The sequence below is a fragment of the Pectinatus frisingensis genome, assembly GCF_014076555.1.
Taxonomy (GTDB): Bacteria; Bacillota; Negativicutes; order Selenomonadales; family Selenomonadaceae; genus Pectinatus; species Pectinatus frisingensis.
Map to the genome: position 1 here is coordinate 349,440 of NZ_CP045424.1, position 115,343 is coordinate 464,782.

The window sequence follows — 115,343 nt, forward strand, 5'->3', positions numbered from 1 at the left end:
AATCATGCGGCGTAGTAGTTCCTTAGTACGATTTTTATTGGCGGTAAAATTGTCATCTTCGAAGTTCATATATTTGAATCCTAATGACTTATAATAACGTAATTCTTCAATGACATTTTCGACACTGCGTTCACGATAAGGGTGAAACATTCGTGAAGTTGTACAGAAACTGCAGCAAAATGGACAACCACGCGTTGTTATCACATTTGCAGCGTTGCAATGCGAACTCCGTAGTAGTGAGTAATCAGGAAAGGGAATTTTATCTAAGTCATTAATTATTGGTGCATGAATTATCTTGCTGTCGATATTTTTTTCAACGACATCTTTGATGACACTTTCTGCTTCACCGACAATGACTTGATCGGCATGCTTTATTGCTTCTTCAGGAACAGCACTGGCATGCATTCCACCGATAATGACATGCTTATTACGTGCACGAAGTGCATCAGCTATTTGATAGGCGCGCGGTGCACAGGAAGTCATTGTGTAAATACCGATGACGTCAGCATTATTGCATTGGGAAAAATCAATATTATCATTTAGTTCTTCATATACGTCGACGCAATGGCCGGCGTTTTTTAGAATATGGCCTAATATTAATGGACCGGTAATGATATTAGAATAACCATAAATATTGCCGCCGATTCTATAAAGTGGTGTGCGGCGTATTGAGTCAGTCGGAACGATAAAAACCACTTTCATATTAACCTCGCATTCCGCCGCTGTCGCTTACGGCACAAATAGTAATTAAAACAAGGTTGCGACGCGCCCTCGTTTGTTAGAATTATTTTGGTGAGAAAATATACTATAAAGCATGTGATGAGTTGAAGACTATCAGCTCATCTTGTTAAAATCAGTATATTAACCAGTGTTTGACTTTGTCTGTACAAAACCAATAAGTGACTCTTTGAGACTATATGCTGATCTGCAATACTTTTTTTATATTCTCTTAAAAAAACGTACATCATTATTTCCACTGTTGAGAAATTTCAATGCCGATATTTTATTAAAAACATTTCTTCCTACCTAACGTTAGTTCGTTAATGAGAATTTGTCAAGCTTTAGGGAAACTTTTTATGATAATTGTAGTTAGCTATTGGATGATAAATGATTATGATGCTATTTTTTTAAAGTCGGCGGTAAAAATAACAGAAACATTTCCACTACATAGGATAGTTCAGTAACGGGGATGACTATACCATATATTTCTTCTATAGGGGAAAAACTTTTTTGGATTGTGTCGAACAAATCATAATGGCTTTTTTTGAGAGTGCTATAATTTTTATACGGCAATGCTTCTTTACGAATGACACGTTCCAGCATGCATATTGAATGGAAAATGAATTTGACAAAGATGTTGTCAGTGATTGTTTGGTTGTAATTTGTTAATACTTCGTGCAGCGATTGGCCGAGCAGGTCAGTCGCTTTTTTTACGTCAATGAAGGTGGTTATATCTGATAGAGAGGTTATTATCTTATTAAATAGTTGGAGATCTACACCTTCTGCCCAAGAAAATGAATTGGAAATGCTGGATTCCGTTTGCAGTTGTGACGTGTATATGAATTGGTTATTTAATAACCGTGCAATGTCATTCAAAGTAATGTCGGGCATCATGCAGCGGCGGGCGGCTTCTAATAGTAATGGCGTTGATATGTTATTAATAGTTTTTATCGTTGCCGGAAATTTAGCATTTATCATATCACCAAAATCAACTAATGAACCCATATCTACAAGCATGAGGATACCACGGGGGGTGTTGATTCTTTTGGATAGATCAATGGCAAGTGTCAGGGTAGTGTCTATTTTTGCGTCAAGCGGCATATCTATGGCATAAATTTCAGGATTGCCCATTAGAGCTTTTACAACCTCTACCATACTGCTGGCAGTACTGCGTCCATGACATACAACTATTATAGGGATGAAGGAGGATTTATTTTGTTTTATGGTGTGGAAGAAAGAAGCAATGATAGCAATTTCTTCCGGAGGAATTGCCATGGCAAATAATTTTGCGGCATCGGAACATATATTTTTGGATAATACATATTCATTAGGGTATTTGGCTGATATATCCTTAACATTAATACCTGTGGCAGATTGGCCGTTTTCCAGACGATCTTTAAGCATTTCCAGATGCAGGGCCAGACTGTAGATCATTTTATTGTCATTGGTATCAAAATAGTCTTTTGTCTTTGACAGGTGATTTTTTATTAGGTGAATAATATCGGTATTGACAATTTTATTCAATATTTCTTTATCAATTTTTACTTTTTTGTTATCGTTGATATTATTTTTTTGACGATGAAGCTTGGAATGAATTTTTTCTTTTATTGTCTCAATGGCAATACCGTCTTTATAAAATGATTGGGCAGTTTTTAATATATCTTCATAAAAAGCAGCATTTACGGCATAATCATCCTTTATTAATAAGTCACTTAACTGGTCATTAGTACCATCGAAAGTAATGGAGGTTATATCATTAAAATTAAAAGTTTTATATAATCCCTGGCGATGAGAGGTTGATTGAAAAAATTCATTTTTTAAATTATCAGTTAACTGAGAAAGTTTGATTGTTATACCTGGTGTATTATTGGGATTTACAGATAGAACGTTCTCAATAAAGGCATTAGCACAAAGTACTTGTATATCGTTATGCAGTTGTCCGATATTACCGCTGCACTTATATGTAAGCAATACTTTTATAACTTCTTTAGAAACGATTAAAGGTTTTTTTATTATCTTTGCTTCTGTTTGGAAAAAATGGTTTATAAATTTCATACGTACTTTTAGCGGTCTTTCACTGAGCATAGGCAGGGTAATTAAAATGGGAATACGGCGAAAAAAGGTTTTTAATATGGCGGATTGCGGATTTTCTGTTGTGGCAGCTAAAATTAGGACGTTGGCTTTATGAAAATTTTCACTTTCACCTAATTTACGATATTTTCCATGATCTATAAGTGAAAATAGCATTTCCTGTCCTTCAGGCGGCAGCCGATGTATTTCATCGAGAAATAGAATTCCTCCGTCAGCCTGTCCTACGAGACCGGTAGTCTCTTTAAAGGCACCGGTAAATGCGCCTTTAGTGTGACCAAATAAATGAGATAATAGTAATTGTGTATTTTCAGCATAATCGGAACAGTTGAAAATGATAAAAGGGGCATTTTTTTTTAAAGTTTTCATTTCTATTGCATAACGGTACATTATGTTGGCAAAAGTGGTTTTACCACTACCGGTTGGTCCTGTTATTAATGTATGGAGTCCATTAGGAGGATATAATATGGCTGCTTTAGCCTGCTTGGATTGAGTGTAAAGATCGTCAGATATGCCGATTAGATTATCAAATACATCATGATTTTTACCAGTATGTAAGTTCTTTTCATATACAGGTGGAGCGGGAAAGTTTTGATGTCGGGTGGGAATCTTGGTGGTGAGGATGGGAAGGGGGTTATCCATTGAAGTGATTCCGGTTAAATAATTCTTAAATTCAATAAAATTACTAAAGATATTTTTATGCAAGTGGATATTATAAGTTTTTTCTAATAATGTCTTTTCAATATATAATACTGGCTTACCATTTATTTTCAATACACGGTCTTGTTTGAGGGCTGTATTTAATTCCATGCTGACATTATTACGTAAAATACCGGTATTATTGGCAATATATATGGTTGTACAGCCTAGTTCAGGAGAAATTTCCGGATAAGTATGCTTAATGACATTATTACCATATTCTTTAAGGACATGGAAGATTTTTTGACTGCGTGAATAATGCATGTTTAAAGTACTCCTTTATAATAATTGATACAGATTGTTGATACACATAATATTAATACACATAATTTTAGCATAGAATGTGTATTAATATTAATAAATTTTTGTAGAATTGATAAAAAAAGAATATTTTTAATATACAAGTAACCCTTGTATATGTCTATAAACAGTTGATTTAAATAGATGATACACATGTAGTTATGTGTATTGGCACGGTTATTGCGTTATAAAACTATAAGCTGGTAAGACAAGGAGGAATTATATGATTGCAGTTTTGCTCTTAACACATGAAGATTTTGGTAAAGCAATGCTGAAAAGTGCCGAGCTGGTGCTGGGGACGGTTGAAAAAGCTAAAACGATGGGGCTGCATCGCGGAGATGATATTGGAGGCTTTTGCAGCGATGTTGGGGCAGTAATAAATGAATTGAACCAAGGGGAAGGTGTTTTGGTTTTTGCTGATTTATTCGGAGCAAGTCCTTATAATGCGGCTGCTATAGCGAGTTCTAAGATTAGCGTTCCTTATAAATGCATAACAGGGCTGAGCTTTCCAATGCTGTTGGAAGCACTGACAATGCGCAGCAGCTGTAACCTGGCTGAGTTGACTAAGCATTGTATGGAAGCCGGGAAAAACGGAATAAAGGAATTATTTGAAGAGTTGTCATCAACAAAAGCATAAAGGAGAGAAAAGTTATGTTAAATATTGTATTGACTAGAATTGATGATCGATTAATTCATGGACAGGTTGTAACGGCGTGGGCCAAGGTGACAAAAGGGAATAGGATTATAGTTGTAGACGACAAGGTAGCCAATGATGAATTTATGTCAAAAATAATTAAAATGGCAGCACCGGCGTCATTTAAGATTGGTATTCATACGGTCGAAGCGGCGGCAGAAATACTGAAAGGTGATGATATGGGGGAAAGAGTGATTGTTTTAGTTAAGACACCAATGACAGTGAAGTCACTTATGGACAATGGGGTAAAAATACAGGAACTTGATTTAGGAGGAATGGGAGCAACAAAAGGGCGTAAACAACTTTATCGAAATATTTCTATTTCGGATGATGAAAAGATATGTTTTAAAGAATTGATTGACGATGGAGTACATGTGGTAGTGCAGATCGTACCGGATGATTCTCCAAAAGATATACAAAATTTTTTTAAATGAAGGGAGATAGTTAAAAAATGGAAGTTACAGTGATTCAGGCAGGCTTAATAGGGTTGTTTTATTATCTTTCATGGAGTCCATGGTTAACTTATGTTGGATTTTTTACTTTTAACAGGCCACTTTTGGCAGGTTTTATAACCGGTATTATTTTGGGACATCCATTAGAAGGAGCATTGATTGGTGCTGGGATAAATGTAATATATTTAGGATTTATTTCAGCTGGTGGAGCTCAGATGGGGGATCCATCTTTTGCCGGTTATGTGGGGACAGCGTTGGCAATAGCATCAAATCTTGATGTAGGTACGGCAATGGCCATATCGGTACCATTGGGAACAATAGCGACGGTTCTGTGGATCGGTAAAATGACGGTAAATTCATTTTTTGTGCATTGGGCAGATAAAGAGGTAGAAAAAGGCAACATTAATATGGTGGCATTTATTAATGTAGTACCACCACAGATACTATTGTTTATTATGAGTTTTATCCCGGCAACGCTGGTAGTTTATTATGGCCCTGCTGCTGTAAACGGAATGCTCAGCTTGCTTACACCAAATATTTTACATGTGTTCAATGTAATAGGGGCAATGCTCCCGGCACTTGGTATTGCGATGAACTTGAAATTGATTGGTAATAGTTTTACAATGCCGTTCTTTGTTTTAGGGATTTTATGTTCAGTATATTTTGGCATGGATATTATCATAATTTCAATAATTGGTGCAGTCATTGCTTTGACAATAAGTACTATAAATTACAGTAAAAATGATAAGGGAGGCAATGTATAAATGGACGCTAATAAATTAACGAAGTCCGACGTACGTAAATCATGGTTAAACTGGTTCATGTTTGCGCAGTCAAATTATAATTATGAACGCTTGCAGGCTACAGCATTTGCGCATGCAATGCTGCCAATAATGAAAAAACTTTATCCACAAGACAAAGAAGAGCAAAAACAAGGCATAATACGGCATATGTCATTTTTTAATACGGAACCAATATGCGGTTCTGTCATACATGGCGTTACGGTGGCCATGGAAGAAGAAAGGGCTGGCGGACAGCCAATCACCGATGAAGCTTTTAATGGCATAAAAACAGGACTGATGGGACCGTTGGCCGGAGTTGGGGATACGCTTACACAAGGTGTTATAACGCCGATAATGCTGGCCATATGTATTGGGATAACCAATAATAATAATATTGCCGGACCTATTATTTTTCTTGTTGCACAATTTATAATCATGACCGGAATATCTTATAATATGTGGTTTAATGGCTATAAATATGGTAGAAGGGCAGTAGAAGAAATAATGTCGGGCGGGAAAATAAATAGAGTGATAGAAGCTGCTTCACTTTTGGGAACGATGGTAATGGGGGGATTGGTAGGTAGATTTATTCCATTACAATTTTATCTCAATTTTGATTTAGGCGGCGGTGCTATGTTTGATTTACAATATGATTTGCTTGACAAATTAATGCCAGGACTTATTCCTTTGATTTTGACATTGGCAGTTTTACATTATGTCCGCAAAGGAACATCACCGATAAAACTGATGGGAGCATTAATTTTGTTTGGTATTGTGACAGGCTGTTTAGGTATATTTTAAGATATAAAATGTTGAAATAGAAAGGGAGATTGTATTGCGCAATTGGGAAGATTATATAGATAAAAAGATAACATGCGATTGCGGGCGTAATCATGAATGTGATATTCGGCATGTTTTGTTGAAACATGGTGCGCTTTTAGCGGTACCGGAATATGTGAAGGAAAAAGATTACGGTAATATTTGTATTATTGCCGACATTAATACACAAAAAGCAGCCGGAAAAAAATTATATAAGATTTTTGATAAAAATAATATAAAATATAACAAATATATATTTTCTAACCATGAGTTAGTGCCTGACGAGCTATCGGTAGGAAAAGTCATGACTCATATTCCCAACGAATGTGATTTATTAATAGGAATTGGTTCCGGGATAATAAATGATTTGTGCAAATATATTTCTCACATGATTAAGGCTGATTATTTTATTGTTGCTACCGCACCGTCAATGGACGGCTATGCATCCGATGTTGCACCGCTAATTGTGGATAATCTTAAAACTACGTATGAAAATGTGGGACGTCCGGCGGCTATTATAGCAGATACGGCCGTATTAAAAGATGCTCCAATGCATTTAATTACCGCTGGTATTGGTGATATTTTCGGGAAATACGTTTGCTTGACAGACTGGAAGCTGGCTCATCTTATAAATGATGAATATTATTGTCCTAAATTGGTAAATATGATGTATGATGCAGTGGCTGATGTAGCAGCAGCTGCTGATAATGGCATTGCGGAACGCAATGAAACAGCGGTCGCTTCCGTGATGGAAGGATTGATACTGGCTGGTATTGATATGAGCTATAGCGGCAATTCTCGCCCTGCCTCAGGTAGTGAACATCATATGTCACATTACTGGGAAATGATTTTTTTACAACATGGACATGAAGGCGTGCATCATGGCACTAAAGTAGGTGTAGGTACGGTTATATCGCTTATGCTTTATCAAAAAATGGCTGAAAAATTAAGAAATACGACAGTATTTGCAAAACCGCATTTTGATAAAGCGGAATGGATAAAAAATATTCAGTGCGTGTATGGACCTGCAGCACCTGGTGTTATAGCACTTGAAGACCGTGTTCATAAAAACTCTGACGAAAATGTGGCACGACGGCTTGTTATGATTGAAAAACATAAAGACGCAATTATTGACTTAGCAGAAAAATTACCATCCATAGAAGAAATAATAGATAAAATGAAAAAAATTAATGCACCGTATCTACCAAGTCAAATCGATGTTACTAAAGAAATGCTCAGAAATGGTATAATTTATGCCAAGGAGTTGCGTAATCGTTATGGTTTGTTGCAATTGTTGTTTGACTGCGGCTGGCAGGAAGAAATTGCTGATGCAGTATGTGCACAGATAGCAAACATAAAAGCATGAAATAACAACAGTCAGAATTCATAGTATAAAACAAAATGGACAACGGCGTTAAATGGGAAGGAATACGCTGTTGTCCATTCTGTTTGATGATTCTGGAGGGTTTTATAAAAATGGGATAACTTCTTTTACAGAGTCAAATATAAGGTGGGGTTTGACTTTAGAAGATTCCACATCTTTAAGCTTAGTTTCACCGCTTAATACCAACATGCTGTAAAGACCGTTATTGACACCGGTAGCAATATCCGTGTATAAGCGATCGCCAACCATCAGGACTTTTTTGCCGGTTGTATTAAGACGGGCAAGTAAATATTTCACAATATCAGCATTGGGTTTACCGATAATACGGTCCGGATATCTAAAAGAAGAGGCTTTTATGAAAGCGTGGATAGCCCCGGCATCAGGAATAAAACCTGTCTTAGTAGGGCAGTTATAATCAGGGTGAGTAGCTATATATGGCAATCCGGCTCTAACAAAATCACATACCTTAGACATCTTATTATAATCCAAAGTAGTATCAAACGCTGTAACAACTAAATCTGGATTAGTGTCGTCAAGAAGAATGCCATTTTCTGCAAAGTCTTCTTTTAGTAAATCATTGCCTAAAAGAAAAACTTTTTTACCGGGATAATGCTGCTGCAAATAATAAATTGTTGCCTGCCCGGAAGTGATGATTTTATCTAAATCAATATCAAGTCCCATTTTATGGAGCTTATCAACGTAGTTTTTAGGACCTTTAGATGAATTGTTAGTCAGAAAAACGTATTTACGCTTAGAAGATTCAATTTTTTTGAGAAAATCTTTTGCCCCTTCTATCCAATAATCGTCGAGATAAACGGTACCATCCATGTCGAGAGCAAAATACTCGATATTTTTAATAATATCGTTCTTGTCTTCGTTTATATTTGAAAACATTTTTTTACACCTCTTTAGTTACTTTTATCGTTGATTAGAGTATAACTAAATAACAAATTAATGTCAATCGATTATTTTAAATATAAAACAACGATTTATGCTTTTAATGATAATAAAAAAAGTAAAGTATAATATAAAAAATAATGATAAAAAGAGGCCTTGCTACTGCTGATTATACCATAAAAGCTTTAATTATAAGGGCTTTGTCTGACAGATAAAATAAAATTATAATAAATAAAAAAAGCTTGATTTTTAAAAATGATTTGTTATAATAAAACCAATAAAGAATAGTAAAACAAAATAAACGAAAGATTTAAACAGAAAAAGGACATGATTTAATCTTATAAAATGAATCATATCTGGAAAATTTCGGTTCAATGAATAAATGGTGGTGTTTATTGAATAGAATATGACGGCCATGTTGTATATACGTTGAGCATTTTTGTGATCTATTGCATCTATTGCAGAAGGGATGAAAATAAATGAAATTAACAGCAGAAACAGTAAGCAAAATGGAAATCAATGATTTTATCGGAAAGAGAATTCCGTGTGAATGCGGTCGGGAACATTATATGAATGTTGATAAAGTTATTATTGGGAATGGTGTCATAAATCAAGTTGCTGATATTGTTGAAGAATATAAAAGCAAACATCCGTTAATAGTAGCAGATTCACATACGTACAAGGTAGCTGGCAGTCTTGTGGAAAATTTATTAAAACAAAAAGGTGTCGATTATAAGACAGTTATATATACTGTGGATCGTGACTTGGTTCCGGACGAGCAGGCCATGGGAAAATTGATTTTGGCGGTTGATAATTCAACGGATTTTCTTATCGCTGTTGGTTCGGGAGTACTTAATGATCTTACTAAATATATAAGCGGTCGTACGGGAATAAGATCAATGATTGTCGCCACGGCTCCTTCGATGGATGGTTTTGTATCAGACACATCAGCGCTCACAATAGATAATTTGAAAACAAGTGTCCCTTGTGCATTACCCAAAGTAGTTTTAGGTGATGTCGATATATTGAAGAAAGCACCGGAAAGAATGATTTTGGCAGGACTTGGCGATATGATAGGCAAATGTTCAGCACTTGTTGACTGGCAACTAAGCAGAATAATAAACGATGAGTACTATTGCCCGGCAACTGCAAAGATATCAGCCGATGCTATCCAAAAATGTATAGATAACATTGATGGTGTAAAAACACGTTCTGATGCTGCCATTGGTAATATTATGGATGGATTGCTCCGTACGGGCATAGCTATGAGTTATGTTAACAATTCCCGTCCAGCATCAGGAAGTGAACACCATTTGTCACATTATTGGGAAATGATGTTTTTATTCCAAGGCAAGGAAGCACTTTTGCATGGCACAAAAGTCGGCCTTACCAGTATTTTAGTCGGCAAGATTTATGAAACATTTACTCAGGAAAAAGTGGATTTCGCTGCAGCAATAGATGCTGCCAAAAAATTTGATGAAGCTGAATGGGAACAGGATATCAAACGTCTTTATGGTAAAGCGGCGCCGGGAATATTGAGAAATGCTGCTAAGGATAAAAGAAATTCTGTGGAAAACCGCATCAAGCGTATAGAAAAGATTAGAGATAATTTTGATAAAATTATTGCTTTGGCAAAAACGGCAAAAACAGCGGCATTTATTGAGAATATTATGAAACGGGCTGGTGCACCGCTTCGTCCCCAGGATGTGGGTGTTGATGAAACAATCGTTCATAATAGTATGATGATCGCTAAGGAAGTTCGTCAGCGCTACACTATATTAAATATGCTTTCAGATCTTGGTTTGACAGAAAAATATACAAAAGTAATAGACGATTTTATTAAGAAATAGGTTTTGTGTGATCTAATAGGTTTTTATCAAATAATTGCGGCATAAGAGAGTATAAAATCTCTCCTATGTTGCAACTGTAGGTGGTAAAATGGAAAAAATATTGTTTCTTGCATTTGTTTTTTATGTACTGCAATGTTTCTTTATGTATCGGCAAATGAATCATTTCAAAACCATAGTGAAAGATTTTATGACAAAAGGACATGTTGGAATAGGAGAAAAGAAATACAAACTGGCTGCAGGAAATGTGGTGGTTTTGGTAAGTGACGACGCAGGTCGGATACTTGAGGCGAAACAGATGAAAGGAAGAACTGTGCTGGCAAGGTTTAAGAATATAGTTGAATGGCAGGGAAAGAATGTCAGAATATTGAGACGAGAAGCGCTGCAGGCTAAAAAGCAAAATAAAGCTCTATTGCAGGCTTTGGATAATTTGGAAGAAAAATTAAGTCTATCGTAGTAATGTGGCGATATATTGTTGGTTAAATAAATAGTTAGAAAATTTCCAATATCTTATTTTTAATAATTATTATATTAATTATATTGATTACTTTAAAGAAGGGAGGTTGTGTTTGCAGAGGATACAAGAGGCTAAGTGCCTGTAAGGTATTTTATTTATTATTATTATTTAGGAGGAAATACGATGGGGATTATGCAGGAGCTGGGAGTTCTGGCAGCGGGATTTATCGGTTTATTTCAAGAGGGAGGTAAAAGTTTTGTCGGTATGGTAACAGGAATGTTGCCGACATTGATAGCATTAATTACTGCCATTAACGCATTTATTCATATTATGGGGCAGGAAAGAATCAACAAGCTGGCACAGCTGACAAGCAAAAATATAATTTTACGTTATACCGTATTTAATGTAATCTCAATGTTTTTCTTAGGAAATCCGATGGCATATACAATGGGACGCTTCCTGCCGGAAAAATACAAACCGGCATTTATGGATTCATGTATTACTTTTTGTCATCCAATAACCGGTCTTTTTCCTAATGCTAACCCCGCTGAATTATTTGTATGGCTTGGTATTGCCAATGGTATTGCTCAACTGGGACTGCCTACCAGTGAACTGGCTGTGCGCTATTTTCTGGCCGGTGTAATTGTAATACTGATTCGTGGGATCATCACGGAGAAAATTACGCTTTACATGATGAAGAAAAAAGGCGTCGAACTTTAAAATTGAGCGATAAAGGAGAATAAAACATGGCTGATGCAGTTAGAATAGAAAAAGGACCTAATGGGTTTGGCGGACCGCTGACAATTAAATTGTCAGGAAAACGCAATAAAGTAGTTTATATAACCGGCGGTGAGAAACCGGAAGTTGCTGAAAAGATAGCCCAATTACTCGGCGCTGAATTGGTAGATGGGTTTAGCCACGGTGTTCCGGATGAAGAAATAGCTGTCGCAATTGTCGACTGCGGTGGAACATTGCGCTGTGGTATCTATCCTAAGAAGGGTATTCCGACGGTGAACCTCACACCGGTTGGTAAATCCGGTCCGCTGGCATCATATATTAATGAATCAATATATGTTTCTGATGTAAAAGTCAATGGTATAAGTGCAGCTTCAGCCGACGGTGCAGCAAGCATAAATACAGCTGCACCGGCAGCAGAGACCGTACAACCGGCAGCTAAAAGCGCACCCGCCGGCAAAAGAGAAAAGGGAAATATTTTAATGCGGTTCGGCAAAGCCGCCGGAGGAGTTATCCAGATATTCTTCCAAGCCGGCCGTGATACCATAGACATGGTTGTAAAAACTATTTTACCGTTTATGGCTTTCGTAAGTATGATCGTAGGTTTAATAATGGGTTCTGGGTTAGGTGATTTTATTGCCGTGCATTTATCACCATATGCCGGTTCACTGCCTGGATTGTTTATCATATCCGTTATTTGTTCGCTGCCGTTCTTGTCACCAGTTTTAGGCCCGGGTGCTGTTATTGCTCAGGTAATTGGTGTTTTGATTGGTACACAGATTGGTGCCGGAGCTATTTCACCAGAGTTTGCCCTGCCGGCACTATTTGCAATAGATTCACAAGTAGGCTGCGACTTTATGCCGGTTGGTTTAAGTCTGATGGAAGCAAAACCGGAAACTGTTGATATCGGGGTGCCAGCAATATTGATGTCACGTCAATTGGGCGGACCGATCGGTGTTATTGTGGCTTATTTTGTTGGTATAGGATTGTTTTCGTAAATTTTAAACTAAGTATAAAACACTTTTAGGAAAATCTCGGCTGAAAGTGTTTTATATTATTTGGAGATATAAAATATCCAATAGATAAAATTTTGTACAGATTTAATGTTATAATAATAGAAAAAGGTAATGATGATCTTAGGAGTGAGCAGTTTGAAATACAAAGTAGAAATAACTAACATCGGACCTATGGCAAATGATCTTTTAACAGCCGGTGATATGATCATATTTGAACAATGTGAAATGGAGGCACTGGCGGAAGTTTGCTATATGCATACTAAAGGTGAACTTAAAGAACCGGTAGCCGTTGGCGATCGTGTTAAGATCGGCAGTAAAACTTATGTGGTTGCAGCCGTGGGTGACGAAGCACAGCATACATTAAAAACATTGGGGCATTGTACTTTAAAATTTATTGATAATCCTGAGGTAGAATTACCGGGACAAATTAATTTAAAGGGTGATGGACTGCCTGAGCCGGTCATAGGTGATATTATTTCTATTGAATAACAGGTTGTACAAGAAAAATTATAATAAGGGAACTACTGCGATATGCAGTGGCTCCCTTATTTTTAATCCTGAGAATTCTGACCATAAACAGCAAACTTTTTTAAAATCAAAGCTATTTCTTTGTCATCTAAAATAACCGGTTTACCAATAGAGCGTGCTGTTACATATACTTGAGCGCAGAATTCTATTTGTTCGGCAATGTCGAAGGCCTGTGATATATTATTGCCGCCGGTTAATAATCCATGGTTAGACATAATAACAGCTTTTCTGCCAGTCATGGCATTAAAGGTAAATTCGGCTAATTGTTCAGTTCCGAAAGTGGCATAATCGGCACAAGGAACATCTTTCCCGGCTAAGGCAATGAGATAGCTGGAAGCCGGCAATTTTTCTCTGATCGTAGCAAGAACAGTGCAGTACAGTGAATGAGCGTGGATGACGGCACTGACGTCTTGTCGTTTTTTGTAAAAGATACTATGCAGCAGAACTTCACTTGATGGTTTCTTGGTACCATCGATGATGTTATTATCTAAATCCATAACGACAATGTCATCTTTTTCCATATTATAATAATCCATACCGCTTGGACTTATTGCAAACAGTTTTTGCTCACGGTTAAAAATACTTATATTACCGCCAGTACCCTTTGTCAGGCCGGATTCAATAAGCTTGCGGCAATATTTGACAACGGCTTGGCGTTCTTTTTCGAGTACCATAATAAATCACTCCTTACTTTAATGATTGGTCTAATCAAAGACAATGCAGTTTTTGATTACTTTACCACTTTTATGCGATAAAATTGCATCTTGTATTTGTTCTATGTGATATTCTTCATTGACGAAATCTTTAGAGCTTATTACGCCATTTTTTATTAAATTAAAAGCTCTTTGTACGTATTTGGGAGTAGTGTGAAAGACGCCTTTTATAGTAAGCTGAGAATAATGCAGCATCGTAGTATCCAGTTCCATAGTACTGCCTGATTTGGTACCGCCAAATAAAAGAACACGACCGCCCTTGCGGGCCATATTTATACTTGATTTCCATGTGTCAGGTAATCCGACAGCTTCTATGACAACGTCACCGCCGCGCTGATCATCAGTATAGTGCTTTACTTTATTTATAATATTATCCTGATTAGCATTTATAGTTACACTGGCTCCTAATTTTTGTGCAAGGGCGAGACGAATTTCTGATAAATCAGTAGCAATTACTCGGGCACCGCGTAAGCATGCCAAACGGATAAACATTAAGCCTATTGGACCTGTACCATTGACTATTACGGTGTCTCCTGTTTCTATACCAATTTCAGAAATACCATATACTGCACAAGAAAATGGCTCGGTCAGGGTGGCATCACGGAAATCGACGGCATTTGGAATGTGGAATACGTTTTGCTTTACAATAGGTGCAGGAATAAGCTGGTATTCACTGAAAGCACCAAAGTTGAAGGTGAGATTTTCACACATGGACTGCTGTCCCTGTTTACAATAATAACAATTATTGCAGGGAGCTGAATTGTGAGCGACTACCCGATCTCCCGGTTTAAAAGAGACGACACCTGTACCCACGCTGTCAACGATACCGGCAGCTTCGTGACCAAAAGGATGGGGTGGTGTAAATAATGGATAACCCCGCATGTACATTTTTACATCTGTGCCACAAGTCAGTGCAATTTTGTTGTGAATGACGATTTCACCTTTTTGAGGTATGGGTATAGGTTTGTTTTCTATTCTTACATCTTCAGGAGCATAGTATTGCGCAGTTTTCATTATTATTACCTCACAATTAATAATTTTTAGAATGAACGGGAAATTTATAATAAATGGTTACTGAAAAATGTCAGCTTATGCTTTTTAGATAAGCGGCAATATCATCAACTACTTTGTCGGTACCAATCCCAGTAATAAATGGAAGTCCGGGAAATCTTTTTACACCACCCAGCATCGAATCTGAAATAGTAGTTGTTGGAACAACGATATGCGGTCGAAAAGTAGCAAGCTTAGCGGCAATATCGGTAGCATTGCATTCAAGAACATCTACATCCAGCCCTCTTTGGGACAACATTTTACGGCATTTTTCAGCAGCTACTGTTGAAGTGGCTATCCCTGAACCACAAATAGTCAGAATTCTGTATTTCATGGTAATTATCTCCTCGATTTTATAAAAATTAGTATATTGTCATTTTTTCCGACATAATCTGAGTGAGTCTTTCTGGCGTTTTAGCATGAACAATATTTTCCAATAAAGCTGTATCTTGCAAATTTTCCATAAAACTTGATAATAGTTGCAGTTGATTTTTACTGTTGTTCATTGCCAGCATGAATATAATTTTTACTGAGACATTTTGATTGGCGTCACCCATATTATGGAAAATGACAGGTGTTTTTAGTACACCAACAGCTATCATAGGTTTGTTTACATGACAGCAATCAGTGTGCGGCAACGCTACGCCATAGTTAGAAAAAGCTAAACCGGTAGGGAAAATTTTTTCCCTGTTAAGTATAGCATCAGTATAACTGGATTTAACATAACCGTATTTATAAAGATTAAGGCTTAATTTTGTTAGTGCTTTTTCGGCGGTGTCTGCTTCAAATTGGATTTTGTTGACAGCCATATCGAATTGAAATGTTTTTTTCATATTTACTATTTATTCATTTGTTCCGATAAATGAATAAACAATAATCACCTCTTTGTTATTTATTGAATTTTTTGTTGTTGATATTTTGTGAGGTACATTGTGTGATTAGTTCTTTTATCGTTTGATAGCTTGGAGCATTTTGGTAAAGTATTTTATATAAGGCACAAAGAAAAGGCAGATATGACAGTTTTTTTTGTTCTACAAGTTCTTTCATTAAAAGATAACCGAATTTTATTGCAGGGTAACCTTCAACAGTAATATCATTTTCTTTCATTTGGGCAATAGCCTGGCTGGAAGACAGACCGCCGCCAATGACTTCTCCCAATGTACGATTACGTCCGGCTTCACCGGTCAATTCCAGATCACCTATTCCTGGCAATCCCAATACTGGACCGTATGTGCCGCCTAAGGCCTTTGATAATGATCCCATTTCAGATACAGCATAAATAAACAGTGCACCTTTGGTGTTTTTGTGAAGAAAATTGTTTTTTTGTTTAGGAAACCCTTCTGCCATGCCCAGACCGACGCAATAAGCGTTTTTCATGGCAGCGCATATTTCTGTACCGGCCACATCATCAGTGACATCAATATTATAAATATCAGTTTGCATTATTTGACGTATACGTTGTGCGGTTTCGATGTTTTTACTGGCATAAGTCACAGCTGTTGGAGTACCCCATAACACTTCTACTGCTTTACAGGGACCGGCGACGAAGACAAAATCAACCTTGTTTTTTAATTTATCGGGCAGTCTTTCCATTAAAATTTCCGGAGGTAAAGAAATTTTCCCTCCTTTATTGTAATTAAACCCTTTTGTTACACTGACCACTGTTGTCCCTGGTTTAATTAATGGAACAATTGTTTCAAATACATCACCGAGTGCATCGGAAGTTATTGCCATTACGATGATATCCGTGCCATCGAGTGCTTGCGCAAGCTGCTGATGATAAAAACTTTTTACTGTTTTGGGCAATGGATAATTATGTTTGGGATGATTTTTACCCATTTTTACAGCATCAATTATTGCAGTATCAAGCTTGGTTCCCCATAAGCGGACATCATTACCGTTATCGGCAGCCGGTCTTGTGAAGGCACTTCCCATAGCGCCTGCACCGATTATTGTTATTTTTGCCATGTAAAAGACTCCTTATTTCAAATGTAGTCGTTTATTATTTATCTGCAACTATAGAATTTTTATAAAACCGTTTATAGACAATCCATATAGTTCCGAGTATAAAGACTATAAGATTTAAAATATCCTGATGGGCATAATAAATATCCATTAAGTTACATAGATAAGGACCTGCCATCATTCGCATTGTTTGTATGAAAAACACAAAATCACCTCGATATTTTTTAATTCAAATTAATGAAAGAAAAACTCTACAATCTTATAAATAATGTAAGGGACAAAATGGGAACCACCGTCAAGCGAAGATACGGCAAGTGTTCCCTCTGGGAACGGGAAACCGACAGCTTTAGCCATTGTTGTGCTTACTGGGGCAATATCTGTTGCAATATAAAGGATGGCGACCATTAAGATAGTACTTATTATCAGACCACGGAATACATTGCCGCGTGAGGCACCAACTGCCCAAAGCAGGCAAAAACACAGACCGGCTAAATCGGTAAATGGCAGTATTCTGTTGCCAGGCAATATAGCGGCTAAGAGTAATGTTATAGGGATCATTAATAAACATACGGCCATAACAGAAGGATGACCGACAACGACAGCCGAATCCAAGCCAATGAACACTTCTTTTCCGGGAAACCGCTTACTTAAAAAATCACGGGCGCTGTCAGATAGAGGCATTAAACCTTCCATTAAAATTTTTGACATACGCGGTAATAAAAACATGACGGCGGCCATATTGATACCTAGTTGAATTACACCTTTAGCATCATAACCGGCTAAAAAACCGATGAATCCTCCTAAAATTAAACCTATGAACATAGGTTCACCGATTACGCCGAATCGCTTTTCAATAATAGCAGCATCTATATCGATTTTGTTAATTACAGGAATTTTATCGATGACTTTATTTAAGAATATGCAAATAGGTGCCCAACCTACATCTTCGGTATGCGGTAGTGAAATTCCCGGCATACCAAAAAAATTCTCTAAATACGGTTGTGTATAGTCAGCCAGCTTTAGAATTATTACTATTGTGATACATGAGGCAATAATACCGAGTACCGGACTGTTGGTCAAATACATTACCAAGCCGCCGGCAAAGATAAAGTGCCAGTAGTTCCAAAGATCTATATCCATTGTTTTGGTCCAATTGAAAGCAAGCATAACAAGATTTATTAAAATACCGAGAATAAAAACTACAGGGACTATAGGAGTCCCGAAACTAATGGCTGCATGGACAGGCCAGCCAACATCGAGAACATCAAGATGCAAACCAAAATTATCAACCATGGCTTTAGCAGCCGGTGAAAGATTTTGTGAAAAAAGTCCTATTACCAGAAAAATACCGGCAAATCCCATCCCGACAGTTAATCCGGAACGAATTGCCTGTGAAAATTTTTGGCGTAAAATCAATCCTAATATAGTTATTATAATTGGCATCATTGCAGTAGGTCCCAGATTTAAAATGAACTGGATGGCGTTCGTTACAGTATCCATATGTTATTACGCTCCTTTTGATGATTAAATTTTTAAATTGTGTTATTTACATATTTGACTATTTAGTGCGCACGTTTAATAATATAAGCATATTGCGTGCCAAGTTAGTGTATAGCTATTATGAGTAGGATATGCCAAAAGTGTTATAATAATTCTATACACTAAACTTTTACAAAATATTGTGTATAGAATTATTATAAAATAGTGTATAAAATTTTGAAAAAATATTTTTTAACAAATTAACAGAATTAACAGATATAATATTGCCTGGGGGAAAATAAAATGCAACAAGCAGATATGGTAAATAAATTTATTAATGAAAAATGTATTTTTGGAGATGTTGTAGAAAAAATAAAAAACGGAACCAGTCCGGGAATCCAAGCTATTGATATTCAAAAACAACTGGGAATATTAAGGAATAATGCCAGTGGAATATTAAATAATTTGTGTAAAAAGGGCACACTGGTAAAAATAAACAGCCGTCCGGTCACTTTTTTACCATATAAAATTATTTCTCGGCTGTATGAACAATATAACATACCATTTAAAAATATTTATACATTACAGGAACTACAGGAAAAAGTAATTGATGAGCGGTTAAACAGCCAAGATCCATTTGCATGCCTTCTGGGATATGATAGTAGTTTGCTTTATCAGGTAAGACAGGCTAAAGCTGCAATTGTTTATCCTCCTAAAGGACTTCATACATTGCTGCTGGGAGACAGCGGTGTTGGTAAGACTACTTTTGCCCAGGCTATGCATGCATATGGAATGTTGGTAAATAATAAAAACGCGAATAATTATCCATTTGTGACGTTTAATTGTGCAGATTATTTTAATAATCCGCAATTATTATTGTCGCAATTATTTGGGCACAGCAAAAATGCATTTACAGGGGCTGATCATGATAAATCAGGTTTGGTTGAAAAGGCGGATGGTGGAGTGCTATTTCTTGATGAAATACATAGGCTGCCTCCGGATGGGCAAGAAATGCTTTTCTATTTAATGGATAAGGGGGAGTACAATCGTTTGGGTGACAGCCGGAAAAGGAAAAGCAGCATTTTGATTATTGCAGCCACAACGGAAAATTCGGCTACTGCACTTTTAAATACATTTATGCGGCGCATTCCGGTCAATATTATTTTGCCTAACTATAGAGATAAACCAATAGCAGAAAAAATAGAAATAATAGAATATTTTTTTAAATATGAAGCTATAAATTTGAAACATCCGGTAAAAATAGCTCCGGAAGTTTTAAAAGCGTTGGCTTTATATGAATTTAGTGTGGGAAATATAGGACAATTACGTTCGGAAATAAGATTATTATGTGCTACAGCTTTTTTAGAATATTTGCAGAATAACCAGACAATATATATAAATTATCAAATGTTGAATAAAGACATACGGACTGTTTTGTTTAATTATGCAAAAATGGATAAGGCTGTTACCTGCTATCTTGATATGTTTTCTGAAGACATCGAGATTTCACCGGAGGAAGATTCCAAAATTACTTTTGCTGAGGTGGAAAATAATATTTATGATGTTATAGTGGGAAAATTAAATAAACTAAAAGAACAGGGAACGACTATTGAAAATATAAATGATATGCTGAAGAATGAAATAGATACATATTTAGGCGGAGTGAATAAATATTTTTCTAATTCACGTTCTAATATAACAAACCTCTATAAATTGGTGTCTAAAGAGGTAGTTGATACTACGATCCAGTTTATAGAGTACGCCAGAAGAAAATTAAACGTAAATTTTAATAATTATTTTTTATTTGGATTGTCATTACATATTCAGGCGCTTCTTAAACGCAGTGGGCAAAAGTTAGCAGATGATGATAATAGGCATTTATTTAAGATAAAAGCAAAGCATCCCGACGAATTTGAAGCAGCTGGAGAAATGGTAAAATTGTTAACTGACAAATTTGGAATAATCGTGCCTGAAAGTGAAAAAGGGTTCTTGGCGCTACTTCTTTGCCACAGTAAAATAGAAGCAGATACCAGTAAAATTGGGGTTATCGTAGTCTGTCATGGAGAATCTACAGCGATGAGTATGGCTGATACCTGCAATGCATTACTCAACACTGATCTGATGAAGGCAATTGATATGCCTTTGTATCAAAGCGTTGATGAGACATATAGAAAATTGAAAGCAATGGTTTTGACTGTGAATAAGGGTAAAGGTGTAATCTTATTAGTAGACATGGGGTCGCTGCTTACCTTTGATAAAAGGTTGACAGCAGATACCGGAATAAAAGTAAAATTGATCGGAGCTGTATCAACGCCATTGGCCCTTGGTGTACTTCGTCATGTGCTTTATGATGTGGGCGATATAGATGATATATATATAAAAGAAAGTCAAAAAAAACAGCAGGAAAACGAACCGGTCAAACGAAAATCATTGGCTGTGCTGGCCGTATGTACCACAGGAAAAGGCAGCAGTGTAATAGTAAAAAATATGCTGGACGAATTATTGGATAAATATTATGCGAACTCAATAAAAGTTTTTACAGTGGATTATGTAAATGTCAGGAAAAATTATGAGTTATTAAGTAAAAAATATAATATGGTAGCTGCCGTCGGTAATATCGATCCTATGCTGCCAATTCCTTTTTTCCCGATAAATCAATTGGTTTCAGAACAGGTACAACAAGTATTTTTCCATTTGCTTGATGGCAGCATGGAAGGACCGGTATCTTTACCTAAAACAACGCAGATACCAACCATCTACGAAACGGCAAAGGAACTTTTAGAAAAATATGTAAAATTTGTTAATCCTCGTCATGCTATTTTCAAAATACGTGATTTTATTGATGTAATTAATTATTCTCCACATAATAAAAATCTTACGTTGGATTTAATAATTCATATTGGATGTGCATTGGACAGATGTGTGGGGAAAATAAATATTACTTTTGATGATCTTGATAAGTTTTACGTTATTAATAAGGAATTATTTGTGAATATCCACAAGGCATTAAGACCGATTGAAGAAGATTATAATATAAAAGTGAGTGACGCCGAAATAGCATATATAGTAAAAATAATTACTACGCATATGTAATAATATTTTTTACTGTGATTATATAAATTAAACATAAAGTAAAGCCTCTGTTTGCCGAATGTAGATCCGGTAAACAGAGGCTTTACTTTATGGTGTTTTTAATAAACAATATTTATATTTTGAGATTGATATTCCTGAAGAATATCGGAGGAGACTTTAGAATCGGTAATTATTGTGTCAATTTTATCTGTAGGACAAAAACTGGCTGTGGATACTACATCAAATTTGGAAGAATCAATAAGGGCAATTATTTTATGGGAATGTTTAATAACGACACGTTTAAGTTCCACTTCATACGGATTAAAGTCAGTAATTCCGGATTTTATTGTCATACCATATCCTGATACAAATGCGAGGTCTATGTTTAAATTATCAAAAATGCCGGCGCCGAGCGTTCCTTCAATATAGGCTGCATCTTTACCTACGATACCGCCTACGAATATGACTGTGATATATGGATTGGTCACTAAAGTGGACATTATATGCAGGCCGTGGGTTACCACAATCAGATTTTTTTGTAAAGCAGCAAGCTTTTGGGCGATAACCAATGCTGTAGTCCCTGAGTCCAAATAAATGGAACCTCTTTCGGTAATGTAGGAAAGGGCTTTTTTTGCTATGTAGTCCTTTTCTTCTATACACTTTTTTTCTCTGGATACGAAACTGTAACTGTCATTATTGTCAATTGAAAAAATATGATTGGCATCAGGAACTCTTAACTGGGTATCTGCTAAAGTTGCGCCGCCATGAGCCCTTACTATAAGATTTTTTGCCTCTAGTTCTTTCATATCATTTCTTGCCGTTGTAGCAGATACGTTGAATTTATCACATATTTGCTGTGTTGTTATTTTACCATGTCCTTTTATATGCTCTAGTATGATATTCTGTCGCTCTATAGCAAACATAGCACAAAACCTCCCTAGATTAAGATTCGTCAAAGATAAAGTTAAGTACTCTACAATGATATTAATATTATATAGTATGTGGGAAAATTTGACAATTATTTTGTGTGTTTAACAACAAAATAAAAAAATAAATAAAAGAATGCGAGTGTAAAAGAAGAAGAAATAGGCAAAACATAAAAATAAGTAAAAAAATAAGTAAAAAAATCCTTGAAATAAAAAAAAAATTTGCTATAATAAAAAATAAATAAAAGATAACATATATAAACAAAGTTAAACGATAATAAAACATAAATGCTTTCGACAAATTTGTAATATTATAGCAAATAAAGTAAGTTTACTTTGTTTAATTACTGCTAATTTTTAGGGAGGTTCTAAATGGATAATTCAGATTTAAAAAAGGTTGCGAATGAATTGCGCAAAAATATAATAACAGCGACATTCAATGCAAAATCAGGACATCCAGGCGGTTCATTATCGGCAGCAGATATATTGTCATATCTGTATTTTGAGGAAATGAATGTAGACAGTAAAGCTCCGCATGATGAAAACCGCGATAGATTTGTGTTATCAAAAGGGCATGCAGCCCCGGCATTGTATTCGGTTCTGGCGTTAAAAGGATATATTCCGGCGAAAGATCTGAAGACATTGCGCCACATTGATTCATACCTGCAGGGACATCCGGACATGAAACATACGCCGGGTGTTGATATGTCAACGGGGTCATTGGGACAGGGGATCTCGGCTGCGGTAGGAATGGCACTATCGGCCAAGGTACAAAATAAAAGCTTCCGGGTTTATGCGATGCTGGGAGATGGAGAGCTGCAGGAAGGGCAGGTCTGGGAAGCGTCGATGTTTGCGGGAAGCCATGGACTTGATAACCTGACAGTTGTGGTGGATAACAATAACCTGCAGATAGACGGCACGGTAAGGGAAATATGCTCACCCTATCCGATAGGGGAAAAATTCAGGGCCTTCAATTTTCACGTTATAAATATAGATGCACATGATTTTGACCAGATAAGGGCAGCATTTAAAGAAGCGAAAAGCAGCAAAGGAAAGCCGACAGCGATCATAGCCAAAAGCATTAAGGGAAAAGGCGTATCCTTTATGGAAAATGCAGTAGGCTGGCATGGTAAAGCACCGAATGAAGAACAATATAAACAAGCTATGCAGGAACTGGAAAAAAATGGGGAGGTGTCAGCATGACAACGGTAAAAACGGCGACACGGGAAAGCTATGGCAATGCGCTGGTGGAATTGTATAAGAAACATGATGACATCATAGTAATGGATGCGGATCTGGCAGCGGCGACGAAAACCGGTATTTTTAAGAAGGCATATCCCGAACGGCATATTGACTGCGGGATTGCCGAAGCCAATATGATGGGTATGGCGGCAGGAATATCGACTACGGGACTGGTTCCTTTTGTCAGCACTTTTGCAATGTTTGCAGCCGGCCGGGCTTTTGAACAAGTGAGAAACTCCATTGGTTACCCGCACCTTAATGTAAAAATTGGCGCGACCCATGCCGGAATATCGGTAGGTGAAGATGGGGCGACACATCAGTGCAATGAAGATATTGCCTTAATGCGCACCATACCGGGCATGGTGATTATTAATCCGTCTGATGATATAGAAGCCAGGGCAGCTGTGACAGCGGCATATGATCATGACGGGCCGGTATATATGCGGTTTGGCAGGCTGGCAATTCCGGTGATAAATGATAGGGCAGATTATAAATTTGAGCTGGGAAAAGGTGTTACTTTGCGCGAAGGGACCGATGCGACGATCATTGCCACGGGGCTTTGCACAGGGGCATCCCTGGAAGCTGCTGAAAAGATGGCGCAGCGGGGACTGGATGTCGGAGTTATAAACATCCATACTATTAAACCTATCGATAAGGAAATAATTGTAAAGGCCGCCGAAAAGACAAAAAAAATCATAACGGTCGAGGAACATTCAGTGATCGGCGGACTGGGCGGAGCGGTATGCGAAGTATTGTCGGAAAATTGTCCGAGCACCGTTCTGCGGATCGGTGTAAATGACTGTTTCGGACATTCGGGTCCGGCAACAGCGTTATTGCATGAATTCGGGCTTGATGCCGAAGGTATTGATAATAAAGTGAGCAGTTTTTTAAAGTGAATTAATGTTTATTTTATAATTATAGGGGGAAAATATAATGAAAATAGCTATTGGCTGTGATGAAGCAGCATATAATTTAAAAATGATTTTGAAACAGCATCTGGAATCAAAAGGATATGAAGTAGATGATTTTGGTGCTGAAAAGGGTGAAACAGTACTTTATCCGGATGTTGCCTATAAAGTGGCTGATGCTGTTGCTGCAGGTAAATATAAAAAAGCTGTTCTGGTTTGCGGAACTGGACTTGGTATGTGCATCTGTGCTAACAAAGTACCTGGTGTTCGTGCTGCTGTATGTCATGATCAGTACTCTGCTCAACGCAGCAGATTGAGTAATAATGCTCAGATAATCTGTATGGGTGAACGTGTTATCGGGACAGAATTAGCAAAAGCTTTATTGGACACATGGCTTGACTGCGAATTTTCGGAACAGTCAAGATCTCAGCCTAAGGTACTCCGTATAAATGAATTGGAACAAGAACATATAAAGGCAGCCAAATAAGAATAGTAAGCTTAGGAGCGGTTTGCTGATAAAAGTAAGTTCAGGGTAAAAATGTATTAGATAAAAATTATTTTACTTTTGGAGTGATGTTTGATGGCAAAAGTAACTACTACAGAAATGTTTAAAAAAGCATATCAGGGTGGTTATGCAATTGGGGCTTTTAATGTGAATAATATGGAAATTATTCAGGGAATTACGGAAGCTGCCAAAGAGGAAAATGCACCATTGATACTCCAGGTATCTGCTGGAGCACGTAAGTATGCCAAGCATGTATATTTAACGAAACTGGTTGAAGCAGCGATTGAGGATACTGATCTGCCAATCGCTCTGCATTTGGATCATGGGGCAGATTTTGAAATATGCAAAGCATGTATTGACGGTGGATTTACATCTGTAATGATTGACGGTTCCAAGCATACTTTTAAAGACAACGTGGAGCTTACTAAACGCGTTGTTGACTATGCACATAAGAAGGGCGTTGTGGTAGAAGGTGAATTGGGAAGACTGGCCGGTATTGAAGATGATGTAAATGTAGCGGCGAATGATTCATCGTATACACAGCCGGAAGAAGTAGAAGAATTTGTCAAATCTACTGGTGTGGATTCATTAGCAATTGCCATTGGTACAAGTCATGGGGCATTTAAATTTACACCGGAACAATGTACCAAAAATGAAGACGGTGTCTTAGTACCGCCGCCGCTTCGTTTTGATATTCTCAAAAAGGTCGAAAAGCGATTGCCAAATTTTCCGATAGTATTGCATGGGGCATCGTCAGTTATTCCTAAATATGTTAAAATTATTAATGATAACGGAGGAAATCTTGCTGATGCTGTTGGTATTCCGGAAGATCAGTTAAGAAAAGCAGCAAAATCAGCCGTGTGCAAGATCAATATTGATTCCGATTTACGATTGGCATTGACAGCAGGAATTCGTGAGCATATGACAGCTCATCCGGATCACTTCGATCCTCGTCAGTACTTGTCACCGGCAAGAGATTATATCAAGGAACTTGTTAAGCATAAGATAACTGATGTTCTTGGCTGTGCGGGTAAGGCCTGATCATTTTCCAAACAGAATGTTTATCATATGATAATGCTGGCCTTTAAATCAGAGAAGGGAGTGTAAAATGCGACTTTGTAGTGCCGTGGTTTTACACTCCTTTTATATTGATTTAAGTGATGAAAGTCTTTATTATTATAATAAAGATATGATGAAGGGAAGGATATATATGTCGGATGATAAGGTAATAATGAATCTGCAAAATGGCAGTGATGTTCGTGGCGTGGCATTAGAAGGTGTTGCCGGTGAAAATGTCACATTGACAAGGGAATATACAAATCGTATTACAGGGGCATTTGTTAAGTGGTTAGCTGATAAAACAGGGAAAAAAGAAACCGAACTGAAAATCGCGGTTGGGCATGATTCAAGGTTGTCGGCAGATTTTTTACAAGAACAAGTCATAAAGGCTGTTTTAGGATTAGGAGCTGCGGCATACGATTGTGGTTTAGCAACAACACCGGCTATGTTTATGTCGTTGGTGTACAATGAGACTAAGTTTGATGGTTCAATCATGATAACAGCAAGTCATTTACCTTTTAACCGTAATGGTTTGAAATTTTTTACAATTGATGGCGGCATGGAAAAAAGTGATTTGACTGAAGTATTAAAAATTGCAGGGCAAATAAGGGCATTGGAAGCAGATCTTCAAAAAGTTATAAGTTGTAATTTGATAGATATTTATGCTCAGGACCTTTGCCAAAAAATCCGCAAGGGGATAGATTCGACCGATTTTTATCATCCTTTGCATGGATTGCATATTGTTGTGGATGCGGGCAATGGGGCCGGAGGTTTTTTTGTGGAAAAAGTTTTAGGGCAGCTTGGTGCTGATACGTCGGGAAGTCAGTTCCTTGAACCGGACGGACATTTTCCCAATCATATTCCCAATCCGGAAAACAAGCAGGCAATGGAAGCTTTGCAAGGAGCTGTAATAAGGAATAAAGCTGATTTGGGGCTTATTTTTGATACAGATGTTGACAGAATGTCGGCAGTCCTTTCTGATGGACGGGAAATCAGTCGTGATTCGCTTATTGCGATGATGGCTGCCATTTTGGCACCGACTTATCCACATTCAACAATTATTACCGATTCTGTGACATCAGATAAGCTTACTGATTTCTTACAGAATGTATTACATTTAAAACATCATCGTTATATGCGCGGTTATAAAAATGTAATTAATGAATGTAAGCGGCTTAATGCCAAGGGAGAAACATCGCCATTGGCAATTGAAACAAGTGGACATGGTGCACTTAAGGAAAATTACTATCTGGATGATGGAGCTTATTTGGCAGTTAAACTATTGATTGCTGCAGCACTTGCCAAAAGAGAAAATAAATCATTGGAAAGCCTTATAGAAAAATTACAGCCGATTTTTGAAGAAGCTGAATATCGTATGGCGATAAAATGTGAGGATTTCAAAGCTTATGGGAAAAATGTTCTTAAAACTTTTGAAGAACGCGCCAGAGAAAAAGGTTATACTGTAGTAACCCCTTCTTATGAAGGTGCCCGTTTATCATTTAAAGGTAATGCAAATGGCTGGGCTTTGTTGCGACAGTCGCTGCATGATCCCAAAATGCCTTTGAATGTGGAAGGCAATGGTGCAGGTGACTGCAAAAAAATAACGGATATGGTAAAAGAGCTTTTACAGGGATTTGATAAATTGGATACAAATGTTTTGAACAGATAATGGTATAATTTGACCATAAAAAACACTCAGGTAAAAGAGGTGTATTAGTTTACCTGAGTGTTTTCTTTTTTATATAAGCTTATAGGTTATAATTAAGTGGATGATTGAAAAAAATTATTCTGCTTAATTGATTATAATGTTAGTGATGGTTGCAATTACTGGCATAGTAGTATAGAAAGAGCCGGTATTATTCGATAAAAAAGTATAAGCATTTCAATAGTGTATTATAAATATTGAGTAGAATTTGATACAATAATTTATAAATAATTATTGTAAATGATAATTAAAATTGCGTTGACAATATGCGGCGATGTATAATGGTAAATAGTATCAATAATATATAATGATTATGGTGAAACGATAGTGGCTATTGAAATAAAAAATGTTACCTATACCTATATGAAGAAAACTCCATATGAAAAAATTGCTTTAAAAGATGTGTCATTTACAATACCGGAAAAAAATTTTATTGCTGTGGCTGGACATACCGGTTCAGGAAAATCGACGCTCATGCAGCATTTAAATGGTTTGATTGCACCATCATACGGGCAGATCATTGTAGATGGAATAGATGTAAATAGCAAGGGATCCGCCAAACTGAAAGCGAGGCGAAGCGTTGGCATGGTATTTCAATATCCGGAACAGCAATTATTTGAAGAAACAATTTTTGCCGATATTGCTTTTGGTCCAAAGAACTTTGGCTTATCAGAAACACAGATTGCTGAGCGGGTAAAGAAAGCCATGGCCTTCGTGGATCTTGATTATAAGCAATACAAGGATTTATCCCCATTTTCTTTAAGCGGTGGGCAAATGCGTCGGGTGGCTATTGCTGGTATTATCGCTCTTGAACCTAAATATCTGGTTCTGGATGAACCAACGGCTGGTCTTGATCCGCAGGCAAAACGTAGTTTATTGAGAAATATAAAAAAATTATATAATGAAGGCAAAACTACAATTATAATGGTCTCACACAATATGGATGATATTTTAGAATTAGCTGGGCGTGTGATCGTTTTAAATGATGGACAGATATTGGCTGATGGGAACCCTAAGGATGTTTTTAGGCAAGTAAATTTATTGCATAAAGCCGGATTGGAACCGCCACAGCTGATTCAGCTGCTTGAGCGGATAAAGACAGAGGTTTTCGATATCTCTGTCGATAAATTTAACGTTGATGATGCAGCTGATGCGATTTATGCCGAATGGCGCAGGAGGCAAAAGCATGCTCGATGATATAATGATTGGACAGTTTTTCCCGGCTGATTCGCTGCTGCATCGCATTGATGCCAGAGTTAAGATAATAGTATTGTTTATATTTATTATGGCAGTATTTTTATGCGATACACGAGCTGATTATATAGTACTTATTTTATTGAATATTATACTCATGTATATATCAAAAATACCAATCAGTATGTATCTAAAATCACTTAAGCCGATGCTTTGGATTATTTTGTTCACTTTTATTATTCATCTGTTTGGCGATGCGGGTGAGCCGATAGTTAAGTTATGGCTGTTTTCAGCTACATGGAATGGTTTATTTGAGGGGACTTTTATAACTATACGATTGTTTGTATTAATACTAATGGCTTCTATATTGACGTTTACGACATCACCTTTGGTATTGACAGATGCTTTGGAAAGTTTATTGAATCCGTTTAAAATTATCGGGGTACCGGCTCACGAATTGGCGATGATGATGACTATAGCTCTACGTTTTATTCCTACTTTGATAGGGGAAACCGATAAAATAATAAAAGCACAAAAGTCGCGCGGAGCTGATTTCTCATCTGGGAATATTGTCAAACGCATGAGTTTCGTGATGCCGATATTGATACCACTTTTTGTCGGAGCCTTTCGCCGGGCCGATGAGCTGGCGCTAGCTATGGAAGCACGCTGTTACAGAGGTGGTCAGGGACGTACCAGAATGAAAGAGATGAAGCTGGAACGATTGGATTTTTTTGTGTCAGTATTGGTAGTTATTGTAGTAATTGTATTGATCATTTTTAAGATAAAAGGTATATGATGAAATCAGAACATAAAGAAATGATGAAACGGCGACGGCGCAATATCAGATTGACCATAGCCTATGATGGTACTAATTATCATGGCTTTCAACGACAAAATAGATGTGTAGCGGTACAAAATATACTAGAGGAAGTATTACCGGCAATTTTTGGTGATTCTATAGAACTGGCTGCTGCTGGCAGAACTGACGCTGGTGTACATGCTAAAGGCCAAGTGGTAAATTTTTTTTCTGATGGGATTATTCCTGTGGAAAATATACCACGGGCGGCAAACAGGTTATTGCCGAATGATATAGTTGTCACTGAGGCACAAGAGGTCGGACGAGATTTTAGTGCATTGCATAGTGCAAAAAGTAAAACTTATATTTATAAATTGCATCATAGTAAAATACCGGATCCGTTTTTGCGGCGGTATAGCTGGCATTATGAGTATGCACTGCAATTGGCACCAATGCGGGAGGCTCTTGGTTATATTGTTGGTGAACATGATTTTTCTGCTTTTAGGGCTGCCGGAGGGGCACCTGGAATGAGTCCGGTACGGACGTTGTATGAAGCGGATTGCCATCAGGAAAAAGACATGTATATATTTCATTTTTGGGGTAACGGTTTTTTGTACCATATGGTTAGAAATATCGTCGGTACGGTGGTAAAAGTGGGAAATGGAAAGTTATCACCATTGCAGTTTAGAGAAATATTGCGGGGACGCGACAGAAATAAAGCGGGTAAAACAGCACCAGCTAAGGGACTGGTACTCTGGCAGGTAAACTATTGAATGTAGATGGGATAAAAATAAAAAAGAGACTGTCGCACGTAACTATTTTTATGAGATCAATGTTGTTCATGCGACAGGCTCTTTTTGTTTTTATAAGTTTTTCTGAGAATATTCACTGAGCATTTTTAGATGGGATTCTTCTTCTCGCTTAATGCGGGAAAAAACATCGGCCTTTTCATTTTTAAATATGGTTTGAATTTCATTGATATATAGTAAAGTGTCTTTTTCTAATGAAATAGAAAATTTTAAAGCTTCTTTTAAAGTAGGTTGTTTTAAATTGTCAAAAGCAAAATTTTGTCTGATTAATACATTTAAATAGGATTTATAATTGTCATCAAGTGTTTCGTCTATAGACAGGCCGTTTTTATATTCATTTGATAAATTGGCGTAGATTTTTTCATGTTTTTTTTCTTCATCGGCCAAAAAATGAAAGAAACTGCTGATTTTTGCATCAGCTGATTCCACGGCCATTTTTGTGTAGAAGTCATGGCCTGTTTTTTCCAAACGTACCATACTGTTCAGTAAATCACTGACTTGAAATATTTCACTCATAAGATCATCCCTTTCTTATTTGACAGATAGATGCTTGTCCAGCGGTTTGACGTGGATATTGCTGCGATATTCGGTTTCTGCCCAGTTGATATTTTCGGCGATCATGGCTTCAGGGTTAAGGTTAACACCATCGAGCATAAAATCTTTGAAACGTTGGTAGCCGGCCCTGTCAATCAGGTGACCGCCGTGGATATAAATTGGCTTGCCACCCAGTACCCATTCAGAAAATTTGGGCCAATTTTTCATTATTGATAATACGCTTTCTTCGGTTAACCAGTTGGCAAACATTTTGCCCATACGTGGATATTGTTTACCAGTCCTGCCACCGAGAATTATTTTGTAAAAATCTTTGGCTGGCCGCCGCCATGCACCAGTTGGGCAGGCTGTAACACATTCACCGCAGCCAACACAGCAGCAGGGGTCTTTTTCTACTTTGTTTTTATCATTGAGAGAAAGTACACGGGTAGCAGCACTTTCACATTTTCGAACGCAGGCACCGCAGCCAATACATCTATCTATTGTATAGATAGGTTTTGTGCAGCCAATTATACCAAAATCCTGGAAGTGACCTTTGCCGCAATCGTTTGGGCAGCCGGAGACGGAAATTTTTATGTGATAGGGATTTGGGTAAATGAGTTTTTCTAATTTTTGTGCTAATCTTTGGGTGTAGACATTGCCTTTTATGCAATGAATACCACCGATGCAGGCCATTATATTGCGTGGGGCAATATAAGGATAACCATCTTTGGTTTGCATTTTTACGTCGCACATATCACATTCCACAGCCTGTAGATACGGCTGGATGTATTCATTGACAGCAGGAATATCCTTGGCTTTTATTCTGGGAGCATTTAATGTCTGCCGCATACCAAGATGGAACGTACCATCCCCCCATGTTTGGCAGACGTGTTTTATTACATCCAGCCATTTCGCATCTATTAAGGCACCTGGTACACGCAGCTGCAGCATGAATTCACCTGGAACCTTTGATTGACGAAAGCAATTGTTTCTAAGTTTTTTAATATTGCAATCTTCTACCACAATTATTCCTCCTAATCGATTAATTTTTTGCCAATAGTGTAGTTAAAGACAGGGCCATCAAGGCATACGTAAGTTTCATCTATGCGGCAGTGACCACATTTACCTATGCCGCAGGACATTTTTCGTTCAAAGGACATCCATATTTTCTTTTCTGGAACTTTATTCATAAGTAAACCCATTCCGACAAACTTCATCATAATCGGCGGTCCGACAATTATACATTCATATTCATTATCAAAAGAGGCAAAGGGGATTTCTTTGATAAAATCAGTAACAAGGCCTTTTTTGAAACCGGGATAGTTTTCATCGTCCAGAGTGTATATTACATGAAAATGTGATGCTGTCTGCCATTTTTTTAATTCATCGGCAAATAAGATACTGTGTGAATTTTTGAAACCAAGGATGAGATAGATATCCCTAGCATAATTGCTATGTTCACATAGCATATTTACAAGGCTTTTTACTGGAGAAACACCTGTTCCACCAGCAATGATGACAACGGTTTTATTTTTGAATTGTTCTGTTGGCCAGCCATTGCCATAACAGCCGCGAATGAATATATTGTCACCTTTTTTCAGGGAAAATAAACCATCGGTTACTTTACCGACCTTTCTTATAGTAAAATCGACATAACCATCACCAAAGCCGCTGATTGAAATTGGAGCTTCACCAATTTTTGGCAAGGACAGCTGCATAAATTGACCATGTTTTATCGGCAGATTATTTTTAACACGAAAAGTCCATTCAGTTTGAGTTTGCGGCATGATATCAAGAAGTTCGCAGGCAGTTGGTTTAACAGGATTGTTAGTCATGCTGCACACCTCCTTTTATTTCTTTAATTGCTTGAGAAAGCTTATTCAGCGTAGCCGGATAACTTATTAGCTCAGGACATCTGGCGGAGCAGCGGCCACAGCCGACACACATTGGACCGGTGTGAAAACGAGCGTTATAACCATAGACTTTATGCAAAATTTTATAGCGATATTTTTCTGAGGGTTTTTTGCGGAAAGACTGCCCGCCGGCAACTTTATCAAAACCGTCTACCATACAGGAAGAGCAAGTGCGGCGGCGTTCCCCAATGTGGGCATTTTGTGTATATACTATATCAGTAGTTTCAAAACAGGTGCAGGTACTGCATGATACAGTACAGGAACCGCAGCCAATACAGCGAGCGTCAAATTCTTTCCACATGGGATGTTCTTTGAGTTTATTGGCTAAATCAAGGTTGTCAATGACGGGATAATCAACTTTCAATTCATTTTCTAATGGTGTTTGTATTTCATGATCAACGGCAGAGTATTTGGCAAAATAATTATTAAAATCACTGTCATAGATTCCGACATAAGCACTGCCGTTGTTATCAGAGACAGCTAATGATTGCATGTCGGCTTTATTGGCTCCTACACTGCAGCAAAAACAACCTTCAAATTGCTCAGGGCAATCCATTAAGATGAATTTTATTTTGTCCCGTATCCTTTTATAGAAATAATCTTCAATACCGCCATTTTGCAAATATATTTGATCCTGTATTTTTATGGAATTGATATCACAGGCCCGGCCAAAAATCAAAACATCTTTTTGCGGGCTTTTACTTTCTTTGAATTCATCTTCAGTAAAATAAAATAATGTTTGGGTTATTGGAGTGAGTACCTCTTTTAATGGATAAGTAGAACGTTCATGAAATTCAATTTCCTGATAGGTATTTATCGGTTGATAAATGATGGAGTCATCCTTGGCGTATCTGCCGCCGCACGAGATGCGGACCGGTGCATAGATATCGTACTTTTTACTGAGTTGTTCAAGAAATTCATTCATTTCATTAACAGTTAGTTGATAAGTTTGTGCGTGTTTCAAGCTAAGCGCTTCCTTTCTAATAAATAATTGATAGTGCATTGAAATTTTTGAGAAGAAACATGTTAATATTTTCACTTTTATGGGAAAAAGGAAATATCAGCTAAAAATTTAAATGATATAATTATAAAGAATGATCGTAATTAATCGAAACTGAGTGACTATTATGAAAATCATATCGTTAATATTATAAAACTTGTTTATGCTGATGTAAAATGCTAAACTAATTATAAGTATATAGCATTTTTTGCATAGATTAGTAAAGGAATAAGCTATCTTATGACGATTAGAGATTTAGAAATTTTTATTGCAGTGGCTCAATTGGGAAAAATGGGACTGGCTGCTAAAAAACTGTATATTTCCCAGCCGACGGTTAGTCATGTTATTTCACAAATTGAATCTGATTATAATATAAAGCTGTTTGACAGGCTTTCACGTAAATTGTATATAACTGAAACCGGTCGGGAATTTTTACAATATGCCAAGCATATAATGGCTAATTTCGAGGAAATGGAACATTACATGCGGCGTGCTTCCGAACAAATGACGATACATGTGGGGGCATCGCTCACTGTAGGCAGCTTTTTTTTAGCTAATATGATAAATCAGTATGAACATGAAAATAATAATGTAAAAATACGAGTCTATATCGATAATTCACAAAACATTATTCAGAAGATTTCCGGAGGAGAACTTGATATTGCGATAATAGAAGGTAATGTTAATGCAAAAGATGTAATAAAAAAAGAAATTTATCGAGATGAAATGGTACTGATTTGTGGTAAAAAGCATCCTTTTGCACAAAAAAAATCAGTGAAATTAGCGGAATTGGCTGATATGGATTGTGTAATGAGGGAAGAAGGTTCCGGTACCAGGGCGTTTTTACTTTCCTTAACTGAAGAAAGTGGTATCCATATTGTACAGAAATGGGTTTGCCATAGCTCTGATTCTATTATCAATATTGTTGCTTCGGGACAAGGAGTGTCGATTGTTTCTAAATCACTACTGATACATGAACCGAATATAGTACAGATTCCTATTAAGGATAAGGTTTTGTCGCGGGAATTCCGGGTGATATACCATAAGGATAAATATTTATCGAAGGAACTGCGTAAATATATTGCCGCTGTAGAAAAATATTTTAAGGCGGTCAGTTTACATCGATGATTATGATAATAAAAAAAGTACCGCAGCTGATGCGATACTCTTGTAAGACAATAAAAATAATAGATTTTAACGAAAAAGATTTTTGAATTTAGTTAAAAAATCTGATTTTGCTGTCAGGTCGATAAATGGTACCACATTGCCGCAAAGTCGGGAAACAATGTCACGATAGGCCTGTCCGGCAATAGAAGTTGTATCTTCTACAATTGGTTGGCCCTTGTTGGTGTATTTTATTATTGCTTCTTCATCAGGAATCTGTCCGAGTATCTGGACACCCAGTATTTCCTTGATATCATCAATATCAAGCATATCCCCGCGTTGCAGCATATCAGGACGAATACGATTTATTATTAATTTGATGTCGGTGAGGTCAGCACGATTTAGCTCGCCAACCACTTTATCGGCATCGCGTAGGGCCGCCATTTCGGGCATAGTGACAATTATTGCACTGTCGGCACCGGCAATTGCTGTTTGAAAACCTTGTTCAATACCGGCCGGACAGTCAATCAGTATATAGTCGAATTTGGTGCGCATTTGTTGGCATAGATTACTGAGATCATCACCGCGCAAAGCTGATTTATCGTATTTTTGCGATGTCGGCAGAAGATACATATTTGAGTACTGAGGGTGGTGGATAAGTGCTTTTTCATAAGGAACTTTTCCTTCTGCTACGTCAACAAGAGTATAACAGATGTAATTTTCCAGACCTAATATTAGATCGAGATTTCTCAATCCGGTATCAGTGTCAATTAACGCAACTTTTTTACCGGAAAGAGCAAGTCCGGCCCCAATATTTGCAGTGGCAGTTGTTTTGCCAACGCCGCCTTTTCCGGATGTAATGACAATTGTTTCACCCAATTTTATTCCTCCATGTTATTACATGTAATAATTAATTAATATTATCGTAGGATAAAGCCGTATAATTAAACAGTTACTATTATAAAAAGAATTTAATTTATTATATCATAAATGAAGTTGACGAGAAAATATTAATTTGGTATAAGCGTACGGATATTGCAATGGACGCGTTCCTTATTGAAATTAATTATTGATTATGGTATAACATAATCAGGTATATTATAATAGATGATCAATAAAAAAAAGTTATTATGATGTATTCAAAAAATAATGTATATTAATATTGTTGTTTAGCTGCAGTTGACGATAAGGCTTGATTTTGCTTGTGTTAATATGAATGATATGGGGACGTGCAGCAGACAAGGCAGCAGGCATTATTTAGATAAAAGAATAATAATAATTTATTTTATTTATATATTGTTTGCCCATAGTATCTATTATATGAAAAATCAGCTACATTGTTATAATTTAGGTAGAATTATATTTTGGGGTGTTAGTTATGGATCCTATCTGGAAAATTGGTATTGACATAGGTTCAACCACCATTAAAACAGTAGTTTTAGATGAATTGGACAGAACTGTATTTAAACAGTATAAACGCCATTTTTCTGAAATTTACAATGCATTAAGTCAGGATATTGTGGCGTTAAAAGACAAACTGCAGCATCGGGTATTTCGTTGCACCCTAACGGGGTCAGCGGGGATGGGAATGGCGTCAGCGATGAAACTGCCGTTTGTTCAAGAAGTTATTGCGTGTACACAGGCCATAAAAAAATGGATACCGGAAACAAATGCAGCTATTGAACTCGGTGGCGAAGATGCTAAGATAACATATTTTGGCATAGCTCCGGAACAGCGGATGAATGGTGTTTGTGCAGGGGGAACGGGTTCATTTATTGATCATATGGCAGCTCTTTTACACACAGATGCCAAGGGACTGGACGAATTGGCGTCACGGGGAAAGCAGGTATATACGATAGCTTCCCGGTGTGGTGTTTTTGCTAAAACGGATGTGCAGGCATTGATTAATGATGGTGTTTCGAAAGAGGATATAGCACTTTCGATATTTCAGGCTGTTGTGAATCAAACAATAGGCAATTTAGCGCAGGGCCGGCCAATTGAGGGGCATATAGCATTTTTGGGCGGACCGTTATATTTTTTGCCTGTTTTGAAGCAGCAGTTTATAAAAACATTAAAATTAGATGATTGCCATGTGGTGAATGCTCCGGATGGATGTTATTTTGTGGCCATGGGAGCGGCGCTGTCCGAGGAAGCAGCGGTGCTTGATTATAAAAAATTGGCAGCAAGATTAGAAGCCGGCAAAAATGTTAAAGTCGACACCGATGAGGTGCCATTTGTTTTATTTAAAAATGAAACGGAATACAATGATTTTAGGGAACGCCATAGCCATGATGTCGTGCCTAAAGGGAATTTAAAAAATTATAGGGGACCTTTGTATGTAGGTATTGATGCTGGTTCAACAACGACTAAAGTTGTTGCTGTCGGCAGTGATAAACAAGTGCTTTACACTTCTTATGGCAGTAATAAAGGTGTCCCTTTGGATAGTGTATTAAAAGCTTTGCGTGAATTATATGCCGGGATGAATGATGAAACTTATATCAGCAGTGCCGGTACTACCGGCTATGGTGAATATATTGTTAAGGCGGCAGTACATGCTGATTTTGGCGAAGTGGAAACTTTTGCCCACTTAAAAGCTGCACAGGAATTTTGTCCTAATGTAACATGTGTGTTGGATATCGGCGGACAGGATATGAAGTGTTTTTTTGTAAAAAAAGGACATATATCACAGATTGTATTAAATGAAGCTTGTTCTGCTGGCTGTGGGTCGTTTATTGAAAATTTTGCGCAGGGATTATCAATGACAGCAGCTGATTTTGCTAAAAAGGGGCTCAATTCTGAGCATCCGGTGGACTTGGGGACACGCTGTACTGTATTTATGAATTCAAGGGTAAAACAGGCGCAAAAGGAAGGTGCACCTGTAGCGGATATATCGGCAGGCATAGCGTTATCGGTTATAAAAAATGCATTGTTTAAAGTTATACAGATAAAAAATACGGAAGAATTGGGGGATGCTGTTGTTGTTCAGGGCGGTACTTTTTATAATGATGCTGTTTTACGTTCCATGGAACTGTTATTGCATAAAAATGTGATTCGTCCGGATATCTCCGGGTTGATGGGCGCTTACGGCATTGCGCTGCTGGGGATGGAAAGAAAGCAGAAAAAATCAGCACTACTGCCGATAAAAGCATTGTCTGACTTCAAAGTCATTTCCACATCATATCGCTGCAGGGGTTGTGGCAATAAATGTCTGGTGACAATGCAGAAATTTCCTGACGGCGGCAGGTACTTTATCGGCAATCGCTGCGAAAAGGGTGCTGGTGGGACAAAATCTAAATCGAATAATGTTCCTAATATTTATAAATATAAATATGATCGGCTTTTTGATTATTATACACCGCTGACAAACGCTCCTAATGGTAAGATTGGTCTGCCACGCTGTCTTAACATGTATGAAGATTATCCATTTTGGTTTACTTTTTTTACTGAATTAGGATATGAGGTGATTTTATCGGGCAAATCATCAGCACAGCTGTATTATAAAGGAATGGCCACTATTCCTTCGGATTCATTATGCTATCCGGCTAAACTGGCACATGGGCATATAATGGATTTAATTGAAAAGGGAATAAAAGTAATTTTTTATCCATGCATACCTACTAATATTGCTGACACGGTAAATGAAACTGACAGTAATTACAATTGTCCGGTAGTAGCTTCATATGCTGAAAATATACGAGCCAACATGGACGTTTTGCGGCAGGAAAAAATAAAATTTGTTCAGCCGTTTTTGCCGATAAATAATCGTAAGAAGATGTATAAACGATTGGTGGAAGAACTGAAAGGATTTCCTTGTGATAAACGGAGTATCAGCCGGGCACTTGATGATGCTTATGCTGAACTGGATCATTATAAACAAGATGTGGAGGATTATGGCAGGGATATACTGGCTAAGATAGAAAAAGACAAGTTGAAGGCAGTGGTTTTATGCGGGCGGCCGTATCATATAGATCCGGAAATAAATCATGGTATTCCTGAAATGATTCAAGACTATGGAGTGGCAGTTTTGTCGGAAGATGCCTTATATCATCTGCCGACAAAGGATACAGACTTAAGCATTGTCAATCAATGGAGCTATCATGCCCGTCTTTATCATGCTGCCGAATATGTAGCAGAACATCCTGAGTTAACACTTATACAGTTCAGTTCTTTTGGTTGTGGTTTAGATGCAATAACGACAGGGCAGGTAAAAGAAATTTTGGAACGGCACCATTGTGTTTATACAATGATAAAGCTGGATGAAGTCAGCAATTTAGGTTCGGCAAGGATCAGACTGCGTTCTTTGATAGCAGCATGGAAATATGGTATGAAACAGGGACAGGGGATTCCGGAAACAATTCAACCGCGGGCTTACTTTACCAAAGAATGTCAAACTGAACATACGATTCTGGCACCGCAAATGGCACCACTGCATTTTGAACTTATTGGTGCGGCCGTGAGAAAATATGGTTATAATATCGTGATTCCTGAACTGCCAAAACAGGCGGCAGTGGACGAGGGACTCAGATATGTGAATAATGATATGTGTTACCCGGCTATAATAGTCATAGGACAATTGCTTCATGCACTTAAATCTGGTAAATATGATATTAATAAAACTTCGATAATGCTTTTCCAGACTTGTGGTGCCTGCCGGGCAACTAATTATTTAAATCTTATGCGCAAGGCATTACAGGATACAGGTATGTCCCAAGTACCGGTGTTTGCCTGCATGGGCAGGGATACTGATTCGTTTAAGATGACACGTGAATTGTTTGTTGATGTATTGAAAGCAACTATTTATGCTGACTTGCTGCAGCGCACACGTCATCGCACTTTGCCATATGAAAAAGAACCGGGAAGTGTAAACAAATTATTTAATGAAGCGATGGCTTTATGTAAAAGTGATTTAAGAAATGAAGATGCAAGTTATGGTAGATTTTCTAATAACATTAAGCAGATTACAGCAGATTTTGATAATATACAGCTCGATGAAACGGAGGAGAAACCGCGTATAGGTATTGTCGGTGAAATTTTGGCAAAGTATCATCCAACGGCCAATAATCATTTGGAGAAAGTCCTTTATGAAGAGGGTGCTGAGGTAGTAATGCCGGATCTTATGGATTTCTTCATGTATATGGCATATGATGATGTAATTTCGTATAAAATGCTTGCAGGTAAATGGCTTGATAAATTTAAGTCGGAAATATCAATAAAGCTGATGGAATTTTATCGGCGACCGATGCGTAAGGCATTGCTTAACAGCAAACGATTCAGTGCACCGCGGACAATAGAACAGATTGCTGCACTTACAAAGGGACATGTTTCTTTGGGAAATTTGGCTGGTGAAGGTTGGTTTTTGACTGGTGAGATGCTTAAGCTGCTTGCCGACGGGGTAAATAATATTATTTGCCTTCAACCATTTGGCTGTCTGCCTAATCATATAACGGGAAAAGGTATGATCAGGGAATTGATCCGTTCACATAAGGGTGCCAATATAGTGGCGATTGACTGTGATGCAGGGGTCAGTGAGGTCAATCAGCTAAATCGGATAAAATTAATGCTTTCTGTGGCCAAAGAACGATTAAAAAATGATGTTACGGCTTGATTAAGACTGTCATATTGGGCACTTTTGCTGCTTGGTATGACAGCCTTTTTTGCATGGCGGGGCAATGACTTTTTAATTGACATTTATAGTTCATGCTGTAAAATTAAATTAATGATGGTCAAAAAGATTAAAAATGGAGGAATAGCTGCATTTGCAAGGATTTAGCGAACGGAAAATAATTTTTCGTGATAGACAAGAAGCAATTGCTCTGCTGGGTGAGCATGATGATTTTTTTCGCTTTTTAAATGACGAGTTTTCCTGTAAAATGGCTGGCCGTGGAACTGAACTTACTATAACTGGAGAACAAAGTGAAGTTGTAGCTGTCGTGGCAATTTTTGAAGAACTATTGGGATTATACCGTCAGGGAACACAGATAACGATTCAAGAGGTAAGATACGCAGCTAAACTGGTAAGACAAGGCAATATAGAAGAACTACATAATCTATTTAGTGAGACGCTGTTTATTTCAGCGCGTGGTCGTACGATAAGACCCAAAACCATTGGGCAAAAAATTTATCTTGATGCTATTCGCAAAAATTCGGTTACTTTCGGGGTTGGTCCGGCTGGCACCGGTAAAACTTATTTGGCAGTGGTTATGGCGGTAATGGCGTTACGCAGTCATGAGGTGGATAGGATAATATTGACCAGGCCGGCAGTGGAAGCTGGTGAGAGGCTGGGGTATCTGCCGGGAGATTTGCAGGAAAAGGTAGATCCGTATTTAAGGCCGCTGTATGATGCTCTTCAAGACACCTTGGGTAATGAAACGTACAAAAAAATGATGGAAAAGAACATTATAGAGGCAGCGCCGCTTGCCTATATGCGTGGCAGAACCTTGGAACGGGCTTTTGCTATATTGGATGAAGCACAAAACACTACAGGAAGACAAATGAAAATGTTTTTGACGCGTTTGGGAGTGGGGTCAAAAATGGTTGTTAATGGGGATTTGAGCCAGATCGATTTGCCGCGTGGAGTGACTTCAGGACTTACGGAAGCGGTCGATATCCTGCAGGGAATAAAGGGCATAGGTTGTGTGCATTTTGATGCTGCTGATGTCATAAGGCATGATGTGGTAGCACGTATAGTAAAAGCCTATGATGCCCATGAAGAGACAATGTTGAACAGGATAGGTAAATAGTGATGGAGGAATGGTTAATATGGAAACTTTAATTGATAAAAATCCTGAAACATTGCAAATAGATGAATCTGTCATTGAAATAATAAAATGCACAACGGATAAAATAGCGCAACTATACGGTTTAGGAGAAAGTGAAGTCAGTATTACACTTACAAATAATGAAAATATCCATAAATTGAATAAACAATATCGCGGTATCGACCGACCGACCGACGTATTGTCTTTTGCGCTTAATGAAGGTGACGAACCGAAAATTGAAGGCGGTCCGAAGGTTAATGTGTTGGGTGATATTATTATTTCGGTGGAAAAAGGCACAGAACAAGCACAGGAATATGGTCATACATTCAGACGGGAAATAGCTTTTTTGACGACTCATGGCATGCTTCATCTGCTGGGATATGATCATATAAAGGAAGAAGATCGCAGCAAAATGAGGCATGAAGAAGAAATTATCATGGAAAAATTGGGAATATCACGATAAAGAAAGCACATTTTGTAAACATTGGATATATTAAGGGAGATTTATGGATAAAAAATACAAATCGGGATTTGCAGCTGTAATTGGACGACCTAATGTTGGAAAATCAACGTTGATAAATAATCTCATCGGGCAAAAAATAGCAATTATGTCTGATAAGCCCCAGACAACGCGTAATAAGATATTATGTGTAATGACACAGGAAAATATGCAGGTCGTATTTATTGACACTCCGGGCATACATAAACCAATTGATAAGCTTGGAGAACATATGGTGCGGGCAGCGCAGAATACATTAAATGAAGTTGATGTGATATTGTTTGTAGTTGATGCCAATGAAAAAATCGGTGGCGGTGAACGATATATAATGAAGCGGTTGCAGGCTGCAAAAAAACCGGTGCTTCTTATTGTGAACAAAATAGATCTCATAAAAAAAGAAACAATTTTACCGATAATAAACAAATATGAAAATGAATACAGTAATATATACGATGCGAAAAATGCGGTGGACGATGGCAATGCCAGTAAGTTCGCCACAGTAGTGCCGATATCAGCAAAAAATAAGGAAAATTTATCGGATCTTTTAGCAGAAATTGAACAATATTTACCTGTAGGGCCGCAGTATTTTCCAGAGGATATGGTGACGGATCAGCCAGAAAGATTAATTGTTGCAGAACTTATAAGAGAAAAAGTACTGTTGTCGACACGGGATGAAGTACCACATGCCGTAGCTGTTGATGTGGATGAAATGACGACACGTAAAAATGGTGATGTCTATGTGCGGGCAACCATTTATGTGGAACGGGAATCACAAAAAAAGATAGTGATAGGGGCAAAGGGCGGATTGCTAAAGCAAGTGGGAGCAAACGCCAGAAGTGATATACAAAATCTATTAGGTTCAAAAATATATCTTGATTTGTGGGTTAAAGTAAAAAAAGATTGGCGGGATCGAGAACGGGTCCTGCGTGAATTCGGGTTCAATGATTGATAAAGAGGCGGGTAGTAATGAAGAAACTGATGAATAAGCTGTCAAAGTGTTTTATCAATGGTATTATGATAATAACGCCTATATTTATTACTTATTTGGTCATTGCTACTGTGTGGGCTATGCTGGATGGTTTGATTGGCAGATATATTCCCATTAAATTCCCCGGGATGGGGATAATAATTGTTTTGATAATTATTTTGACGGTTGGTGGTTTATCATCAAATTGGTTGTCAAAACGGTTTTTGACATTGGGCGAGTCTATCATCAGCAAGATTCCGGTAGTAAAATTTATATATGGCAGTGTAAAAAGATTGTCTGATACTATTTTTAAATCAGGCAATATGTTTGATAATGCTGTCTTGGTGCCATATCCACATCCAGGGGTGCGTTGTCTGGGGTTTGTAATGACACCGGTATCAAAATGCATGGCAAAATATTTGGGTAATGAAGAATATGTATCGGTGTTTATTCCATGGAGTTTGAACATGACTTCGGGGTTTAATGTTTTTGTGCCGAAAAGGGATGTTACGTATATTGACATACAGGGTGAAGATGCATTGCAGTACATTATAACAGCGGGAGCGGTTATGCCAGGCGGTATGGATAATAAATATCATTCAGCAGGAATTAAATAATGGCTTTTTATAATACGAGAGCTATTGTTTTGGGAGCAGCTAATTGGCGGGAAGCCGATCGGCTCATTACTCTTTTTTCACGTGATCGAGGTAAAATAAGGGCAGCAGCATATGGTTGCAGAAGACCAAGAAGCAGATTGGCATCTGTTTCACAATTATTCGGTGTAGTAGATGTTCAATTAACGGAAGGACAACAGCTTAATACTATAAAAAACTGTGATCATAATGGTTTTTTGGCAGATTTTTCTAATGACTATATTGCACTGGCATATGCATCATTTATAGCAGAATTCGTTGCTGAAATATTTGAAGAAGGGCAGCCACAAGCCGAAGTATATGATGAATTATTGAAGATAATACCATCAATGCGTCAGAAAAATCCGCGGGTAGTAGCATTGGCAGCTTTTTTTCAAATATTGGAATTCACAGGTAGTCAACCGCAGTATGAAAATTGTGTCAAATGTGGTAAAAAAATAAATGGTGATGCATATTTCTCCTTCGAAGAAGGTGGTGCTGTCTGCAAAAAGTGTGGGCATGATACTTCGATTATATTGTATCCGCAGTCTGTTAGGACATTAATTTTGAAATTGCGGAAACTTGAATGGCATAATATGTGTTCATTCAGTATTCAGGCGAAAGATTTAGTGGCAGCGGAAAATATAATGCTTAAATATTTGGAATTGATATTGGGTAAACAATTAAAATCATTGGCATTTATAAAGCAAATAACTCAATAAATATTAAAATATTGCATAAAAAGCGGGAAAAGGGATTGACAAAGGGAGAAAGTTTAGATATAATAATTCCTGCGCTCAAGAGAGCGGCGGCCGGGGAACCGGGCGAAAAAAAGTCCTTGACAAACGAAACAGCGCGTGATAATATATACAAGCTGACTCGTTGAGGCAGGCACCTTGAAAACTGAACAATACATCATATGTTTTCGAAACATACCGGATGTGCGGTTTAAATAAAAACCTGAAACAATTTCTTTTTAACAAAAATGACAAGAGCCAAATTGGCTCTCCGATAAATTTATGGAGAGTTTGATCCTGGCTCAGGACGAACGCTGGCGGCGTGCTTAACACATGCAAGTCGAACGAGGCTCTTATTTCGGTAAGGGCTTAGTGGCAAACGGGTGAGTAACGCGTAGGCAACCTGCCTCCAAGATGGGGACAACACTCCGAAAGGGGTGCTAATACCGAATGTTGTAATACTGCTGCATGGCAGTATTACCAAAGGTGGCTTTTAGCTATCGCTTGGAGATGGGCCTGCGTCTGATTAGCTGGTTGGTGACGGTAACGGCGCACCAAGGCGACGATCAGTAGCCGGTCTGAGAGGATGAACGGCCACATTGGGACTGAGACACGGCCCAGACTCCTACGGGAGGCAGCAGTGGGGAATCTTCCGCAATGGGCGAAAGCCTGACGGAGCAACGCCGCGTGAACGAGGAAGGTCTTCGGATCGTAAAGTTCTGTTGCAGGGGACGAACGGCACTATAGCCAATAAGTATAGTGAATGACGGTACCCTGTTAGAAAGCCACGGCTAACTACGTGCCAGCAGCCGCGGTAATACGTAGGCGGCAAGCGTTGTCCGGAATCATTGGGCGTAAAGGGAGCGCAGGCGGAACATTAAGCGGATCTTAAAAGTGCGGGGCTCAACCCCGTGATGGGGTCCGAACTGAGGTTCTTGAGTGCAGGAGAGGAAAGCGGAATTCCCAGTGTAGCGGTGAAATGCGTAGATATTGGGAAGAACACCAGTGGCGAAGGCGGCTTTCTGGACTGTAACTGACGCTGAGGCTCGAAAGCCAGGGTAGCGAACGGGATTAGATACCCCGGTAGTCCTGGCCGTAAACGATGGATACTAGGTGTAGGGGGTATCGACCCCTCCTGTGCCGGAGCAAACGCAATAAGTATCCCGCCTGGGGAGTACGACCGCAAGGTTGAAACTCAAAGGAATTGACGGGGGCCCGCACAAGCGGTGGAGTATGTGGTTTAATTCGACGCAACGCGAAGAACCTTACCAGGGCTTGACATTGATTGACGTATCCAGAGATGGATATTTTCTCTTCGGAGGACAAGAAAACAGGTGGTGCATGGCTGTCGTCAGCTCGTGTCGTGAGATGTTGGGTTAAGTCCCGCAACGAGCGCAACCCCTATCATTTGTTGCCAGCACGTAAAGGTGGGAACTCAAGTGAGACTGCCGCGGACAACGCGGAGGAAGGCGGGGATGACGTCAAGTCATCATGCCCCTTACGTCCTGGGCTACACACGTACTACAATGGGACACACAGAGGGAAGCGAAGGAGTGATCTGGAGCGGACCCCAAAAAATGTCTCCCAGTTCGGATTGCAGGCTGCAACCCGCCTGCATGAAGTCGGAATCGCTAGTAATCGCAGGTCAGCATACTGCGGTGAATACGTTCCCGGGCCTTGTACACACCGCCCGTCACACCACGAAAGTCATTCACACCCGAAGCCGGCTAAGGGCCGCAAGGCACCGACCGTCTAAGGTGGGGGCGATGATTGGGGTGAAGTCGTAACAAGGTAGCCGTATCGGAAGGTGCGGCTGGATCACCTCCTTTCTAAGGATTAAAACAATCCGTCGAGCACATCCGGAATATGTATTGTTTGGTTTTGAGGGTTTCTCCCTCAGATATTGCACATTGAAAACTACACAGAAGAAAAGCAAAGAACAATTAATCACCAATGCCAAACTTGTGAGAAGAAATTTTCAAGAGGATGGCGGGGAATAGTTGGACCAAGCACAATTAGGAAACTAAAACAAGCTAAGACAAAAACAAATGACTTAAGCTGAAGGTGACGTTTTAAGGCAGGACCTTAAGACGTATAAGTCCGGCTGCAGGGCCGGATGACCTGGAGAAGCAGAAAGGAGCCCGTAAAGGGCGGCTGGAGCGGATTCGGGAAAGTTAAGCGAATAAGGGCATATGGTGGATGCCTTGGCGCCAGGAGTCGAAGAAGGACGCGGTAAGCTGCGAAAAGGTACGGGGAAGAGCAAGCATCTATTGAGCCGTACATGTCCGAATGGGGCAACCCGGCAGGAGAAGTCCTGCCATCCGAAAGGAAGACAAACCCGGGGAACTGAAACATCTAAGTACCCGGAGGAAGAGAAATCAAACGAGATACCCAAAGTAGCGGCGAGCGAAATGGGCACAAGCCCAAACCGTATCACTTCGGTGGTACGGGGTTGAGGACTGACAAAAAGGATGGAACGTTTAGGCGAATGACCTGGAAAGGTCAGGCACAGCGGGTAAAACCCCCGTAGCCGAAAAGCGGGTCATCCGGGTCAGTATCCAGAGTATCGCGGGGCACGAGGAACCTTGCGAGAAACAGGGGGGACCACCCTCCAAGGCAAAATACTACCTGGCGACCGATAGCGCATAGTACCGTGAGGGAAAGGTGAAAAGAACCCCGGAAGGGGAGTGAAATAGAACCTGAAACCGTATGTCTACAAGCAGTCGAAGCTCCGTAAGAGAGCGACGGCGTGCCTATTGAAGAATGAACCGGCGAGTTACATTATATTGCGAGGTTAAGTGGAAGACACGGAGCCGAAGCGAAAGCGAGTCTTAAAAGGGCGGCAAGTAATATGGTGTAGACCCGAAACCGCAGTGATCTATGCATGTCCAGGTTGAAGCGCAGGTAAAAATGCGTGGAGGACCGAACCCGTGAGTGTTGAAAAACTTTGGGATGAGGTGTGCATAGGGGTGAAATGCCAATCGAACGCGGAGATAGCTGGTACTCCCCGAAATAGCTTTAGGGCTAGCCTCAAGGGAACATTACAGACGGTAGAGCACTGATCAGGCAAGGGGGCGTAAAGCCTGCCAACCCTAGTCAAACTACGAATGGCTGTAATAAAATACTTGGGAGTCAGACTGTGAGTGATAAGACCCATAGTCAAAAGGGAAACAGCCCAGATCACCGGCTAAGGTCCCAAATGCTGTGCTAAGTGGAAAAGGATGTAGGACTTCATAAACAACCAGGATGTTGGCTCAGAAGCAGCCACCATTAAAAGAGTGCGTAATAGCTCACTGGTCGAGAGGCTCTGCGCCGAAAATGACCGGGGCTCAAGCACAGAACCGAAGCCGTGGCAGGATATAGAAATATATACTGGGTAGGGGAGCATACTGTATGCGACTGAAGGTGTACCGTAAGGAGCATTGGAGCGTACAGCAGAGAGAATGCCGGTATGAGTAACGAAAAGAACAGTGAGAATCTGTTCCACCGAAAGTCTAAGGATTCCTGGGCAACGCTCGTCGACCCAGGGTAAGTCGGGACCTAAGCCGAGGCGAAAAGCATAGGCGATGGACAACAGGCGAAAATTCCTGTACCGTTGTATTTTGACTGAGCGAAGGAGTGACACAGCAGGCAGCTCGAGCGCGCGGATGGAAGAGCGCGTCGAAGCCGGTAGGCTGCAGTAAAGGGAAATCCGTACTGCAAAAGGCCGAGAAGTGACAGATAGGCGAATCTGCGGAGGAGCCGAATTTGAGCATGCCACACTGTCGAGAAAAGCTTCTAGCGAGAAATGCAGCGCCCGTACCGCAAACCGACACAGGTAGACGGGGAGAGAATCCTAAGGTGCACGGGACAACCCTCGTTAAGGAACTCGGCAAAATATATCCGTAACTTCGGGAAAAGGATAGCCGCAGGCTGTGAAGTCCGAACGGACGGAGCGGCAGGCGGTGGCACAAGAGAGGCCCAAGCGACTGTTTAGCACAAACACAGGTGCCTGCGAAAGAGCAATCTGACGTATAGGTGCTGACACCTGCCCGGTGCCGGAAGGTTAAGAAGAGGAGTCAGGAGCAATCCGAAGCCCCGAATTGAAGCCCCGGTAAACGGCGGCCGTAACTATAACGGTCCTAAGGTAGCGAAATTCCTTGTCGGGTAAGTTCCGACCCGCACGAAAGGTGTAACGACTTGGGCACTGTCTCAACGAGGGACCCGGTGAAATTGAAATACCTGTGAAGATGCAGGTTACCCGCGACTGGACAGAAAGACCCCATGGAGCTTTACTGTAACCTGGCATTGATATTCGGTAAATGACGTACAGGATAGGTGGGAGACTTGGAATTAGAGGCGCAAGTCTTTAAGGAGTCATTGTTGGGATACCACCCTTCATTTAACGGGCATCTAACTGAAAGAGTAACGAACTTCAAGACAGTGCCAGGCGGGCAGTTTGACTGGGGCGGTCGCCTCCGAAAGAGTAACGGAGGCGCCCAAAGGTTCCCTCAGCGCGGCCAGAAATCGCGCAAAGAGTGCAAAGGCAGAAGGGAGCTTGACTGCGAGACCAACAAGTCGAGCAGGTGCGAAAGCAGGGCTTAGTGATCCGGTGGTTCCGAGTGGAAGGGCCATCGCTCAACGGATAAAAGCTACCCTGGGGATAACAGGCTAATCTCTCCCAAGAGTCCATATCGACGGGGAGGTTTGGCACCTCGATGTCGGCTCATCACATCCTGGGGCTGGAGCAGGTCCCAAGGGTTGGGCTGTTCGCCCATTAAAGTGGTACGTGAGCTGGGTTCAGAACGTCGTGAGACAGTTCGGTCCATATCCATCGCGGGCGAAAGAAACTTGAAGAGGGCTGCTCCTAGTACGAGAGGACCGGAGTGGACGAACCAATGGTGTACCAGTTATCCCGCCAGGGGTACAGCTGGGTAGCTACGTTCGGAAAGGATAAACGCTGAAAGCATCTAAGCGTGAAACCAGCTTTAAGATGAGGTTTCCCAGAACGCAAGTTTGGAAGGCACCTTGAAGAAGACGAGGTAGATAGGCCGGGAGTGGAAGTATGGTGACATATGAAGCGGACTGGTACTAATAAGCCGAGAGCTTAACTTGATTTCATCAAAAAAAAGAAATGTTTGGTCAGAGATTTTCTTCTGTGAAGTTTTGAGTGTGCAAGAACACTCGAGAGTATATAGGTAAAGGAAAAGCAGCAGATAAGTTTCCTGGTTACTGTATATACCGGCTGAGGTGCTGAGGCACTGAAGGCCAGGACATCTGGTGGCGATACCTGGATGGATCCACCTGTTCCCATTCCGAACACAGTAGTTAAGCATCCACAGGCCGAAGGTACTTGGGGGGCAGCCCCCTGGGAGATTAGGTCGCTGCCGGTTTGAAAGCGTCTATGATTTTAGTTTGACTATTGTCATAGACGTTTTTTTATATCTTTTTATAAATAACGCGCTCACAGTGTCCGACTTTATGGGCATTGTTGCTGCGAATAAACAATAAACCAGAATAAACAAATAAACCAGCTGTAGATTTTACAGCTGGTTTATTTGTTTATCTATTGCAGGAAACTTTCGAAGGCTGTATTGCCGAATTTCATGCCCAGCGGTGTCAGACACAGATGTTCCTTATCTTCTGACAACAAATGCTGTGATTTCAATTTATTTATACTTTCGCAGTAGATATCATATATATTACAATTAAAAGTATCCTTAAATTTAGTCTTATTGATACCATCGACTGTTCTCAGCGCCAAAAAACAAAATTCCTCCATCCATTTTTTACGATCAAGTGTTTCTTCTTTTATTGATGGAAGAAGATTATCATTGCACGTTTTTATATATTTATATACATTATGAGTATTATAGGTACGTTGTTGATTATAATATGAATGAGCGGCACAGCCTATCCCCAAATAAGGTTTATCCTGCCAATAAGTCATATTATGGCGGCTTTCAAAAGTGGGTTTGGCAAAATTTGATATCTCGTACCGATAAAATCCATGCAGTGGTAAAGTATTGGTTATATAATCATACATTTGTTCAACAAGTTCATCATTTGGTAATGATAGTTTGTTGTTAAGCTGCATGTGGGCAAATCGTGTCCCCTTTTCAATTTGAAGACCATAAATAGATATGTGCTGGATATCTTGATTCAAAAACCAATTAATACTCTCAGAAAGCATTTTAAGGCTTTGTGAGGGCAATCCATACATAAGATCCAGGCTTATATTTTTTAGGCCGGCTTTTTTAGCATCATCAACAGCTGTTTGAACTTGTTTGAAATTATGAATGCGTCCTAAAAATTTTAGTAGATTATTTTGTGTTGCCTGAACACCAATACTTAAACGATTTATACCATACTGGTTTAATTTTTGTAAAGAATCAAGTGATACAGTTCCTGGATTTGCTTCCAATGTAATTTCGGCATCGGAAGATACAATAAATTTTGCGGAAACAGCAGATAATAATATGCCGATTGACTCTGGTGGCAATAATGACGGTGTGCCGCCGCCAAAGTAGATGGTGGATATCTTTAGTGGGCCTAAAATTTGTCGGCGTAAATTTATCTCCTTAATAACTGCTGTGATATAATCATTATAAAGCGTTGTACTATTAGCTGCTATTGAAGGAAAATCACAGTAAAAACATTTTTGCCGGCAAAATGGTACATGAATATAAAGTGAAAACATGTCAATCAACTTTCAAGATTGCCATAAAGGCTTCTTGTGGTATTTCTACACTGCCGACCGATTTCATACGTTTTTTTCCTTCTTTTTGTTTTTCTAGTAATTTGCGTTTGCGGGTAATATCGCCACCGTAGCATTTTGCTAAAACATCTTTACGCATGGCGCGAACAGTTTCTCGTGCGATTATTTTATTGCCTATTGCGGCTTGTATAGGTATTTCAAACATTTGACGTGGTATGATTCCTTTGAGTTTTTCAGCTAATTGACGGCCACGCTGCTGTGCCCGGTCAATATGAACTATGGTGGAAAGAGCATCAACCATTTCACCATTCAATAGAATATCCAGTTTAACCAATTTAGACTGCTGGTAACCGGCCAGTTCATAATCAAGAGAAGCATAACCTCGTGTGGTAGATTTTAATTTATCAAAATAATCGTAAATTATCTCATTGAGCGGAATGTGATATGTGAGCATAACTCTATTATCAATATAATCCATGCTAATAAATTTTCCGCGTTTATCCTGAGAGATTTCCATTACGGCACCAACATAATCATTAGGAACGATAATAGTGGCTTTGACAAAAGGTTCTTCCATATGCTCGATTTCTGTCGGTGGAGGCAATTGTGTCGGGTTGGAAACTTTTAACATAGATCCGTCGGTCTTATATATATGGTAAATAACACTGGGAGCGGTAGTTATTAATTTTAATTTGTATTCACGTTCTAGTCGTTCTTGAACAACATCCATATGCAATAGTCCCAGGAAACCACACCTGAAACCAAAACCCAAAGCTATAGAGGTTTCTGGCTCAAAAACCAAGGCGGCGTCATTGAGTTGTAATTTTTCTAAAGCGTCTTTTAGATTATCGTAATCACTGCTGTCTACCGGATACAGGCCACAGTAAACCATCGGCGTAACGCCGCGATAACCGGGGAGGGGTTTATCGGTAGGATTTGATACACTGGTTATAGTGTCACCGACACGAATATCCTTGACGTTTTTTAAGCTGCCGGCAACAAAACCAACCTGTCCTGCGCAAAGTTCATCGACATTGATAGGCGCCGGGTGAAAGCAGCCTATATCAGTAACTTCAAACGTCTTGCCGGTTGACATCATTTTAAGTTTCATGCCGGGTTGGATTTTTCCCTGAAAAAGTCGTATATGGGCAATTGCGCCTTTATAAGAATCAAAATATGAGTCAAAAATAAGAGCTTTTAAGGGCTTATTTTCATCACCCGTTGGTGCGGGAATTTTATTGACGATTTCATCCAATATTTTATCAATACCCAGTCCTGTTTTAGCACTGCATAAAATGGCTTCACTGGCATCGAGACCGATGATGTCTTCTATCTCTTGTTTTACATGATCCGGATCAGCACTGGGCAGGTCTATTTTGTTTATCACGGGGATAATTTCCAAATCATGTTCAAGTGCCAGATAGACATTTGCCAGCGTCTGTGCTTCGACACCTTGGGCGGCGTCGACGACCAGTAAAGCACCTTCACAAGCTGCCAGACTGCGTGATACTTCATAGTTAAAATCAACATGGCCGGGGGTATCAATCAAATTTAATTCGTATAATTGGCCATTTTTCCCTTTATAATGCAAACGTACTGTTTGAGCTTTTATGGTGATGCCGCGTTCACGTTCTAAGTCCATATTGTCGAGTACCTGGTTTTCCATTTCACGTTCACTTAAAGTGCCGGTCAATTCTATCAATCTATCGGCAATCGTTGATTTTCCATGGTCGATATGGGCGATTATTGAAAAATTCCTTATATATCTTGCGTCCAATTTAAATGACCCTTTCTTAAATAACATGTTTTGTATATAATTATAACGAGTTTGCATATTTTTGTGAAGAAAATGATAGCGGATAATTGAGGTTTATTTTATAGGATAATAATATTTAACATTAGTTTATTAAAAATAATCGCCAAATTTAGTATATATTGGTATAATTTATGGCATAGACAAATTAATATGATAATGTATGATAATAAAAGATAGTTATATTAAAATGAAATTATTTCAGAAATTAGAGAAGGAGCAAAAATTATCCATAATGTTTAGTAATCATGATGTGGCAGGGAAATTAGAGCTTATTGGTCGAATGAAACTATTGGCAGGAATACTTTTGGTTGGTGAATTATTATCAATAGGATGGGTATTGATTTTCTATTTTTTATATTCAGGGCAGGAAGTGGGGAATTTATCGGTCAGTTGGCTGTTGTTTATCGGAATGATGGTGCCTTTTAATTGGCCTGGAGCTGTAGTGTGCGCCATTTCGAGTTTGTTTTTGCCGACTAATGCGGTAATTATTTTAACGGCAGGTGCATTGATAATTTTAGTTTTATTGGTAAATTGGGCTGTATGGGATCCCGACCCACAACATTACAATTTTTTGGTAAAAGGCATGCGCTTAGAAATAATAAAATCAGTTCTTTTTATGCTGGCAGGTTGTTTCATAGCATTAGTAGATACAAACGGGCGTGATGATATCATTTACATGGCTGTGGCAGTTTATGAAGCGGGTTCGGCTATTAATATAATAATATTTAATAAATTCATTATGGTATTAGACCGAATGGATTATCGGGAAGTATTTCAAACCGATGGCAAGAAGCCTTACGGACAATAACAGCCCTATGGGCAAAAACTTGCGCATAAGGCTGTATTATAAATAGTCAATGGAATTATTTATAAAATTTATTCAAACATATACAGATATCTTTTTTTAAAATCTTCCGGAGTCATATTATATAATTTGGCAATTTCTGGATTGTCAAGATCTTCTCGTTCCAAGCGCTGCATGAAACTGCGGGCAATTTTATAACTGACGGAGTCAATATTTACCTTGCGAACGAAGGTTTTTCCCGTAGTAGGATTTTTTAATTCTTCAAAATACATAGGAATGGCACGGCTCCCTTGAACCGATATCATAGCACCGCTGCCACCCTTTAGGAGAAATTGTACAGCAGCATAACCCAGCATTGTGGTATAATCTATATCATAGGCAATAGGTGCGGCACAGCGCAGTTCATAACCGATTTCTTTATCAACGATAGATAATTTAATACCAAGCTGTTTCATTTCGTTTACAATAGCTTCTTTCAAGATTTCACCGAAATCAAGTTCAGCATAGCGTATATGGCCATGTTCGTCACGGGAAATTTTACCAAGTTTGATAAAGTCTTCCGGGGCAATTTTCTCTAATACTCCTTCAGCAATTACAGCTACGCCGTAATTACGTCCGATCATGTTTCGTTTGATCATTGCGCCGACAAGAATATCAATTAGGTGCTGTAAGGTGATCTTGTACTGAGGAAATTCTTCGGGAATAATAGTAACAGCAGCACCCGCTGAACGACCGATACCAAGCGCTAAATGGCCTGCTGTGCGTCCCATGGCAATGGCCAAGTACCAGCGATTATTAGTGGTACGGGCGTCTTCGATGAGATTTTCGATTTCTGTTGTGCCGAAAGCCCGCGCTGTTTCAAAGCCGAAAGTTGGGACGTTTTCCGGTAATGGTAAATCGTTGTCAATGGTTTTTGGAACATGAACGACATTGATGAAATGTCCGGTTTTCTTTGAATAAGCAGCCACAGCAGCTGAACTGAATGCCGTATCATCACCACCGATAGTTAAAAGATGTGTGACACCAAGCTCGGTGAGTGTGTCGACTACACGCTTTAGATCTTCCTCGTTTTTAGTGGGATTAAAGCGTGACATTTGTAAAATACAGCCACCGGTCAAATGAATATGGCTGGTGTTGTCATATACTAGTTCGACGTATTTTTTTTCACCCTTGGCAAGATGAAAAAAACCTTCATATATGCCTAACACTCTCCACCCGTTACGTGCGGCTTCCGATGTGACTGAGCGAATAACACTGTTGATGCCAGGGGCCGGACCGCCGCCACAGATAATTGCAATGGTTTTTTGAGACATATAATTCCCTCCTTTTGTTAATTGTGTCTGGGATTTAAACTGAAATATAAGTCATTAAAATGTTTATTAGTCCGTGAAGCTTGTTTGAATGAGTGAAAATCTTCCGCTTTGGCACGGCTGTTCATGTATTTTTCAAGTTTGCGCTTTACGCGCTGGAGTGCATTATCGATTGATTTTACGTGGCGATTTAAATCGCCGGCTATTTCCTGATATGATTTACCATCAAGATAAGACATTAGAACTTTCCATTCGAGGTCACTTAAAATTTGTTCCATTTTCCCCTCAATGGCAATAAATTCTTCGCGATTTATCATAAGTTCTTCAGGATCACTGACGGCATTACCAGATAAAATATCGAGTAAAGTACGATCAGAATCCTCGTCGTAGATGGGCTTATTAAGAGAAATATACGAATTTAAGGGAATGTGTTTTTGCCGGGTGGCGGTTTTTATAGCTGTTATAATTTGGCGTGTTACACATAATTCGGCAAAGGCGTGAAAAGATGATAATTTTTCATTGCGAAAATCACGAATAGCTTTATAAAGACCAATCATGCCTTCTTGAATGATGTCTTCGCGATCAGCGCCAATCAAAAAATAGGAACGGGCTCTGACCCGAACAAAATTACGATATTTTTTAATTAGAAATTCCAAGGCAAATTTATCATGTTTTTCTCTTATTTCAAATAAAAGCTCTTCATCGGTAAATTTTGCCATGATTTCTTCTGGATTTTCGTTGGCAGATACAGTATCGGCAGGATTAGTTGTTGTAACTGTAGTTTTGTCAGTAGAAGATTGGCTCATTAGAGTATCGTCACCTGATTTATTTTCAGTATTAGGGTTATCGAAAGTGTTATTCTCAGAAAGTGAATTCATTAGCATCATCGCTCCAGTTCGGAAATATGACGATGCTTTCGCGTCATTTCCAAAATATAATAGGTTAATATTTAACTACATTATAAATTATTGATATCTTAACTGAAATTATACATTAGCAATATTGCCTAGTCAAGTAAGACAAGGTCTTTGAGGATTTTAAAGCACATTTTATGAATGTGGCTGTAAAATAATATTAATATATTTTATGATATTTTTTTATGGTTTTGCTAAATACCATTGTCTTAGAGTAATTTATTTGGTATAGTATTTTTGTTACAATATATGCGGTTTAATCAAATAGTGCTTATTGGAACTTAGGATTTTTTCAACTTCATAGTTTAACAGTCAGGTTTAGAGGACCTCATTATGGTTAAAAACACTATGGTTCGTGACTTGCCCGAGCAGGAACGGCCGCGCGAAAAACTTATATCATGCGGGGCACAGGGATTGAGTAATGCTGAATTGCTGGCTATTTTACTGCGCTCGGGGACAAAAGAGATGTCGGTTTTACATGTGGCCGAAAATTTATTGTCGTTGTATAAAGAGCGTGGCTTGTCAACGATAGTGAATTTGTCGGTGACACAAATCAGTAAAGTACATGGTATAGGGGCTGTTAAGGCAGCAACTATTTTGGCTGCCGTAGAATTAGGACGGCGTATAGCACAGGAACCGCTTGGCAGAAAATTTTCATTGAACACTCCAGTAGATGCAGCAAATTATCTTATACCACGTTTAAGATATGAAAATAAGGAAAAATTTGCTGTAGTTCTTTTGAATGTGAAAAATCAAGTATTATCCTTTAAAGTGATATCAATAGGTATTTTAAATGCATCATTGGTTCATCCGCGTGAGGTATTTAATGAAGCAATAGTCAATTCGGCATCGTCAATGATATTAGCACATAATCATCCAAGTGGTGATTGTGCACCGAGCGATGATGATATGGCGGTTACTGATCGTCTGGTAAAAGCTGGTCGGATAATCGGGATAACAGTTGCAGATCATATAATCATTGGTGATAATAAATACATGAGCTTTAGGGAACGAGGTCTGATGAAGTGAACTCGATGGTGGGGAAGATCGGTACTCAATAGCAGTAATAATTTATAGCAGGGATTTTGAAAGTTTTTATATGAGGGTTGAAGGGAGTATTTATTATAATGTGGAATTTGTTTGGTGGATTTTCCCACGATATGGGGATAGATTTAGGGACTGCTAATACACTGGTGCATGTGAAGGGGAAAGGTATTGTTTTGCGTGAGCCATCAGTTGTTGCAATAGACCGTGATACTAATAATGTTTTGGCAGTGGGGGAAGAAGCAAAGCGGATGATTGGCCGTACTCCTGGCAACATTGTTGCAATACGGCCGATGAAGGATGGAGTTATTGCGGACTTTAACATTACGCAGTCGATGTTGAAATATTTTATTGGTAAGGCAATGAATCGCAGTTCGTTTATTAAACCGCGTGTTGTTGTTGGAGTCCCATCGGGCGTGACGGAAGTGGAAAAGCGCGCTGTTGTTGATGCTGTCCGTCAGGCTGGTGCCAATGAAGCTTATTTGATTGAAGAACCGATGGCGGCAGCTATTGGTGCGGGTCTTCCCGTAGAAGAAGCGACCGGCAGTATGGTTGTTGATATTGGCGGGGGGACTACGGAAATAGCTGTAATTTCTTTAGGCGGTATAGTTACAAGTTGTTCAATACGCATTGGCGGTGATGAAATGGATTCATCAATAGTGCAGTATATAAAGCGGATGTATAATCTTATGATTGGCGAACGTACAGCTGAAGAAATAAAGATAAATATCGGTACGGCTATTGCACCGGAACAAAGTAAACATATGGAAATCCGCGGACGTGATCTTGTAAGCGGACTGCCTAAGGTATTGGATATAAGTGATCATGAAATCGAGGAAGCATTGCGTGAACCTGTGCATAAAATAGTTGAAGCAGTGAAAAATACGCTAGAACGCACTCCGCCGGAGCTGGCTGCTGATGTTATGGATCATGGTATAATGATGACAGGCGGTGGTGCATTGTTATCTAATTTGGATAAATTACTCAGCAAGGAAACGGGTATGCCGGTGCTTATTGCAGAGGATTCATTGTCATGTGTTGGTGAAGGTACAGGAAAATCACTGGAAAATATTGATCTTCTGAAGCGTGTTATGATGACGACGAAGAAACTAAAATAAGAAGAATGAGTATGCAGACAAATGAACCAATGGGGAAAAAAATATGGATACTTATAGTTGTTTTGCTGGGTATATTCTGTACCATGTTTTTTTCGGCTAAAGATAGAGTTTCCATACCTTTGACAAATCGCGCTGTTATAACTTTATTAGCACCTTTTCAGAGCTTTTCGTCAGCATTGGGCAGTAAAAGCGGCAGCATCATCAATGCTTTAAATGAACTGATGAGTATGTATCAGGAAAATAAGCAGTTGAAAGCTGAAGTGACAACTCTGCGTGAAGAAAATTTGCATGATAATGAACTTGAGGCGGAAAATCAGCGTTTAAAGGGTTTGCTTAATTATAAAGAATCAACAAAACAATTTGATTTGGTAACAGCTTCCGTTATAGCACGTGATTCTGCCACGTGGATAAATAATGTAGTAATAAACCGTGGTAGTAATGATGGTATAAAGAAGGATATGCCGGTAGTAACCCCGGATGGGTTAGTCGGTGCAGTAATCGATGTTTATGGCAGTTATTCCGTGGTGGCTTTGATAACTGATCCGAGGGTAGCTGTGGGGGCTTTGGTCCAGCGCAGTGATTCGAGAGTGGCCGGCATCGTAAAGGGTGACATAGATAAACAAGTAGATATTCATATGGAAAATATATCAAGGGCAGCCGATATACAGCCAGGTGACCAGATAATAACGTCTGGTTTGGGCGGAATATATCCAAAAGGGATATTTATAGGAACAGTAGATGAAGTAGGTAATGAAGCCGGCGGGCTGCTTAAATATGCAGCGATAAAACCAGCTGTTGACTTTCAAAAACTGGAAGATGTTGCCATTATTGTTAATTCGCGTGAATTATCACCTGAAGTATTAACTAGACAGATGCAAAAGGCAGCAGATGGAGGCAGCCGGGAAACGGGTACGGCAAAATGAAAAAAAATTTGTCATGGATAGCTGTTTTCCTTATCGCATATGTGCTGCAAACGTCATTTTTAAATTTATTTTCATTTAAAAATGTAAATGTCGATTTGATTTTGTTATTGACAGTATCATATGCTTTGACACATGGGTACCGTTTAGGTACTTTTGCCGGATTTTGTGGAGGCCTTTTACAGGATATTGCTTCCGGTACATTTTTGGGATTTAATACTTTAAGTAAAATGATAATAGGTTTTGGTTTCGGTTTGATGATAGGTCGCGTTTATGAAGGAAAAATTCTTCTGCCGCTTGTTTCATCAGTCGTGGCAACAGCCGCTAATTATGTTATACTAATAATTGTAGTATTATTGCTTGGCTATCGGGTAAACTTGATACAGAGTCTATATAATTTATTATTGATACCATTGATTTATAATCTGGTATTTTCATATTTTGTACATAAAGTAGTATGCTGGTTGAAAAATAAGAGTTTTGACAGTTAATTGAGGCACCTTTCAGGGTGTCTTAATTAATAGGTATGAGGAGAAATCAGCTTGGGATCAAGAGATACAACAAATAGATTAAAAGCCTTATCCATTATCTCTATACTGGTAATATTTGTGCTAATTATTCGTTTGGGATATTTGCAGATATATCAGGGGGATTTTTATAGAAAGCAGGCTGAGGGTAATCGCATAAGGATAATTCCTACGATGGCATCGCGGGGGACAATGTATGACTGCAATGATAATCCGGTGGTTATGAACCAGCCAGGTTTTACTGTGGCAATATTACCTTTAGATGAAAAAATAAAACCTGAACTGATAGATAATTTAGCAGTACTCTTGAAAATGGATAGAAAAAGTATTGAAGAGAAGATAAAAAAACACCAAGGGTTTGATCCAATACGGCTCAAGACAAATGTCGGGCCGGAAATCTGGACGATATTGGAAGAACAAAAGGAAAAATATCCAGGAGTAGTAGTGGAAGCCCAGCCAATCAGGGATTATATTTATAAAACAGTAGGAGCCCATACCTTTGGATATGTCGGTGAAATAAATGAGGAAGAATTAAAAAAACACAATGATGATAATTATAAGTTGGGTGATATTATTGGCAAATTTGGACTGGAAAAAGTATATGATGAGTATTTGCGGGGTACACCAGGTGGCGAGCAGGTTGAGGTTGATGCCACGGGGAAGCCTGTTCAAATATTAGGGAAAAAAGAACCAATACAGGGCAAGGATCTCCATTTGACGATTGATATGGGACTGCAGTTAGCGGTGGAAAAAGCCATTGATGATCGGCTGAGCGAAATTCATGCCCATGCGGCGGCGGCAGTGGTTATGAATCCGAAAACGGGAGCTATTTTGGCTATATGCAGTCGACCGTCTTTTGATCCTAATAAATTTGCCGGAGGAATTTCAGAAAAAGATTGGAATCAAATAAATAGCAATCCTTATCATCCTATGGATAATAAGGCCATAACAGGTGAGTACCCACCTGGATCCATATTTAAGATAGTGACAGGCACAGCTGCGCTTAATGAACATAAAGTTACACCGGAAGAAATAATATTCGACCCAGGTGTATATTGGCTGGTACCTAAACACAATGCTGATGGAGAAGCTTTAGGTCCGATAAACTTTAGTCAGGCATTGGCACATTCGGATAATGTGTATTTTTATGAAATGGGAAACCGGGTAGGCATTGACACATTGGGAAAATATGCAAAATTATTTGGGCTTGGTGAAAAAACTGGTGTTGATTTGCCTTATGAGGCAAGTGGCTTGATTGCCAGCAAGGCTTATAAGAAAAAGGTTTATAATGAAGATTGGTATCTTTCAGAAACACTGGATGCCGCTATTGGACAGGGGTTTAATCTTGTAACACCGATTCAGGCAGCTATGATAATGAGTGAAATTGCCAATGGTGGTACCAGGTATAAACCATATCTGGTAAATGATATAACCAATCCGGATGGCTCGGTTTATAAACATTTTGACCCGGTGGTGGAAGGACACTTGGATGGAGTTGATCCTGCTTTTATAAAATTGATTCAGCAAAGTTTGTTAGAAGTTACTAGAATTGGTACAGCAGCCTCTTTTTTTGGCGGTTCTTTTCCCGTAAACATAGCAGGCAAAACAGGGACAGCAGAAAATCCACATGGGGCTGATCATGGCTGGTTTGCTGCTTATGGGCCATATGAAGATCCCAGTATAGTAGTGGCAGTCATTGTAGAAAATGGTGGATATGGAGCACAATCAGCAGTTCCAATAGGCAAAGCAATTCTTGAGGCAGCCTTTCACCTGGTACCGGAACCACCGTTGGTTGATCCACAGACAGCAACATCGGCTGCGTCTAATAATGATATTAAATCTGGTGTAAAAGTAAGTCATTAATTGATGACGCAGGCAGGAATATGCAATGCCTAAAGAGAATTCATCTAAGATAAGTATCTATAAGTATATAAAATCATGGATAAGCAGGATGTATGATTATGGGTGAAGAAGTTGTATTTAAGGGAAGTCGGTCTGGTCTGAAATTGGTTCTGACTAATACGGCCGATTTCCCGACAATTGAAAACTTAATAAGGAAAAAGCTGGATTCGTCGTTTAATTTTTTTCAAAAGGGAACAATAATTCAATTAGAAGCGGAATGGACAAATAAATCTCAGAAACAGCAATTAGAAAAACTTTTTGAAACATATGGATTGGTTTTGCAAAATACAAGTATAACAAAACAAGTTCAAAGAGATGCGGCCGCTAATAATAAGAAAATAGAAAGTACTGCAGAAGAAAAGGCTAGAACAGCAAAAAAAACAATTATAAATCAAACGATACGGAATGGGCAGGAAGTAATATCCGATGGTTCTGTTGTTATTAATGGCAATGTAAATCCCGGAGCGACAATAATTGCCGGAGGGAATATAGATGTCAGAGGATCATGCCGTGGCATTGTTCACGCGGGAGCATTTGGAGATATAACAGCTGTAGTAATGGCGGATCATCTTATTCCCATGCAGATACGGATTGCCGATATGGTGGCACGCGCACCGGATAAATGGATGTCTAAAGCCGACGCTCCCTATCCGGAGAAGGCTTATATCAACGGCGGACAAATTATTTTGGAAGCAATTAACCGGTAGGAGGAAGGCATATGAGTGAGGTAATAGTCATAACATCGGGAAAAGGCGGAGTCGGTAAGACAACAACTACTGCTAACATCGGTGTGGGACTGGCTATACGCGGGAATAAAGTGGCACTTATTGATACGGATACAGGACTTAGAAATCTTGATTTATTGCTTGGTCTAGAAAATAGAATTATGTATGATTTGGTTGATGTAGTAACAGGCCGTATCCCTTACAAAAAAGCGTTAGTACGTCATAAAAAACACGAAAACTTATTTTTGCTGCCAACTTCACAGATCAGAGATAAAAGTTCAGTTAATGGTCAGCAGTTGGTAGATGTCTGCAATCAGATGCGCGGCGAGTTTGATTATATATTGATTGATTGTCCGGCTGGAATCGAGCAGGGATTTAAGACTGCGATAGCGGCAGCAGATTATGCTATTGTTGTTACTATGCCGGAAATTTCGGCTGTACGGGATGCAGATAAGATTATTGGTGAACTTAACCGTGCGGATAAAGATCATATAAAACTTATTGTTAACAGAATACGAAGCCATATGGTGGAATCAGGTGATATGCTAAATATGGATGATATAAATGATATATTAGCCATAGAATGTATTGGACAAGTGCCTGATGATGAAATGGTAGTGACTTCGACAAATCGCGGTGAACCGGTGATTTCCAATAAAAAGTCTCTGGCAGGTCAAGCCTATAACAATATAGTAGGACGAATTTGCGGAGAACAGATTCCCTTTCTTGATTTTCGTAAGAAATCATTGTTTGATAAACTTAAACAGATATTGCATGTGTGAAGGGGGTATATCTCATGTTAAAAGCTGTTATGAGGTTGTTTGGTCATGATGATAAACCATCAGGAAGAATAGCAAAAGATCGGCTGCGTGTTGTACTCATACATGACAGAGCTAATATTTCACCTGAAGTTATCAATCATATAAAAGATGATATAATCAAAGTGATTTCAAACTATATGGACATCAATCAGCATGAAATGGAAATAAGTTTATCTGATGATGAAAACTCGGTGGCCCTGTTGGCTAATATACCGGTGAAACGAATAAAACCACAAGTTATGTCTTCACGTAATATGCATAGATGATAAACAATAATACGAACAGAAGAAATGGCCTTTTGGTGAAACAAAAGGCCATTTCTTACGGAATAAGATATAAAATAATATTTATCACGGGAGATAGGGAGATTTAAATGTTTTACAAACGCCTTATAGTGTTGTTGCTGTTAGTCGGAGTTATCTCTTATTGTGTAATATATTTTACCGTAGATATAAATACATTAAAAACTTTAATTGATTTTCAACCATGGTCAATTGCCGCGGCATTCTTTAGTGTTGCTATTGGACTTTTTTTGGATGGATTAAGACTGACACAGCTGATTAAAATATCCGGCGAAAAAATAACTCCCCTGCAAGCTGCAAGAGTAGTTTTTGGCAATTATTTTTTAGCCTTACTGACACCTGGATTTTCTGGTGGAGCGGTAGCTCAGTTGATGTTTTTGCGTCACGCGGATATTCCTATAGGAAAAGCAACGGTCATTGTAATCGTGCGTACGCTCGTTTCTATAGCATTTTTATTTGTCTGTATGCCGTTTATTTTATTGAGTGATGATGGAGTCCTGCCATGGATATCAAATGAAACTTTGTTATTTGTTTCAATATTGGCAATCGGAGCTGTTGCACTTTTAGTATGGGCCATGGTAAGTGGTTATTTTGATAAAGTGGCGATATTCATTGCTAAAAAAATATCCCACAAAAAAGGCCGCAAATTAATCGGCTTTTACCGTGATAATAAAAAAGCTATATTGCTTTTGGCATCATCGCCGGCTGGCTTGTTAAAAGTCTTTATTATATCAGGATTGAGTTTGATTGCTCTTTATTCAGTCGTTCCCTTTTTATTGCTGGGTCTGGGGGTAGATATTAATTGGGCGCTGGTAATGGGGCGGATGATTTTTTTGAATATATTTTTGTATTTTTCACCTACACCTGGTGGCTCAGGAATAGCAGAAGGCGGATTTGTTTTGTTATTTAATACGATAGCTCCGGTTGGCACAGTGGGTGTAGTAGCGGTGGCATGGCGCCTTTTTGCAGAATATATACCGTTCTTAGTAGGATTTTATTATACGCTCAAATCATTTGGGCGTAGTTTTTTGGGGAAATCTTCATTAAAAAAGACTAGTTGATGTATATTGAATATGATTTTTAATTTTACAGGAGAATGGCATGGAAAATAATGAAAACCGTATTATTGCGGGAACCGAAAATGATATGGATACATGGCAGTACAGCCTTCGTCCTAAAAAATTAAGTGAATATATCGGTCAGGATAAGGTTAAGGAAAATCTGGAAATATTTATTAAAGCGGCGATATCACGTGGTGAAGCACTTGACCATGTGCTTTTATATGGCCCCCCAGGGCTGGGTAAAACAACATTGGCATCGATAATAGCTAATGAATTGGGAGTTAATTTTCGTGTGACCTCAGGTCCGGCAATTGAACGCTCGGGAGATTTAGCAGCTCTTTTGACTAATCTTACGGAAAAAGATGTATTATTTATTGATGAAATACACCGTCTGTCACATAGTGTGGAAGAAGTGCTGTATTCTGCAATGGAGGATTTTGCTCTTGACATAATAATTGGCAAAGGCCCGTCGGCACGTTCCATACGGCTTGATATTGCTCCTTTTACTCTTATTGGTGCAACGACAAGAGTGGGAGCACTGGCATCACCTTTGCGTGACAGGTTTGGTGTTGTGTCCCGCTTGGAATATTATGAACCTGAAGCATTGGTTTATATTATAAAAAGGTCGGCGGAAATATTGGAAATTGCTATTGAAGATCGGGGCGCTATGGAAATAGCTCGACGGTCACGCGGTACACCACGAGTGGCTAACCGCCTGCTGAAACGGGTGCGTGACTTTGCCCAGATAAAAGGTGATGGAGTCATTACTGATTCGATAGCTGATAGAGCCTTAGCTATGCTTGAGGTCGATAAGGCAGGATTGGATAATATTGACCGGCGCATGCTCATGACGATGATCGATAAATTTGGCGGCGGTCCTGTGGGTGTTGAAACACTGGCGGCAGCGATAAGTGAAGAGCGTGATACTATTGAGGATGTATATGAACCGTATTTATTACAGCTCGGTTTTATTAATCGTACACCGCGTGGACGGGTCGTCACAGCCTTGGGGTATAAACATATGAATTTACCGATACCTAATGTCGAAAATCAAAGCCTGTTTGATGGATGAAGTATGTGTTTATAAACTGTAAGAAGGGTAGATATGAAAGTATTACTACATATGTGCTGCGGGCCATGCTCCTGTTATCCGGTTAAACAGCTGCGGGCTGAGGGACACGAATTGTCCGGTTATTTTTTTAACCCCAACATACATCCGTATAAAGAATTTAAACGACGGTTTGATACTGCAATAGAGTTTGCAGAAAAAGTTGATTTGCCCATACAGATAGATCGAAACTATCAACTTAGAGATTTTTTGTGGCGGGCTTTATCTGCGGAAAAACGTGAAGAAACATTGACAGAAAAACCGCGTTGCCGCATGTGCTATGCCTGGCGGCTGCATCAGACGGCAGTATATGCCAAAGAAAACGGTTTTGATGCATTTACATCAACATTATTTGTCAGTCCTTATCAGCTGCATGATGTAATGAAAGATGTTGCAGAAAAAATATCACGGGCAGAGAATATACCGTTTTTGTATGAAGATTTCCGTCTCGGTTGGAATGAAGGCGTAGAGATTTGTGAAAATCTTAATTTGTACAGACAACCTTATTGTGGATGTATTTTCAGTGAAGAAGAACGCTATAGTAATAGGTGGAAAAAAGAACATAAAAAGAAAATGAAAAAACTGCGGGAAGAATTGCAGGGATAAAGGTCGGCTTTGGATAATTATATTCAAGGTCGATTTTTTTTGAATTAAACAGTATATAATACAAATAAACTTGATAGTCAGATATCAAGTTATATAAAGGTGTTATAAACATTCGAATAAAAACGATTTTAAGGAGTATTGATACTTATGAATAAAACAGAGCAATTTCAAGTCAGTGTTGCGGCAGGGAAAAGATTGATAGCTAAGGCTGTTATTAATATGGAACAGATAAAAATTGCATCGCAGGAACATACTGTGGTAATTATTTCCGGCAGCACCAATGGGTATGTGGCAGAGGAACTTTTAAAAAAGATACAGCAAAAAGACGATTTTTCCAAGGAGAGTTTTCTACGAGGGGTTAATGTTATACATGGTGCCAAGATTCCAAAAGGAAAGTGGTCAAATACTGATGTTGTTATAGAAAAAGGTATATGGGTAAAAGGGAAAACAATATTTGATGTAGCGGCTGATTTGGGGAAGAATGATATTATTTTGAAGGGGGCAAATGCTGTGCAGCCAGATAGGAAACTTGCCGGCATACAAATAGCAAATCCTAAACTTGGAACCAGCGGGCCAATTTTAGAAGCCGTTTTAGGCAGACGTGTACAATTGATTTTGCCGGTAGGTTTAGAAAAACGTGTTTTTGGCAATATCGTGGAAATGGCTGAATTGATTAATGATTCATCAACATCGGGTACCAGATTATTGCCAATTACAGGGACGATAATTACTGAGTTAGAAGCCATAAATATTCTTTCTGGGGCACATGCCGAATTGATAGCTGCAGGGGGAATATTTGGCGCGGAAGGCAGCTGTCGATTTGCCGTGAGCGGAACTGATAAACAGCTTACTAAGATGGCAGATATAATGCATGTTGTTCAAAAGAAACCTTTTTTTTAGTAGATGACTTGTTTTTGCCGTAAGGATGATTGATAGATTATAATATAGCTGTGAAATATAGTAATATTATGATAATAGGATAATTTTCTCAAAATTATCCTTATGTATGGTAAAATGCATATATGCTGTATATAACAGAATTTGACATATAATACCAAGAAGCATTATATTATTACGAATGAACAATTACTATAATTAGGGAGAAATGGATAAATGAGTGAGAATCTTAATACCGTTAGATGGGGAATTCTCTTGTCGGTTATTACTATATTATTTGGTTTTATTATAGGTGCAGCTATGGGAGGTGCTGAATCACAGATAAAAGACTACTGGATGACATTGGCACAACCCGGATTAGTGAATGTATATCAAAATGATCCTCAGAAAATAACAGATATTATAAACAGTTCATGGAAAATGCTGCAACGGGCTCATATGCATGCTGCTGCAATAGGAACTGCAGCATTGGTAATGTCGGTGATAATGGCTAATTTAAATGCGGGAGAACGTTGCAGACAGATCGTGACTTTTATTTTAGGCTTGGGTGGATTAGGTTATTCTTTATCTTGGTTTTTAGTGGCACTGCGTGCACCTGTAATAGGAAACGTTCATATTGTGAAGGAGTCATTATTTTTCCTGGCGGCACCGTCAATTGGCATGCTGCTGTTGGGAACAGTAATTGTTATAGTGATGGGCATAAGGTCTATCTTTATATATCGCGCTTACTATTGATATAAGTGTATTCAATATTACGATATGCAAATTGATTATAAACACCGCTTAATATTATTTTGGGCGGTGTTTGTAATGTAAAAGTATTACAGAGTTATGGTTATGGGATATTTGTTGATTAATAAGTGTAGGATAAGAATGATAATCTAATTTATAAAAATATTAAATTATGGCGATTTTAAGTAAAAGTTAAATTTATTGGCTTTATTAGTAGTTGTTTTTAATAACTGTTCAAAATAATCCACCGGCTCAGCCGGCGGAATCGAAGGTTTTGACTTTAGTCGAAAAAAAGTCCCTGTTATAATAAATGCAGGTCTAGCCAACCGCATAAAAATAACAGGGAGGACTTTATCATGAAAGATAAAGATATACAAAGTTTAGAACATACAAAGTGGAGATGTCAATATCATATAGTATTTTCACCAAAATATCGTCGAATGGAAATTTATGGAGAATTGAAAAAAGATATAGGATGGATATTAAGAAAACTGTGTGAGGATAAAGGTGTTGAAATTATAGAAGCAGAAGCTTGTCCAGATCATATACATTTATTGTTGAGTATTCCCCCAAAGTATAGTGTTTCAAGTTTTATGGGATATTTAAAGGGGAAAAGCAGTTTGATGATATTTGATAGGCACGCAAATTTAAAATATAAGTATGGAAGCAGAACCTTTTGGTCAAGAGGATATTTTGTAGATACAGTAGGAAGAAATAAGAAGCAGATAGAGAATTACATTAGAAATCAGTTACAACAAGATCAAATAACAGATCAGATAAGTTTAAGGGAATTTGTAGACCCGTTTACGGGTAGCAAGAAGTAAAAGGCAAAAAAAAACCCCTTTAGGGGTCGCTCGAAAAAGAAAAACGTTGGTTAGACCTTTCGGACGCCCCTTGAGGGGCTTATGTTAGTAATATGCCCTTCCAGGGCTAGAACAAGCCTCCAGTTTACTGGAGGTCATGACACTATAATAGATGACATGGCATAATACCATGATAATAAACATTTTGGGGAGACCAATGAAAAAGCGCATTTTAAAAAATGGTGCAAAATTTTTAGCTACAGTGTTAATACTATTTATACTTACGGCACCATTAATAATATTATTTGGACCATTTGAAAACTTGAAGCGTACGGTAGTTGGGGCAGTGTTGAAAAGTAAACATCCTCAATATATTACGTGGCTCTTTAGCCAGGAGGAACTTGCCAAAATCGTAGGAGAAGATAGTGCGGCACCAGAGCAAAAACTATTTAAACTTAACGCCCGAACCGATTCATCGCTTAATTTGCAAACGATAGAGGCAGCACGTTATAAGGGATTTTTGCTGGAAATATCTAATCCGAAACGAGTACAGGTTGCAACTGCTGAAAATTTGGGAGAAAAAGGAGAAACAACCAGTAATATTGCAATTGCTAATGATGCTTTGGCAGCAATTAATGCCGGAGGATTTTATGATGATAATGGCACAGGGACAGGTCGTAAACCGTATGGTTTTATAATTCATCAGGGGAAATTTTTACTAGGAGAAACCTCATTGCCAACAGAGATAAATGAATTTGTAGGTTTTAATAAAGAAGGAAATCTGCTTGTTGGTAAGTACAGCAAAAAGACATTGGAAGAATTAGGAGTACAGGAGGGAATTTCTTTTGGCCCGCCACTTATTGTTAATGGTGAGAAGACAATTAACAACGGGGATGGCGGCTGGGGAGTCGGACCACGTACTGCCATCGGACAGCGCCGCGATGGTACCGTATTATTTTTAGTCATTGATGGCCGTCAGCCGGGATATTCGTTAGGAGCAACTTTGCGCGATGTTCAGGATATTTTATATGAACAGGGTGCATATACGGCGGCAAATCTGGATGGCGGCTCGAGTTCAACGTTGTATTTGAATGGAGAAGTTGTTAATAAACCAGCGGATTTATTGGGCGAACGAATGATTCCTACAGCATTTATCATAAAATAGGAGAGGTATATGAATATACGTAGATTTATTTACGCATTTGCTTTAGTGGTTATTGTGCAGTGCGGCGTTTATTATTATATAGATAGAATAGTGCTGGCGCCAACAGAAAGCTTTCATATTGGAGATGGCAAACAGCAAACACTTAACTTAGCCGAAAATAATGACGGGAAGGTTTTTTATTCTTATGATAAACGTTATGCGGCTAAAGTAGAGGATGATAAGATAACAGTTTATGATTCAAATGACAAAAATAAAAAAGCGGAACAGGTTGACCTGGCCGGAGCAAAAGTATCTTTTTTTGAGTGGCTGCCCGATAGAAATCTCGCTATTTTAGCTACATATGGACAAGATCCTGCCACAAGAAAATATGGTGTATATATAAGGCAATATAATCCATTGATGCCTGATCATAAAACAGCTGCACAGCTTAAGGATGTTCCGGATAACAGTAAAATAGTTGATGCGGCATATTCTACAGCGACAAATGTGATATATATGAAGTTAAAAGTGGGGGAAGATCGTTATCGTATTTACCGTACTGATGCCAATTATGATACTCGCCGTATCTATGTTCAGGCTGAAAATATCGGCAAGATTGCTGTGTTTCCCGATAAGGATATTTTTTTATATGATAATCTTAAGTCAGGAACGGTGTATATGTTGAATGGTACGAGCGGTGGCTGGCGGGTGATATCACCGACAGGAAAATTCCGTTTGATCGGTGCTGAAAATGAAAATATTTTTATTGCTAAATATGACGGGAATGACAGTAACCTGGTGATCGCAGCTTATCGCGGCCAATTAGGCATAGGTTTTCATAAGATCATGGCTTATGAAAAACCAGCTGATTTTTCTGATGTGACAATGGACAGTGTACGTAACATGTAAATAAAAAAACAGTTTAGCTGAATTTTATTAGTTCAAATTCAGCTAAACTGTTTTTTTATTTAGCGGGTTATACTGTTGAATGGTTCTTCAGCCAGACTGACCAAATAGTTTTAAAATTATTGGTGTGGTTTGCCTGCACATATTGATAAAATATTTTTATCATTGCTGCTTTTTCGTTGTAATATTTTGCTTTCCATTGTTTAGAAGAATCGGTTGTATTTATCGTATAAGCTGAGTAATTACCACCAATCAAGTATTGGCGATATAAAATATCTTTTAACGGAATATCAGGATTACGCATCATATCAAACATTGCCATAAAAATAGTCGTTCTGCCTTGTCCTGCCTGACAATGAAAATGCAGCCAGACATCGGATGGCAAAGTTTTGTAAAAGTTTATAAATCTATCGATATTCTCTGCTGCCGGCCAGCGGTGATCAGTTGCTGTAATACGAAAGTAATGAAAACCAACTGCTTGAACCATTTCTTTTTCTGTCAGAGCTTGTCGGACAAATTCATTTTTGCTGGAACGTATTTGATCATATTTATTTATTTTTGCAACGGTTATAGTTTTATACAAAGTGTTTTTAAGAGCAGAATGTTCTTCTTTGAGTATTGTTTGTCTTGTTTTTCCAATGTTAGCCCAATTATGCTTTCCGTACCAGCTGACTGCATCACCGTTTATTATGCCATGACTTTCCTGACGCAGATCGATTATGTAAATAGGATTTTTGGTCTGCTGCTTTAAATAGGAAGCAAGTTGCTGAAATTCGTTATAAGAAGGTTGTGCACTACCAGATGCATTAAGGGTGTCAAGCCCAACTCGGCTGGGTTGATAGGCTGCATCTAATTGTTGTTTATATTTGGGGTCAATATCAGTAATAAAAGGATATTTGACTGTGCGGAATTTACCAGGAAGTTGGTTTTTATCTGGGTGATCAATTTTTAAAATTGTTTGTGCAGGAGCAATTTGGGGCAGAGGTGTTTTTTGGGCAGAAACACTTATGGGAAATGGCAGTAATATGGCTAGAAAGATTAATAACAATGATATTATGTTTTTTCGTGGCATATGCATAGCTCCTTAAATAGTTAATTATTTGGAACACTTTTCGGTATTAGGAAAATAAAATTAATAACTAAAAGATAGTTTATATTATATATTTTTCTTTACAGCTGTAAAGAAAAACTTACTGGTATTTGTCAATTGATTATCATTGCTTTGTGAAAATGACAGTTAGGTTTTAAATAAAATATCGATTTTAAATTAACTGTATATGAGACTATGTGTTATAATCAAAAATATAATATGCTGATGTGGAGTTGAAGATAGATGACAGATAATGGAAAAATAATAAAAACAGGAAAAAGGTTACAGTTTCGGCAGGCACAAAAAGCTGATATGGATTATATAATGGAAGTGGAATATAAGCCGGATAATGCCAAATATGTAATTCCCTATACCAGAGAAGTACATATGCGGACTCTTAATACAAAAGATGCGATACATCTTATCATTGAAACTATTGATACCAAACAAAAAGTTGGTTTTTTAATGATAGCAGGGTTGGATAATACGTCTAAGGAAATTGAATTTACTCGGATTATACTTGACGAAAAAGGAAAAGGCTATGGGCATGAAACATTGCAAATGCTTAAATCATGGGCTTTTGATGATTTGAAATTCCACCGGGCTTGGTTAGATTGTAAAGATTATAATGCCAGGGCTTTGCATGTGTATGAATCAGAAGGACTTGTCAGGGAAGGCTTTATTAGAGAAACAATTCTCACTGACGGAGTATATGAAAATTTAGTGATATTGGGAATACTTGACCGGGAATATTTTGCGCAGCAGAAAAATGATTTATAAAAATTTATAAATAATGATAGATGAGAGAAAAAACTTACATTTTAATCAATGCTTTATTCGAAAGATGCTGAATATATATTGATAATGTCACTATAATATTATATAGTAATAAACATGTAGCACTTTTAGTTTTGGGAGGAATTTTGATGTTTAGCATGGTTAGAGATATTGGCATTGATTTGGGGACTGCCAATGTTTTGATATATGTAAAGGGAAAGGGAATAGTCTTACGTGAACCATCTGTAGTTGCCGTTGACAGGGACAGTGACAGAATCCTTGAGATAGGCTCGGCAGCAAGAAAAATGATTGGCCGTACTCCAGGGAACATTGTGGCGATAAGGCCGTTGCGTGATGGCGTGATTGCTGATTATGATATAACGGAAAAGATGATCCAATATTTTATTGAAAAAGTTGTCGGACACAGTTTTTTTTCTAAACCGCGTATTATGATATGTGTACCATCTAAAGTTACCACTGTTGAAAAAAGAGCGGTAAGACAGGCTGCAAGACAAGCAGGTGCATCAACCGCTTATCTTATAGAAGAACCGATGGCGGCAGCATTGGGAGTCGGTATAGATGTTTCAGAACCGCAGGGTTCAATGGTAGTTGATATTGGCGGTGGAACAACTGATGTCGCTGTTATAAGTCTCGGCGGTGTAGTTGTCAGCGAGTCGTTGCGAGTGGCCGGAGATAAGTTTGATGAAGCAATAATTAAGTCTATTAAAGTTAATCATAATGTGATGATCGGTGAACGTACGGCGGAAAATATAAAAATAGAAGTAGGTGCAGCAGTAAAGGGAGAACGCAGTGTCGAAATGGAGTACCGCGGCAGAGATTTATTAAGCGGCCTGCCAAAGGTGATTAAATTGACCTCTGACGAAATTGCCGAAGCGTTAAAGGATTCTGTTTCATCAATAGTGCAATGTGTGAAAAAGACTTTGGAAAATACCCCGCCGGAACTTGCTTCTGATATAATAGATCATGGTATTGTGATGACAGGCGGTGGTTCAATGCTGTACGGACTTGACAAGCTTATACAAAAAGAAACGGCAATTCCAACGTATCTGGCAGAAAATCCACTTTCCTGTGTTGCCCTTGGTACTGGAAAGGCTTTAGAATGTATAGACAAATTAGGAAAAGAGCATGATCGTGATATTTAATAAATTTGTTAAAGGATAGTACTTATTTTTAGCGAATATGATATATATTGTTATTTGTATATTGGTAATTGTAAGGTATGATTTGGGAGTGATAAAATGCTGCGGGGATTGTACACGGCTGCTGCAGGAATGATGACTGAACAGATACGGACTGATACGATAGCCAATAATTTGGCTAATGTAAACACCACCGGCTATAAAAAGGATGAGGCCGTAAGTGAAGAGTTTGAGTCGGTACTATTGCGACGGATCAATGATGATGAAACAGGACAGGGAAATATCAGTGATCTGCAAAATATTGATACAGCCAGGAATTACTTGCTGAAAGGAACAGTAGCAGCTGATAATGGCAGCGGTGCACCGGTGATCGGTTCGTTAGGTCGTGGTGCAAAAATTGCGGAAATTGCGGTGATACGTGATCAAGGCGCTCTTGAAAATACTGGTAATAAATTAGATTTGGCATTGACTGGCGACGGTTATTTTGCTGTTAATACACCTCAGGGAGTACGCTATACACGTGATGGTAATTTTTACCGGTCTGCAGCAGGACAGCTGGTTACGGCTAATAATCAGGCGGTATTGGGAACAAATGGCAGTGCGATAAACTTGCCCCCGGATACGGCAGATATAAATATCGGCAGTGATGGAACGGTGAATGCAGGCGGGCAGGATGTCGGACAAATTCAGGTAGTTAATTTTGCTGATCGCAGGGCACTAATCAAAGAAGGAAATAATCTATATTATCCGCAGAATGGTGCCAGACCACAGGCTGCAAATGCTTCAATACAACAAGGCTTCCTTGAAAGATCCAATGTCAATGTAGCCAAGGAAATGGTTGAACTAATTAATAATTACCGTACGTATGAGGCTGATTCCAAGGCATTGACCACACAGGATTCTCTTTTGGATAAGGCAGTCAATGATGTAGGACGGGTTTCATAGAATATGGCTGAGAATAATGAAATGATGTAATTGAAAGGAGTCTTATAACTATGATGAGGGCACTTTGGACTGCTGCTACCGGTATGACCACACAGCAGCAAAACATGGATGTTATTTCTAATAATTTAGCCAATGTTAATACTACAGGGTATAAAAAACAACGTGCTGAATTTCAGGATCTTATATATCAGACATTGCGTCAACCAGGTTCCACCAGCGGCCCGGGCACAACTTATCCGGCGGCAATGCAGGCTGGCCATGGAGCTCGTTTATCTGCCACTAACAGAATTTTTACACAGGGAAATTACCAATCAACAGGCAATCCTACTGATATGGTAATCGATGGTGACGGCTTTTTTCAGGTTACGATGCCGGATGGGACCATTGGGTATACACGTGACGGTTCGTTTAAACTAGATGAAACACGGCGCATGGTTACATCGGATGGTTATCCCCTGGAGCCAGAAATAACTATTCCTGAAAATGCACCGTCTGACTCGATAACTATTGGAAGTGATGGGACTGTATCAGCTACACCGGCGGGAGAAAATACTCCGGAAGAAGTTGGTCAAATTACAATAGTGAGATTTGTTAATCCGGCAGGATTATCAGCTCAGGGGAAAAATATTTTTTATCAGACAAGTGCATCAGGTGATCCAATTGAAAATAATCCGGGTGAAGATGGAGCGGGAACTATAACGCAGGGTTATCTTGAAATGTCCAACGTACAGGTAGCTGATGAAATGGTTAACATGATTGTCGCTCAGCGAGCTTATGAATCAAATGCCAAGGCTATAACAACATGTGACTCTATGCTGGAAATAGCAAATGGATTGAAACGCTGATAGGATCGTTTGAGATGATGAAAAAAGTTGTAATATTGGCGGCAGTTTTTTTCTCCTTGATGATTTCATTATCATATGCGGCCGCACCAGCCTGGGTAGTTATTCACGATACAGGATTGGTATGGGGGGAAGATATCCTCCTGGGATCGATTGCTGACATTAGCTGCGCTGATGAGCAACGGCGGCAGCAGTTGATAAATATGAAATTGGGTATTATGAATAAACCGGGCAGTGTAAGAACCTTGTCGGCATATGTATTGAGATTAAGAATACAGTCATCAGGTATAGACAGCAGTGATATAACATGGTCAGTACCTGATGCTGTGACAATAACACGGGCGTCTCAGACCGTGTCGTCGGATCAGATCGTTGCAACAGCTCAGTCCAAAATAAAAGAAACGATGGAACAAAACGGGGAGCAGCGTAGTTGGACATTTGATGTGCTGACACCTCCGTCAGATACGGTAGTGCCACCGGGACAGCTTACTTTTGATGCGCAAATTCCTTATGGAATAAAATATACAGTGCCTACTGTTGTATATGTGGATTTAAATGTAAAAGGGCAAACGACAGCACGGGTGTTATGCCGGTTTCAGCTGCACGTAATGGATGAAGTCGCAGTCGCTGCAAGAGCTGTACGAGCTAATACCCCGCTGACTGAACAAGATGTTCGTATAGAAAAAAAAGAAGTCGGACCCGTGGTAACGGATTATGTATTTGATTTGAATAAAGCTGTTGGAAGAATGTCCCGATATCCGCTTAAGCCGGGTGATTTATTACGCGAAAGTTTTTTAACAAAACCTATTTTGATAAAACGAGGAGCACTGGTTCATATAGTTGCTAATAAAAATGGTTTAAACGTTCAAACGGATGGGCTTGCGATGGCCGACGGTGGTAAGGATGATTTTATTCAAGTGAAAAATACGGTGACAGGAACTATTGTAAACGGAAAAGTAGTCGATGAAAATACGGTTGAAGTCCAATTGGATTAGTGATTTATGAAGCGTGGGTGATATAATGAAATTTAAGCAGATTATAATAATGAGCCTATTTGTCTGCATAATAACTGTTTATTGGCAGACTGGCGGACAGGCACAGTCCTTGTGGGCGGAAACACAAACGGGCTCGTCGATGAATCTTTTTGCTGATCATAAGGCGCATAATATCGGTGATACATTGACTATTATCATCAGTGAATCATCGTCTACTAATACAACGAAATCAATGAGCAATGGCAAATCGGGCAGTAATTCATTGGGGGCCGGTGCAGGTATATTCAGTTTTTTGGCACAGGCCAGTGCCAATCAATCAGATAGTTTTAAAGCCAATGGCTCATCAAAGGATACCAATAGTGTCAATGGCAAGATAACAGTTACGGTTGTTGATGTAAAACCTAATGGAAATATGTTAGTTGAGGGAACACAGTCAATTTGGCAGAATAAAGATGAACATAAAATAACTTTAAATGGCGTAGTGCGTCCTGATGATGTTACATATGATAATACGGTACCATCTTATTTGGTGGCTGATGCCACATTGAAATTCGATGGTAAGGGCCCATTGAATGCAAAACAAAGACAGGGTATTTTGACACAAATACTTAATATACTCTTTTAATTGTAAAGATAAGAGGAGAATAAATGCGTAATATATTAAGGCCTTTGAGCTTGCTGGCAGTGTTTTGCATATTGACATTCGCAGGGAGCATTGCTTTGGCAGCAGATGTATCTGCTGCCAGAATAAAGGATATAGCTAAAGTTGAGGGAGTAAGATCAAACCAATTAGTCGGATATGGATTGGTAGTCGGACTGCAAGGCAGCGGAGATACCAATAAAACCTTGGAAACACTCAGCTCAGTGGCCAATATGCTGAAGAGTTTCGGTGTAAGTGTTGACACGGCAACCTTAAAGACAAAAAATGTTGCAGCTGTTATGGTGACAGCAACATTGCCACCATTTGCCCATGCCGGTGACAACATTGATTTTACAGCATCATCCATGGGCGACGCTAAAAGCTTATCCGGCGGAGTGCTTTTACAGACACCGTTAAAAGCCGGTAATGGACAGGTTTATGCTGTGGCGCAGGGGCCAATAGCCACCGGTGGTTATTCTGCATCAGGGCGGAGCAAGAATATTACTACGGTCGGTACTGCCAGTAATGGCGCGATTGTCGAACAGACGGTAGAAGATACACTGGGGCAAAATGGCAATATATCATTTTCATTAGATAATGCTGATTTTTCAACGGCATCACGTATTGCCGGGGCAATAAATGCTAATTTTGGCGGAATCGCATCAGCTGCCAGCCCGGGACGTGTTGATGTTACGATACCATCTTATTATCGTAATAATATCGTTGGATTTGTATCTGATATAGAAAACTTATCAGTTGTACCAGATTCTCCGGCAAAAGTTGTCGTTAATGAACGTACGGGAACTATTGTGATGGGAGGAAATATAAGTGTTGATAAAGTGGCGATTGCGCAGGGTGGTCTCAGCATAAGCATTGATAAAACAACAGATGTGTATCAGCCATCCCCTTATAGCATGGGGAATACAATAGTCACTAAAAATACTAATACCAAGGTCAATGAACAAAAAGCCAATACAATAGTGCTTAACGCAACGGCCAGTGTGAATGATGTAGTAGGGGCCTTGAATGCTGTCGGTGCCACACCAAGGGATATTATCGCAATTTTGCAGGCAATGAAGACATCGGGTGCATTGCATGCGGATTTACAAGTAATTTGATTTTTGTTAAAGGAGAAAAATATGGAATCAGTGAATCCACTCACAGCATCACCGGCAATGGAACAGGCCAATCAAATGCAGGAAGCGGCTCAGTTGAAAAAAACGAGTGAGGCTTTGAAAGAAAGTGCTGTGGATAAATCTTCTGATACAGCTAAAAGTGATGCTAAACTTAAGGATGCATGTAAACAGTTTGAGGCGGTATTTCTTGATTTAATGTATAAACAGATGCGCGATACTGTACCTAAGGATTCACTTTTAGGCGATTCCAATGCTGATAATATTTTGCGCTCCATGCATGATACGGAAATGACAAAAAATATTGCTGAAGCTGGCGGTGTAGGATTGGCCGACATGCTTTATCGACAGATAAAAGAACAAGATGTAAAACCACCTTTGCCAATTGCGGCAAATGCCTATAAAAAACAAGCGTAGTTGCTATTAAAGAGGCTGTTGCAGATATGTTTATCAGTTGAGATATTGTGCTTGGTTTCAGCTGTAGATAGATTATTTTGCAATAGTCTCTTTTAATTTTGTTGATGAGGGAGATTATAAGACAAGTGAAAAAAATTTTTTATAGAGTATTTAGTTCAGTGATTTTTTTACTTATTGTTTGTCAGGCAGCGGCATTGGCAGCAAATCGTCCAATAAGTATGAATGCTGCCCGTTCCAGCATATCACAGGAAAAAGTGCGTGTTGTTTTTCAGTTTGACAGTTTACCGGTATATCAGACAGCGGTTGATCAGTCCGGTAAAAATATAACAATAGATTTTTCTGGTGTGGATGCAGCAAAAGTACAAAGCGTGATGAATATTAATGATGATGTCGTCCAGACTGTTACTATTAAAAACACGCAGTCAGGCTGTCGTGCAATCATAGCTTTGAATCAGGTGGTGCCTTATGAAGTTAATGTACTGCATAATCCAGACAGAATTTTTATCGATATACAGCGTTATTATGAACATTCTATAACACAAAATGTTGAAAGCGGACTTGATTATACGGTATATAACAGGCGTAATGAGTCAGGTGTGTTGAAGGCATATATATTAAATGTAGATCCTGCCAAATTTACTTTTGTTCCGGTGCTGGGCGGCGGGCGCACGTTAGGTAAAAATACGGTGTCGAGTATGTCTGATTATTATAATGCTGCAGCTGCCGTTAATGCATCATATTTCGGCGGCACTAAAGATGTATATGGTTTAACTAAAATAGATGGAACAATAGCAACTACTACTTATTTACCGCGCACTGCTTTTGGAGTGGACAACAATAATAAACCAATAATTGCAACTGTCAATTATGATGGGAGTATTCATACCAAGAATGGTGATTTTCCGATAAGCGGAGTAAACTGTGAACGTAGTGCCGATACTATTGTAGAATATAATTCTTTCTTTGGCAGCAGTACGGGAACCAATGAATATGGAATAGAATATACTGTAGTTAATAATAAAATAGCCAAAATTAATACCAATGATACAACACTTCGTGATGGACAAACAGTTATTTCAGCGCATGGAAGTATGAAAGATGGTCTTAGCGGGCTCAAAGTCGGTGATGAGATGACAATCAATGAAAATTTAGGGACTGCATGGAATAATGCTTTGGAAATAGTAGGTGTGGGACCGCGGCTGGTAAAGGATGGGCAAATCAGTATAAATGCCGATGAAGAGCAAATTGGTCCGGATGTGACAGGAGGACAGGCACCACGCACTGCGGCAGCAATAAAAAGTGACGGACATGTATTATTAGTTGTTGTTGATGGTCGCTGTGCACAAAGTGATGGATTGACTTTAAATGGGTTGGCACAGTTATTGATCCAATTTGGAGCAAAAGATGCTGTTAATTTTGATGGCGGCGGTTCTTCTGAAATAGTGTTAGGCGGAGAAATTGAAAATACTCCTTCAGATGGGATGGAACGTCCGGTTGGTGTAGCATTGGCAGTTGTCAAAAGATAATAGGAATTTTTATGTTTATAAAGATTCTTCTTGCTATTAAACACTTCTAATGTATAATGATTATTAAGATATTATAAATTTAGAAATGTTTAATCAGATATATATATAGCAGAGGAGTTGGGAAAATGAAGAAGAAAATATTGGGAATAGTGTTGGTAGGTATTATTGCACTGGCAGGCATTTATCATATGGCATCGGCACAAGCAGTGACTAATGAAGTATCCGCGTTATCAGGGACTGTATCATGGACGGCACAGCCGGGGGCAACGGTGCAGGAGGGAAATGATTTGGTAAGAATAGAAACAATGACGGGCAGTACAGCAGCTTGTCGGGCTTCAGCCGATGGCGTGGTAAAGGAAGTGCTGGTATCACCTGGACAAATGATAAAATCAGGTCAGATAGTAGCAAGAATAGTAGTACAATAAAATATTGGTGAGATTAGGAAGTTGGTTAAAATCAGAAAATGGCTATTTTGAGGTGAATTTATTGCAAAAAAAATTAAAATACTTAATTGGGATATTAACTTTCTTTTTATTGACAGGAACGGCTAATGTTATGGCGATGCCGGAAATTTTAACTACCCAGCAATTGCATCCGGGTATGATCGGTACGGCTAAGACGGTTGTACAAGGCAATGAAATAGAAAGTTTCAATGTAAAAATAATTGGAGTAGAGGATAATGGCAAGGGCGCATCCAAACAGATAATGGCAGAAGCGTATGGACCTATTATAAATGATACTAATGGTGTTATTCATGGTATGAGCGGTAGCCCGGTGTATGTGGACGGTAGATTGATAGGGGCAGTTGCCAGAGGAATTGGCAGTGATACCAATCCGCGGGTATTTTATATAACACCAATTGAAGATATGCTGCAGCTTTGGCAGTTTCCCGATCCTAAGGCTGATACGGGCCAGATAAATCAGGTTAAAATCGATTTGCCCAGTAGTGCGCAGCGTGTGGTGGCTGATAATGAGGAATTAGCCAGACTTTTAAAAAAGGGTCAGCCGGCAGCAAATAATAATATGGCGGCTGTTACCGCAAGAAAAGTAACGAAAGCAGCAAAAGCCGCAATGCAGTCTGAACAACAAAATAATACAGCTGAAAAGGCAGTAAAAACAGTAAAAACAGAATTTGTTGATATGACTAATTGGAAAAATAAATATGGTGGGGAAGATGATACGGTACAGGAAGGTATACCATTGGCCGTTAATGGCTTTTCCGGTGCGGGATTGGATTATTTAAAAAAAGAATTGGCTCCATTTAATATGTACCCATATGAAACTGGGCTAATGACGACAAAACAGAGTACCGGCAGTCTTGTTGGCAATACAGCGGTGCAGCCGGGAAGTTCTGTTGGAGTAGCACTTTCCTACGGTGACTTTTCTGTAGGGGCGATAGGAACAATTACAGCCGTAGACGGTAATAAAATACTGGCTTTTGGACATCCGTTCACATATCGTGGCAATGTTAATTATTTTATGACGGATGCCGATATTGTTGGAACAGCCAGCGGATTAGTAAATGGGCAGAAAGTGTCATCTTTTGGTAAGATAATCGGACGGATAAATCAGGATCGTTATTCAGGTGTCAGTGGTATTATCGGCAAATATCCGTCGGTGGTTCCGATAAAGGTCACAGTGGATGACAAATTGCTTGAACGGCATAATGTTTATGCTGCAAACATTGCATATGATGAAGATCTGCTGCCTAACTTGGCCGCCAGTATTGCATATGCTTCACTTGACAGGACAATTGATAGTTTAAGCTCGGGTACAGCCAATGTTGAGTTCGCCATTAGGACGAATGCGGTGGACTCCGGTAAAATTACTCGTAGCAATATGTACTATAATAATGCTGATGTGGGGCAATTTTCCGTTGGCGAATTATTGCAACTGCTCAATATCATTTGTGCTGACACCAATAAGCAATATGATATTTTAGGAATAGACATGAAACTTTCCTTTGACGAAAAACGCAAAACAGCTTCAATAATAAGTGTTGTTCCTGACAGAGCTGTTGCTTATCCGGGCGATATAGTGAATTTAAAGGTTACATTACAACCGTACCGTGGACAAAAAGAACAAATACTTGTACCTTATACTATACCTAAAAATGAAGCTTCGGGCGAAATGTATCTGGAAATACGGGGCGGCGGATTGATACCGGTGGCAGCACTGGCTATGCAAGGGGTTGATCTAAGTCCGGAAGAAGATAAAACTCAGACGGCATCTGATAAAATAAATGATTTTTTGCAGACTGATAAAAATAATGATATTATTGTCGCGCAAATTGCGCCGCCAATAATGAGTGATAAAGAACAGAAAAAAGCGGTGGAAGATGCTTTGAAAGTACAAAAACAGCTGGAAGAAAGCGGGCAGCTGGGGAAAAAACCTGCAGCACCGCAGGAAATTAAGGCTACTACCGATTATATCATTGATAATGTGGTTAGAATTAACCTGGCAATTAAAAAATGAATGAATTGGCTAAAAAAAATAGTAAATTAGTATTTACTATTTTTTTTATTATTGTTAAAATCATTAGATAGGATGTTAAATAATAATAAGGATGTGAAATGATGTTTATACTGGAAAAAATCGGTGCCATTGTTTTAAAAGCGCTTGAAACATGGGGCGGATTTGTGATATTGTTTTTACAGACATTGCGCCAGTGTAAACGAGTTCCCCGGTTTAATCATGTATTGGAACAAATGGCCCATTTGGGTGTTGATACATTGCCGATAGTTGCACTTACATTATTATTTACCGGTATGGTTTTGACTTTGCAGACTGTTGCGGAATTTTTAAAATTTGGTGCACAGTCGACAGTTGGCGGAGTTGTGACAATTGCCGTGGGAAGAGAACTGGGACCGGTGCTGGTAGGTGTAGTAGCGGCCGGACGAGTAGGAGCTGCAATAACGGCAGAGTTAAGCACAATGAAGGTTACGGAGCAAATAGATGCCTTGAAGGTAATGGCTGTTAACCCAGTGGGATATTTAGTGGTTCCTCGTTTAATTGCCTGCATGTTAATGCTTCCTTTGCTAGTGGTGTTTGGTGACATAATTGGCTCATTTGGCGGCTGGATTGTGGCAAGTTATTATGGGATATCATCTTTTATGTATATGCAGTCAATAAATACATTTGTGATCATTCATGACTTTACGGGCGGGCTTATTAAAGCTGTGGTATTTGGCGCTATAATTGCTACAATAGGTTGCTATTATGGCATGAATGCGGCAAACGGGGCTGAAGGTGTAGGTAAGGCTACAACAAAATCGGTTGTGGATGCAATAATTGCTATATTTTTCTTTAATTGCTTTTTGTCGATGCTTTTATACCGGTGAGGTGATGCAGATGATCATAAATTTGGTAGATGTGAATAAGTCTTTTAAAAAACATAAGGTATTAGAGCATATTAATTTGTCAGTAGAAAAGGGAGAAACAATGGCCATTATAGGTGCCAGTGGATCAGGTAAAAGCACTTTACTTAAACTGATGATTGGACTGGAATATCCTACTAGTGGTCAGATATGGATAAAAAATAAGGATATCACGACATTAAAAGAAGATGAACTTGATAAAGTACGGCTTAGTATGGGGATGGTTTTCCAATATTCAGCATTGTTCGATTCAATGACTGTAGCGGATAACGTGGCTTTTGGACTTAGGGAACATAGTAATTTATCTGAAAATGAAATACAGCGTGTAGTTGAAGAAAAACTTGATACTGTGGGTCTTAAAGGCTTTGGTAAATATCTGCCGAATGAATTGTCCGGCGGAATGAAGAAAAGGGTAAGCTTAGCCAGAGTAATAGCATTTGAACCGGAAATAATTCTTTATGATGAACCGACATCCGGTCTTGATCCGATTATGGCCGGGAAAATTGATAAACTGATAAAATATACACAGGAAATGATGAAAGTGACGTCAGTAGTCGTTACGCATGATATTAACAGTGCATATTACATGGCGGACAGAATTGCCATGGTTTATGAAGGACAAATAATAGCAGTAGATAATCCGGATAATATAAAAAACTCCACTGACAAACGAGTGAGTGAATTTATCCATGGTGGAAAAAGCTAATATATTATTTGCATGATGGGAGTGAGAACATGACAACAGAAGCTAAAGTGGGCGCATTTACTATAATGGCACTTATCTTAGCATCAGTGATCATCGTTCAATTGGGACATATCAGCTTTGGCGAACCACCGCATTACAGTGCGACTGCACTGTTCAAATACGTGAATGGACTTAAACCCGGTGCGCTGGTGCGTTATGCCGGTGTTAATGTGGGAGAAGTAAAAGCTGTAAAAACCGATGGAACCGGAGCTAAAGTTACTTTGGAAATAAGAAAAGATGTAAAAATACCGAAGTCTTCTACAGTGACGATAGCCAGTGACGGCATTATGGGAGAAAAGTTTGTTAATATCTATTCCGATGGCACAGACAATGGTGTATATATAGCAGACGGGGATGTAGTAAATGGCACTGAAGAATATACGATTGAATCATTGGTCGCATCAGCATCTCAAACATTAGATAAAGTCAATGATTTGGTTACATCAATGAATAAAGTACTTGGCAATCCCGAAGTACAAGATTCACTTGTGAAAACTGCTGCAAATCTAAAGAATATAACAGCCAATATGGATGAGGCTACAGCTGTTCTGGCCAGAGTATCAATTAACAACGAAGGCAATATAAATGATATAATACAAAATATGACATTGCTTACTTCAAGTATGCAGCGTACAGCGGGCAGTGTTGAAACTATGGTTGATCAATTGAACGGTGACGGGCAATTAACGAATGACATTCGTGCTACGGTAACTAATATGTCCAGCACCAGCGCAAGGATTGAACATATGGCAGCAAATTTGGAACCGGTAGTTTCAGATCCGCAGACAGTTGACGACTTGCAGAAGATCATCCATAATGCTAAAAATGTTTCTGACCGAGCTGATAATATGATGGAAAAAATCAGTTCAATAAAAACTAAGGCCGGTGCCGATATTTTGTATAGCGGCGGAAAATCAGATATGATGCTGAATGCTGACTTGAAAGTATACAGTAATAGTTCTAATGATTTTCTATTGTTTGGCGGTGATGATATCGGCGGGGATAATCCAGCGACAAATTTGCAGTTGGGAACAGGAAATGATTCTTTTTCCGGACGTATAGGACTTGTCGATAATAAGGCTGGAATTGGCTTGGATGCATATAGTGGGCCTTGGAAGTTTTCTCTTGATGCATATGATACTGATGATATAAGATTGAAGCTGCGTGGGCAATATCGGCTGGCTCCGGATTTTTATTTATTGGGGCAGATTAATGATGTCAACAAACAGGCGGATAGGGCTGCATATTTAGGAATACGCAAAGAATTTTAGTAAATATAGTTTTAGGATGACGTACATTTTAGGAGGAAATCGTTTTGATGAAACATAGTCGTAATTTATTTAAAAACTTGACTGCCATGGTTTTAAGCGGTATTACAGTAATAACGCTTGGTAATACGGCATTTGCTCGTGAAATGTCGTTACAGGAAAGCGTGCTGGAGGCTCTAAACAATAACCATACAATAAAGCAGGAAGAAAGTGATGTCGAAAAAGCTAAGGCCGTGCTTGGTGAAGCACAGGGAAACCAGGGAGTCAAACTTACTTGGACAGGGACAGTCAACAAACTGGGAGGACATTATTATAATAGTAATAATATAGATCATTCCTATGGCAACACTGTGACGGCAAGCCTGCCATTGTATGCGGGTGGACAGTTGGATGATAACTTAAAAAGCGCTAAACTGGGAGTTGACGTCAGCAACTATACATTGGAAAATACCAAGCAAAGTATACAACTCCAAGTGATACAAAGTTATTATCAGATATTGAACAGCCAGAATATAAAAGATGTACGTCAAAATGTAGTTAAACAATACAGTGATCATGAACAGATGGCGGAGGCAAAATATAACGCAGGCGTGGTACCAAAATCTGATTTGCTGCGGTCACAGGTAAACTTGGCTGATGCACAGCAAAATCTTACGAGTGCAGAAAATGATCTGCAAATAGCGATAAGTGATTTTAATAAACTTATTGGTCAGGACTTAATGACAGATGTTCAACCTAGTGATGATTATCTAACTAATTATAAATTTACGCAGACACTACAAGAATGTATGGATGAGGCTGTAACAAATCGACCTGATGGAATAGCCACCCGTAAGGCGGTTGAACAGGCTCAGCTGGCAATATCAGCGGCAAAGGCGGGATATTTGCCACAAGTGTCCCTTGTTGCACAAAAAGATATAGCTGGTAATAACATGATGACTAATGATCAAAGTGATAAATCGGCAGTTGGCGTGCAGGCAAGCTGGGATCTTTTTGATAGTAATGTAACGCATTCACAAGTGAAGCAGGCTGAAGCAGCACTTATACGTGCACAGCAGGAACAGGCTGATATGGATGATCAAATACGTTTGGATGTGCGGCAGGCTTATTTATCAATGGAAGCGGCACAGAAAAATATCCATACTACACAGGTGGCAGTGGCTCAGGCTACGGAAGATAATAGAATAGCTCAAGTGCGTTATCAGGCTGGTGTGGGTACTAATAGTGATATTTTGGATACGATTTCAGATTATGTGACAGCCCGTATGAACTATAATCAGGCACTTTATGATTATACTGTAAGCATAGCTTCATTGAATAAAGCCATGGGACTGGATGCACAGTCGATAATTAATGATTTGGGTGGTAAAGGATCTGTTGTACCGACTGTAAGTGGAACAGTATCTGCACCGGCAGCAAATGAAACGGCGGTCGCACCGGCACCAAGTGAAAAAGCATCTGCACCGGCAGTTCAAGAAGAAAATGATTCTACTGAACTTAATGTATTGGATCGTGGTAGTGCACAAGCGGATAATTGATATTAAGTTTTAATTAATGTTTGTCAGGAGGAAGACAAATGAGAAAACCGTCGAAAAAAATTGCGATAATTGTAAGCACATTTATCTGTATAATATTGACGGTTTTCTTTTTTTCTGTCCGGCAGGCAGATAATTTTATGCAGTCGGCTTCACAATTGGCGAGCAGCAAGTTATCTCAGGTAATATCTACCAGAGTGAACGTGGGAACAGTATCAGTAAAATCATTATCCAGTTTGGAAGCAGGGAAAGTAACAATTTACGATAAAACAGGGGCAATATTAATACAAGCAGGCCGCGTCGATGTCAAGTTCAGCCTGTGGCAGATAATTGTGGGAAATTTGGCTAAAAGTATTGACGAAGTCGATATAAAAGGCCCTTGTGTAAATATTGTGAAACGTGATGACGGCACATGGAATTATCGCGACGTTATTTCACAAGACCAGACCAATAACGATTTTTCCGGCAATATAAGGTTTATAGATGGGAAAGCAGCTGTTGAATTCGATGGTAAAAAAATTGATTTTTCTCATGTAACAGGTAATATTGATTTTGCGGATAAACAGAAGAAACGGATTAATGCAAAATTACAACAAGACGGTACGTCGCTCAATGTCAATGGCGAAATTGGTGATGCGGTGCAGACGTTTGATATAAAGGCAGACAAGCTGGATGTTTTACCATATCTTGAGTTTATACCGCAAGATATGGTCCCCCAAAATTTTACAATAAAAAAAGGCTTGCTGGAAAATATTGACATAGTTTTCAATCTGGATTCATCAGGTATTATTGGCATTCAGGGGAAAACGAAAATTGCTGATGCTGCTTGTAAAGTAATGAATACAGATATTGATGACATTAATGGATTGGTTGTTTTTAATAAGGATGATGTTACTGTTTTTGCTAATGCAGCAATAAATCAACAGATAGTGAAAGTACACGGAAAAGTGACATTACAAGACGATCCGCAGCTCTTTCTTGCTGTGCGTTCAGATGCATTGAACTTTAAAAATGTGTTGCCGGAAATCCCTGTTGATGGGAATGTGGCTTTTGCCGCACAGATTACTGGAACTATGAGTGATCCGGCAATACATGCTTTTTTGTCGGCAAAACAGGTTGATTGTTACGGATATCAATTTACTGCTCTGCAGACTGAAGTGGATTTGGTGGATGATATAGTATATATAAAAAATGCGTCAGCTGGATTTGCTGGTGGAAATGTAACAGCAGAAGGAACCTTTTCAATAAAAGATAATTCTTATAGCGGACATGCTGTATTGAAGAACATCCAGTGCGGCCAATTGCAAGAATATGTTGGTGGGTTATCAGGAAAATTGTCGGGTAATATTGATTTTACGGGCATTTTGGGAAACAACAATAGTATCAAATTATACGGATCTGTGTCAATTGATGATGCTATTTATAATGAAATAGCAATTAATAAAATTGATGCAGCAGTTTCAATGCAGGGAAAAAACGTCCAAGTCAGTGCTTTGACTATATCTTTGGCTGACGGCGGCAATATAGCGGCAGCTGGTAAAATAACGGGCAGCAGCCTTGATTTGGAATTTTATGGTTCGAATATAGATTTGTCATTATTAAAAAATTACACGTCAATACAATTATCGGGTACGGCAGATTTTTATGGACATCTGTCAGGAAGTATCAATAATCCTTATTTGGATCTTAAACTTGTTGCCTATGACGGACAAGTAATGGGACAGCCATACCATGATATGCGCATTTCTGCGGCAGGTAGTATGGATGGTGTAAAAATAGAGAAAATGACAATGCAAAATGAAACCAATGAAATTATTCACAGTGCTCAAGGAACTATTGGGTTTACGGGAGAAAAACAGATAGACTTAACAATAAATACTAAAAATGCCCGCATGGAGAATATTGCTGAAGCATTTTTCCCGGATCAGCCAATAACTGGAAATATTGATAATCAAGTTCATTTGACAGGTACTGTTGATAACATAAGGGCTGACGGACATGTTCTTTTTCATGAGGGAAGCTACCGAGGAGTATTACTTACATCGGCAGAAGGCAGCTATACCTACGCGTCTGGTAAAATAATACTACGAAATTTTGTTGTAAAATCTCCTTTTGCAGACATGAACATAGATGGCAGCATTATTGATAATAGACTGGATATTAATGTAAGCATAGATCCGATGGATTTTGCCAAAATCCCGTCTTTGCCATATCAGTTGAAAGGAATCGGTAGTTTTAAAGGCCACGTAGGAGGCACTTTTGATAATATTGCCATTGAGGGGAATATACAGGCACTACAGATAATATTTAATGGTGAAGCGGTGACTAATGTCACAGGTAAATGTAATTATCAAGATGGAATATTAAAAATAACTGAAATGAAATGTAAACAGGCTGATGGTAATATTTCATTTGATAGCCAGGTGAATTTGATTAACGGCAGTCTTTCAGGGAAATTAAAAGCGGAGGGAATATCAGCTAAGGCATTAACTTCGATGGTGAATTTACCTAATGAATATTTAACAGGCAGTTTTTCCGGAGAAGTGGATTTAAATGGTGAAATTTCTAATCCTGGTGCTCATTTAACAGGAAAAGTTGAGAATGGACATCTGAAAAAATATCCGCTGCAAGAAATTTCACTTGATGCCTCATATGAAAATGGAATAGTTACGATTAACCGTTTTTATGGACAACAAAATGCCGGAAAAGTTGCAGCAAGAGGAACATGGAATAGACACGGTGCTGTTGATATGGAGATTTCCACCGAGGGAATAGATGCCAGTATGCTGGCGGACATTATGGACTATAATGTGAATGTCAGGGGAACAATGAACGCCTATGCCAAAATAAGCGGCACGGCGGATAGTCCGCAGGCAGATGTGTCTTTTGAAGTGGACAATGGTGGTGTGCGTACCACGACATTTGATAAAATGACTGGTTTGCTGAACTTACAAAAAGGTATAATAAATGTGAGACAGATATTGATGAATAAAGGAGAATATAAGATTTCTGCCAATGGGAAAATTCCGCTTATTGCGTTGAAAGCGGCTCCGTGGGAAATGCTCGCCCAATATGATCAGATCGATTTAAACATATCGTTGGATAATGCTGACATAAGTGTTTTACCGTTATTGTCCAAGCACGTTGAGTGGGCAACAGGGGCGTTAAAAGGAGGGTTAAAGATAACCGGTACATTGGCGCATCCTTTGTTTAACGGTACACTTAAAATGACAGATGGCGCTATGAAAATAAAAGAGTCAAAAATCCCGCTGCAAAGTATGCAGATGGATATAGTTTTTGATCGTGAGCAAATGAAGGTGAATGATTTTTCCGGGAAAATTGGCAATGGTACTTATTCATTGACTGGCAGCACATTGATAACAGGCGGGGGATTGCGAGATTATAATTTTGCTTTATCAATTGATAAAATAGCACTGGACAGTGATTACTATAAGGGACCATTCAGTGCACAGCTGAAACTTACTGAAGGAACTATATTTAAGCGTGTGTTGCCTAAATTAGCGGGCAGCATAATTATTGATAATACCACTTTATCCTTCCCTGGTGTTCCTGATAACAGTGTATCAATACTGCCTGATATGTTAATTGATGTAGATATAAATGTTGGAAAGAATGTTCATCTTTATAAATCAATGCTGTATGATATGGACATAATTGGTAACGTTCATTTTGGAGGCACGACAAAACATCCTATGCCGTCAGGAGAAATTAACGTAATAAGAGGCCGGATTGAATATTTGAGGACAATTTTTAAAATTCAGGAGGGAGCTGCTTATTTCAACCAGGTCGGCTCATTTTTGCCAAGTATAATATTTAAGGCTCAAGCTAATTTATCACAAACAAGAATTGATTTGTCAATTCAAGGTCCTATTGGAAACATGGAATTCCTGCTGACATCAGAGCCAGCTATGAGTCAGGAAGAAATATTAAAACTATTGACTTTTCGTGAAGCTTATAAGCAGGGCAGCGATATTGGATCTTCTGATTTGGCGCAGCTGGCAACGGTTGGTCTGCAGATGAGTTTCTTTAATGAAATTGAAGGATTCATTCGTGACACATTAAAACTTGACGAATTTAATATTGTGCGGGATACTATTTATAATGCTGATGGACATAATACGCAACAAGGAAATTCTGATGAAATTTATAATATTGAAATAGGAAAATATATTTCTAATAAGATATTACTGAAGTATAGTAATGGTGTAAATTATGATAGTCATAAGTATGGAGTAGAATATGACTTTAATAATAATCTAAGTGTACTTAATGAATGGGACAGCAGAAGCGGACATAAAATAACTTTAGAGGCAAACATAAAATTTTGAGACTAGGAGGTGACTGGTATGGAAATTAGTGAGTATTTATCAGAAATAGGGAAAATAGTTCTGCTAGAACCTGAAGAAGAAGAAAGATTGTGGACAGCATACAAGGATAAGCATGACGGACAGGCGCGCAGCAGGTTAATAGAATCATATCAGCCACTGGTCTTTAAATGTGCACGCAGTTTTTCTAAGGTTGAATGTATAATGGATCTTATTCAGGAAGGAACGGTTGGTCTCATTGAGGCAGTGGAAAGATATGATCCAGATAAAAATGTTGCTTTTTCATTATATGCGGTACATCGAATAAGAGGACGCATATTAAATTATTTGAATAAAGAATACAAGGGAAATAATTGTTGCAGTTTATATGAGATTTTTGATGATATAGTTTCTATTGCTGATGATAAAATCAGTGTACAAGATCAGGCAGAAAAGAATTTTTTGACGGGACAGGTACAACAGATAATGCTCCGTTTACCCCCAAAAGAACAGGCAATTTTGGACGGAGTGTATCTTAAAGATAAAACACCTCAGGAATTGGCTGATACAATGGATGTTAGTCTGTCACATGTTTATCGCTTACAAAAAACAGCCGTACGACGATTGCGCGGTATGATGTCTAAATTTATGCAACATTGGAATTAATAGATAAGAAATCAGCAGAAAATAAGTATTTATAGGCTTAAAAAATTGTTTAATGGCTATTTTTGCTATAATAAAGCTATATTTGCTTAAAAATGGTATGCGGAATATATTTTTCTGATTGGATATTAATATCAGGCATAGATAAAGGAGGTCAGTCTCATGGCGAAAGTTGATAAAGTAATGAAGGAACATGTTAGTGCGGCAAAAAGATGGCTGGGCAAGGCAGAAACTTCATTGGAAAATAAAAATAATATTCGCGGGGATCTTCATATCATGCTAGCGGAAGCAGAATTGAAATGTGCCAGGGAAAAGATGGAGAAGAATGGGCGGCCATTTTGGCGCAGGCATGTTATTCCATTAGCAATGGGGGTTTTATTCCTTTCGCTGGGAGGCTATTGGCTGTTTGCCGGTACGGGCAGCACTGTGACGGATCAGGTAAGTGTGCCTGCGGTTGCTACGGCAACTGTTACAAAACCTATGACTGATAAATTACCGGTATCAGCGGTGGTATCAAATGGGGAAAAAGCTTCGCCGGAAGATTCAGTAACGAGTGATATAAAAGTGGAATCGCAGCAGTCTACCGGTTCCACTGAGAAGGCAGTATCCCAAGAAGAAAGCATACCTAAGGTGAATTTGGAAAAACAAACGATTAATAATGTTGAGGCCAAACCTCAGGTTCCTTCTAAAGAAATGCAGCAATTGATGCGCACCGCAAAAAAAACATTACAAGAGTAATAAAAATGGAATTCAGGAGGTAATTTTTTTGAATAAAAAGAAGGGCCGCATACTGGCATATATTTTAGCTGCTACTGTAACTAATTTTACGTTGGTAGAGCCACCAGTTATTCATGCGCAAGAGACCGGTGAATCATATGATAATACAAGTGCAGACGCGGGTGATGCTGATAGTACAGAAAATACGCCGGCTGCAGAAGGTACAGTAAATACCGAAAATGATACAACCGCAAACGTCCAGACTGCTGCAGCACCACCAGCTGAAAATGAACCCGTTAAAACCGCAGAACAAAGTAAGCAGGATGGGCAGCCAGCACAAAATACCGCACCTGATAGAACAAAAATCATTGATAGCTGGAATCAACAGCGACCTTCTGAAGACGACCTGACTAAAGCTGGTTCACAGTATGATGGTATGACTGTGGTTAGTGTTGATGTTACCGGGGAAGAAACGTTACCGGCGGCAATGGTACAGAATGTCATTAAGGTAAAGCCCGGTGACATATTTAAAAGTGATAATATTGCTGCCGATCGTCAGGCTATTTATGAAACAGGCCTGTTTTATGATAACTTTCCGACATATGAAGTAATTCCGGAAGGTGTAAAAATTACATATCATGTAATGGAAAATCCTATATTAAAACAGGTAAACATATCGGGCAACAAGGTATTATCTACCAATAAAATAAAAAGTTTGCTTACTGTAGAAGACGGAAAGGTGCTGAACAGTAAGACCTTAAATGATAATATTGCCAATATTGAAGCTGAATATAGAAAAGAAGGGTATATTCTTGCCAAAATTGGTAATATGTCAATAAATGAGCAAGGTGTATTGGATCTGGCTTTTAATGAAGGAATATTGGAAGGATATACAGTAAAGGGTAATGATAAAACAAAAACAAAAGTTATAACTCGTGAAATGCGGATGAAGCCGGGAGATGTATTTAATGCCAAACTGGCTAAACGCAGTATGCAGCGTATTTATAATCTGGGCTTTTTTGAAGATGTTAATATGAAATTATTGCCCGGTAAGGATCCGGATAAAATTATTATTGAAATAACCGTAGTGGAAAAACGTACTGGTTCATTTGGCGTGGGAGCAGGTTATAGTAATACTGATGGAATGATTGGAACAATTAGTCTCAGTGACAGCAATTTCCGCGGGACCGGCGATGCAGTCAAATTGACATATGAATTTGGCGGCAGTGGTAATGATGATCGCGGAGTTACTTTTAGTTATCGTCACCCATGGCTCGATTCGAAGGAAACGTCTATGACATTGCGTCTGTATGATCGTACCTATGAATATTATGACTATAATACCGATGGGCATGAGATAGAAGGTTATGATCGCAATTACAGAGGCGGAGAAGTGACATTCGGTCGTCCGGAAAGCGAATATGTAACGAATTTTGTAACGTTGAAAAATCGCCAGGATGAATATAAGGGATATGAAGAGGGTCTGGACCGAAGCGGTGATACGGATTGGCTTGACAGCAATTTCGGAACGACACGCAGTATAATTCTTACCAGAGCGTACGATACACGGGATAATGTATATAATCCCACACAGGGGGCGACTTACACTATTAGTGCTGAGTTTGCCGGACTGGGTGGAGATTTTAATTACAATAAATATACTTTTAGCGGGCAGAAGTATTATAACTTAGGACATTCACATGTTTTGGCACTGCGATTTGATGGTGGTTATTCAGATAATGATCTTCCTGAGTCATCACAGTTTCAGATAGGCGGACAAGGAAGTCTCCGCGGTTATAAGGACAACCAGTTTAAGGGGAATAACATGATGACTGGTTCGGTTGAATATAGATTTCCAGTAGTAAATAAAGTTCAGGGAGCTTTGTTTTATGACGTCGGTGATGCATGGAGCGGGCGGCAGTGGCCTTGGCAGTCTATTGAACAAGATTTCACACTGCATCATAGCTATGGTATAGGCGCACTGATAGAGACTCCGGTAGGACCACTGCGCTTGGATTACGGCATTGGAGAAGATGGCGGCCGGGTTAATTTTTCCGTTGGAGGAACATTTTAAAAGGCATTAAAAAGTATGTTTATCAATTTAAAAAAACTGGTATTGATTCTATTATTGGGAATTATTTTGGCTGATACGGGAACTGTCGCGGCAGAGACAGTGATTGATGACAATAATATTGGTGTAAATGTTATTTCGTCAGGGCAATTGCCACTATCTGTAAAGGATAGAATGCAAGACAGTGTTACAGTTATTGCCAGACAGCTTATAAGTGGTAAGACAATGGAAGATATTGCAGCTAATAAGTCACAATATGAGTCGGTGATAAAGGATGTATTCAATAAAATATTAGTTGGATATACAGTGAAAAGAGTCACTATTACTGGCAATAACGATATCGCGGTTAGTGTGGAGCTTTTGCCGTGGGATGATACAATAAAATCAGTTTCCGTACAGGTTAAGACAGATGGTGTTTCACCTGAGATCGGTGAATTGGCATTGACCGATATTAAAGATATCGGCAGTTTATTTCAGGCTGACTTATACGGATTACCAATTGATGCCATAGACTGGACTAATGGTATTTTAAAGCATAGTCTGAATAATTTTATGTTGATTCATCTACCGGAGTTTAGGGCTGATTTTGAGATGAACCCGGGAATAGCAACAGATGTTACGGTTACAATATATCCGCGTATGCCGGTAATACGGAATATTGATTTAAAAATGCGTTCCGAGTCTATGCCAAATCTTTATTTGTTACAGGAACGGCTTTTTTGTCAGTCGCAGACGGATGTCCTATTGGGCGTTCCAATTGCTTTTGTTGAACGGCATAAAAAATATTTCACAACAAAAATAGGCAATGCTCTGGATAGGGAAGCTGCTTTTAAAGCGGTTGATATGCACACATCGGTTGATATAGTAACGGGAGAAAAAACTTATATAACTACTCATTCTGATGCTGCAAAATATAATGTAAATATCGAAGGATGGGCTGACTTTGGGCGAAATGATAACGATAATAACAATATTATGTATCGTATTCATCTCGGCAGATATTTGACGGATAAACATGAAATCTTTAGTCAAATATTTATAAAACCGCAGGAAACGCAAGTCGACTGGGCAGCTGGGTATTATTACCATTTTAGTGATAAATGGCGTACAGGTGGTCGTTACTTTTTTGCGGATAAGACATGGAGTATTGACACGCAGAGAATATTTAATAAAAGATGGTCTACCCGCTTTGATTATTTGCCGGCAAAATCAAGCTGGCAGGGGGCAATAAGATATAATGTACATGATTTTATTGGACTGGAATATATTTGGGAACGTGATGATGGCAAAGATGACCGGTGGATAAGATTGATCGGTAATTTTTGATGTTATGTTCAGAGCTTGAATAAAAAGTCCATGTTTGTTATAATTACTGTGTTTCATGGGCTGTATAGCTAAAAATAAAGGAGAATGGCTTGATGATTAATTTTCAAAAAAAGCAAATAAAAATTATAAGTTTTGTGATCGCAGCTGTGTTTGTACTTAGTATCGTGGCAATCGGAGTGTCTCAATATGATACCGGAATGGCTTCAGCAGCTTCATCATCTAATGTGGGAGTGGTTGATTATCGGCAGCTGGTCTCCAGTTCACCGCAATTAGCGCAGGTTCGTCAGCAATTGCAAGATGAACAAAAGAAGGCTGAAGATGACTTTAATGCCAAGGCAGCAACAATGAGTGATCAGGAAAAAAGTGATTATGCCGGTAAAGTCAGAGAAGATATGCTGAAAAAGCAAAAAGAACTATTGGATCCCATTATGGAAACGGTAAAGGCTAATGTTCAATCTGTCGCTGATGCTAAAGGCTTGGCAGTAGTTTTAGACAAAAATAGTGTTATATATGGCGGACAGGATATAACGCAGGATGTAATGAATAAAATGAAAAAACAGTAATAGTGACGTGTGCAGCCGAGCCATTGTGCTCGGTGATTTTCTGAAGAGGTGAGGTTCACGGACAGGCAGCAGTTGATGAAAAAAAAGACGTCTATTATTGGAGCTGTGACAGTTGTTATAATATTGGTCGCAATAGCTCTGGTGATAAAATATTTTTATAAACCGGCTGTGTCTCCCTCTCCTAATGAAATTAAAGCCGGAATTGTTGACATAAACCAGGTGCTTAAAATTCATCCACAATATAGGGAATTGGTTGATCTTAGAAATGAAAGAGTAAAAATAATCGAAAAAATTACTGCTTTATCGAAAGAAACCAAAACGGGTACTGATGATGCTGCGGCGGTAGAATCAATAAATGGAATTTTTAATGGCTTTGCTCAGCAAAAAGATGATATGCGGCAGCGTATAGTTAAACAAAAATTACAAGATGACATGCTGGATAGGGAAAAGCAATTGCGCGCAGCTGTTGCGAATAGTCGTGCAGTTGATATAAAAAGTGTAAGCAACGAATATGAGAATGCCATTTTTAATTGTAGTTTGAAACTTGACAATGCGGAAAACCTGCGGCTCAGTGATGATGATATTAATAATCTTAATGAGCAGATGTTTCAATTGAAAAAGGAACGGGCGGAAAAGATTCATGCCGTTATGGCAAAATATGAAAGTCAGATAAGTGCACAGTTGAGTGAGTACTTTGCCGAACGAATAGCTGCATTACAGGCTGATGCGGATAATAAAAATGAAAAAAATAATCAGGAAATAAGTGCACAGGCCAATGAATTCCAAAAACAAAAAGATGAGTTATCACAAAAAAAACAGGATATGCTCAACAGCAGAAAAAAATTGTATTTCAATTTATTCAACCAGCTAGATGAAAAAAATAAGGAAATAGATGCGTTGCAGAAGGCCATGATACAGGATATTGCTGCAAAAGCGGCTAAGATAGCAATAGTACGCCATTTAGACATAGTTTATGCCAATCAGCAAGGGATATCTGACGAAGAAATTGGGACAGATGAAATTTTTGATAAATATTTTGAAAATAATATAATTACAACATCATCAGTGCAGAATATTACTGCTGATGTTATGCAAGAAATGCAGGATGGGCATTGAGTCCGACAGGGAGGAAAAAAGTTTTGAAACATAGAATGAAAATGATATTTTTGGCTGGAGCCGTTATTATGGCAGCAGCGGTATTATTGGCTGGTTGTTCAAATAAGGCTAAAATTGGCTATGTCGATATAAGTCGTGTAGCTGCAGAAAGTCCACAAGTGCAATCTTTGAACCAGAATTTTGAAAAAGAGTATAAACCGCTTGCCGATCAAATGGAAACCTTAGCTAAACAGCAAGACAGTATGTCAAAGGAAGATTATACTAAAGAAGTACAGCAACTTCAGCGTAAGGCTTATGGGATACAACAGAAATATAATGCACAAAGACAGGATTTAGTAAATAAAGTACTCGCGCAAATCAGCAAAGAAAAAGGGTTATCGGCAGTTACGACAAAAGCATCTTTTGCCGTTGATCCGGAAGTCCCGGTAGAAAACTCTGTAAGCGTTGATGGAGTAGTTGTAGATGGCGGTACGGATATAACAGATGAAGTAATCCAGAAGTTACAGTGATGGGAGTCAGTTATGGAAAAAACTTTAGAAGAATTGGCACATATTGTTGGCGGTCGATTGGTGGGAAATCCGTCAATAATGATAACAAAGGTTGCTAATATTGCTATGGCTGATGCCGATAGCATAACTTTCGCGGTTGGCGAGCATGTTGAAGAAGCAAAAACTTGCAAAGCTGCTGCAGTAATTCTGCCAAACGACGTGGATAAATTTCCTTTGCCGGCAATTTTTGTAGATAATCCACGTGAAGTTTTTATTGACTTAATGAATTTGTTCACACCAAAATTAAAAATAAAACGGGAAATAAGCGATAAGGCAATAATTGGCGAAAATGTGACTATTGGTAAAAATGTTGCTGTTATGCCATTGGCAGTAATTGATGATAATGCAACTATTGGTGATGATGTGGTGTTGTATCCACACGTTTATATAGGGCAGTATGCACAAATTGGTGATGGCAGTATGATTTATTCTAACGTGACAGTACGTGAATTTTGTGAAATCGGGAAAAATGCAATTATTCACAGTTCAACAGTAATCGGTTCTGATGGTTTCGGTTTTGTTACGGAAAATGGGAAACATGTTAAAGTTCCACAAGTTGGCAATGTAGTAATTGAAGATAATGTAGAGATTGGTGCACATGTAGGAATCGACAGAGCAGCAATGGGGTCCACTTACATACGAAAAGGAACAAAGATCGATAATCTTGTTCATATTGGACATGGTTGTGATATTGGTGAAAATAATTTAATAGTAGCACAGACTGGTATTTCCGGGTCTACTAAAGTTGGCAGTAATGTTACTTTTGGTGGTCAGGTCGGCACGGTAGGGCATATCGAAATAGGGGCAGATTCTGTTTTTGCGGCACGATCAGGTATTATTAATAATACACCAAAGGGAGTGTTTTATGCTGGGTTTCCGGCAAGACCCCATCAGGAATGGTTAAGGATAACAGCTGCGTCGGCACATGTGCCAGAGATAATAAAGGAAGTAAAAAAAATTCAGCGCCGTTTGGAAAATGAAAAATAATTATTTGTCCGGTACAACATGATGTATGATGATATCAGCATTGAATGATACTTGCAGGAAAACAAAAACGGCTTCAATGGCCGTTTTTTATTTTAGTAATTATTTGGAACAGCTATATTTCATTTATCAGATGTTTTTAAGGAGAGATATGATGTTTCGCAAGATATGGTTTATAAGTATATTGGCTGTGATTTTAGGAGTGGATTCATTCGCTGCTGCGGCTCCGACCACTTATGGACCAACAGGATTAATAGACATGCCTACCTCTGATATCATGCGAACTGATCAATTGGAATTAGGCTATTATAATCTGGATAAAAAAAATTATGAAGTTTTTGCTGTTCCTTTTATAAAGGATATTGAAATAAGCGGATCACTGCGTGATGAAAATCATTCACATACACTAAAAACGATTAATGCCAAATATAATATAATACATGAAAGCGTGCTGCGGCCGGGGATAGCTGTGGGAGTGGACGACATGGCAGATAATGATGAAACATCAGTATATGCAGTGGCCAGTAAGGCTTTACCGCTTGGACTCAGGCTTAGTGCAGGAACTGGTACACGGCGCTACAAAAATGGTTTTGTGGGGTTAGAGACAAGACTGATTCCTTTGTCCAGAGGGGGAGAATTCCCTGATATGTCACTAATGATTGAACATATTGATAGAAAAACGTCCTACGGACTTCGTTTAGCGACGGCGCGGGGTTTGCAGGTAACGGCTGGTTGGCGGGACGGAGATCCCTTTTGGGGTGTGACATACACTGTGCCATAAAAACTCATCATATAATAAAAATCGGATAATCCATCAGGGGACTTGCAGTAAAGGACAATGTCCTGTAAAATATAATAATATCAGGCAGGAGGATTTTTTTTGATGCATTATCAAATAACATTGGCTAGAGAGGTATTTTGTGAGGGAGTTGGTCTTCACTCCGGTAAACCGGCAACGGTAAAAATTTTACCGGCACCGGAAAATACGGGAATAGTTTTTATTCGTACTGATTTAACGGACAGACCGCGCATTGAGGCAGTGGCAGAAAATGTCACGACTACACTTCGGGCAACGACCATCAGCAAGGGCAATATTCGAATATTTACTATTGAACATCTGCTTTCCGCATTGCATGTTTATGGTGTAGATAATTGCTATATAGAGGTCAATGGGGAAGAACCTCCTGTTCAGGATGGCTGTTCTGCCTATTTTTTTGCTGCTTTACAGAAGGCGGGTAAAAAAATTCAAAATAAATTGCGGAAAGAAGTCGTCATTGATAAAATATATCGGATTGATGATGGAGAACGATTTATTATTGCGCTGCCCTATGATAAATTCAGAATTAGTTTTACATCATTGAATGAACATCCTTTAATTGGTACGCAATATGCAGATTTTATAGTAACTGAAGATGTTTATGCGAAGGATATTGCTCCGGCTCGTACGATTGCCTATGAGAAGGAGATTAAGCATTTGCAGGATATGGGCCTTGGGTTAGGTGGCAGCTTGGAAAATGTCATAGTTTATAATGATGCGGGCTGGATAAATAAGCTGCGCTTTACCGATGAATTGGTACGCCATAAGATATTGGATGTTATTGGAGATTTGAGATTGACAGGCGGTATTGTCAAGGGACATTTCATCGCTGTGAAATCGGGTCATCAGCTTAATACTGAATTAGCCAAAGAAATTAGGCAGGGCGGCTGTTGATAAGTTTGAGGAGTGGAGGAAAAGAGAATGATTGATATAAATGAAATTCAAAAGGTGCTGCCGCATCGTCCGCCGTTTTTACTTATTGATCGTATATTGGAAGTGGTACCATTTAAAAGTGCTGTTGGTATAAAGAATATTACTATGGGGGAATCTCAATTCCGTGGTCATTTTCCCGGACATCCAATAATGCCGGGGGTATTGATATTGGAAGCAATGGCGCAAGTTGGTGGCTTTGCAATGCTTTATCCTGAAAAGAATCGTGGTAAATTAGCTTTTTTTGGCGGGATGGAAAATGTTAAATTTAAAGTTCCGGTTGTACCGGGTGACCAATTAGTAATGAAAGCTGAACTTATGAAGGTAAGAGGAGACTTTGGCAAGCTGCATGCAGAAGCTTTTGTTGAGGATAAACTTGTCGCTCAGGGAGATTTCACATTTGCCCTGAAAACGGTGAAAGATGCCGAAAAATAGTCATATAAATAATAAAATTGCTTTAAATACGCTTAATATACGGGAAAATAGTTGCTTTTAAAGAGAAATGAAGGGTGGAATAATTTTCCTCATATGGATTATATTTCCATATAAAGACGTTAAAGTTAATGACGTCGGTGAGGAGTGGGATTATGAATGCAGAAAACAAAATAGTTGCATATATACATCCAACGGCTGTTATACATCCCCATGCGAAAATTGGAAAAAACGTTCAAATAGGGCCATATGCAGTAATTGATGAGAATGTTGAAATAGGTGACGGAACCAAGATAATGCCACATGCGGTAATAACAGGCTGGACTGGTATTGGTCAGGATTGTATTGTTTATCCTGGCGCGGTTATCGGTTCAGAACCGCAGGATCTGAAATTTAAGGGTGAAAAATCATATACTTTTATTGGGAATCGTACGACTATCAGAGAGTGTGCGACAATTCACCGTGGCTGCGGTGAGGAAAGCGAAACTCGTATTGGTAATGATTGTCTCCTTATGGCTTATACACATGTAGCTCATAATTGTAATGTAGGCAATAATGTGATAATGGCTAATTCAGCAATGATTGCCGGTCATGTGGTAGTGGAGGACAAAGTCGTTATCGGAGGTATCACAGGAGTTCATCAATTTGTCAGAATTGGACGTAATGCCATGATTGGCGGGGCGTCTAAATTGGTCCAGGATGTGGTTCCCTATACGATTGTTGATGGTCATCCGGCTAAGGTGAGCGGCTTGAATAATGTAGGTATTTCTCGAGCCGGTATTTCAATTGAATCGAGACGTAATATAAAAAAAGCATATAAAATATTATATCGTTCGGGACTGAGTTTATCTCAGGCGATAGAAGTAATAGAGCAGGATGTTGACTCTTGTGAGGAAATAGAACATTTCCTGCGATTTTTGCGAAATGCTGAACGTGGCATTTGCCGCAGCCGAAAGGATAATATGGAATAAGGGAGATTTATATGGACTCTGTGGGCTTATTAGCTGGTGTGGGCAGACTGCCGGTAGAGTTTGCTGCGGCAGCCCGGCGTATGGGATTAAAAGTTTTTGCTGTGGCATTGCTTGATGACGTCGATCAGGATTTGCAGCATATAGTTAAAGGCTATGCCAAAATAAATATTGCTAAATTAAACGAAATTATAACATTTTTAAAAGAAAATAATATAAAAAAAGTAACAATGCTGGGAAAAGTTACCAAGGAGCTTTTATTCAACGGGCAGCATGATAAAATCGATACGCGAATGCTCAAGGTCCTGTCGTCAGTGCCTGACACGAATGATGATACATTAATGTTGGCATTTGTTCAGGAATTGGCTGAAGAGGGAATAGAAGTACTTGATCAAACGGCATTATTAAAGTTACTCATGCCAAAAGCTGGCATATTGTCAAAACGTGAACCGACAGCAGCAGAGATTGATGATATTAAGTTTGGTTTCTTTGTGGCAAAGAAACTGGGCGGGTTAGATATAGGGCAGACAGTTGTGGTTAAAAATAAGGCAGTTATGGCTTTAGAAGCAATAGAGGGAACTGATGCCTGCATTTTACGCGGCGGTGCTTTAGCCAGGAACGGTGCCGTAGTTGTAAAAACTGCTAAACCAAATCAGGATAATAGATTTGATATTCCGGCTGTGGGGGAAAAAACTATTGAATCTATGCTTGCTGTCAAGGCAAGCGTATTGGCGATAGAGGCTGAAAAAACACTTATCGTTGATAGGGAAAAGGTCATAGCCTTAGCTGATGACAATGGCATAGCAATAACAGTAATATAACATGATGGCGCGGCGGATTTTCAAAATGGATTATCCTCGCGTCTTTTTCTGCTTGAGGCTGATATTAATTGGACTATTTCGGAGAAAAAATGTATAAAATAATGTTTTCTGCTGGAGAAGCGTCAGGAGATTTACATGGGGCTAGCTTGGCAGCAGCTTTGAGAAAAATAGAACCGAATATAGAAATGGTCGGATTTGGTGGAACAATGATGGAAAATGCCGGAGTGAAACTTATTGCTAACATGACGGAATACAGTGTTATGGGGTTTTATGAGGTAATAATCAATTTATATCGCTTAATTAAATTGCGTAATAAATTAGTGGATTATATGAAAAAGGAAAAACCAGATATACTGGTTTTGATTGATTATCCGGATTTTAATTGGCGACTGGCACCTGTTGCAAAAAAACTTGGCATACCTGTTTTTTCTTATATTCCGCCATCTGCGTGGGCTTGGCGTAAAGGCCGGGCTAAACAAGTGGCGAAAACAGCAGATCAGATAGCAGCTATTTTCCCTTTTGAAACAGCTGTTTATGAACAGGCTGGAGCTAATATAAAGTTTGTGGGTAACCCTTTGATTGATACGGTTAGACCGTCTTTAGACAAGGAGTCTGCCGCAAGGTGTTTTTCGATTGATACATTGAAAACCAATATTTTGCTTCTGCCGGGCAGCCGCAGACAGGAAATAACAGCTATTTTCCCGGTAATGCTGGCAACAGCAGTATTATTTAAAGAAAAATATTCATCGATATGTTTTCATGTAGCAGTGGCTCAAGGTATAAAAATAGAAGAATTGCAAAAAATAGCGGCTGAATATGATGTTGTGATAAATTATCATAAAGATAAGATTTATGATTTGATGAGCTGTTGTGACATAGGATTGGCAACATCGGGGACCGTTATTTTAGAAGCGGCACTTATGGGGCTTCCTACGGTGGTTTTGTATCGTATGTCTAAACTGACATATCATATAGCTAAGATGTTTGTTGATGTGAAGTTTTTCAGTTTACCTAATATATTACTGAAAGAAAGAGTGATGCCGGAGCTTTTACAAGAGCAGGTAAATCCAGAAAATGTTTTTAAATCAGCACAAACGCTTTTGAGTGATAATAAGCAATATGTAAAGAGTAAATTGAAAACAGTCAGAGCCAAACTTGGGTCTCCAGGCGTGGCTGAAAGAACAGCAAGATTAATTATTGCTACAGCAGATAAAAAAATAAATCCAATGAACAGGAATAATGCATGAAGAACTATAGGCGACTTTTACTATTTATAAAACCATATATCCCCCGGCTGTGCCTGGCTGTGGTTTGTATAATAATGGCAGCAGCAGCAAACCTTTATGTCCCGTGGATAATAAAAGATTTGATTGATAAAGTATTGGCTGATAAAGACTTAGTTACACTTAATCTGCTGGGATTAGGTATTATTGTGGTGTTCTTTTTCCGCGGAATATTTTATTATGGACAGACATATCTTGTTTCATATATTGCTGAACGAGTAATAATTGATATAAGAGAAGTTCTTTATAAAAAATTTCAGGAATTTCAATTGTCATATTATGAAAAGCAGCAGACCGGCACTATAATGAGCTATATAACAAATGATGTAGCGGCTCTGCAGGCGGCATTAGTGGACAGTCTGATTGACTTAGTTACAGAATCATCAATTTTTATTGGTTCGGTTTGTATGATGTTTTATATTGACTGGAAGTTAACAATGATAACGATAGTCGTTGTACCGTTAGTCGGACAGGCAATGAAAATCTTTGGCAGAAAACTTAGAGAAAGCGGTGCTGTTGTACAGCAGCGCACAGCTGATATAACATCATTACTGCAAGAATCAATATCGGCAGTACGGGTAATAAAATCTTTTGTCCGTGAAGATTATGAAATGGAACGTTTCAGCCAGCAAAATTATCTTAATTTTAGAGCCAATATGAAAACTATCCAATTGATGTCACTGCTGACGCCGATTGTTGAGTTTTTAGCGGCATTGATAGTCACAATTATATTGTGGTTTGGCGGTTATCAGGTAGTTAACGGAGCACTTACAGCAGGTTCTTTGATTGCTTTTTTAACATATGCGGTAAATTTGGCTAATCCGGTAAAACGTATCAGCAGAGTATTTGGCACTGTACAGAAAGCAATGGCTGCTGCTGATCGAGTATTTGGTGTATTGGATACTGAAGAGGAAATAAAAGATAATCCTGATGCACAGGATATGCCTAATGTTATCGGACATGTGGAATTCAAAGATGTTTGCTTCGAATATAATCCTGGGCGCAGGATTATTAATAATTTATCACTTGATGTAAAACCTGGTCAGGTAGTCGCAATAGTGGGACCAAGCGGTGCTGGAAAAACTACTATAGTAAATTTAATACCGAGGTTTTATGATGTTACTGCTGGTGCAGTATATGTTGATGATATAGATGTACGTAGTGTAAGACTGGCTTCATTGCGTAGTCAAATAGGGATAGTACCTCAAGAAACAGTATTGTTTAGTGACAGCGTAATGCACAATATAAGATATGGCAGACTGGATGCTACGGATGAACAGATAGTAGCGGCGGCAAAAGCGGCAAATGCGCATGACTTTATTTTGACTTTAAAAAATGGTTATGATACAAAAATTGGTGAACGTGGTGTGACATTGTCCGGTGGGCAGAGACAGCGTATTGCTATTGCCAGGGCCATATTAAAAAATCCTCGTATACTCATTCTTGATGAAGCAACATCAGCACTTGATACGGAAAGTGAAGAACTGGTACAGGATGCATTGGATAAATTGATGATAGGACGGACTTCTTTTGTTATAGCGCATCGTTTATCAACTATTTTGCAGGCTGATAATATCATTGTAATGGAAAACGGAGAGATGGTAGAATCGGGAACACATAGTGCGTTATTAGCGAAAAATGGATTATACAGCCATTTATATAATATACAATTCAATGACAAGAAATCTAGGCAGGTGTGATTAATGCAGATACTATATGATATTGTAGTTGTACTGCTCATGATTGTGCTGCTGCCATATTTTATTGTACGATTGATACGAGAAAAAGGATTTGGTGAGCGTATGAAGCAAAGTTTTGGCTTTTTGCCAAAACATGCTTTGGATAAAGTAGCTGGCAAAGATTGCATCTGGGTGCATGCGGCATCTGTGGGTGAAATAGTTGCGGCCAGTCCATTGGTAAAAGAGTTTCGACGGGAATTTCCTGAAATACCTATATTGATATCAGTGGTTACCTGTTCCGGATATACAATGGCTAACCGAATAATCAAAGATGCTGACAGTATAATTTATTTTCCTTTGGATTTACCCTTTTTAGCGGATCACACGGTAAAAAAGATAAAGCCGCGTATTTTTTTACCTGTAGAGACAGAACTATGGCCTAATTTACTTAAAGCAGCAAGACGTTATAATGTGGCGGTGATGATGGTAAATGGACGAATAAGTGATAAAAGTGTAAACCGTTATCGCTATATGTTCAGCCTGCTCAGTGATATGGTTGGAACTGTTAATAAATTTGCGATGCAATCGGAAATTGATGTTTCGTATATAATACGTCTTGGGGCGGATCCAAAATTAGTCGCAGTTACCGGTAATACCAAGTTTGATCAGACTTATACTAATGTATCGGCTGAGGGAAAAAAGAAAATAATTGCCGAACTTGGGTTAGATGATGCCGAGGGGATTATTATTGCCGGAAGTACACATAAGGGTGAAGAAGTTTATGTATTGGATGCTTTTATGAAGTTACGTAATGAATTTCCTAAGGTCAAACTGATTATCGCACCGCGAAAAATAATACGTAAAGATGATGTGAAAAACATATGTGAGCAACGTGGTTTTAAAACGGCTTTTCGGACTGATTTAAAAAAGAGAATTTATCATGGACACGATATTGTAATACTTGATACAATTGGTGAATTGGGTAAAATATATAGTGTTGGTGATGTTATATACATCGGTGGCAGTTTAGTACCGCATGGCGGGCATAATATACTTGAACCGGCTGCGCACGGCAAGGCGATAATTGTAGGTAAAAATATGTTTAACTTTAAGGATACTTACATGTTATTTAAAAAGCGTGACGCGTGTTTGACTGTTAATAATTCAATAGAATTGGCTCAGCAAATGATAAAATTGTTTCGTCAGCCAGAAATAAGACATCAGATGGAAACAACCAGCTTGGCGATAATTCATGAAAATCAGGGCGCATCGCGGCGTTCAGCAGTGATTTTGCGGCAGGTATTGGAAGAACTTGACAAAAACCATAAAACATTGGCTGTTCCATCAACCGAAGCTATCGAAAATTTACAAACATATTTGTTTGAACTGGTACATGGCAGAAGGGAAAAGCATGTTGTTGGATATTTGATTATATTTATATTGGATATATTTTCCTTTATTTACGAAAAACTTGTCAATTTAAAATTGTGGTTATATCAAAGTGGCATCTTAAAGCGACAAAGTATTGATTGTTATGTTATCAGCATAGGCAATATTACTGTGGGGGGAACAGGTAAAACGCCGACTTCACAGCGACTGGCAAAGGAAATAAGTAATATAGGCTATAAAGTTGCTATTTTAAATCGTGGGTATAGAGCTAAATGGCATGGTGATGTCGGAGTGGTTTCTGATGGCAGAAAATTGTTGATGACAGCATCTCAAGCGGGAGATGAAGCTTTTCTGCTGGCCAAAAATTTACCGGATGTTCCAGTATTGATAGGTCCGGATCGTTCACTTACCGGTAAATATGCTATTGAAAATTTCGGTGTGGAAGTAGCTATCTTGGATGATGGCTATCAGCATTGGCAATTGAAAAGAAATATGGATATATTATTGGTTGATTCAATAAATATCTTTGGCAATGAACATATTTTACCGCGCGGTACGCTGCGGGAATCTTTGTCGCACTTAGATCGTGCCGATGTCTGTTTGTTGACTAAAGTCGATCAGGCAACACCACACTCCCGTGAATATATTAGAAAAACATTGTCACAAAATAATGACCATGCATTAATTGTTGAAAGTATTCATAATCCGATGGGATTTGTAGAAATCGGTGAATGGTCGGATAACATTGGTTGTACAGGTAAAAAAATTGTTGAAATGGTTGGATGCAGGATAATGGTCGTTTCAGCAATCGGAAATCCGGCGTCAGTTGAACAAACATTGCAGAGCATAGGTACGATTATAGTGGAAAGCATACGATTCCCTGATCATCACGATTATTCACTTGATGAAATTGCAGCAGTGATGAAACAAGCTGAAAAACGTGGTGCCGAGGCTATAGTTATAACTGATAAGGACGCCGTTAAATTTCCGCAGGAAATTATTCAGGAAAAAAACCGTATACCTATATATATAATAAGCATAGAAATAAAGTTTAAAAATGGTGCTGAAGAGTTTTATCAATATATAAAAGAACATTTACCACCACTGACAAAACATGATGATCAAGTATGTAATGTAAGAAAAAAATGATTGATTGAATACCAATATTGTCTGCAAGGGGGAAGTCAGGCCAGATGAATATAATTTGTATAATACCGGCGCGTTATGCTTCAACACGTTTACCAGGCAAGCCACTTGCCGATGTTGCGGGTAAACCGCTTGTGGTGCGTGTTTATGAACAAGCAGTAAAGGCAAAGATTCCTACAGAATTTATTGTGGCAGTTGATAATAAACAGATTTATGATGCAGTGTTAAAGGCGGGCGGAAAGGCTGTAATGACACGCAGTGACCATCTGACAGGAACAGACCGTCTGGCAGAGGCCGCATTGAACTATCCAGATGCAGATGTGATAATCAATATACAAGGTGATGAACCTTTAATTGATCCAGAGCTTATTGACAGACTGGGAAATCTTTTTATCGACGATAGTTCGCTTAATATGGCAACGGTAAAAACATTAATGCTTGATAAAGAAAAAAATGAACCGGGCAATGTGAAGGTAATAACAGATCAAAATGACTATGCAATTTATTTTTCCCGCTCATTGATCCCTTACCCGCGTAATGATTCCGGTGTTAAAATTTATAAGCATATCGGTATATATGCTTATAAAAGAGAATTTTTACTCAAATATGCCAAGATGAAACCGACACCTTTAGAACGGACAGAGTCGTTAGAACAATTGCGGGCAATTGAAAATGGTTATAAAATAAAAGTTATCACGTCTGATAAACGTTTTATCGGGGTAGATACTCCGGAAGACTTAGCAATAGTGAATAAATATTATAGACAAAAAGAGGGGAAACACGATCATGCATAATGTTAAACTGAAAAATTTTGAAATAGGTTCTGGCAATCAATTAGTACTGATAGCCGGTCCATGTGTTCTGGAAGGCTATGAACGCAGTTTATATATTGGACAAAGAGCTAAAGAGATTGCTGACAGTTTGGGTATGCCTTATGTTTTCAAGGCATCTTTCGATAAAGCTAACAGGTCTTCTTATAAGGGATTTAGAGGTCCAGGCTTGGATGCTGGATTAAAAATATTAGGTAAGATTAAACAGGAGCTCAAAGTTCCGATAATAAGTGATGTTCATACCGAGGAACAAATAGGACCGGCGGCTAAAGTTCTTGATATATTGCAAATACCAGCATTTTTGTGCCGGCAAACTGATTTACTTTATGCAGCGGCTAAAAGCGGCAAAATAGTTAATGTTAAAAAAGGACAGTTTATGGCACCCAAGGACATGAAAAATGTTGTGGAAAAGATAGAAAGTGCTGACAATCAACAGATAATGCTGACGGAACGGGGAGCTTGTTTCGGATACAATAATCTTGTCGTCGATATGCGGTCATTTCCTATAATGCGGGAATTTGGTTATCCGGTAATTTTTGATGCCACACACAGTGTACAGCTGCCAGGGGGCAATGGAACCAGTTCAGCCGGTAACCGCGAATATGTGGAATATTTGACTCGGGCTGCAGTGGGAGCCGGAGTGGACGGATTATTTATGGAAGTTCATGATAATCCGGCAGAAGCACTTTCAGACGGACCTAATATGGTTTATTTGGATGATTTGAAGAATATTTTGCAGGATGCATTGGCTATACATAAAATAGTTAAAAAACATTTTTAATCATATAATATTGGGAGGAGATTATTTTGGACAGTACAATAAAAGTTAAGGCAAAAGAAACACTTACTATCGAGGCAGATGCAGTAAGGAATCTTTCTTCACATATAAATGATGAATTTGAGATGGCAGTAAAGGCTATTTTGGCTTGTAAAGGACGTATTATTTTAACTGGTATGGGAAAGTCCGGCCATATTGGCAGAAAAATTGCGGCAACGTTGGCGAGTACTGGGACACCGGCATTTTTTATGCATCCGGGAGAGGCTTTTCATGGTGATTTGGGTATGGTTACAGCAGAGGATATTGTTATGGCTTTATCACATAGTGGTGAATCCACTGAGGTAATCAATATTTTACCGATAATAAAAAGAATAGGTGCATCAATAATTGCCCTATGCGGCAAAAAAAATTCTTCCCTTGGAGAAAATGCTGATTATTATGTAGATGTAAGTATAAAAAAAGAAGCCTGTCCGTTAGGATTAGCGCCAACGGCCAGCACAACAGCAACTTTGGCAATGGGAGACGCCATCGCAATGGCATTGTTGTCGGTACGTAATTTTACGGCTAAGGATTTTGCTGTATTCCATCCGGGTGGAGCATTAGGACGGCGTTTGCTGCTGACTGTAGAAAATGTCATGCACAGCGGGGATGATAATCCGATTATCGGCAAAGATAAAACAGCTAAAGAGGCATTATTCCTTATGACTGACAAAGGATTGGGAGCTACATCGGTTATAAATGAAAGTGGTAAATTCATAGGGTTGATAACGGATGGAGATATACGACGCGGATTGTCACATGGTATTGAATTCCTTAATGAATCGGTAGAACATTTGATGACAAGTCAGCCGCTTACGATTACCAGAAACAAAATGGCGGCTGAAGCATTGAGTATAATGGAAAAGCATAAACCACGGCCGATAACTGTATTGCCTGTGATTGATAAAGATAACAATCCGGTGGGGATAGTTCATTTGACTGATTTATTGCGGCAAGGTGTGGTCTAAAATGGAATTGTATGAAGGTTCGGCAATTAGAGCGTCAAAAGTGCGTATGATAATATTTGATATCGATGGAGTAATGAGTGACGGCAGGCTGCACTATACGGGTGACGGGGAACTGTTCAAAACTTTTTTTACCAGAGATGGGCTGGGAATAAGTCTGGCCCGCCAAAGCGGCATAAAGTTAGCAGCTATAACCGGGCGAAGGTCAAAGATTGTTGCAACGCGTTGCAAGGAATTAAAATTTGATGCTATTTATCAAGGCCATCTATATAAAACGACAGCTTATGAAAAATTAAAACAGGATTATTGTCTGGCAGATGAACAATTTGCTTATATCGGTGATGATTTGGTTGATTTGCCGATAATGGTCAAAGTGGGGTTTGCTGCCACCGTGGCTGATGCTGTTAGTGATGTAAAGAAAATTGCCCATTTTATCAGTGATTTTAATGGCGGTGAAGGAGCGGTACGCCAGATCATAGAGTTTATTTTAAAGGCCCAGGGGAAATGGCAGTCGCTGGTGCAAGATTATTTAGATGGAGGTATTTCCGCTAAAGCCCTTGATAACAATGCGCAATAAGATTATTATAATGCTGTAGAACATATAGCAGTTTTATAGATAATAAAGGCAGGAGGGAAAGTGCCGTTTGCAATATCATATATTGAAATTTTTAAGCTTTTGTGTATGTTTATTGCCGCATAAGGCGTTATTATATATTGGCAGGATTTTAGGAATTTTATATTTTCATTTGATTGCCAAAGAGCGCAATCGGGCTATAACCCAGATGCAGATGTCACTGGGATGCAGTGAAAAAGAAGCTGCTGAAACGGTAAAAAATTCATTTATAAATCTTGGCCGGTCATTTTTAGAGATACTTTACACACCGCGACTCAATAAAAATAATATAAACGATTTTGTTGATCCGCATGGCCTGGAAAAAATAAAGGCAGCAGTTCAGGAAGGTCATGGTGTAGTTATATTAACGGGACATGTCGGCAATTGGGAATGGCTGGCGGCTTCGATGGCATTTAATGGTATTCCTACCACTACCATAGTAAAACCTCAACCGAATGCCCAGCATACTCGTATATTGAATGAATATCGGAGAATGGTTGGGGTGGAAGTCTTTGCCCGCGGCACTAGTGAATTAATGGCTGCCGCACGGGCTTTGAAAAAAGGAAAAGTATTGGGATTTCTAGTTGACCAGGATGCGGGACCGGGTGGGGCATTTATTAAATTTTTTGGTAGATTGGCATCGACACCTTTGGGTCCGGCGGTATTTGCCCATAAGTTTTTATCACCGGTTGTACCAGCTTTTATTGTACGCCGTGAAGATGGCAGGCATCGTTTGATAATAGGCGATATTATGCGTTATAAGGATACTGGTGATCCGGATAAAGATTTGTTGGATTTCACTAAAAAAATGACTGAGTTTGTTGAGAATGTGATAAAAAATCATCCCACGCAGTGGTTGTGGTTCCAGAAACGCTGGAATACAGCTCCTGAAGAACAAAAAATAAAACATCATGTATCAGGAAGACGATAACACATGAAAAGCTTAAAGGATAAAAATAAAATAGCGTTATATGGTTTTATTGTGATAATTATTGCTGTTTGTGTATGGGCGGTGGTGACGAAGCCGGAGCCACAAAAAAAAGCAGCTGATGATACTAATAAAGAACAAACAATGGATTATATGTCCAATACCATCGTTGAAGAACGAAACGGCAGAAAAATATGGGAAATAACGGCTGACAGCATAAAGATGAATACTAAAACACAGCAGGCGGAAATGGAAAATATCCATGGCAAGTATTATGGAGAAAATGATGGTGAACAAGTATTGACGCTCACAGCACCGCATGGGACTTATTCTGACAGTACGAAAGATATTGTGTTGGATAATGGCGTGCATGTGCAGGGAAATCAAGGACTTGTTTTCGATGCACAAAAGCTTGTCTGGGATGATGAAAATCAGTTGCTGACTGGTCAAGGTAATGTTAAAATTGTAAAAGACAATATGCAGGCGCAGGCGGATCAGGTTGAAAGCAGCAATTCTTTCCTGCAGTTTAAATTATCGGGCAATGCCCATATAGTAGAAGGAAGTACGGCACAATGAAGTTTAATGGTAGATTTAAAATAGCCGCTGTAGTGGCTGCAGCTATCGCAGTATATGCCGGAACAGTATTTGCTGATAGCGGAAAACCGACAGAATTAAGTGCGAATAGTATAGAGTATAATACTCAATCGGGTATTATGACCGCCAATGGGAATGTGGTTATGACTCAGGAGGGAGCCCGTATAAGTGGAGCTCATGCTGTTTATAATTCTAAAACACAGGAAGGTCATATAACCGGTGGTGTTACGGCAGATAAGGATGATTTGCATATGACTGCCGGTGAAGTGTTTACACAGGGAGCTAACATGCTCATAGCCAGTGGCAATGTGGCAGCACATAAAGCAGACAAAACACTGACCGGAGTACGGTTGGAATATAACACCGACACTGATTATGCCTTGATGCCCAATGGCGGAACGATAACAGCAGCTGATGGGGCAATTTCCGGAGATAAACTGGAAGCTTATATGAAGGATGATCATTTTATTGCCAGTGGAGATGTGCATATATTAAGCCAGACTCGCAATATGGAAGCTTATAGTGATAATGCCGACTATTATAGCCAGGAAGATGGCAAAATAGTTTTGACAGGTAATGCTGTAGCCATGCAGGACAATAATACTATACGTGGTAATACTTTGACACTGTACATGGGGAATAATGGGCAGGCTGCCGTTAAATAGATGTAAAATGAAGTTTAAATATTATTTCAAATCATGGGCTGACTGAAGTGCATATTTTATATGCACTTTTTGGCAATATTACGTCTGATGGTTAGTATTTTAGCTGGGGGTACGAATTTGTATATCGAAGCAAGAAATCTTGTGAAAAGTTATAAAGAACGCAATGTTGTAGATGAAGTTTCACTTCGGGTAAAAAAAGGTGAAATTGTCGGCCTTTTGGGACCTAATGGCGCAGGAAAAACAACTACATTCTATATGATAATAGGAATTGAACGGCCTACACATGGGGAAATCTATTTATCAGACGTAAATGTAACTAAATTACCTATGTATAAAAGATCTGAATTGGGAATAAGCTATCTGGCCCAAGAATCATCGATATTCAGAAAATTGACGGTAGAAGACAATTTGTCAGCTATTCTAGAGACTACCGAACTATCAAAACGGGAACAAAATAAAAAAAAGGATGAATTGATAGAAGAATTTGGCTTGGGTCATGTGCGTGCCATGAAGGGAATGCAATTATCCGGTGGAGAAAGGCGGCGTGCCGAAATTGCCAG

At 38.9% G+C, this 115,343-nt stretch carries 103 protein-coding genes and 3 rRNA genes (2 of these 106 cut by a window edge); 86 read left to right on the top strand and 20 right to left on the bottom strand.

The annotated features are described in order from the left end of the window. Both F8M42_RS01740 and F8M42_RS01745 read right to left on the bottom strand, forming a co-directional pair. A protein-coding gene (locus F8M42_RS01740; RefSeq protein WP_182187701.1) for a B12-binding domain-containing radical SAM protein crosses the window boundary here: on the bottom strand, positions 1-702 show its 5' portion. The gene continues 675 nt to the left of window position 1, outside the view; 702 of the gene's 1,377 nt are visible here — the first part of the coding sequence; the start codon lies at positions 700-702; the stop codon falls past the left edge of the window. A gap of 417 nt (positions 703-1,119) precedes the next feature. Continuing rightward, entirely contained in the window at positions 1,120-3,771 is a 2,652-nt protein-coding gene (locus F8M42_RS01745) for a sigma-54-dependent transcriptional regulator (RefSeq protein WP_182187702.1), read from the bottom strand. A gap of 259 nt (positions 3,772-4,030) precedes the next feature. On the opposite strand from F8M42_RS01745, the gene F8M42_RS01750 reads away from it, so the two are divergent. From F8M42_RS01750 to F8M42_RS01770, 5 genes are read left to right on the top strand one after another with little or no spacing between them, the layout of a single operon-like run. Beyond that, on the top strand, positions 4,031-4,444 hold the full coding sequence (locus tag F8M42_RS01750; protein ID WP_182187703.1) for a PTS sugar transporter subunit IIA: 414 nt from the start codon (positions 4,031-4,033) through the stop codon (positions 4,442-4,444). 14 nt (positions 4,445-4,458) lie between these two features. Beyond that, the gene (locus F8M42_RS01755) at positions 4,459-4,935 is read left to right on the top strand and encodes a PTS sugar transporter subunit IIB (protein ID WP_182187704.1); all 477 of its coding nucleotides are present in this window, start codon (positions 4,459-4,461) and stop codon (positions 4,933-4,935) included. 17 nt (positions 4,936-4,952) lie between these two features. Then, positions 4,953-5,717, top strand: coding sequence for a PTS mannose/fructose/sorbose/N-acetylgalactosamine transporter subunit IIC (locus F8M42_RS01760; protein ID WP_182187705.1), 765 nt, complete (start codon positions 4,953-4,955; stop codon positions 5,715-5,717). Next, the gene (locus tag F8M42_RS01765) at positions 5,718-6,536 is read left to right on the top strand and encodes a PTS system mannose/fructose/sorbose family transporter subunit IID (RefSeq protein WP_182187706.1); all 819 of its coding nucleotides are present in this window, start codon (positions 5,718-5,720) and stop codon (positions 6,534-6,536) included. A gap of 34 nt (positions 6,537-6,570) precedes the next feature. After that, the gene (locus F8M42_RS01770; RefSeq protein WP_196603042.1) at positions 6,571-7,920 is read left to right on the top strand and encodes a sn-glycerol-1-phosphate dehydrogenase; all 1,350 of its coding nucleotides are present in this window, start codon (positions 6,571-6,573) and stop codon (positions 7,918-7,920) included. Positions 7,921-8,022: 102 nt separating this feature from the next. Here F8M42_RS01770 and F8M42_RS01775 read toward each other — a convergent pair whose 3' ends face one another. Next, complete coding sequence (locus tag F8M42_RS01775; RefSeq protein ID WP_182187707.1) at positions 8,023-8,832, bottom strand: HAD-IIA family hydrolase; 810 nt, start codon at positions 8,830-8,832, stop codon at positions 8,023-8,025. A 482-nt stretch (positions 8,833-9,314) separates the two neighbouring features. Here F8M42_RS01775 and F8M42_RS01780 point away from each other — a divergent pair, with 482 nt between their 5' ends. The 5 genes from F8M42_RS01780 (at position 9,315) to F8M42_RS01800 (ending at position 13,379) form a co-directional block, all read left to right on the top strand. Then, positions 9,315-10,685 carry a sn-glycerol-1-phosphate dehydrogenase gene (locus tag F8M42_RS01780; protein WP_182187708.1) on the top strand — a complete coding sequence of 457 codons (1,371 nt, stop codon included), beginning with the start codon at positions 9,315-9,317 and terminating at the stop codon, positions 10,683-10,685. 88 nt (positions 10,686-10,773) lie between these two features. Next, complete coding sequence (locus tag F8M42_RS01785) at positions 10,774-11,139, top strand: transcriptional regulator GutM (RefSeq protein ID WP_182187709.1); 366 nt, start codon at positions 10,774-10,776, stop codon at positions 11,137-11,139. A 192-nt stretch (positions 11,140-11,331) separates the two neighbouring features. After that, positions 11,332-11,859: a PTS glucitol/sorbitol transporter subunit IIC gene (gene srlA / locus F8M42_RS01790; RefSeq protein ID WP_182188586.1), complete on the top strand. Its 528-nt coding sequence runs from the start codon at positions 11,332-11,334 to the stop codon at positions 11,857-11,859. Between the two features lie 26 nt (positions 11,860-11,885). Then, a complete protein-coding gene (srlE, locus tag F8M42_RS01795; RefSeq protein ID WP_182187710.1) occupies positions 11,886-12,872 on the top strand; it encodes a PTS glucitol/sorbitol transporter subunit IIB in 987 nt (328 codons plus the stop codon). Between the two features lie 153 nt (positions 12,873-13,025). Continuing rightward, on the top strand, positions 13,026-13,379 hold the full coding sequence (locus tag F8M42_RS01800; RefSeq protein WP_231035148.1) for a PTS glucitol/sorbitol transporter subunit IIA: 354 nt from the start codon (positions 13,026-13,028) through the stop codon (positions 13,377-13,379). A gap of 62 nt (positions 13,380-13,441) precedes the next feature. Here F8M42_RS01800 and F8M42_RS01805 read toward each other — a convergent pair whose 3' ends face one another. The 6 genes from F8M42_RS01805 to F8M42_RS01830 form a co-directional block, all read right to left on the bottom strand. Then, positions 13,442-14,092: an L-fuculose-phosphate aldolase gene (locus F8M42_RS01805; protein ID WP_182187711.1), complete on the bottom strand. Its 651-nt coding sequence runs from the start codon at positions 14,090-14,092 to the stop codon at positions 13,442-13,444. A 30-nt stretch (positions 14,093-14,122) separates the two neighbouring features. After that, positions 14,123-15,145, bottom strand: a complete 1,023-nt coding sequence (locus F8M42_RS01810; RefSeq protein WP_182187712.1) for a zinc-dependent alcohol dehydrogenase — start codon at positions 15,143-15,145, stop codon at positions 14,123-14,125. A 70-nt stretch (positions 15,146-15,215) separates the two neighbouring features. Next, a complete protein-coding gene (locus F8M42_RS01815; protein ID WP_182187713.1) occupies positions 15,216-15,515 on the bottom strand; it encodes a PTS sugar transporter subunit IIB in 300 nt (99 codons plus the stop codon). A gap of 28 nt (positions 15,516-15,543) precedes the next feature. After that, positions 15,544-16,014: a PTS sugar transporter subunit IIA gene (locus F8M42_RS01820; protein ID WP_182187714.1), complete on the bottom strand. Its 471-nt coding sequence runs from the start codon at positions 16,012-16,014 to the stop codon at positions 15,544-15,546. A 55-nt stretch (positions 16,015-16,069) separates the two neighbouring features. Further along, positions 16,070-17,149: an NAD(P)H-dependent glycerol-3-phosphate dehydrogenase gene (locus F8M42_RS01825; RefSeq protein WP_182187715.1), complete on the bottom strand. Its 1,080-nt coding sequence runs from the start codon at positions 17,147-17,149 to the stop codon at positions 16,070-16,072. Positions 17,150-17,380: 231 nt separating this feature from the next. Further along, positions 17,381-18,646 carry a PTS galactitol transporter subunit IIC gene (locus tag F8M42_RS01830; RefSeq protein ID WP_182187716.1) on the bottom strand — a complete coding sequence of 422 codons (1,266 nt, stop codon included), beginning with the start codon at positions 18,644-18,646 and terminating at the stop codon, positions 17,381-17,383. Positions 18,647-18,928: 282 nt separating this feature from the next. Between F8M42_RS01830 and F8M42_RS01835 the strand changes: the two genes are divergently transcribed. Further along, a complete protein-coding gene (locus F8M42_RS01835) occupies positions 18,929-21,718 on the top strand; it encodes a sigma 54-interacting transcriptional regulator (RefSeq protein WP_182187717.1) in 2,790 nt (929 codons plus the stop codon). Between the two features lie 98 nt (positions 21,719-21,816). Here F8M42_RS01835 and F8M42_RS01840 read toward each other — a convergent pair whose 3' ends face one another. Next, complete coding sequence (locus tag F8M42_RS01840; protein WP_182187718.1) at positions 21,817-22,620, bottom strand: DeoR/GlpR family DNA-binding transcription regulator; 804 nt, start codon at positions 22,618-22,620, stop codon at positions 21,817-21,819. Positions 22,621-22,995: 375 nt separating this feature from the next. On the opposite strand from F8M42_RS01840, the gene F8M42_RS01845 reads away from it, so the two are divergent. From F8M42_RS01845 to truA, 8 genes are all read left to right on the top strand, one after another. Then, positions 22,996-23,826, top strand: a complete 831-nt coding sequence (locus tag F8M42_RS01845; RefSeq protein WP_182187567.1) for a transketolase — start codon at positions 22,996-22,998, stop codon at positions 23,824-23,826. Then, positions 23,823-24,761 (top strand): transketolase family protein, encoded by a 939-nt coding sequence (locus F8M42_RS01850; protein WP_182187568.1) that lies wholly within the window; start codon positions 23,823-23,825, stop codon positions 24,759-24,761. Before F8M42_RS01845 ends, F8M42_RS01850 begins: the two co-directional genes overlap by 4 nt. Before the next feature lie 37 nt (positions 24,762-24,798). Further along, positions 24,799-25,260, top strand: coding sequence for a ribose 5-phosphate isomerase B (rpiB, locus tag F8M42_RS01855; RefSeq protein ID WP_182187719.1), 462 nt, complete (start codon positions 24,799-24,801; stop codon positions 25,258-25,260). Between the two features lie 93 nt (positions 25,261-25,353). Continuing rightward, entirely contained in the window at positions 25,354-26,319 is a 966-nt protein-coding gene (gene fba, locus F8M42_RS01860; RefSeq protein WP_182187720.1) for a class II fructose-1,6-bisphosphate aldolase, read from the top strand. A 169-nt stretch (positions 26,320-26,488) separates the two neighbouring features. Next, on the top strand, positions 26,489-28,006 hold the full coding sequence (locus F8M42_RS01865; RefSeq protein WP_182187721.1) for a phosphohexomutase domain-containing protein: 1,518 nt from the start codon (positions 26,489-26,491) through the stop codon (positions 28,004-28,006). Between the two features lie 363 nt (positions 28,007-28,369). After that, positions 28,370-29,239 carry an energy-coupling factor transporter ATPase gene (locus tag F8M42_RS01870; protein ID WP_182187722.1) on the top strand — a complete coding sequence of 290 codons (870 nt, stop codon included), beginning with the start codon at positions 28,370-28,372 and terminating at the stop codon, positions 29,237-29,239. Further along, complete coding sequence (locus F8M42_RS01875) at positions 29,229-30,032, top strand: energy-coupling factor transporter transmembrane component T family protein (RefSeq protein WP_182187723.1); 804 nt, start codon at positions 29,229-29,231, stop codon at positions 30,030-30,032. The genes F8M42_RS01870 and F8M42_RS01875 overlap by 11 nt, the downstream gene beginning before the upstream one ends. Beyond that, positions 30,032-30,805, top strand: coding sequence for a tRNA pseudouridine(38-40) synthase TruA (gene truA / locus F8M42_RS01880; RefSeq protein WP_182188588.1), 774 nt, complete (start codon positions 30,032-30,034; stop codon positions 30,803-30,805). The genes F8M42_RS01875 and truA overlap by 1 nt, the downstream gene beginning before the upstream one ends. Positions 30,806-30,895: 90 nt before the next feature. On the opposite strand, the gene F8M42_RS01885 is transcribed toward truA, so the two are convergent. Genes F8M42_RS01885 through asrA form a run of 4 tightly spaced genes read right to left on the bottom strand, consistent with a single transcriptional unit; the run spans position 30,896 to position 34,252 of the window. Continuing rightward, positions 30,896-31,357 (bottom strand): ferritin-like domain-containing protein, encoded by a 462-nt coding sequence (locus tag F8M42_RS01885; RefSeq protein WP_182187724.1) that lies wholly within the window; start codon positions 31,355-31,357, stop codon positions 30,896-30,898. Between the two features lie 15 nt (positions 31,358-31,372). After that, entirely contained in the window at positions 31,373-32,398 is a 1,026-nt protein-coding gene (asrC, locus tag F8M42_RS01890) for a sulfite reductase subunit C (RefSeq protein WP_182187725.1), read from the bottom strand. 11 nt (positions 32,399-32,409) lie between these two features. Next, the gene (asrB, locus tag F8M42_RS01895; protein ID WP_182187726.1) at positions 32,410-33,210 is read right to left on the bottom strand and encodes an anaerobic sulfite reductase subunit AsrB; all 801 of its coding nucleotides are present in this window, start codon (positions 33,208-33,210) and stop codon (positions 32,410-32,412) included. Beyond that, positions 33,203-34,252, bottom strand: coding sequence for an anaerobic sulfite reductase subunit AsrA (asrA, locus tag F8M42_RS01900; RefSeq protein ID WP_229711395.1), 1,050 nt, complete (start codon positions 34,250-34,252; stop codon positions 33,203-33,205). Before asrA ends, asrB begins: the two co-directional genes overlap by 8 nt. Before the next feature lie 276 nt (positions 34,253-34,528). Here asrA and F8M42_RS01905 point away from each other — a divergent pair, with 276 nt between their 5' ends. Then, positions 34,529-35,416 (top strand): LysR family transcriptional regulator, encoded by an 888-nt coding sequence (locus tag F8M42_RS01905; RefSeq protein ID WP_182187728.1) that lies wholly within the window; start codon positions 34,529-34,531, stop codon positions 35,414-35,416. 66 nt (positions 35,417-35,482) lie between these two features. Here F8M42_RS01905 and minD (F8M42_RS01910) read toward each other — a convergent pair whose 3' ends face one another. Further along, positions 35,483-36,271 (bottom strand): septum site-determining protein MinD, encoded by a 789-nt coding sequence (minD, locus tag F8M42_RS01910; RefSeq protein ID WP_182187729.1) that lies wholly within the window; start codon positions 36,269-36,271, stop codon positions 35,483-35,485. Between the two features lie 499 nt (positions 36,272-36,770). Here minD (F8M42_RS01910) and F8M42_RS01915 point away from each other — a divergent pair, with 499 nt between their 5' ends. From F8M42_RS01915 to rrf, 9 genes are all read left to right on the top strand, one after another. Beyond that, the gene (locus tag F8M42_RS01915) at positions 36,771-40,997 is read left to right on the top strand and encodes a 2-hydroxyacyl-CoA dehydratase (RefSeq protein ID WP_182187730.1); all 4,227 of its coding nucleotides are present in this window, start codon (positions 36,771-36,773) and stop codon (positions 40,995-40,997) included. 145 nt (positions 40,998-41,142) lie between these two features. Next, entirely contained in the window at positions 41,143-42,132 is a 990-nt protein-coding gene (locus F8M42_RS01920) for a PhoH family protein (protein ID WP_182188589.1), read from the top strand. A 19-nt stretch (positions 42,133-42,151) separates the two neighbouring features. Next, positions 42,152-42,613: an rRNA maturation RNase YbeY gene (ybeY, locus tag F8M42_RS01925; protein WP_182187731.1), complete on the top strand. Its 462-nt coding sequence runs from the start codon at positions 42,152-42,154 to the stop codon at positions 42,611-42,613. Positions 42,614-42,656: 43 nt separating this feature from the next. Continuing rightward, positions 42,657-43,598: a GTPase Era gene (era, locus tag F8M42_RS01930; RefSeq protein ID WP_182187732.1), complete on the top strand. Its 942-nt coding sequence runs from the start codon at positions 42,657-42,659 to the stop codon at positions 43,596-43,598. A gap of 17 nt (positions 43,599-43,615) precedes the next feature. Next, positions 43,616-44,233, top strand: a complete 618-nt coding sequence (locus tag F8M42_RS01935; RefSeq protein ID WP_229711396.1) for a DUF502 domain-containing protein — start codon at positions 43,616-43,618, stop codon at positions 44,231-44,233. After that, positions 44,233-44,970 (top strand): DNA repair protein RecO, encoded by a 738-nt coding sequence (gene recO, locus F8M42_RS01940; RefSeq protein ID WP_182187733.1) that lies wholly within the window; start codon positions 44,233-44,235, stop codon positions 44,968-44,970. The genes F8M42_RS01935 and recO overlap by 1 nt, the downstream gene beginning before the upstream one ends. A gap of 294 nt (positions 44,971-45,264) precedes the next feature. Further along, a 16S ribosomal RNA gene (locus tag F8M42_RS01945) occupies positions 45,265-46,814 on the top strand. Between the two features lie 343 nt (positions 46,815-47,157). Next, a 23S ribosomal RNA gene (locus F8M42_RS01950) occupies positions 47,158-50,079 on the top strand. Positions 50,080-50,240: 161 nt separating this feature from the next. Then, positions 50,241-50,357: ribosomal RNA gene (gene rrf / locus F8M42_RS01955) — 5S ribosomal RNA — on the top strand. Together the 16S, 23S and 5S rRNA genes form the textbook arrangement of a ribosomal RNA operon. A 173-nt stretch (positions 50,358-50,530) precedes the next feature. Here rrf and hemW read toward each other — a convergent pair. Continuing rightward, entirely contained in the window at positions 50,531-51,664 is a 1,134-nt protein-coding gene (hemW, locus tag F8M42_RS01960) for a radical SAM family heme chaperone HemW (protein ID WP_182187734.1), read from the bottom strand. A 1-nt stretch (position 51,665) separates the two neighbouring features. Beyond that, positions 51,666-53,459 (bottom strand): translation elongation factor 4, encoded by a 1,794-nt coding sequence (lepA, locus tag F8M42_RS01965; protein ID WP_326832813.1) that lies wholly within the window; start codon positions 53,457-53,459, stop codon positions 51,666-51,668. 271 nt (positions 53,460-53,730) lie between these two features. Between lepA and F8M42_RS01970 the strand changes: the two genes are divergently transcribed. Further along, positions 53,731-54,306 carry a hypothetical protein gene (locus F8M42_RS01970; RefSeq protein WP_182187736.1) on the top strand — a complete coding sequence of 192 codons (576 nt, stop codon included), beginning with the start codon at positions 53,731-53,733 and terminating at the stop codon, positions 54,304-54,306. 68 nt (positions 54,307-54,374) lie between these two features. Here the strand turns inward: F8M42_RS01970 and pfp are convergent, their stop codons facing one another. Beyond that, on the bottom strand, positions 54,375-55,616 hold the full coding sequence (pfp, locus tag F8M42_RS01975; RefSeq protein WP_182187737.1) for a diphosphate--fructose-6-phosphate 1-phosphotransferase: 1,242 nt from the start codon (positions 55,614-55,616) through the stop codon (positions 54,375-54,377). A 17-nt stretch (positions 55,617-55,633) separates the two neighbouring features. Beyond that, complete coding sequence (gene sigH, locus F8M42_RS01980; RefSeq protein ID WP_182188591.1) at positions 55,634-56,332, bottom strand: RNA polymerase sporulation sigma factor SigH; 699 nt, start codon at positions 56,330-56,332, stop codon at positions 55,634-55,636. A gap of 528 nt (positions 56,333-56,860) precedes the next feature. Here sigH and radC point away from each other — a divergent pair. The 16 genes from radC to F8M42_RS02060 all read left to right on the top strand — a co-directional run bounded on the left by radC (position 56,861) and on the right by F8M42_RS02060 (position 71,146). Next, positions 56,861-57,556, top strand: a complete 696-nt coding sequence (radC, locus tag F8M42_RS01985) for a RadC family protein (RefSeq protein ID WP_229711398.1) — start codon at positions 56,861-56,863, stop codon at positions 57,554-57,556. Between the two features lie 98 nt (positions 57,557-57,654). Next, positions 57,655-58,689: a rod shape-determining protein gene (locus F8M42_RS01990; RefSeq protein ID WP_182187738.1), complete on the top strand. Its 1,035-nt coding sequence runs from the start codon at positions 57,655-57,657 to the stop codon at positions 58,687-58,689. An 11-nt stretch (positions 58,690-58,700) separates the two neighbouring features. Then, positions 58,701-59,612, top strand: a complete 912-nt coding sequence (gene mreC, locus F8M42_RS01995) for a rod shape-determining protein MreC (protein ID WP_182187739.1) — start codon at positions 58,701-58,703, stop codon at positions 59,610-59,612. Then, entirely contained in the window at positions 59,609-60,100 is a 492-nt protein-coding gene (mreD, locus tag F8M42_RS02000; protein ID WP_182187740.1) for a rod shape-determining protein MreD, read from the top strand. Before mreC ends, mreD begins: the two co-directional genes overlap by 4 nt. 45 nt (positions 60,101-60,145) lie before the next feature. Continuing rightward, positions 60,146-61,999 (top strand): penicillin-binding protein 2, encoded by a 1,854-nt coding sequence (gene mrdA / locus F8M42_RS02005; protein WP_407672864.1) that lies wholly within the window; start codon positions 60,146-60,148, stop codon positions 61,997-61,999. Between the two features lie 98 nt (positions 62,000-62,097). Then, complete coding sequence (gene minC / locus F8M42_RS02010) at positions 62,098-62,745, top strand: septum site-determining protein MinC (RefSeq protein WP_182187742.1); 648 nt, start codon at positions 62,098-62,100, stop codon at positions 62,743-62,745. Positions 62,746-62,756: 11 nt separating this feature from the next. Next, a complete protein-coding gene (minD, locus tag F8M42_RS02015) occupies positions 62,757-63,545 on the top strand; it encodes a septum site-determining protein MinD (protein WP_182187743.1) in 789 nt (262 codons plus the stop codon). A gap of 14 nt (positions 63,546-63,559) precedes the next feature. Further along, complete coding sequence (minE, locus tag F8M42_RS02020) at positions 63,560-63,850, top strand: cell division topological specificity factor MinE (RefSeq protein ID WP_182187744.1); 291 nt, start codon at positions 63,560-63,562, stop codon at positions 63,848-63,850. A 107-nt stretch (positions 63,851-63,957) separates the two neighbouring features. Further along, a complete protein-coding gene (locus tag F8M42_RS02025) occupies positions 63,958-64,947 on the top strand; it encodes a lysylphosphatidylglycerol synthase transmembrane domain-containing protein (RefSeq protein WP_182187745.1) in 990 nt (329 codons plus the stop codon). A gap of 40 nt (positions 64,948-64,987) precedes the next feature. Continuing rightward, positions 64,988-66,019, top strand: a complete 1,032-nt coding sequence (gene ruvB / locus F8M42_RS02030) for a Holliday junction branch migration DNA helicase RuvB (RefSeq protein ID WP_182187746.1) — start codon at positions 64,988-64,990, stop codon at positions 66,017-66,019. A gap of 33 nt (positions 66,020-66,052) precedes the next feature. Continuing rightward, positions 66,053-66,661, top strand: coding sequence for an epoxyqueuosine reductase QueH (locus F8M42_RS02035; RefSeq protein ID WP_182187747.1), 609 nt, complete (start codon positions 66,053-66,055; stop codon positions 66,659-66,661). A 147-nt stretch (positions 66,662-66,808) separates the two neighbouring features. After that, complete coding sequence (locus F8M42_RS02040; protein WP_182187748.1) at positions 66,809-67,561, top strand: hypothetical protein; 753 nt, start codon at positions 66,809-66,811, stop codon at positions 67,559-67,561. Positions 67,562-67,774: 213 nt separating this feature from the next. After that, positions 67,775-68,293, top strand: coding sequence for a hypothetical protein (locus F8M42_RS02045; protein WP_182187749.1), 519 nt, complete (start codon positions 67,775-67,777; stop codon positions 68,291-68,293). A 353-nt stretch (positions 68,294-68,646) separates the two neighbouring features. Next, positions 68,647-69,114 (top strand): IS200/IS605 family transposase, encoded by a 468-nt coding sequence (tnpA, locus tag F8M42_RS02050; RefSeq protein ID WP_182186775.1) that lies wholly within the window; start codon positions 68,647-68,649, stop codon positions 69,112-69,114. Positions 69,115-69,310: 196 nt separating this feature from the next. Further along, the gene (locus F8M42_RS02055) at positions 69,311-70,258 is read left to right on the top strand and encodes a phosphodiester glycosidase family protein (protein WP_182187750.1); all 948 of its coding nucleotides are present in this window, start codon (positions 69,311-69,313) and stop codon (positions 70,256-70,258) included. A 9-nt stretch (positions 70,259-70,267) separates the two neighbouring features. Then, the gene (locus F8M42_RS02060; RefSeq protein WP_182187751.1) at positions 70,268-71,146 is read left to right on the top strand and encodes a hypothetical protein; all 879 of its coding nucleotides are present in this window, start codon (positions 70,268-70,270) and stop codon (positions 71,144-71,146) included. 67 nt (positions 71,147-71,213) lie between these two features. On the opposite strand, the gene F8M42_RS02065 is transcribed toward F8M42_RS02060, so the two are convergent. Then, positions 71,214-72,215, bottom strand: coding sequence for a phosphatase domain-containing putative toxin (locus F8M42_RS02065; RefSeq protein WP_182187752.1), 1,002 nt, complete (start codon positions 72,213-72,215; stop codon positions 71,214-71,216). A gap of 261 nt (positions 72,216-72,476) precedes the next feature. On the opposite strand from F8M42_RS02065, the gene F8M42_RS02070 reads away from it, so the two are divergent. From F8M42_RS02070 to lptB, 40 genes are all read left to right on the top strand, one after another. Next, complete coding sequence (locus F8M42_RS02070) at positions 72,477-73,013, top strand: GNAT family N-acetyltransferase (RefSeq protein WP_182187753.1); 537 nt, start codon at positions 72,477-72,479, stop codon at positions 73,011-73,013. A 146-nt stretch (positions 73,014-73,159) separates the two neighbouring features. Continuing rightward, positions 73,160-74,173, top strand: a complete 1,014-nt coding sequence (mreB, locus tag F8M42_RS02075; RefSeq protein ID WP_182187754.1) for a rod shape-determining protein — start codon at positions 73,160-73,162, stop codon at positions 74,171-74,173. A 96-nt stretch (positions 74,174-74,269) separates the two neighbouring features. Next, a complete protein-coding gene (gene flgF / locus F8M42_RS02080) occupies positions 74,270-75,115 on the top strand; it encodes a flagellar basal-body rod protein FlgF (RefSeq protein ID WP_182187755.1) in 846 nt (281 codons plus the stop codon). A 50-nt stretch (positions 75,116-75,165) separates the two neighbouring features. Then, positions 75,166-75,960 carry a flagellar basal-body rod protein FlgG gene (flgG, locus tag F8M42_RS02085; RefSeq protein ID WP_182187756.1) on the top strand — a complete coding sequence of 265 codons (795 nt, stop codon included), beginning with the start codon at positions 75,166-75,168 and terminating at the stop codon, positions 75,958-75,960. Positions 75,961-75,974: 14 nt separating this feature from the next. After that, positions 75,975-76,952, top strand: coding sequence for a flagellar basal body P-ring formation chaperone FlgA (flgA, locus tag F8M42_RS02090; protein WP_182187757.1), 978 nt, complete (start codon positions 75,975-75,977; stop codon positions 76,950-76,952). Positions 76,953-77,001: 49 nt separating this feature from the next. After that, positions 77,002-77,577, top strand: coding sequence for a flagellar basal body L-ring protein FlgH (locus F8M42_RS02095; RefSeq protein WP_229711517.1), 576 nt, complete (start codon positions 77,002-77,004; stop codon positions 77,575-77,577). Between the two features lie 23 nt (positions 77,578-77,600). Beyond that, positions 77,601-78,710: a flagellar basal body P-ring protein FlgI gene (locus F8M42_RS02100; protein WP_182187759.1), complete on the top strand. Its 1,110-nt coding sequence runs from the start codon at positions 77,601-77,603 to the stop codon at positions 78,708-78,710. 21 nt (positions 78,711-78,731) lie between these two features. Beyond that, the gene (locus tag F8M42_RS02105) at positions 78,732-79,142 is read left to right on the top strand and encodes a rod-binding protein (RefSeq protein WP_182187760.1); all 411 of its coding nucleotides are present in this window, start codon (positions 78,732-78,734) and stop codon (positions 79,140-79,142) included. Positions 79,143-79,267: 125 nt separating this feature from the next. Then, positions 79,268-80,668, top strand: a complete 1,401-nt coding sequence (locus F8M42_RS02110) for a phosphodiester glycosidase family protein (RefSeq protein WP_182187761.1) — start codon at positions 79,268-79,270, stop codon at positions 80,666-80,668. Positions 80,669-80,793: 125 nt separating this feature from the next. Next, on the top strand, positions 80,794-81,093 hold the full coding sequence (locus F8M42_RS02115; protein ID WP_182187762.1) for a biotin/lipoyl-containing protein: 300 nt from the start codon (positions 80,794-80,796) through the stop codon (positions 81,091-81,093). 61 nt (positions 81,094-81,154) lie between these two features. Beyond that, positions 81,155-83,143: a SpoIVB peptidase S55 domain-containing protein gene (locus F8M42_RS02120; protein ID WP_182187763.1), complete on the top strand. Its 1,989-nt coding sequence runs from the start codon at positions 81,155-81,157 to the stop codon at positions 83,141-83,143. A gap of 98 nt (positions 83,144-83,241) precedes the next feature. Beyond that, the gene (locus F8M42_RS02125; protein ID WP_182187764.1) at positions 83,242-84,009 is read left to right on the top strand and encodes an MlaE family ABC transporter permease; all 768 of its coding nucleotides are present in this window, start codon (positions 83,242-83,244) and stop codon (positions 84,007-84,009) included. Positions 84,010-84,022: 13 nt separating this feature from the next. After that, entirely contained in the window at positions 84,023-84,751 is a 729-nt protein-coding gene (locus tag F8M42_RS02130) for an ABC transporter ATP-binding protein (RefSeq protein WP_407672866.1), read from the top strand. A gap of 29 nt (positions 84,752-84,780) precedes the next feature. Further along, positions 84,781-86,061: an MlaD family protein gene (locus tag F8M42_RS02135; RefSeq protein ID WP_182187766.1), complete on the top strand. Its 1,281-nt coding sequence runs from the start codon at positions 84,781-84,783 to the stop codon at positions 86,059-86,061. Positions 86,062-86,108: 47 nt separating this feature from the next. Then, on the top strand, positions 86,109-87,596 hold the full coding sequence (locus F8M42_RS02140) for a TolC family protein (RefSeq protein ID WP_229711518.1): 1,488 nt from the start codon (positions 86,109-86,111) through the stop codon (positions 87,594-87,596). A 38-nt stretch (positions 87,597-87,634) separates the two neighbouring features. After that, complete coding sequence (locus F8M42_RS02145; protein WP_182187768.1) at positions 87,635-91,942, top strand: translocation/assembly module TamB domain-containing protein; 4,308 nt, start codon at positions 87,635-87,637, stop codon at positions 91,940-91,942. 18 nt (positions 91,943-91,960) lie between these two features. After that, complete coding sequence (locus F8M42_RS02150; protein WP_182187769.1) at positions 91,961-92,584, top strand: sigma-70 family RNA polymerase sigma factor; 624 nt, start codon at positions 91,961-91,963, stop codon at positions 92,582-92,584. Positions 92,585-92,743: 159 nt separating this feature from the next. Further along, positions 92,744-93,319 (top strand): hypothetical protein, encoded by a 576-nt coding sequence (locus F8M42_RS02155; protein WP_182187770.1) that lies wholly within the window; start codon positions 92,744-92,746, stop codon positions 93,317-93,319. A gap of 28 nt (positions 93,320-93,347) precedes the next feature. Beyond that, a complete protein-coding gene (locus tag F8M42_RS02160) occupies positions 93,348-95,372 on the top strand; it encodes a BamA/OMP85 family outer membrane protein (protein WP_229711400.1) in 2,025 nt (674 codons plus the stop codon). 15 nt (positions 95,373-95,387) lie between these two features. Then, positions 95,388-96,695 carry a hypothetical protein gene (locus F8M42_RS02165; RefSeq protein ID WP_182187771.1) on the top strand — a complete coding sequence of 436 codons (1,308 nt, stop codon included), beginning with the start codon at positions 95,388-95,390 and terminating at the stop codon, positions 96,693-96,695. A gap of 92 nt (positions 96,696-96,787) precedes the next feature. Further along, positions 96,788-97,258, top strand: coding sequence for an OmpH family outer membrane protein (locus F8M42_RS02170; protein ID WP_182187772.1), 471 nt, complete (start codon positions 96,788-96,790; stop codon positions 97,256-97,258). A gap of 75 nt (positions 97,259-97,333) precedes the next feature. Continuing rightward, a complete protein-coding gene (locus F8M42_RS02175) occupies positions 97,334-98,374 on the top strand; it encodes a hypothetical protein (RefSeq protein WP_182187773.1) in 1,041 nt (346 codons plus the stop codon). A 23-nt stretch (positions 98,375-98,397) separates the two neighbouring features. After that, on the top strand, positions 98,398-98,883 hold the full coding sequence (locus F8M42_RS02180; RefSeq protein ID WP_182187774.1) for an OmpH family outer membrane protein: 486 nt from the start codon (positions 98,398-98,400) through the stop codon (positions 98,881-98,883). A 12-nt stretch (positions 98,884-98,895) separates the two neighbouring features. Next, the gene (gene lpxD, locus F8M42_RS02185) at positions 98,896-99,909 is read left to right on the top strand and encodes a UDP-3-O-(3-hydroxymyristoyl)glucosamine N-acyltransferase (protein WP_182187775.1); all 1,014 of its coding nucleotides are present in this window, start codon (positions 98,896-98,898) and stop codon (positions 99,907-99,909) included. A 148-nt stretch (positions 99,910-100,057) separates the two neighbouring features. Further along, entirely contained in the window at positions 100,058-100,687 is a 630-nt protein-coding gene (locus F8M42_RS02190) for a YjbH domain-containing protein (protein WP_182187776.1), read from the top strand. Positions 100,688-100,789: 102 nt separating this feature from the next. Then, a complete protein-coding gene (lpxC, locus tag F8M42_RS02195; RefSeq protein WP_182187777.1) occupies positions 100,790-101,617 on the top strand; it encodes a UDP-3-O-acyl-N-acetylglucosamine deacetylase in 828 nt (275 codons plus the stop codon). Positions 101,618-101,644: 27 nt separating this feature from the next. Beyond that, positions 101,645-102,088 carry a 3-hydroxyacyl-ACP dehydratase FabZ gene (gene fabZ / locus F8M42_RS02200; RefSeq protein WP_182187778.1) on the top strand — a complete coding sequence of 148 codons (444 nt, stop codon included), beginning with the start codon at positions 101,645-101,647 and terminating at the stop codon, positions 102,086-102,088. Between the two features lie 152 nt (positions 102,089-102,240). Then, positions 102,241-103,056, top strand: coding sequence for an acyl-ACP--UDP-N-acetylglucosamine O-acyltransferase (lpxA, locus tag F8M42_RS02205; protein ID WP_182187779.1), 816 nt, complete (start codon positions 102,241-102,243; stop codon positions 103,054-103,056). 11 nt (positions 103,057-103,067) lie between these two features. Next, positions 103,068-103,874: an LpxI family protein gene (locus tag F8M42_RS02210; RefSeq protein ID WP_182187780.1), complete on the top strand. Its 807-nt coding sequence runs from the start codon at positions 103,068-103,070 to the stop codon at positions 103,872-103,874. An 89-nt stretch (positions 103,875-103,963) separates the two neighbouring features. After that, on the top strand, positions 103,964-105,121 hold the full coding sequence (lpxB, locus tag F8M42_RS02215) for a lipid-A-disaccharide synthase (RefSeq protein ID WP_182187781.1): 1,158 nt from the start codon (positions 103,964-103,966) through the stop codon (positions 105,119-105,121). Continuing rightward, on the top strand, positions 105,118-106,857 hold the full coding sequence (locus F8M42_RS02220) for an ABC transporter ATP-binding protein (RefSeq protein ID WP_182187782.1): 1,740 nt from the start codon (positions 105,118-105,120) through the stop codon (positions 106,855-106,857). Before lpxB ends, F8M42_RS02220 begins: the two co-directional genes overlap by 4 nt. A gap of 3 nt (positions 106,858-106,860) precedes the next feature. Further along, positions 106,861-109,374 carry a tetraacyldisaccharide 4'-kinase gene (lpxK, locus tag F8M42_RS02225; protein WP_182187783.1) on the top strand — a complete coding sequence of 838 codons (2,514 nt, stop codon included), beginning with the start codon at positions 106,861-106,863 and terminating at the stop codon, positions 109,372-109,374. 44 nt (positions 109,375-109,418) lie between these two features. Continuing rightward, on the top strand, positions 109,419-110,165 hold the full coding sequence (gene kdsB, locus F8M42_RS02230; protein ID WP_182187784.1) for a 3-deoxy-manno-octulosonate cytidylyltransferase: 747 nt from the start codon (positions 109,419-109,421) through the stop codon (positions 110,163-110,165). Beyond that, positions 110,158-110,982, top strand: coding sequence for a 3-deoxy-8-phosphooctulonate synthase (kdsA, locus tag F8M42_RS02235; protein ID WP_182187785.1), 825 nt, complete (start codon positions 110,158-110,160; stop codon positions 110,980-110,982). Before kdsB ends, kdsA begins: the two co-directional genes overlap by 8 nt. Positions 110,983-111,005: 23 nt before the next feature. Continuing rightward, positions 111,006-111,986 carry a KpsF/GutQ family sugar-phosphate isomerase gene (locus F8M42_RS02240; RefSeq protein WP_182188594.1) on the top strand — a complete coding sequence of 327 codons (981 nt, stop codon included), beginning with the start codon at positions 111,006-111,008 and terminating at the stop codon, positions 111,984-111,986. Position 111,987: 1 nt separating this feature from the next. After that, the gene (locus tag F8M42_RS02245; RefSeq protein WP_182187786.1) at positions 111,988-112,560 is read left to right on the top strand and encodes a KdsC family phosphatase; all 573 of its coding nucleotides are present in this window, start codon (positions 111,988-111,990) and stop codon (positions 112,558-112,560) included. A gap of 67 nt (positions 112,561-112,627) precedes the next feature. Next, positions 112,628-113,527: a lysophospholipid acyltransferase family protein gene (locus tag F8M42_RS02250; protein WP_182187787.1), complete on the top strand. Its 900-nt coding sequence runs from the start codon at positions 112,628-112,630 to the stop codon at positions 113,525-113,527. A gap of 3 nt (positions 113,528-113,530) precedes the next feature. After that, entirely contained in the window at positions 113,531-114,100 is a 570-nt protein-coding gene (lptC, locus tag F8M42_RS02255; RefSeq protein ID WP_182187788.1) for an LPS export ABC transporter periplasmic protein LptC, read from the top strand. After that, on the top strand, positions 114,097-114,783 hold the full coding sequence (locus F8M42_RS02260) for an LptA/OstA family protein (protein WP_182187789.1): 687 nt from the start codon (positions 114,097-114,099) through the stop codon (positions 114,781-114,783). Before lptC ends, F8M42_RS02260 begins: the two co-directional genes overlap by 4 nt. Positions 114,784-114,900: 117 nt before the next feature. Next, positions 114,901-115,343, top strand: partial view of an LPS export ABC transporter ATP-binding protein gene (gene lptB, locus F8M42_RS02265; RefSeq protein WP_182187790.1) — the 5' portion only. The gene runs 277 nt beyond the window's last position; only the first 443 of its 720 coding nucleotides appear in the window; it begins with the start codon at positions 114,901-114,903; its stop codon lies off the right edge, out of view.

Coding starts and splice junctions, on each gene's coding strand:
- F8M42_RS01745 (WP_182187702.1), bottom strand. CDS start 3,771: ATGCATTATTCACGCAGTCAAAAAATCTTCCATGTCCTTAAAGAATAT.
- F8M42_RS01750 (WP_182187703.1), top strand. CDS start 4,031: ATGATTGCAGTTTTGCTCTTAACACATGAAGATTTTGGTAAAGCAATG.
- F8M42_RS01755 (WP_182187704.1), top strand. CDS start 4,459: ATGTTAAATATTGTATTGACTAGAATTGATGATCGATTAATTCATGGA.
- F8M42_RS01760 (WP_182187705.1), top strand. CDS start 4,953: ATGGAAGTTACAGTGATTCAGGCAGGCTTAATAGGGTTGTTTTATTAT.
- F8M42_RS01765 (WP_182187706.1), top strand. CDS start 5,718: ATGGACGCTAATAAATTAACGAAGTCCGACGTACGTAAATCATGGTTA.
- F8M42_RS01775 (WP_182187707.1), bottom strand. CDS start 8,832: ATGTTTTCAAATATAAACGAAGACAAGAACGATATTATTAAAAATATC.
- F8M42_RS01780 (WP_182187708.1), top strand. CDS start 9,315: ATGAAATTAACAGCAGAAACAGTAAGCAAAATGGAAATCAATGATTTT.
- F8M42_RS01785 (WP_182187709.1), top strand. CDS start 10,774: ATGGAAAAAATATTGTTTCTTGCATTTGTTTTTTATGTACTGCAATGT.
- srlA (WP_182188586.1), top strand. CDS start 11,332: ATGCAGGAGCTGGGAGTTCTGGCAGCGGGATTTATCGGTTTATTTCAA.
- srlE (WP_182187710.1), top strand. CDS start 11,886: ATGGCTGATGCAGTTAGAATAGAAAAAGGACCTAATGGGTTTGGCGGA.
- F8M42_RS01805 (WP_182187711.1), bottom strand. CDS start 14,092: ATGGTACTCGAAAAAGAACGCCAAGCCGTTGTCAAATATTGCCGCAAG.
- F8M42_RS01810 (WP_182187712.1), bottom strand. CDS start 15,145: ATGAAAACTGCGCAATACTATGCTCCTGAAGATGTAAGAATAGAAAAC.
- F8M42_RS01815 (WP_182187713.1), bottom strand. CDS start 15,515: ATGAAATACAGAATTCTGACTATTTGTGGTTCAGGGATAGCCACTTCA.
- F8M42_RS01820 (WP_182187714.1), bottom strand. CDS start 16,014: ATGAAAAAAACATTTCAATTCGATATGGCTGTCAACAAAATCCAATTT.
- F8M42_RS01825 (WP_182187715.1), bottom strand. CDS start 17,149: ATGGCAAAAATAACAATAATCGGTGCAGGCGCTATGGGAAGTGCCTTC.
- F8M42_RS01830 (WP_182187716.1), bottom strand. CDS start 18,646: ATGGATACTGTAACGAACGCCATCCAGTTCATTTTAAATCTGGGACCT.
- F8M42_RS01835 (WP_182187717.1), top strand. CDS start 18,929: ATGCAACAAGCAGATATGGTAAATAAATTTATTAATGAAAAATGTATT.
- F8M42_RS01840 (WP_182187718.1), bottom strand. CDS start 22,620: ATGTTTGCTATAGAGCGACAGAATATCATACTAGAGCATATAAAAGGA.
- F8M42_RS01845 (WP_182187567.1), top strand. CDS start 22,996: ATGGATAATTCAGATTTAAAAAAGGTTGCGAATGAATTGCGCAAAAAT.
- F8M42_RS01850 (WP_182187568.1), top strand. CDS start 23,823: ATGACAACGGTAAAAACGGCGACACGGGAAAGCTATGGCAATGCGCTG.
- rpiB (WP_182187719.1), top strand. CDS start 24,799: ATGAAAATAGCTATTGGCTGTGATGAAGCAGCATATAATTTAAAAATG.
- fba (WP_182187720.1), top strand. CDS start 25,354: ATGGCAAAAGTAACTACTACAGAAATGTTTAAAAAAGCATATCAGGGT.
- F8M42_RS01865 (WP_182187721.1), top strand. CDS start 26,489: ATGTCGGATGATAAGGTAATAATGAATCTGCAAAATGGCAGTGATGTT.
- F8M42_RS01875 (WP_182187723.1), top strand. CDS start 29,229: ATGCTCGATGATATAATGATTGGACAGTTTTTCCCGGCTGATTCGCTG.
- truA (WP_182188588.1), top strand. CDS start 30,032: ATGAAATCAGAACATAAAGAAATGATGAAACGGCGACGGCGCAATATC.
- F8M42_RS01885 (WP_182187724.1), bottom strand. CDS start 31,357: ATGAGTGAAATATTTCAAGTCAGTGATTTACTGAACAGTATGGTACGT.
- asrB (WP_182187726.1), bottom strand. CDS start 33,210: ATGACTAACAATCCTGTTAAACCAACTGCCTGCGAACTTCTTGATATC.
- F8M42_RS01905 (WP_182187728.1), top strand. CDS start 34,529: ATGACGATTAGAGATTTAGAAATTTTTATTGCAGTGGCTCAATTGGGA.
- F8M42_RS01915 (WP_182187730.1), top strand. CDS start 36,771: ATGGATCCTATCTGGAAAATTGGTATTGACATAGGTTCAACCACCATT.
- ybeY (WP_182187731.1), top strand. CDS start 42,152: ATGGAAACTTTAATTGATAAAAATCCTGAAACATTGCAAATAGATGAA.
- era (WP_182187732.1), top strand. CDS start 42,657: ATGGATAAAAAATACAAATCGGGATTTGCAGCTGTAATTGGACGACCT.
- F8M42_RS01935 (WP_229711396.1), top strand. CDS start 43,616: ATGAAGAAACTGATGAATAAGCTGTCAAAGTGTTTTATCAATGGTATT.
- recO (WP_182187733.1), top strand. CDS start 44,233: ATGGCTTTTTATAATACGAGAGCTATTGTTTTGGGAGCAGCTAATTGG.
- hemW (WP_182187734.1), bottom strand. CDS start 51,664: ATGTTTTCACTTTATATTCATGTACCATTTTGCCGGCAAAAATGTTTT.
- F8M42_RS01970 (WP_182187736.1), top strand. CDS start 53,731: ATGTTTAGTAATCATGATGTGGCAGGGAAATTAGAGCTTATTGGTCGA.
- pfp (WP_182187737.1), bottom strand. CDS start 55,616: ATGTCTCAAAAAACCATTGCAATTATCTGTGGCGGCGGTCCGGCCCCT.
- sigH (WP_182188591.1), bottom strand. CDS start 56,332: ATGGCAAAATTTACCGATGAAGAGCTTTTATTTGAAATAAGAGAAAAA.
- radC (WP_229711398.1), top strand. CDS start 56,861: ATGGTTAAAAACACTATGGTTCGTGACTTGCCCGAGCAGGAACGGCCG.
- F8M42_RS01990 (WP_182187738.1), top strand. CDS start 57,655: ATGTGGAATTTGTTTGGTGGATTTTCCCACGATATGGGGATAGATTTA.
- mreC (WP_182187739.1), top strand. CDS start 58,701: ATGCAGACAAATGAACCAATGGGGAAAAAAATATGGATACTTATAGTT.
- mreD (WP_182187740.1), top strand. CDS start 59,609: ATGAAAAAAAATTTGTCATGGATAGCTGTTTTCCTTATCGCATATGTG.
- minC (WP_182187742.1), top strand. CDS start 62,098: ATGGGTGAAGAAGTTGTATTTAAGGGAAGTCGGTCTGGTCTGAAATTG.
- minD (WP_182187743.1), top strand. CDS start 62,757: ATGAGTGAGGTAATAGTCATAACATCGGGAAAAGGCGGAGTCGGTAAG.
- minE (WP_182187744.1), top strand. CDS start 63,560: ATGTTAAAAGCTGTTATGAGGTTGTTTGGTCATGATGATAAACCATCA.
- F8M42_RS02025 (WP_182187745.1), top strand. CDS start 63,958: ATGTTTTACAAACGCCTTATAGTGTTGTTGCTGTTAGTCGGAGTTATC.
- ruvB (WP_182187746.1), top strand. CDS start 64,988: ATGGAAAATAATGAAAACCGTATTATTGCGGGAACCGAAAATGATATG.
- F8M42_RS02035 (WP_182187747.1), top strand. CDS start 66,053: ATGAAAGTATTACTACATATGTGCTGCGGGCCATGCTCCTGTTATCCG.
- F8M42_RS02040 (WP_182187748.1), top strand. CDS start 66,809: ATGAATAAAACAGAGCAATTTCAAGTCAGTGTTGCGGCAGGGAAAAGA.
- F8M42_RS02045 (WP_182187749.1), top strand. CDS start 67,775: ATGAGTGAGAATCTTAATACCGTTAGATGGGGAATTCTCTTGTCGGTT.
- tnpA (WP_182186775.1), top strand. CDS start 68,647: ATGAAAGATAAAGATATACAAAGTTTAGAACATACAAAGTGGAGATGT.
- F8M42_RS02055 (WP_182187750.1), top strand. CDS start 69,311: ATGAAAAAGCGCATTTTAAAAAATGGTGCAAAATTTTTAGCTACAGTG.
- F8M42_RS02060 (WP_182187751.1), top strand. CDS start 70,268: ATGAATATACGTAGATTTATTTACGCATTTGCTTTAGTGGTTATTGTG.
- F8M42_RS02065 (WP_182187752.1), bottom strand. CDS start 72,215: ATGCCACGAAAAAACATAATATCATTGTTATTAATCTTTCTAGCCATA.
- F8M42_RS02070 (WP_182187753.1), top strand. CDS start 72,477: ATGACAGATAATGGAAAAATAATAAAAACAGGAAAAAGGTTACAGTTT.
- mreB (WP_182187754.1), top strand. CDS start 73,160: ATGTTTAGCATGGTTAGAGATATTGGCATTGATTTGGGGACTGCCAAT.
- flgF (WP_182187755.1), top strand. CDS start 74,270: ATGCTGCGGGGATTGTACACGGCTGCTGCAGGAATGATGACTGAACAG.
- flgG (WP_182187756.1), top strand. CDS start 75,166: ATGATGAGGGCACTTTGGACTGCTGCTACCGGTATGACCACACAGCAG.
- flgA (WP_182187757.1), top strand. CDS start 75,975: ATGATGAAAAAAGTTGTAATATTGGCGGCAGTTTTTTTCTCCTTGATG.
- F8M42_RS02095 (WP_229711517.1), top strand. CDS start 77,002: ATGAGCCTATTTGTCTGCATAATAACTGTTTATTGGCAGACTGGCGGA.
- F8M42_RS02100 (WP_182187759.1), top strand. CDS start 77,601: ATGCGTAATATATTAAGGCCTTTGAGCTTGCTGGCAGTGTTTTGCATA.
- F8M42_RS02105 (WP_182187760.1), top strand. CDS start 78,732: ATGGAATCAGTGAATCCACTCACAGCATCACCGGCAATGGAACAGGCC.
- F8M42_RS02115 (WP_182187762.1), top strand. CDS start 80,794: ATGAAGAAGAAAATATTGGGAATAGTGTTGGTAGGTATTATTGCACTG.
- F8M42_RS02125 (WP_182187764.1), top strand. CDS start 83,242: ATGATGTTTATACTGGAAAAAATCGGTGCCATTGTTTTAAAAGCGCTT.
- F8M42_RS02135 (WP_182187766.1), top strand. CDS start 84,781: ATGACAACAGAAGCTAAAGTGGGCGCATTTACTATAATGGCACTTATC.
- F8M42_RS02140 (WP_229711518.1), top strand. CDS start 86,109: ATGAAACATAGTCGTAATTTATTTAAAAACTTGACTGCCATGGTTTTA.
- F8M42_RS02145 (WP_182187768.1), top strand. CDS start 87,635: ATGAGAAAACCGTCGAAAAAAATTGCGATAATTGTAAGCACATTTATC.
- F8M42_RS02150 (WP_182187769.1), top strand. CDS start 91,961: ATGGAAATTAGTGAGTATTTATCAGAAATAGGGAAAATAGTTCTGCTA.
- F8M42_RS02155 (WP_182187770.1), top strand. CDS start 92,744: ATGGCGAAAGTTGATAAAGTAATGAAGGAACATGTTAGTGCGGCAAAA.
- F8M42_RS02165 (WP_182187771.1), top strand. CDS start 95,388: ATGTTTATCAATTTAAAAAAACTGGTATTGATTCTATTATTGGGAATT.
- F8M42_RS02170 (WP_182187772.1), top strand. CDS start 96,788: ATGATTAATTTTCAAAAAAAGCAAATAAAAATTATAAGTTTTGTGATC.
- F8M42_RS02175 (WP_182187773.1), top strand. CDS start 97,334: ATGAAAAAAAAGACGTCTATTATTGGAGCTGTGACAGTTGTTATAATA.
- lpxD (WP_182187775.1), top strand. CDS start 98,896: ATGGAAAAAACTTTAGAAGAATTGGCACATATTGTTGGCGGTCGATTG.
- F8M42_RS02190 (WP_182187776.1), top strand. CDS start 100,058: ATGATGTTTCGCAAGATATGGTTTATAAGTATATTGGCTGTGATTTTA.
- lpxC (WP_182187777.1), top strand. CDS start 100,790: ATGCATTATCAAATAACATTGGCTAGAGAGGTATTTTGTGAGGGAGTT.
- fabZ (WP_182187778.1), top strand. CDS start 101,645: ATGATTGATATAAATGAAATTCAAAAGGTGCTGCCGCATCGTCCGCCG.
- lpxA (WP_182187779.1), top strand. CDS start 102,241: ATGAATGCAGAAAACAAAATAGTTGCATATATACATCCAACGGCTGTT.
- F8M42_RS02210 (WP_182187780.1), top strand. CDS start 103,068: ATGGACTCTGTGGGCTTATTAGCTGGTGTGGGCAGACTGCCGGTAGAG.
- lpxB (WP_182187781.1), top strand. CDS start 103,964: ATGTATAAAATAATGTTTTCTGCTGGAGAAGCGTCAGGAGATTTACAT.
- F8M42_RS02220 (WP_182187782.1), top strand. CDS start 105,118: ATGAAGAACTATAGGCGACTTTTACTATTTATAAAACCATATATCCCC.
- lpxK (WP_182187783.1), top strand. CDS start 106,861: ATGCAGATACTATATGATATTGTAGTTGTACTGCTCATGATTGTGCTG.
- kdsB (WP_182187784.1), top strand. CDS start 109,419: ATGAATATAATTTGTATAATACCGGCGCGTTATGCTTCAACACGTTTA.
- kdsA (WP_182187785.1), top strand. CDS start 110,158: ATGCATAATGTTAAACTGAAAAATTTTGAAATAGGTTCTGGCAATCAA.
- F8M42_RS02245 (WP_182187786.1), top strand. CDS start 111,988: ATGGAATTGTATGAAGGTTCGGCAATTAGAGCGTCAAAAGTGCGTATG.
- lptC (WP_182187788.1), top strand. CDS start 113,531: ATGAAAAGCTTAAAGGATAAAAATAAAATAGCGTTATATGGTTTTATT.
- F8M42_RS02260 (WP_182187789.1), top strand. CDS start 114,097: ATGAAGTTTAATGGTAGATTTAAAATAGCCGCTGTAGTGGCTGCAGCT.